Consider the following 83,284-nt stretch of genomic DNA (forward strand, 5'->3'; position numbering starts at 1 on the left):
AGGATATTTTTATAAGAGGTTTCCAGATAAAAATAAGTATAAAGTGCTTTTATTTATTTATTCAAATAAAGAACAAGATTATTATCTGCCGTATTTTGAGTTACAAACTATAAACAGTAATAACAAAACTGTTGATAAACTGATTGTTGTAGGAGGAAAGAATTATGAATGTGGATGGGATAGGAGCTTTGAAATTGATAAAGATTATACAATTACAACCATTGATGAACAATCTTGTTACGATATAGAAGAAAAAAAAGAAATTGAAAGAGTAATATATACAAATAAGTATAAAATAGATACCCAAGGTTATTTTAAGAAAATAAAAAAATAAGATTATTTATAACTAAAACATAAGAAGTTCCGATTTATAATTTTGAGTTAGATATAAATTTTCAACCTCTAGGTATTAAAAAAATCTGAGGTAACAATACTGCAAGATTAGTTTTTGCTGAGATGAACCATTGTAATTAGCAACTAAACTTTAACGTCTTTAATTTTATATATATTATTAGTAATAACTGTCAGTCAATATAAAAAACTTACTACTTTTGCTTAACTGCTAAAAAGAAGAATAAATCTAACATTCTTAATGTTTTGAAGAAGAAAAAGGACTATTATAAAATTATAGTAGTAGCCATTTTTTTAAAAAAAATAATTCTTTCTTCTTATAACTATAAACGTGTTAGTAGCAGTTTTTCAATTAAATTTATAGATATGATTTTTAAACTGATATTTAGAAAAAAATTAAAAGAGTTAAGAAAGAGAGAACAAGGGATAGAGCTAGAAAGAACCCGTTTAAAAAAAGTTAAGTATTTATTAGATGAGCGTGTAGGAGATGGAGCAAAATGTGTAATAGAAACAACTAATAAAGGGGTTGCAGTATTAGTAGCAATAAATTCTAAAGAAAATGAAATAGAAGTTTTTGATATTGACACTATGAACATGTCTTCAGTTAAAGAATCTGGGTTATGGGTGAAGATGTGGGATAAAATTAGAAGTAAAGAGGTTTTTTTGCAAGATAGAAATGGAAAAGAAAAAGGACTTGAAGAAGTTGCAATGATGCATTTATTTAACCTTGTTGATGAAGCCACAAAAGAAAAAGTTAGTTGGAAAGTAAAAGACATTAAAGATTATAATGATAAAGACGAGCTTATTACTTTGTATGAAAATATGGGGTTTAAAATAAAACACTTTTTAAAGACACAATAAATTTTTTAAGATCATAAAAGTTAACTTGACTAGTAGTAGTCTTTGTTCAGCTAAGATTATTAAGTTTTCTTGAAAAATAATTTTAAAAAAGTAACAATTTTTTTACATAGAAATTTGGAAGTAAAAAAACTATAATATACATTTACACCACATAAGGCAATATTTGTTATCTTCTTTCTTCTTATAGAATGGCGCCAAAAAATAAAAAAAGAGAAGGTTTTATATTGTTTAAAGCTTTCTCTTTTTTTATGGAGAAAGCTCTAAAAAGTATTTTAATTATTTAACCCAAAAAAAAGAAACTATGGGATCATTTAGAGCAAGTTTCGAATTCGCAGGAAAAGAATTCGACGTATTACAAGCTGAGTACAGCTTAAACAGAAACACTGATACAAAAGGTAAACCATCTTCAAGTGTAAATGGAGGAAGAGTTACTTTAACTATCGAATCTACATCAGATACTTCTGTTATCGAAGCAATGGTAAATAGCCAATTTAAGTCTGTTGATGGAAAAATTGTTTTCAAGAAAACTGATGAAGATTCAAAAATGAAAGAAGTGGAATTCAAAAACGCTTACATCGTTTATTTTAAAGAAGATTTAGATGTAAACAACGAAATTCCAATGAAATTAACAGTTACTTTCTCTGCTGAAGAGTTACTTATTGGTAATGCTAACTTAGATAACCGTTGGCCAGTAGCTTAATGAGAAGGACTAAATAACTTTTAGTTTTATATAATTTATTATTAAAGACCTTCTCTTTTTTTAAAAAAAAGAAGGTCTTTTTTTGTTCAAAAAAAAGCGGTGATAGTTATTTTCGTATATAATTGTCATTAAGAAAAAAGAAAATTACAATGCATAAGATAAAAGAAGAAGCTTTAGATAAGCAAATTACCATCGACGGTAACTTTGTAAAGAGCTATAAAACAATTACAATTAACCAATTTTTATACAAGCATCATACTTTTGAAGTTGTAGTAGATATAGAAACGGTAGAAGAAGCAGGAAGCTACACACTAGATAAATCAAAAGAATGGTTAGGTAAACAACTTACCACCAATGTTTCAGGTAAAGCTTTTGTAGGAGTTGTGTTAGATGTATCAATGCGTCATGATGAAGTAGGATTACATGGCGAATTAATACTTAAAGGATTGTCTCAAACTGTTTTGTTAGAAAATGGAAAACAACAAAAATCTTGGTTAGAAAAAGACTTAGGAAGTATTGTTTCAGAAACCCTAGATGCTACTGCTATTAAAAGTAAGATTAGTCCAGCTTATACTACAATAATCCCTTATCAATGTCAATATGCAGAGAGCGATTATAAATATCTTCAACGGTTAGCATATCAATATAATGAATGGTTTTACTTTGACGGAGTAGACGTTATTTTTGGAAAGCCTGAATCTGAAGGTCAAAAACCAATAGAGCTAGAATACAGTAAAGATTTAAAAGAACTACAAATAAAAACCAAAACATATAATCCTACTTTAGCGACTTATAGTTACGATTCGTTAAATGATCAGTTTTTTGAAGGAGATTTAAAAGCAAATAATGAAGGGTTAAACGATTTAGCCAATACAGCACTAAAAGCATCAGAACAAGTTTATAAAGAAGTAAAAGACTTTGGAGTAAGTGATGTGTTTTTACAAGATAAATCATCATTAGATGAGTACTTACAAAAGCGTTTACAAGGGGTAAGTGCAGGAGGTAATATACTTAAGGCAAGTGGAGGAAGAAAAGGACTTTGCTTAGGGACTATAATAAAAGTTAGTGCAGCAAAGTATGACGAAGGAAAGTATACTGTAAAACAGTATGGAGAATATATTATAACTCAAATAAGTCACTATGCTGATGTTGGAGGAGCATATCATAACACCTTTGAAGCCATTCCAGCAAGCACAAAAAGTTTACCACTAAACGAAAATATAGCACCAGCTATAGCTAATAATCAAGTAGCTAAGGTAGTAAGTAATAAAGACCCAGAAAGTAAAGGACGTGTACAAGTTCAGTTTTACTGGCAAGAAGCTATTGGAGCAAAAACAGATTTTATTCGTGTAATGACTCCAGATGCAGGGAGCAGTGAACTTACTAAAACCAATAGAGGATTTGTATTTATTCCAGAAGTAGGAGATCAGGTAATGGTAGGGTTTGAACATAACGACCCTAATCGTCCTTTTGTAATGGGAAGCATGTTTACAGGTAAAAATGGAGCCGGAGGAGGTGAAAACAACGTTGTAAAAAGTATTGTCACTCGTGGCGGTCACATCATAGAGTTAAATGATACAGTGGGAAAAGAGAGTATTACGATTACCGATAAGAACAGTAACATAATACAATTAAACACTCACGAAAGTTCCATAGTTATTTCCGCAAATGAAAACATGACTTTTATGTCTAAAAACTTAGACATTGTGGTAAGAGAAAATTTAAATATTACCACTGGTAAAGACAAAAGAGAAAATATTTCAGGAAATCACAAGCTTAAAGCTACCAATATAATTCAAATAGCAGATGAAGAAATAAAGAACGAAGCAGAGCAAATAATACAAGAAGCAGGAAAAGAAATAGACCTCTTAGCTAGTGGCAACATAAATAAGCAAGCAGAACAAAAAATTAATAATAGTAGCGGAAAACAAAGCAACCTTTTTTAAACATGAAAGAGAAAAATACTATTATAAAAATAGCCAAAGGGAAAATTATACTTTCTACTAAAAATGATATTTCTATAAAGGCTAAAAACATAAACAGTTTATCTAAAACCCTAGTAAATGAAACAGGGAAAGAAGGTATTGTTTTTAAATAGCAAAGTATGAGTTTTGGTGTATACGATCATGTAAATCATGGTGTTAAGAATAGTTATGGTGTTACCTGTACTTTTTTAAAAGAACAAATTACTATCAATTATATATTTGATATTGCTTATCAGGCTTATAATCAAAAAGACTACATAGTTCATATTAACAGAAAACAGTTCTTTCTTAATAAGGAAGAACCAAAAGAAATATTAGATGTTTTAGCATTACGTTGTGCAGCACTTATGTATCCATTACAATTACATATTTCTAAATTTGGCTTCAACTATAAGCTTTTTAATTTTAAAGAAATACAAGAGCGTTTTAACAAGCAACTACCAAATATTCAAAGAGAATTTACTGGTGAAGTAACAGATGCTTATTTTGCTGAAATTAAAAAATCGGTAAGTAATGAAAGTATATTTACAGAGCGTTTAAAAAGTGACTTTTTATATGCACTATTTTTCTATGGCTTACCAGTAGCATATCAACATAAACCAATACAAGATAACTATCAAGTAAACATACCTATACACCCATATCAACCCGAAAACTTTTTTGTGGGAGAGCAAACGCTTAAAAAAGCAGAAAATATACACGATGTAACTTTTAAAGGCTCAGATGAAAAAGGTAATACCTTGTTGTTACATCATTTAGTAGAAAAACAAACTCTTATACCTTTGCGTATAGAAATGTTTTACAACAAAGAGTTAGATAGTGAAATAAATTGTAGCATAGTTCAGCTTAAAGAGCGAAAAGAAAATATAAGCTTTAACTATAAAAAAGGTAAAGCTATAGAAGGAAAACAAAAGAAACAGAAAAAAGAAAATTGGTTTAGCAGCCTATTTAAAATTTAAAAAAAATTATTATGAGTGATGTAGCAGTAATTTGCAATGGTGCTATGTGTAAATGTGCACATGGTTTTACACCCGACACCTTTGCAGTAGTAAGTACGCATAAACATTATATAAACGAGTCTAGTGGTTCTCAAAAAATGGTAGGTTCTACTATGGATATAGGGCAACCCTTTGAAGCAAAAACTTTTGGACAGTGTAAACTACAACCCTCTGGAAGTAGTTATTTACCTTGCATGCCAAACGTAACACAGTGGCAAGACTTTTATGAAAAGGTAACATTAAGTAACCAAGGAAAAATATTAACAGAAAAAAGTAAAGCTATTTGTGCTATTGCAGGAGCACCATGTATAGAGTTTACTTTTCACGGACAGGTAGGAGCGCCATCAGAAAGTCAAGCCGCACAGACAAATACAGCAGTGCATAGTCAAATGAATCCACTTGCAAACCCAAAGCAAGCGATAGAAGACACTGATGATACTGATTTATTAGAAATTAAATAACCTGCATTATGGCTAAAAAAATAATTGTTGTAGACGAACAAGATAAAGATGTTGTTACCGAGAGAGTATATAGAGATTTAAAAGTTTTTGAAATACCTCTTAATAAAGGAGTAAATTTCCATTTAAAAGTTTTAAAAGCTAAAAATGTAAAAGAAACAAAAGAAAATGTATACTGGATTGCACAATCACACAACAAGTTTAAAACTAGAAAATACAGAACTTTTAAAAGTGCTCCAAAAAATCAAAAAGAACTACATGTACTATTAAATGAGTTAAATAAAGGAACTAAATATGGAAAAAGGTATGTCCTAAATAAAGATGGAGAAGAGGTTTTAAATCCTGATTTTCATATCTATACCCTAAAAAGTACGGGTTTTGTAAAAAGTGCATATTTAGCTACAAATCCATACCAAAGCCATACAGAAAAAAGAGAAGGAGTCTTTTTTGGTAATTTAAAATATGTTCAAAGAACATTAGGTAAAGGTATTTGGTTAGAAGGGATTAATTATACGCCTGAATTTAAAGAACAAGGAGCCTTTATTTTAGCGGTAGATAAACCTCAGGTACTGTCACTTTTAGTAGAAAGAAGAACATTACCAGAAAAAATAGTTCGTAGCAACCCTGTTAAAAAGGATAATTGCGACTCAGTTGAGCAAGAGTTAATATATGGTGATGTCTTAGACATACACATGCATTTACACAATGTTTTAAGTGAAGATTACAAACTAACCAAAGAGGTGTTTTATAAAGGAGAGTCTATGACAAAAGGTTATAGTACTTTAATAGATATAAGTATACCCAAAGACGAGCATAACCCTTCTTTAGATTATAATGTTTCACTTATAGATGAGCATGTAGTTAATTTAAGTTGGGCAGGTAAAACCAATCATAAAGAAGCAAAAGATTCTGAAGACTCTTTACAAGAGTACACAATGGTGTTTATTTTTACACCAGTATCTAAACATGCTATAACTAATAATTACCCAACAATAAAACGCGAGGTAACCCTTACGGTAAATTACAAAAGCGATTTTAGTGCAACAGTAAATGAAAAAGACTATGTAACCAACCCTAATATTGTAAAAGTATGGCAACCGCCATTAATAACACAGTTATATGAGCAAGAATGTAATTATACAGAACTTACCGTTTCCTGTGATGGTTTTGAACCAAAAACATTTTTAAAAGAATCTAAGGATGGGGCGCTATTAACAGATGATAGAGGAACAACCCCAATTTACAGTCTAGTATTAGGTAATAAAAACAATATAAGAGAAGTTACCATACAAACAGATGCAAATGTAGCCAATTGCCCAGAAATAAATGAAGAAGATAAACATGCCGAAAATGTATTTAATTTAAAAGAAATACAAGAATACACCTTTGCAGACGATGATGGTATATGGAATGCCCTAACCGATATTAAATCGTTACCAAGAGTACAACCCTACCATAAAACCATAGATAAAACCGACCAAGCACTAAAATTTAAAGCAGCATACCCCTACGACGCTTCTAGTGAAAGTAAATTTTTATGGAGGTACCTTTTCATGCACATGTTTCAATATACAAACCCTGCCGAGTTTTATATAAGTGTAAATAGTTGTAGATATAAACGTACCATTTGGTTTAACGTACACCCAGATGTAATATGGGCAGCACACTTGGCTTTTGATGTAGAAGATAAAGATATTTTATATCACGATAACATTGAGCTTCCATTAGTAAAAGGAGATGCCACTTATATGTCTGTTTTAGCAAGTGGTGTGCAAACAACACTTAACCTTGTAAAACCTCTTTTTAACGTATTATCTACAAACAACAATTTAAAAACAGCCATCACAGAGCTAGAAAAAGTTGTAAATGATTTTGTAGAAGAGAGTCAAACATATATGCACCTTGGTTTTCATGCAAGATACGATATACCCGACGGAGAAAACCAAGTAGGTTCGCTCATTAATTATGCCGAAATACAACCTTACAAAGCCTACTTACATTTTCAAATAATTAGAGTAGTACTACTTACCTTGGCTATAGATGTATTAATGATATACTTAACAAGAGGTAAAGTCGCTCCTGGGTTACAAAAAGCGCAAAAAGTTGCAAAAAAAATAAAAAGGATTAAAGGCAAGTTTAATAAAACTTTAGATAAATACAACCTTACTTTAGATACCCCTAAAATAACCATGAACGCTGCCTTAAGAAAAGAAATGCAACCAAAGGGAGCGTATGCAACTATTTTTGATTTAACCTTTAAAGCTGACCCTTTGTTAGCTTTAAATACTGAATACAAAATAGATTCCGATTCTTTAAAAAGCCCTTTAAAAGAGTTTGTAAAAAAGATGGAAGAAAAAACCAATGGAAAGTTTGAATTAATAGCCAAAGCAGAAGGTAGGGTAGTTTATGATATAAATATAAGTTACAACACCCATACTGAGAAATTTACCTTAAATAAAAATGCAGCGAAGCAAGAAAATGAATACAATACGGTATTACGTGAGGGTGATATAATTAAATCTGACGGAATTATTAATATAAGTATTGAGGCAAAAGCTCGTTTAAAATACAAGAAAGAGTTTAAAACACTTTGGTTTTTTGAGCCTGTTGAAGTAGAAGCCAGTATTGAAGGAGAGTTAAAATTGAATAGTAGCATCGGTCTCGTGGAAAAAGTAGGTTATACTAAAGGAAGAGGGCCTTATATGGAAAAAGTGGTATATTTTGGGGGATTGAAAGGAACGTATAAGCAAAACGTAGAAGTAAAAATAGGAAAAGACGATGACTTTTTTGATTCTAATGAGGATGACCAACCAGTACCTTTTACCTTATTGAACCCTTCAAATGCCTCTTTAGGTAGGAACTATATTTTTGAACTCTTTGAATCAAAAAAACAATTTGAATATGAAAACAAATAAAACTACTCACTTAATTACAGCATTGTTAGCAGTTATACTTACTGCTTGTGCGCAAACCAACACTACAAAAGAAAAAAAACAAGTAACAGAAATGAGACCCATAGACAAACTATACAGCAATATACAGCCTTTACAATACAAAAGCATGCCTCAATATTTTATAGAAGCGAACCAAAGTGGTTGTTTTTATGAATTGTATGTAAATGGAAGATTGGTGTTTGAACATTTTGAACAAACTGGTTTAATGGGACATACTACCTGTATTAACGATGCCATTTTAAAAAGTGGAGAACAAGAAGTTACCGTAAAGTTATACCCTTTAGGACAAACAAAAGTAAAAAGGTTTGACACGTTTACCAAGAATGCAAGAATAGAAGTAAAAATAGAAAAATACGATGTACAGGTAGAAGACAGCGATGAAAAAGTAGTAACATTTAAAATTCCAGAGGCAAGTACAAGAGGTAAGAATGATATTAAAATAGAGGGTTTACCTTATTATGAGCATACCTTTACGTTTTATGCAGAAGTTCCTTATGAAGTAACAGGTTGGAGTGAGTCGCAAGATTTAACTAAAATGGATCAAAAACAATTAGAAAAAGAAGTAGTAGCTTTTCACAACAACCTATCAGATGTTATTTATAATCAAGACGAAGCTAAATGGGTAGACTTAGTTAAAAACAGAGAATTAGAATTTTTAAAATCTGAAGCGTATAATGATGTTAATGAGGAAAATATTAAGGATAGAATTAGAAGTTTCAAACAGATTTTTGATTCTAGTTTTAAAAGAAAAGTTCCTTTAGATAAATATAAAATGATTTTTGGAGGAAAAGGGAGAATTGTAGCTTTAAAAAGTATTGAAAGAACAGGTAGAGCTGCTTTTTCTTTTGGAGTTAACAAAATTAGAGACGGGAAATTAAAAAAAACTAGATCTTCTAGATATATCTACCTACACAAACCAAAAGGAAGCAATAAATTAGAAATTATAAGGTAATGCACAAAGCGTTTTTATATAGTGTTTATTTGTTTTGTATGTTGTTGGTGTTTACAGCTTGTGGGCAAACAAAAGAAATGAGACCCATAGACAAACTATACAGCAACATACAGCCTTTACAATACAAAAGCATGCCTCAATATTTTATAGAAGCTAACCAAAGTGGTTGTTTTTATGAATTGTATGTAAATGGTAGAGCAGTATTTAGTCATTATGAACAAACTGGTTTAATGGGGCATACTACCTGTATTAACGATGCTATTTTAAAAAGCGGTATACAGGAAGTTACTGTAAAGCTATATCCATTAGGGCAAACTGAGGTAGAAAGGTTTGACACGTTTACCAAGAATGCAAGAATGGAAGTAAAAATAGAAAAATACGATATACAGGTAGAAGACAGCGATGAAAAAGTAGTGACATTTAAAATTCCAGAGGCAAGTACTAGAAGCAAGAATGATATTAAAATAGAAGGGTTGCCTTATTACGAACATACTTTTACGTTTTATGCAGAAGTTCCTTACGAAGTTACTGGCTGGAGTGAATCACAAGATTTAACTAAAATGGATCAAAAACAATTAGAAAAAGAAGTAGTAGCTTTCTATAATGAGCTTTCAAATATAGTAGATCAAAGAGATGAAGAGAAATGGGTCAAACTAATAAAAAAAAGAGAGGTAGAGTATGTAAAATCAGTTAGTTATAATGATATAAAAGAATCTAGTACAAAAGGAAGAATAGAAGAACTAAAAGAAATTTTTGATTCTAAGTTTAAAAAGAAAGAACCTCTAGACCCATATGAGATAATCTTTGGAGGTGATGGTAGAATGGTTAGTTTAAAGAGTAAAGAATCAAGAGGGAGTTCAGCTTTTTCGTTTGGAATTGAGTCAAAAGAAGATGGTGAATTCATTAAATACAGGTATTATTATTTTGTCTACCTACACAAACCCAAGGGAAGCAATAAATTAGAAATTATAAGGTAATGCACAAAGCGTTTTTATATAGTGTTTATTTGTTTTGTATGTTGTTGGTAATTACGGCTTGTGGGCAAAAGAAAATAGAAGAGTTTAAATCTTTAAACAGTTATACAAAATCTTTACAGCAAAAGTCAATTAATAATGTAAAAAAGACTATTGCTAAAGATACAGTTCTTATAAATGAACTAATAAATTTCAGTTCTTTAAAAATTACAGGTGGTTTTATAGGAGCAGTTAATGAACGGCAAACTGAAAAATCAGCTGAAAAATTTACATTAGAATCGGATAATGTCCAGAAAATGGATAGTAGTTTCCAAGGTTATTTTAAAGAATTGTTCTTTGAACAGAATTACATTAATAACACAGATATAGATTTTTCTGCTTATACGGGAGATCTTAAAGAAAAATATAATGAAAAAACAGTAGAATTTATAGACGATAATGTTATTATTGAAAATAAAAAATATTATTACCAAAATACTGAGAGTACTCAAAGAAATAACAAACTAATCAGAATAGATAGTGTTTTAATATCTGCTAAGATAAAATTACCAATAAAAACAGCTTCTATAAATGTATTAGAAAATGTTACAAATAAGTATGATGTACAAATTGATGAGTTAAAAGAAAATGAAGTCACATTAATTATTCCTATTGATACATACAAAGATTTTCTTGCTATACAAGCACTTAATAAGGAAGGAAAAAGAATGAATCCAATAAATAAAAGCTCTTTTCCGGAATATATAATTACTCCTTCAATAAAAAATGAGTTAAATGCTTTGGAAAATATTTGTAATGAAATTTTAAAGGAAAATAATGAAGAAAAAATTGATATCCTTATCAAAAAAATAACAGATAGACAGTTTAGAGCTGTTAAAGAAATGTATTCCTTTAAACTTCATCTAAAAGAGTTAAATAAGTTAAAAGAAAAAGAGAAGTCATTACTTATGATTTTTGACTTTATGGAAGGTTTTGAACATCTTTTTACAATTCAAAATCAATCTTACATAGTTAATTTCTCAGATAACATTAAAGATGTAGAGTTATTCTTTGCAGATGAATATAAAGAGTATCTTACAGAAGAAGTCATTCATCATGAGGATGATGCATATTACAGTTTTGAAAATACATATACTTTATTCGGGGTTTCTAACGATAGTATAAAAGAGATGGGAATTACAAATGAAAGAGGGGGAATTATTATTAAAGATATTGACTTAAATACTGAGCAAACTATCATACAAAGTGGGAATAAATATTTTTTAAAATTTGATAGAAATGAAGAAAATGACAGTCTTTTTTGGTTAGATATAAAGAGTAAAAAACTATTATACACGCCCGGTTTCGGAGAGTATATAGAAAGTATAAATGACATTTACGATATCTTTAAAAAAGATAGTGGTGAAGGTGTTGTAAAGAATAGGGAAAAAACAATTCTACCCTTTACGTATTCCATTCATGTTTATGATACTTTTATAGCTGCTTACAATAAGAAGAGTAATTTGTTTGAGATTTATGATTTAGACTTTAAACGTTGTTTATCGGGGTTTAACGTATTGTCAGTCAGAGATTTATATAGGTATCGTTCTTTTAGGGAAGGTGAAGAAGATAAAAAAAATACTCGTTTTTATTTAGAGATAGAAACTAAAGAAGGAGGTAGAGGAGAAGTTATAATTGATGAAAAGTTAAAGATATTATCCATTAAATCTAAAAAGTAATTTTTAAAGTCAAGGAAGTAACAAATTAGAAATTATAAGGTAATGCAAAAAACATTTTTATATAGTGTTTATTTGTTTTGTATGTTGTTGGTGCTTACAGCTTGTGGGCGAACCAAAGAAGAACAAATGGAAGAATATTTAAATGGACTGTATAAAAATAGTACTGTACTTAAAGAACGAGCTAACAAATGGTATGAATTTACCTTTCCAATGGTAAAATTGTATACATGCATACCAATGAAAAAACAGAAGGATTTCTCCCGCCAGATGATGAAAAAAATATGATGTAATATCACTTACTTTAAAATACACATGGTTTTAAGCTGAAAGTATTGATAAGAAAGGTTGTTGGAGTTTTTTTTAAAAAAACTTTAAGAAAGTAATGATTTTTTTGTGTAAAAGCTTGTGCATAAGAAAACTATAATATATATTTACACCACATAAGGCAATATTTGTTATCTTCTTTCTTCTTATAGAATGGCGCCAAAAAATAAAAAAAGAGAAGGTTTTATATTGTTTAAAGCTTTCTCTTTTTTTTTGGGAGAAAGCTCTAAAAAGTATTTTAATTATTAACCCCAAAAAAAAGAAACTATGGGATCATTTAGAGCAAGTTTCGAATTCGCAGGAAAAGAATTCGATGTATTAGAAGCTGAGTACAGCTTAAACAGAAACACAGACACAAAAGGTAAACCATCTTCAAGTGTAAATGGAGGAAGAGTTACTTTAACTATCGAGTCTACATCAGATACATCAGTAATTGAGGCAATGGTAAATAGCCAATTTAAGTCTGTAGATGGAAAAATTGTTTTTAAGAAAACAGATGAAGATTCAAAAATGAAAGAAGTGGAATTTAAAAACGCTTACATCGTTTATTTTAAAGAAGATTTAGATGTAAACAACGAAATTCCAATGAAATTAACAGTTACTTTCTCTGCTGAAGAATTACTTATAGGTAATGCTAACTTAGATAACCGTTGGCCAGTAGCTTAATGAGAAGGACTAAATAACTTTTAGTTTTATATAATTTATTACTAAAGACCTTCTCTTTTTTTTAAGAAAGAAGGTCTTTTTTTGTTTTAAAAAGAGAATTAATAGTTATTTTATAAAAGAAAAAAAGTTATTATAACAAAAGAACCCCATCCCCCATGCATAAGATAAAAGAAGAAGCATTAGATAAGCAAATTACCATTGATGGTAACTTTGTAAAGAGCTATAAAACAATTACAATAAACCAATTTTTATATAAGCACCATACTTTTGAAGTTATAGTAGATATTGAAACTGTAGAAGAAGCAGGAAGCTATACACTCGATAAATCAAAAGAGTGGTTAGGGAAACAACTTACTACCAATGTTTCAGGTAAAGCTTTTGTAGGAGTTGTGTTGGATGTATCAATGCGTCATAACGAAATAGGATTACATGGCGAATTAATACTTAAAGGATTGTCTCAAACTGTCTTGTTAGAAAATGGAAAACAGCAAAAATCTTGGTTAGAAAAAGACTTAGGAAGTATTGTTTCAGAAATCATAGGTGCTACTGCTATTAAAAACAAGGTAAGTCCAACATATACTACAGTAATCCCTTACCAATGTCAATACGCAGAGAGCGATTATAAATATCTTCAAAGATTAGCGTATCAATATAATGAATGGTTTTACTTTGACGGAGTAGACGTTATTTTTGGAAAGCCTGAATCTGAAGGTCAAAAACCAATAGAGCTAGAATACAGTAAAGATTTAAAAGAACTACAAATAAAAACCAAAACTTATAATCCTACTTTAGCGACTTATAGTTACGATTCGTTAAATGATCAATTTTTTGAAGGAGATTTAAAAGCAAATAATGAAGGATTAAACGATTTAGCCAATACAGCACTAAAAGCATCAGAACAAGTTTATAAAGAAGTAAAAGACTTTGGAGTAAGTGATGTGTTTTTACAAGATAAATCATCATTAGATGAGTACTTACAAAAGCGTTTACAAGGGTTAAGTGCAGGAGGTAATATACTTAAGGCAAGTGGGGTAACAAAAGGACTTTGCTTGGGATCAATAATAAAAGTTAGTGCAGCAAAGTATGACGAAGGAAAGTATACTGTAAAACAGTATGGAGAATATATTATAACTCAAATAAGTCACTATGCTGATGTTGGAGGAGCATATCATAATACCTTTGAAGCCATTCCAGCAAGCACAAAAAGTTTACCATTAAATGAAAGAATAACACCAGCTGTAGCTAGTAATCAAGTAGCGAAGGTTGTAAGTAATAAAGATCCAGAAAGTAAAGGACGTGTACAAGTTCAGTTTTATTGGCAAGAAGCTATTGGGGCAAAAACAGATTTTATTCGTGTAATGACTCCAGACGCAGGAAGCAGTGATCTTACTAAAACCAATAGAGGGTTTGTGTTTATTCCAGAAGTAGGAGATCAAGTAATGGTAGGTTTTGAGTATAACGACCCTAACCGTCCTTTTGTAATGGGAAGTATGTTTACAGGTGAAAATGGTGCAGGGGGAGATGATAAAAATGTAAGAAAGAGTATTGTCACACGAGGAGGGCATACTATTGAGTTAGACGATACAAAAGATAAAGAGAAAATAACCATAAAGGATAAAGACGGAAGTATTATAACTTTTGATACGAAAGAAAAATCATTGTTTGTTCAGTCTGTTGAAACCATGGAATTTTCTGCTAAGAATGTAAAGATAATTGCTGAAGAAAACATTGAACTACAAGCAAAAGGAGAAATTAAAACAGCATCAGAAAAAGACACTTCAATTTTATCTCAAGGAGCAATTAAAGCACAGGCAGATAAAGATGCTAGTATTACAAGTGGCGCTAATGTAGCTATTAAAGCAAGTAGTAAAGCTACAGTTAAAGGACAAAATACAACTATTGAAGGACAAGCAGCAACAGAGTTAAAAGGACAACAAACAAAAGTTCAAGGTCAGATGACGACTGTACAAGGAGCTAGCGGTAAAGTTGAAATTATGTAGAATAATTATTTCTATAATAATTCAGTACGACTTTTTAGATATATGTGAAATATATTTAAGTATAATAGAAAGTTTTTTAATGCCTTATATTTTTAATTGTCTTCTAGATAAGAGGAAGTTATATAAATTAATAAGAAAAGTAGCTTTTAAAACCTGTTTCTCAAGTAATATCATTAGTGATGTTAGTAGTTATGGGGTTAACTAATATTTCAAACCAAAGAAAAAGAAGAATAGGAAAAAAGTTAAGTTACAGATAATACATATTAAGAAGGAAATAAAGGTTTTTAGGACTCTTCTATAACTTTTTAATAAAATAGTAAAGAGTTCGTAATGAATTAAAAGAAAGAATAAGATAGAGAAAAAAATAAGCTCATAAGTTTTTACAAATAAAAAAATTGAATTATGCCAGGACCAATAGCTACAGTAGGTAGTATGCATACCTGCCCAATGTGTAGTGGTAGTACACCTCATATAGGCGGCCCTATAATAAAAGGAGAACCGAATATTTTAATTAATAATAAACCCGCAGCTACTATGGGTAGCTTATGTACCTGTGCTGGTCCTCCAGATACAGTAGCTCAAGGTGATCCTTTCGTCTTTTTTAACGGAAAATCTGTAGCTTGTTTAGGAGATATGACAGCCCATGGTGGTGTAATTAGTTCTGGCGAAGCTAATATAATTATAAGCAATGCTTCTCAAACTTCGTCAGTAACAATGGATGAGGATGAGATTCCTTTTCCAACAATTTCTATTAAAGATAGAATACTTACTACATTGACAGGTAACTCAAATAGAAAAGCTGAAACTAATCAAAATAACCTTAAAGAGAATGAAGATGAGAAAGCGCAAGATATTACGCTTACCAGTACTTTCGCAGTAACTGAGCTACAAAAAATAGCAAAGAAGGATAGCTTAATATTATTTACATACGTCATAAAACGTATATATGGTAACCATTATAAAAATGGAGCAGTAGAAAAACTGTATAATCATGCAAAAGAAAACAATGCTTTATTAAACCCTCAAATTAAAGTAGTAAAAAGTAATAGTATTAATGGTAAAGGACCTGCAGGGTATAGTAATAAAACACAAGAAATTTTAGTAACCGAAAGGTTTGTACGTAAAGCAAAAGAAGATAACGATCAAAGAGCTGAACTTATGGTAGCTCTGGTAGAAGAAGTTGGGCATCATATTCATTACTTGTTACACAACACTTATACTGTAGGAAAAGATAAAGAGAACTTACCTCCCAAAAAAGGGAGTCAGGGAGATGTAGGAGCTAAGTTTGCGGCGCAAGTTATACAACTTAATTTGTTAGAAAATGAAGAGCAATATTTTGCTGATGTTGTCATTGATGGAACTAGCGAAAAATTAATATGGGAGTGGCGAGAACTACATAGTAACCTAAAGCAATATGTAAATGAAGCACGTCAAAACAGAAGTGATAATGGAGAAATAAATAATTATAAAGCAGGAAAAATAGACGTTGGACATGGTAAGTATGGGCATCAAGATATTGAAGAAGTTGCATTAAAAAATTTAATTAAACGTATATATAAAATAACTAATGAGAAAAAATTAAACGAAATCCTTAATAAAATTTATTTAGGGAATTGGTTACGTGATTTTTCACAGTTAGTAGACCCGGGAATTATTCGTCCTTTATCTAATAGTGTAATAGAATACTCTAAAAAAGAGAAGGAAGATTTAGAGGAAGTTAAAAACATAATGAATGGAAATCCTAGTGATGATATAGTTAATGTAGAAGTGCCTTATGGTGTAGATGCTAGTTATGGAGGAGAGCTTTTTAGTCCATCCACTTGGTTTAGTTTTGAAACGAATATTATTTATCAAGAAAAAAAGGTACGCCCAATTACATGGTCTCGTGAATTAATGACTAGTGTAGTAAATATTTTAGCCGTGATGGAATTTATGAAACCAGAGAACAAGGCTGATTTAAATAAGAATAACTATGATAAACGACTGGCTGATTTTAAAAAACAATATTTAGATATTACAAAGGAAGTATTAGGTGTATATCGTCCAGACGAGCATATCGATAACCCTCTAACCATTCCTATTAATAAAAATGAGCATAACCCAAAACTAAATGCCAAAGGAGAAAAATATGGTTTTGTAGGGAAACCAACTTATATAGAATTGGCTATAGGTAAAACTTATGGTATGAAAAACTATATTCGTACTCATGCATCAGATGCTAATAGCAGTGATTTCTCAACTACACGTACCGCTTACGAATATGTTGTACAACAAATAAAAAGTGCTGAAAATAACTTAAATTTTTCTAACATAACATCTATGGTGAATTTTGGAGCTGCTTTACATGTTATAGAGGATTATTTTGCACATACAAATTATGTAGAAATTGCTGTAGCCAAAGTATATAAAAATGATCGAGTTTTTCCATGGGTAGATGTGGTACCTAATCATACTCCATATCCAGGTGCTGAAAACTTCAACTATGATACTTTTGCTAAACTACCACCTAAGGAAGCAGAAAGATACTTGAGATTAAAGGCTACCCCATCTGTAATAGGCGTTACAAAAATGAAATATGATAAAACTGTAATTACAGAGCCTAATCAAATAGCTCGTTTTATACCAGTGGTTACTGGTACCTTTGGTGAGTTAGATATGCTAGCAAGTGTATTGCCTATTTTAGAAGAGAAATTGTTTTCTATTGAAATTACCCCTTATGAAGAGTCTAAACCTAAAGAACGAACGGTTAACGATGTGTTAATCTTAGAAATATGTAGGGATTTAGATCAAATACAAAATGCTGATGGTTCAGGGGTAAATGACGGTTCCTATGAAAAACGTTTTAATGATTTGTTAGAAATACGCGATGGTATTGTAGGGGCAAAAAATAAGTTACCTAAATTCATGCGAGAATATGCTCATGATATTATGGAGCGCATAGGGGCTCTGATTAATTTTGGATTTTATAATTTATTAAAAATTTGTGGAAAACGTATTTCTGATGCGCAATTACTTATGCAAGAACAAATTACTCAAATAGCAAAAAACGGTATTGCTATAGGTACAAATCCTTCCCATACACAAATAGCAAAAGATGATCCTGATAAACCTATGCATGAGTTATCAGCGATATTGGCAGTCGAAGCAGTTAAGAAAGTAGGTAAAAAAATGTTAAAAGTATGGAAATTAAACGCTCCAATAAATGATGTATTAAAAGAAGTTGATACTATTATGCAACACCCAGTTGTTTCAAGCTGGCAAGATAAGATAGTGTTAGAATGGGCTACAAAAAATAATGACAAAGTATGTAGGGCAAGTACACCAAGTGTAGTTATAGATAGTTTAATACACGGCATAGAGGAAATCAACGACTTTAACAAACAGCTTATTAATATGGCAGATGGTAAAATAAATGGAACAGGAAAAGGTTTTACAACTATGGATGCAATTATTTCTGAATTTGATACAGATGGTAGTTTACGTGAAAATTTTAAAAACCTTTTACTTGACGGACAAAAACTATTAGATCAAGCTAAAAACTTAAAAAATAATTATAACAAACAATACTATAAACCTAGTAGTTGCTAATATATATAAACGATGACCCTTTTAAATTATACATATCTTTTTTTAATTATAAATTTATCAATGCTTGGATGCCAACCAACAACAAAAAAAATGCGAATTATGAATGATACCCCTGAGTACAAAAAATTCACGATGCAAGAACATCGTTTTGAGTTAAACGGATGTAATTTAAAATACAATGACAAACCTTTTGAACTAGGGATGTCATTACAGCAGTTTGAACAAGTTTTTGGAGAAAATTGGGTTAAAGAAAAAATAGCTTCTGAAAATAAAAGTGGGCCTTACTTTGCCTATAATAAAAAAAAGGGGATGGAAATTGTTATAGAGAAAAATAAAATTAGAGATATATATATTTACATACAGGATACTTATTTAGAATATCCAGATATAGACATGATAGGAAATGCTACTGTTATGTTGAATGGTACATTGCTTAACCAAACTGATAAAATACATGAATATATTAAACGTGCAAATACAACATTTGATGAAATAGGAATCAAAAGTAGCGGTTATACTTTTAAGTATTCATGTGATAAAGAGCTTCTTTATTTTTTAGACTCACCTGTTTCATATCATAGAAAAGGTGGAGGTCACTTATATATAAGTGGAGATTGGAAGTTAGAAGAAACTAATAAAGTAAAAAGTATTCACATTTATTATGATGAAGAAATATAGAAAAGTTGACCATATAAGGCATTCAAATTCTCAGAGATTTGGAGACAGTACTAAGTCTTCCTTTCTCTAGAAAGAAAGGATGTTAAATGATATGGTGAGAGAATAAATAAAAATATTTACAATTAGAATAGCTTCACTTTATAATTAAAAAGTGAAGCTATTTGTTTACAAAAAACTTTAAAAGAGTAAAAGCTTAAGGTTGTTGAAATACAGAGTTTTAAAATTTTGTACATTTGCAAAATATGAAGAAATTCGTTTCTAAAATAACAGCTACACTCTTAGCACTAGTTGTGTTACTTTCTACATTTTCTTTTAATGTAGAAAAACACTTTTGTGGAGATTCTTTAGTGGCAATTTCTTATGTAGGTAATGTAGATAGCTGTAATGATGTAGAGAAAGACAGTTGTGAGAGTAAAACAATAGAGCCTTCATGCTGTAAAGACGATACAGAGTTTTTAAAAGGACAAACTCAAATTCAAAAATCACCTGTTGAAAAAGTAATCTTTGCAAAGATTGCCACGGCAGTTACTTCATATATTTATAACAAACAATTATTTCTAAATTTAGAAAAACAGTTTGTTCCACACAGGTTGTATATACCACCCAAACTGTTTTCTGATATACAGGTACTTCACGAAGTTTTTATCATATGATTTTATAACTCTATTTACAAGTAAATAAGAATTATAAAATACAGTGTGATAGATAAAAAATGAAAAATAAATTTTTAATCAGTATATGCTTACTGGTACCATCCATGTTATTTGCTCAAGAAGTGTTAACAGGAACTATTAAAGATAAAAATAATCAAAAAAAGAATTCAGGAATTTTTGGAGCCAATGTATATTGGTTACATACGAGTGTTGGAGCTACAACAGACCAAAAAGGAGAGTTTAAAATTCCGTATAAAAAGGAGTATAAAAAATTAATAATAAGTTTTGTTGGTTATAAGACAGATACAATAAATGTTAACAGTACAAAACCAATCAATCACTATTTAACAGAAAGTAATACGTTAAATGAGGTGGCTGTTTCAGCAAAAAAAGGCTCAACACAAAGGTCGTATTTACAAACACAGAACTTGGTGACTATTAATAGTGATGAATTGTTAAAAGCAGCTTGCTGTAACCTGTCCGAAAGCTTTGAAACCAACCCATCTATTGATGTTAATTTTTCTGATGCATTAACGGGTACAAAACAAATTCAAATGTTAGGCTTAACAAGTCCGTATTTGTTGATTACTCAAGAAAACATCCCGTCAATTAGAGGTGCAGCACAAGCATTCGGATTAACATTCACACCTGGAACTTGGGTAGAAAGTATTCAAATTACCAAAGGAGCAGGTAGTGTTGTAAATGGTTTTGAAAGTATTTCAGGTCAAATAAATACAGAGTTAGTAAAACCATCAACCAATCATAAGTTTTACCTTAATGCTTATGGAGCAGTAGGAGGTAGGTTAGAATTAAACACTCATTTTAACCAAAAAGTGAGTAAAAAATGGCAAACAGGTTTGTATGTTCATGGAAATTATAGAGGAGAAAAGTTTGATAAAAACAACGACAATTTTTTAGATAATCCTTTAGCAGAACAAATTAACGTGATGAATCGTTGGCAATATACAGATGCTGAAAAAGGTTGGGTAAGTTTTATCAATTTTAGGTATTTAGACGATTCAAAACAAGTAGGAGAGATTAACTTCAACCCAGAAGAGGATAAAGGATCGAATACTATCTGGGGAAGTGAAATTAAAACCAAGCGTTTTGATACATCGTTAAAAATAGGATATGTTTTTCCAGATATGCCTTTTCAAAATATGGGGTTTCAAGCAGCTTACAGTAATCATAAACAAGATTCGTATTTTGGACTGAGAGACTATAATATTCAGCATCAAAGTTTTTATAGCAACTTCATGTTTAGCTCTATTATTGGAGATACTCGTAATAAGTTTAAAACAGGTGCTAGCTTTACCTATGATAAATACGATGAATTTGTTAGCACAACAATGAACCCAAATTTTAACAGAAAAGAAAACTCTGTAGGAGCATTTTTTGAATATGCTTATGATAATGCCGATAATTTGAGTGTTACAGCAGGACTTCGATTAGATCATCATAACTTATTAGGAACCTTTGTAACACCTAGGTTGCACATGCGTTATGTTCCTTGGGGAAGAGGGGTGTTAAGAGCTTCTGTTGGAAGAGGAAAACGAAGTGCTAATATTTTTGCAGAGAATCAACAACTTTTCGCTTCATCAAGAGCAATTACTATTGAAAATGCTGGCGGAAATATTTATGGTTTAGATCCAGAAGTTGCTTGGAATTACGGAGTGTCTTTTTTACAGGGATATAAATTCTTTGGAAGAAAAGGAGATGTAACATTTGATTTTTATCAAACAAACTTCTCAAATCAGGTGGTAGTCGATTGGGAAAACCCACAAGAAATTTTTTTCTATAACTTAGAAGGGAAAAGTATAGCGAATAGCTTTCAGGTAGAGATGAATCAAAACATTATTCCATACTTTAATACTCGATTTTCGTATAAGTTTTATGATGTTTCTACAGATTATAAGTCAGGAAATTTAGCAAAGGCTTTACAAGCAAAACATCGCTTTTTTGCTAATGTATCTTACGAAACTAAAACCGAAGAAAGTGATGCTAGTTGGAAGTTTGATGTAACTTATAATTGGATTGGAGAACAACGTTTACCTAATACAAATAACCAGTTACCGACGCATTCGGATAGCTATAACTTGTTAAATACTCAAATAACAAAAGTGTTTTCAAAAAAGTTTGAAGTGTATGCAGGGGCTGAAAACATCACAAATTATAAACAAAAAAATCCTATATTGGGAAGTGACAATCCATTTGGAGCAAATTTTGATACTATAGTTATATACGCACCAGTTTTTGGGAGTAACTTCTATGCAGGATTACGATTTAAAATAGATTAATAAATAAAAAATAAAGAATAGATGAAAAATATATTTTTATTAGCAGTAGTTTTACTATTAAGTACATCAGCATTTGCTCAGAAAAAAAATGCTAAAGTCTCTTTTGAAGTAGATGGCGTTTGTATGATGTGTAAACAGCGTATTGAAAAAGCAGCATTAAAAACTAAAGGTGTAAAGTATGCAAAATGGGATGTTAATACACATAAATTAAGTTTAATTATTGATGAACGTAAGACAACTACAGAAACAGTTAAAAAAACTATTGCTGGTGTAGGACACGACACGAAAGATTTTAAAGCACCTAAAGAAGCGTATGATAATTTACATGAATGTTGTAAATATCGTGATGAAGAAGTGCAAGAAGATCACAAAAAAACAAAGAAATAATAAAAAATCCCGAGCCTTAGCTCGGGATTTTTATTTTATAACATTTGTAATGTGTTAATTTCTTGTTGTGTCAATTCACGCCATCTACCACGAGGTAAATTCTTTTTGGTTAAACCAGCAAAAATTACTCTGTCAAGCTTAATAACTGTGTATCCGAAATGTTCAAAAATCTTACGAACAATACGGTTCCTTCCTGAGTGAATTTCAATACCTACTTCTGTTTTACGTTCTCCTTCTACATAAGAAACAGCATCAATAAATACCTTTCTTCCTTCAATAATTACATCACCACGTAACTTCTCTAAATCAGCAATGCTTAATTTCTTATCTAAAGAAGCATGGTATAATTTACGAACGTTATGCTTAGGGTGAGTTAATTTTTTTGCCAATTCACCATCATTGGTAAAAAGTAATAAGCCGGTAGTATTTCTGTCCAACCTTCCAACAGGATAAATACGTTCTTTAGTGGCGTTTCCTACTAATTCCATCACAGTTTTACGACCGCGATCGTCTTCCATGGTAGTAATGTAGTTTTTAGGTTTGTTTAATAAAACATAACGCTTCTGCTCCATAGAAATTAAAGTTCCATCAAAACGAACTTCATCAGTCGGTTGAACTTTATAACCCATTTCTGTAACTAATTTTCCGTTAACAGAAACACTTCCATGTTCAATGTAAGTGTCAGCCTCTCTACGAGAACAAATACCTGAATTAGAGATGAACTTGTTCAAACGAATTCCTGTGTTTTCATTTTTTTTCTCAGCAGGTTTGTTGCTTTTAGGTTTTCTGAAATCTTTTTTGAATTGATTTTTTCCTTGAGGATTGCTGTTGCGTCCAGCTTGTCGTCCTCTCGACGAGTTTTTTGAATTCATAATTAAATTTTAAAAGTCTGCAAATTTACGGTAATTATTTGGTTTTTAATCTAAAACCTCTACTACTTTATCTACAATTAAAGATTTATCAATAAATAATAAACTAAAGACACCTATTAATAATAAAACCTTTAAGATGTTGTGAGCCAAACGGTATTGATTGTTTTTTGTCGATTTCCAAGTGTATAAGCCGACAAAAATTAAGGTAATAGCTGCTAAATAAAAATAGTACTTCATGTACTCAATAGCAGGATAGTTAAATAATACTCCAATAGGTACTAAGGTTAATACCATTAATAAAATGATTAACTTTTTAGCGTTACGCTCCCCATATTTTACAGGAAAAGTATTGTAATTATTAGCAATAGCCCCTTTAATATTTTCTAGATCTTTCATGAGTTCACGAATCATGATAACTAAAAAAAGAAAGATTGCATGTATAAAAATTACCTTTGAAAAGTTTTTATAGTGTACAAATATTACAAAAAAGGGCAGTATGGTTAATACAGTAGCTGTAATTAACCCTATTAACGGATACTTTTTTAATTTATGTGAATAGAACCAAATTCCAAATATATATACAGAGAAAAACAATGCTGCACGCCATGATACTAGCCATCCGAAGAAAAAACCAATAAAATTTAAAGTAAAGTATAAAGTTAGTTTTGTTTCTTGTTTTACGTAAGAATCTAACCCTGTTTTTATGGGTCTGTTAATAATATCAGCTTTCTTATCGTAAAAATTATTAATAATATACCCAGAAGCAACAACACAAACAGTAGCAATTACCAAATAGAGTAAATGCCAATCAAAAACTACGGGCTTAATTGATTTTGTATCAGAGAAAATAAAAATAGCAGCCAAATATTGGGCTGCTATTAGTACTAAAATGTTGTAACCTCTTATGACTGATAAAAGGCTAAATATTTTTAAGAAAAATGTATTGTTTTTAAACGTACTCATAGTAGCATTTTAAAAGCGATACACTAATTCTAATTTATAATCTTTTAAACTGTTTTTTGCTTTTTCATAATCTTCAGTAAATCCTAAGATGTAACCTCCACCACCAGAACCACAAAGCTTTAAATAGTAATCGTTGGTTTGTATACCTTTTTCCCATACTTTATGAAAAGCAGTAGGAATCATTGGTTTAAAATTAGCTAAAACTACTTTTGATAGTTTTTTTACATTACCAAACAACGATTTAACGTTTCCTTGTAAAAAGTCTTCAATACAAGCATCAGTATGTGTTGCAAACTCTTCACTAACCATTTTTCTAAAACCTTCATTTTTCATCTTATTCATAAAGATGTTGACCATAGGTTCAGTTTCACCAATTTGTTCAGAATCTAGTAAGAAAACAGCACCTTTTCCTTCTTTTTGAGAAGGAATTCCAGCTGGTTCAATATGTTCTTTTGAATTGATTAAGATAGGTAAACTTAAGTATGAGTTTAAAGGGTCTAACCCAGAACTTTTTCCATGGAAAAAAGATTCCATCAAAGAAAAAATTTGCTTTAAACTTAAAAGCTTATCTCTTGTTAAGTTTTCTAAAACTGTAATTTTATTATTAGCGTATTTATCGTAGATTGAAGCTACTAATGCTCCTGAACTTCCTACTCCGTACCCTTGAGGTATTGAAGAATCGAAATACATTCCGTTATCAATATCACTTTTTAAAGAATTTAAATCAAAAGAAACAATATCAGAATTTAAGTTAGCCAAATATGTATAAAAATTAGCTAAACTATCATTTGATTTTTTTGCTTCTCCAGTTAAATTGTTTGCAGATTTTAATGCCCCTTTATAAGAACTAAAAGGTATTGCTAATCCTTTGGAATCTTTAATGATTCCGTACTCACCAAAGAGTAATATTTTTGCGTAAAATAAGGGTCCTTTCATAGGTGTTTTAATTACAGTGCAAACATACGAGTAAAACCACTAGTTTACAAACTAGTACACGTTTTTGTAAAAAGTTTTCCAAACACCAACTTTTTCGTTGTCTCGGTATTTACCTTTTGTTTCTATTTTACCATTCTTATAAAAAGTTTTCCATATACCTACTCTTTCACCTTCTTCATACTTTCCTTCTTCTTTCAACTCACCAGATTCATAATATACTTTTCGAATTCCGTGGAGTTTTCCTTTTTTGTAATTAGCTCTGTGAAAAGGTTTTCCGTTTTCATGATAATATAGTACTAAACCATCGAAGACTTCCTCGTTAGGAATGTTTACAGTACTAAAACCTTCCATCTGAATTTGTCCGTTTTTGTAGTAATCTACAATCCAAAAACCGTTATTCATTCTTTTAGGAGCTGGTCTATAATACTCATGATCTCCTTTTGTTGTTTCGTGCCAATTTTTATCGAACCAAATAGTGTCTTGTGCAGTAACTGAATTGGTTATAAAACCAATAAAAAGGGCTATTATTAATGTTGAAGTTCTCATAATAGTTGGGAATTTAGGTTAAAATAGGTCTCGCGCCAAAACCCACACTATCACAAATATAATGATTTTTTTGGCAGTATGCAGCTAAAATATTCTTAATAAATACTTCAATTTCAGTCTTTTCTGAATTGGGGTATAATACGTGTACATTTGCTCCTGCATCTAATGTAAAACAGACATTACTATCATTTTCTTGTCTGTATTCCCATATTTTATTAATGATTTCTAGAGTGTTAGGTTTCATCAAAATAAAATACGGATTACTGGTTAACATCATGGCATGTAATGTTAAAGCTTCACTTTCAACAAGATTAATGAAAGCTTTGATATCTCCGTTTTGAAGAATTTTTGAAAGTTTTTCTAAGTTTTCATTAGCTTGTGTAAAACGGTTTTCTGCATACGGATGGTCATGCATTAAATTATGTCCAACCGTACTTGAAACTTGTTTTTCTCCTTTATCAACTAATAAAATTGCATCTTGGTAATCTTCAAAAATAGGATGAATTTTATAAGGGAATTTTATACCAAATAAATCTGAACTTCCTACAATCTTAGGATGATTTCCCCAAACTACTAATGGGCCTTCTATACTTCTACTAGCGCTCCCTGATCCTAAACGAGCTAAAAAGGAAGCTTTTTTGTTAATATACTCCTCAGTTAAATTTGGGTTTAACTCTTTTTCTAAGTTCATTAAACACATGGCAATAGCACTCATTCCGCTTGCAGAAGAAGCAATACCACTACTATGAGGAAAAGAATTTTCAGAAGAAATAACCATGTTATACTCTAAAATATACGTACAGTATTTTTGAATTCTTTCAAAGAATTTGGCTATTTTAGGTTTAAAATCATCTTTCTTTTTTCCTTCAAAAAATAACTCAAATTCTGCTTGATTTTTTGGTAATGTCTTTGTGAACTCAATTTTTGTAGTTGTGTGACAATTGTTTAATGTAAAGCTTATCGAGGCATTTTTAGGAATTTGAGGTTCGCTTTTTCCCCAGTATTTTACCAAAGCAATATTACTAGGTGTTTGCCATGTAACAGTTAAGTTATCTACTTTTTTATCTTGAGAAAGAAATAAGAAATCTGATGTATTCAACGTGTAAAAATTTTGCCGTAAAGATAGAATTTCGCTTACACTTGTGCTAATTTTTGTAAAACGCTTTCTTTGTAGCTCCTACTTATTGGTACAGCTTTTTTAGCAATCTCAATATATTCATTAGTATAGGAGGAAATTTTAGATATTGAAACAATATAAGAACGATGAACTCTTATAAAGCAATCACTTGGTAATGTGGCTTCAAAGTTACTAATGGTTTCCCTAGTTATTACAGTGTCGTTATTGGTAAAAACTTTAACATAGTCACCTAAACTTTCAATGTATAAAATATCTTTAAAGTTAATCTTAACCATTTTTCTATCAGCCCTTACAAACATAAAATCCTTTTTGTTATCATTTTCTGTAGAAACTTTCATGTTACTATTAGTAGGTTCAGTAACTTTTTGGATTGCTTGTAAAAATCGGTCAAAAGCAATAGGTTTTAATAAGTAGTCTATTACACTTAGGTTAAAACCATCAACCGCATAATCTCTGTAAGCAGTGGTAAATATTATTTGTGATTTATTATTGATAATTTTAGCTAAACTTAATCCTGTAATTTCAGGCATATTAATATCTAGGAAAAATAAATCGATATTTTCTGTTTGTGCAACTTGTAATGCTTCCATAGCATTTTTACAACTAGAAATTAATTCTAGGTTAGGGGTTTTATCTATGAATGATTCTAGAATTTCCCTTGCTATGGGTTCGTCGTCAACAATTACACAAGTTATTTTATTAGCCATTTGTTAAAGGAATTTTTAAGTCTACGATAAATTGGTTTTCTTCTAATGCTAAATGAAGTTTAAACTGATTATTGTAAAGCATTTTTAATCTTTTTTGAATGTTTTCTAGTCCAATTCCATTTTTATCTATTTTATTTTTTTGGGAAGTGTTCTCAATACGAAAAAACAAGGAATCTTTAGTTGTTTTTAAGCTGATGTTAACACTTAATACTCCGTCAATTTGAACTCCATGTTTAAAAGCATTTTCAACAAAAGGTAATAATAACATGGGAGATACTTGGGTGGTTTCGTTATGTAAATTCTTAGAGAATTCAACTTGTAAACTCTCTTGAAAACGCACTTTTTCTAAAGAAATATAATCGTCAATGTGCTGGATTTCATTTTTTAAAAGAACAGAGGGTTTGTCTACTTGATATAAAATATAGTCTAACAAATTAGAGAGCTTTAAAATCATATCAGGAGCCTCTTCCGATTTTTTTAAGGCAAATCCGTATAAGGTATTCAATGTATTAAACAAAAAATGCGGATGAATCTGCATTTTTAAAAATTTCAGCTCTTGTTCTTTTAGCTGTAGTTGGGTGTGCAGGAATTTGTTTTTTAAGTTTTCGTTTTTTATGCTAGATAGATAATTGTAAATAATTAAACTTAAGGAGGTTGCTATAATAACAATAAAGTACACACCAATTATAACTAATGGTAAAGATTTAGTTAAGCTCTTCGTGTTGGTTCCTTCTAAAAAAGAAGAAAATACTAAACCAAAGAAAATAGAGAGCAAAATAGCTGTAAATGATATAATAAAGGTATAGCAGCTGTATAGAATAAAAAGAAAATACTTTTTCTTAAGTAGGTATTTTGGAATTAAATATAAAATAATGAAATAACTTAGAAATATGGTTACAGGCATTAAGTATGCTGAAAAAGTGTCTACATAAGCAGTGTTAGAGCTTCCGTATCCTAAGAAGTATGTGTAAAAGAAATAAACACCTACCCAAAATATAATATTGAATAAGAAGAATATAAGGCGCTTAGCTATTGATGTAAATCTTTTCATTAAGTTGCAATATCTTATTTTTTGAAGAAAGAGATAGGTTTTTGCGGTAAAATCCCTGAAATTGTAGACGAACAACGGTTTTCTGTTATTTGGTTGAAAAGGGAATTTAATATGTCGTTTGAGGAACAGAAAAGAGGTACTGTCGATATTACAAAACTCAAATGAATTATAAACATAGGTTTGTGTTGTAAATAACTTTAAAAATTAAAATTATGAAATTCTTATTCTCAAACCTTTTAAATGAAGGAGGATCAATGTTTATGTATCCAATACTGTTAATGCTATTAATTTGTATAGCATTGATATTAAAACTATTCTTAAAGGAAGATAGTAATGGTAAAACAATTAATTTACTGAAGCATATAAGTTTATTCGCTTTAGTCTATGGGTTTTTAGGGTTGTTTTTTGGGTTAATTGGTGTGTTTGATAATATTAGTTCAATGCAAGGAGATATAGCAACTCCTGTTTTAGCAGCAGGTTTAAAAATAGGTTTGTTAGCCCCGTCTTTTGGAATGTTAGTTTTTTTAATTGCTAGATTAGGAGTCTTGATATTGATGTTAAAGGAAAAATCTTAAACTAATAACTAAAACCCACTAACGTTTACTACATCGTATAAAAAAAGAACACAAATGTTCTCTAAGTTTATTATGTGTTGTTGTTAATGAATAACATAGTAGAGTTAGAATAAATAATGTCTGTGTTTAAAACTTATAAACAATAAAATATAATATTATGAGAATGCCATTATTAGATTTTTTAGCCAATGGAGATTTAAAATTTGTGATTATTTTATATACTTTTCTAAGTATAGCATTAATCTATTTTTTTAAGAAGCTAAAACAAAAAGAAACTCAAGAAAAATATAATCTAAAGCTAAAAAAATTAGTGAGCTGGAGTTTGCTAATTAGTGCCTTTTCTTTGTTGTTAGGGGGGGTACATAGCTTTTATTTTATTTCTAAATCTGGAGGTATTGCGAGTAATTTACTTTTTGGAGGTTTAGCCAACACGTTAATTACGCCAACATTAGGTGTTGTAATAGCTATTATAATTAACGGCTTAGCAACTCCATTAATATTTAAAAAATAAGAAAATGAAGGAGAAGTTATTTTTACTAACAGTTTTTATTTCACTTGCTGTTTTAGGGCAAAATAAAGGAGATAAGTTAAGAAGTGGAGGTAGGTTAAATGAAGCAATTAAAGCTTATAAAGAGATATATCAAAAGAATCCAAATAATCAAGATAACACATATAATTTAGCTTGTGCATATGCTATTCAGTATAAAAAAGATAGTACCTTTCATTATTTGAATATAGTGTTAAATAAAGACAATTCTTTATGGGCTTTAGCAGATAATGATTTATATGCGCTTACTTCAGATAAAAGGTGGGAGATGATAGAAAGACAACAGTTGGAAAAATACCAAAAGCAAAATGGAAGTTTACAGAAACCAGAGTATGTACTGAAACTATTAAGATTGATAATGAAAGATCAGGCTTTAGATTATCAGTTAGATATGGCGAAGCGATACTTTATGAAAAATGGTGAAGCACCTCATTGGTATTATCCTATAGCTCAAATGAAAAAAGAGATTGGAAATGGAAATTTTAATGAAATGGAAAAGCTAATTTTAGAAAATGGTTGGCCAACATATAGTTCTGTAGGGAAGTTAGCTGCTGATAGTCCACTTCTAATTATAAACCACCATCAAGATGAAGCTGTTAGAATTAAGTATCTTCCTCAAATAAAAAAGGCTTGTATAAACAAAGAAGGAAGCTGTTTGGAGTATGCAAAAATTCAAGATAGAATATTAGTGAATACAGGAAGAAAACAGTTGTTTGGAATGCAGTTTCGTTATAATGATAAAAGAAAATTAGAGCCGTTTCCCATAGAAAACCCTGAATATGTAGATAAAAGAAGAAAAGAGATTGGTTTAGAGCCTTTAAAAGAATATTTAAAAAGAAAAATTAATTATACTTGGAATGTAGAACAAAAGTAAAACAGTCAATCTAGTTGTAAAATACCTATTTCTAAAATAGAAATGGGTATTTTTGTTTTATGAGAAAAATTAAACTGATTTGGGATTTTAAAGGTCCAGATGGATTGGAAACAGCAAAACACCACTGTATACATTTAAAAGAATTTACTCAGATAGATAGTTTGCCTTATCATGAAGTAAATTTTGTATCTTTAAACGAAATGCACACCATTGCTTTTATTGTGGTTGATGAGGAATACATGAAAACCTTTAGAGATGCATTAAAGCCTCATAGAGGAGAGTTAGCATAAAATAACACAAAAAAAATAGATCTATGTTTTTAATTAATGCCTTAGCAAAACCTAAAAAATCTTCTGAACATTACGATGAAGTTATCGGAGCTTACGTAAGCTTATATATCGATTATAAAGATATTGAAGGAGCTATGCGATTAGCAAAATTTTACATCAAAAATGAAGATTGGAAAGTAGTAGAAATAGAAGACGAATATTTTACGTTAGATTCAATTAATGATGTAGAAGATGATGAGCAAAAAGAATTGTATGAAGAAGCTGTAGAGTATGGATACTCAATCATTTTTAACTGCTACGAAGAAGAAGGAGAAGACGAAGACTAAAAAAAGTAAAGTCATTTCGAACGAAGAATTAACTTTTAAAACTTTGTTCGAAATGATTTTTTATTCAGCAATTGCATTAGCGCAAATAAAACCACCTGTCCAAGCATTTTGAAAATTGAAACCACCAGTAACGGCATCAATATTTAACACTTCACCTACAAAGAATAAATTTTGATGTTTTTTACTTTCAAAACGTTTAAAGTTGATTTCTTTTAAATCCACACCACCAGCAGTAACAAACTCCTCTTTAAAAGTAGTACGCCCATTAGCATTAAATAACCCTTTCGTAAGTTCGTTTGCTAAGTTTTGAAGCTGTTTATTACTTATATCAGCCCAATTTTGATTGTTTTTTATTTCTGAAGCTGTAACCAATCGTTCCCATAATCGGCGTGGAATATCACTAAAAGGTGATTTTAAAAATATCTGTTTTTTAGCCTGTGATTTCTTTAGTCCTTGTAACTCTTCGAGAACAGAATTTGTATCTTGTCCTAACCAATTTACCAGTACATTGTATTGATAATTTTTGTCAGCTAAAATACGAGCACCAAAAGCGGATAATTTTAAGATAGCTGGACCACTTAATCCCCAGTGGGTAATTAATAACGGACCAGAGTTTTCTAAATTAGTTCCAACAAGTGAAACTTCTGCATTAGGTACCGAAATTCCGCCTAAATCAATAATTCGTTTGTCTTTTATGTTGAAAGTAAATAAAGAAGGAACGGGTTCAATAATAGTATGGTCTAGGGTTTTACATAAATCCCAAACTTTTTTACTACTTCCTGCAGCAACAACCACAAAATCAGCTTCAAAATCTTGATTTTTTGTGTTGATAAACCACTTTTTATCTTGTTGATAAATGGAGTTTACACCATGGTTTTTTAACACTGTAATTCCGAGGTTATCAACAGCATCTTGAAAACAATCTATAATAGCTTGAGAAGTATTGGCTTCAGGGAACACTCTGTTGTCTTCTTCAATTTTTAATGGTACTTCATGATTTTCAAACCACTCAAAAGTATCACCTGTCATAAACTGATGAAAAGGACCTAGTAGTTCTTTTTCTCCTCTAGGGTAGAATTTAGTCAATTCTCTAGGGTCAAAACAAGCATGAGTAACATTACAACGACCTCCACCAGAAATTTTTACCTTTTGTAAGACTTCTTTTCCTTTTTCAAGAATGATAATGTCCAATTCAGGGTTGAGCTCTTTTGCGTTAATCGCTGTAAAAAATCCAGCAGCTCCACCACCTATAATAACTACTTTTTTCATTATAAAATCATTTCTTTATACGAAAGAACAGTGTCGAATCCTTTTTGTTTAAAATAACTTATTGTGTCTTCGTTTCCAGTAGCTAAAACAAAATCACCACCCCAAGCTCCTAAACTTTTTACTTCACCAAAATAATCAGAAAACAATCTCTCTTTTACAGTGATTTGCTTTGTAATTGAGCTAATGATTTGCTCATGTTCAATGATAATTTTATCCAGGTCTTTGGAAGTTTTAGCTTTTAAAAACTCTTGAGTTAAGTTGTCAATTTCAGGAATTAATGTTTTAGCTTCTACTCTATGTTTTTTATAGTGAGCAATTCCTTCTCTACTATTTTGTTTTTGATTCAAATGAATAAAAAATAACTCTTCAGAAAAACTAGGTTTAAAATTAACTTCTTCAACAAGAGGCTGTTTTTCTCTTAGTTTATATAGAATTGGTGTATTGTGTTTTGCACAAGCAATATCGTAACCACTACCAGAAAAAGCATTCCAAAGTAAGGTAAACGGATTCACATTTGCCCAAGTAGCAATATTGTTAATTAAGGTTGATGAACTTCCTAATCCCCAGTTTTGTGGAAAAGTCAAGTTAGTTTTTACAATAAAACCGTGCTCAGTATTTAAAAATTCTTGATTTAAACGTTTTGCTTCTTGTAAAATATCTCGTAAAGTCTCAGCAATAAACTCAGCACTTCCTTCTTTGTCTGAATTAAACGTTGCTGAAGTTAATCTTAGTTTTGGTAAATCAAAAGAAGCCTCGAACCAACATTCTCCAGTATGTGTAAAACTTCCCCAGATAAGTTGAGGTTCCTTGATGGGTTCAATAATTAAATCTTGCCCAAACTTAGTAGGAACAGCTAATGAGGTTGCACCATCCAAAACAACATATTCTCCAGTGAGTAATAATTTTCCGTTAGAATAGTGTCGCATTATACTAATCCAAATTGTTTAAAGTGATGTGTGAAATGTTTTACTTGGAATTTTTTCCAATATTCATAATCTAGCTCACCAAAAAATGGGTGTACTACCTTTCTGTTTGGATTTTCATTAAAAACAGTTTCAAAATATTGTACTTGTTCGATTAAATCATCAACAGCTTCTTCCATAGAGTTAAACTTTAATGGAGTTGGGTCTTCTGATAAAAATGGAGCTTTAAATCCGATTTGTAATTCACTATCAGAATTTAAAAACGGTTTTCTTCTAGCTGACTTCTCATCAGAAACATAAATGTCGACATTCCAGTTTCCATTAGCTATTTGAGTTACTGCACTTACGTGCTCTACCATTTGCTGTCCATTCATTTTTCCAAATAAAGGTTTTGCATCAGTTCTTAAATTAGCAAGTGTACTACGTACTTCTTCCTCATTTAAAAAATCTACCCATTGTACTTTGGGTTTACGTAATTCGTTTAATTTTTCTACCACAGCACTATGTGAGGCAGTTCTGTCATCAAAATAAGCTACCACAGCTTCCTTTTCTTCATTGGTTGCTTTGTGCTGATTTAAGATATTCATCAAGTGCATTTTCATATGTCCATGTTGAATTCCTTTGGTTGTTAAGGCACGTAAAGCAGCAAAATTTTGAGCTAAACCAGCAGCAGCAATAATTTGCATTAAGGTGCGTGCACTTGGTTTTTGCATCATGTCTAACGATAATTTAGCCATCGGGTGTAAAGCAGTTAAACCACCAACAGTTCCCAATGCTAAAGGAATTTCAATCCAAAACCTAAAAATACCGTCTTTTACTTCACAGTGTGTTAGGCTTTTATATTGTCCATCTTTAGAAGCATATGCATGTGCACCAGCTTCAATTGCTCTAAAGTCATTACCAGTAGCAAGTACAACGGCATCAATTCCGTTCATAATTCCTTTATTATGGGTTACTGCACGGTAAGGTTCTATTTCAGCTATTTTAACAGCTTGTTCAAATTTTTGAGCAAACTTCTCAGGGTTCTTTCCACCTAACTCTTCTACTTTACAGCTCACTTCAGCTCTAACTAAACATTCAGGAACATAGTTAGAAAGAATACTCATTACAATTTCAATATCATCTTTTCTAAAAGCTTTTGCAATAGCTTCTAAGCAAGAGTTAATAAAGTTAGCCCCCATACTATCTTTTGTTTCAAACGTAACATGTATTTGATAGTAGTTTGCAAGCTTATCAGTTTTATCAACTAATTGAATATCTAAAATTCCACCACCGCGCTTTTCCATGTTCTTAGTTATGGGTGCCGTGGCTGCATATAATTCAGTTTTTTGTCGGTTAAAATAGTTTTCTAACTCATTTTTATCACCAGCATACATAAAATGTACTTGGCCGATTTTGTTGGTAGAGATTACTTCAGTTTTAAATCCACCACGAGTACTCCAAAACTTTGCAACTAAAGAAGCAGCAGCAACTACAGAGCTTTCTTCAACTACCATTGGTATTACATAACTACGTCCGTTAATAATAAAATTAGGAGCAATACCGTAAGGCATATAAAAGTTAGAAATGGTATTTTCAATAAAATCATCATGCAATTGTTGTAGCTTATCATCTACATTCCAATATTGCGTAATAGTTTGTATAATTTCTGGTTGATTATTAAAGTAAGTTTTTGCCAACCAGTCTATTTTTTCTTCTTTGGTAAGTTTAGAAAAACCAGAGATCGTTTTAGACATTCTCAATTCATTTTTGATGGTTCAAAGATACGTGAATCCTGTTAAAATGGTTATGTTATTTGGTTTTTATGATTTTTTTGAGGGGATTTTTGGCTATTTTTCCGTAAACTTGGCAAACTTTTTAGATAAACAACAACTTAAGATGAAGAAAATATTATTATTGTTTATAGGAATATCTTCGCTAGTACAAGCTCAAAAAAAAGATATTTCTTTAGAGGATATATGGAAAAAAGGCACGTTTAGAGCCGATTATATGAACTCTTTAAACTCTATGAATGGAGATTTTTATTCACTATTGAATTATGAAAATGGAAGTTCTACTGTAGATAAGTACAGTTATGAAACATTAGAAAAAGTTGCAACGATAGTTGATAGTAAAGATCTAGCTGGATTAAAATATTTTCAATCATATAGTTTTAATAATGATGAAACTAAATTAATTTTAGGAACAAACTTCAAACAAATTTTCCGTCACTCATATTTAGGTACATTTTATGTGTATGATATTGCTAAAAAATCATTAGACTTAATTGGTACAGATATTCAAGAACCAACTTTTTCTCCTGATAGCAAAAAAATAGCATACGCTAAAGACAATAATTTATTTATTAAAGATTATTCAGATGCCAATGTGGTAATTCAAATTACCAATAGTGGTAAAAAGAATGAAATCATTAACGGTATTACAGATTGGGTTTATGAAGAAGAATTTGGTTTCGTAAAAGCATTTGAATGGAGTAAAGACAGTAAAAACTTAGCATATTTACGTTTTGATGAAAGTAAAGTTAAAACTTTTTCAATGGACGTATATGGAAAAGGAAAATACCCAACACAGCATGTGTTCAAATATCCAAAGGCTGGTGAAGAAAATGCGAAAGTAGCATTACGTATATTTTCATTAGAAACGAACAAAACTGCAGAAATTAGAGTTGGAGACTATGAATACATTCCAAGAATTAACTGGACAAACAATCCAAATATTTTAGCAGTTAGAACATTAAACCGTCATCAAAATGATTTAAAAATGTATTTTGTTGATGCGACTACTTTTAATAGCTCTGTAGTTTTAAATGAAACTGACCAAGCTTATGTAGATATTACAGATGATTTAACTTTTTTAGACGATAATAGTTTTATTTGGACAAGTGAAAAAGATGGATACAACCACATTTATCACTATGATAAGGACGGTAAGTTATTGAATCAAGTAACTAAAGGAAACTGGGAAGTTACTTCTTACTACGGATACAATGCTGACAAGAAAACTATTTACTATCAATCAGTAGAAAATGGATCTATTAATAGAGGAGTATACAGTATTTCTTTAGACGGAAATAATAAAAAACTGTTAAGTAACGCTTCAGGAACAAATAATGCTTCTTTTAGTAAAAATATGCATTACTTCATTAATACTTTTTCAGATGTAAATACACCTCCTGTGTATACGCTAAGAAACGATGAAGGGAAGGTATTAAAAACTATAAAAGATAACGCAACTTTAAAAGAAACTATTGCAGGATATAATTTAAGTAAAAAAGAGTTTTCTACAATTAATGTTAACGGAAACGACTTAAATATGTACACTATCAAGCCTGCAAATTTTGATGAAAATAAAAAGTACCCAGTTTTAATGTATCAATATTCTGGACCAGGTTCTCAAAATGTAAAAAACAGTTGGAATAGTTCTAATGATTATTGGCATCAAATGTTAGCACAAAATGGTTATATAGTTGTTTGTGTTGATGGTAGAGGAACAGGTTTTAAAGGACGTGATTTTAAGAAAGTTACTTATATGAATTTGGTGAAGTATGAAACTGAAGACCAAATCTCTGTAGCTAAAGAGTTAGCAAAATTACCATATGTTGATGCGAATAGGATAGGTATTTGGGGATGGTCTTTTGGAGGTCATATGAGTACTAACTGTTTATTAAAAGGAAATGACGTGTTTGCCGCAGCAATAGCAGTGGCACCAGTTACTACATGGCGTTTTTATGATTCTATTTATACAGAACGTTACATGCGTACACCAGAGGAAAATCCAGCAGGATATGATGACAATTCACCTTTAAATTACCCAGAATTATTAAAAGGAAAATATTTGTTAATTCACGGAACAGGAGATGATAATGTGCATGTTCAAAATGCTTATAGAATGGCTGAAGCTTTAATTCAGGCAAATAAACAATTTGAATGGGGTATGTATCCAGATAAAAATCATGGTATTTATGGAGGAAACACTCGTTTACACCTATATACTAAAATGACTAACTTTATTAAAAATAACCTATAAAATTCGATAACTATGAGTACAGTTAAACAGGCACATGAAAAAGAACTATTTGGGCAACCAGTAGGTCTTTATATACTATTTTTAACAGAAATGTGGGAGCGTTTTTCTTATTATGGGATGAGAGCTTTATTAGTACTATATATGACTACATCAGCTATGGGAGATGATCCAAGAGGAGTTGGTTTAGGCTGGACTAGTCAAGAAGCACTCGCTCTTTACGGGTGGTATACAATGCTTGTTTATGTAATGTCTATTCCAGGGGGAATGATAGCTGATAAATTATTAGGACAAAAAAAATCTGTTTTATGGGGAGCTATTATTTTATGTTTGGGACATGGAGTATTAGTGTTAACTGATATTTGGGCTTTTTATACAGGATTAGGTTTAGTGATTTTAGGAGTTGGCTTATTGAAACCAAACATTTCAACAATGGTTGGAGGTTTGTATAAGGAAGGAGATATTCGTAGAGATAAGGGGTTTTCTATTTTTTATATAGGGATAAATTTAGGATCTCTATTAGCGACTATGATCGTTGGATTAGTTGTTGCAGAGTGGGGATGGCATGCTGGATTTGGATTAGCAGGTGTGGTTATGGTTTTAGGTTTGATTAATTATTTATATGGTCAAAAATACTTAAAGAAAGTTGGTAATTTTGTACCAAGCAATAAAGACGATAATTCAATCTCTTATGGGGAGTTGTATTCAAAATTATTTACTTCACCAAAACACTTAATCCTTACAGCTATACTGTTATGTGGATCAGCATTAGGATGGTATAAACTGGGATGGGGTTATGGTTTACTTTTTTTATTTTTAACAGGAATAACAGCTTTGTTAATGATGATATATAAAGAATTAGAAACTCAGGTTTTTAAAGATCGCTTTTTAGTTCTTTTGTTATCATTTATAATGGTTATAATATTTTGGGGAGCGTTTGAACAAGCAGGAGGTTTGATGAATTTGTATACAGAAACAAATACAGATAGAAATTTATTTGGATGGCAAGTTCCTACAGTTATGTTTCAAAGTCTAAATGCTGGGTTTATAATTTTATTTGCAACTGGAGTTGCAAGCTTTTGGGCTAAAAGAAAATTGAAAGGAAAAGAAGCTTCTTCGTTGTTTAAAATGGCTTTAGGTATCATAATAATGGGGTTTGGTTTCTTGTTTATGGTTTTTGCAGCAATGGAATTTGACAAATCAGGTTCATCAAGTATGTTATGGTTAGTACTAGCATATTTATTTCATACCATAGGAGAGTTATGTATTTCTCCAGTAGCATTATCGTTTATAACCAAACTAGCCCCTGTAAAATATGCAGCATTAATGATGGGAGTATATTTTGCAGCTACAGGTTTAGGGAATAAAGTAGCTGGAATTGTAGGTGAGTCTGCTTCGGAGTTTGGAGAACTAACTATTTTTTCAGGAATTTTAATCTTTACTGTAGTAATAGGAGGGTTATTCATTTTAATGTTAAAACCGTTGAAACGACTTACACATGGAGCTGAAGAGAAAGAGAGAGACTTGACAAATCAAGAAGCAGAAGGATTCGAATTAGCAGATAATAATTAAGAAAAACATACAAAAAGCCTAAGTAATAATTAGACTGTTACTTAGGTTTTTTAATTTATTATAAATAAGGATATTCATGAGTGAAACATCAAATGATTTTTTTAAATCAAAGGTATTAGGGCACCCATCTGGGTTATTTGTACTGTTTTTTACAGAAATGTGGGAGCGTTTTTCGTTTTACGGAATGCGTGTATTATTAATAAACTTTTTAACAGCAGCAGCAGTTGGAGCTAACCCAGGTTGGGAGTGGTCAGCTGAAAATGCAGGAGCGCTATTTGGTACTTATGCAATGTTGTTGTATTTAACACCAATTTTAGGAGGTATTATAGCTGATAAATTAACGGGGTATCGTTGGGCTGTGGTTATAGGGTCGATAGTTATGACTTTAGGGCATGCAGCTATGGCTATTGAAACTGAATTTTGGTTGTATGTAGGTTTAGCTTTATTAGTAATAGGTACAGGTTTCTTTAAGCCTAATATGACTTCTATTATTTCTGAAATGTATAAAGATTTACCAGAGAAGAAAGACGGTGCTTATACCATTTTTTATATGGGAGTAAATGCAGGAGCTTTCTTTGGAATGATGTTGTGTGGATACTTAGCTGAAAAAGTTGGTTGGTCTTGGGGATTCGGTCTAGCTGGAATCTTTATGTTATTAGGAACACTACAGTTCTGGTTAGCTAAGCCGCTATTTGGTACTATTGGTGATGTTCCTTCAAAAAATAAAGAAGAGGAAACTAATGAAGCGTCGGTTACAGAAACATCTAATGATAGTGATAAAGAAAATCCTTTTACAAGTTTAGATAAAATTTTAATTGTAATTTCTTCGGTAATTGGTTTAGGATATGCAATTAATGATCCGTTATCAAAAATTGGAGGAATCGATATTTTTGGAGCATTAAAAGTTGGAGATTTTGATGGACAGTACGTAGCTGTATTGTTTGGTTTAGCAGTATTCTTATTTTTAACAATTTCTCGTATTTCACGATACACCAAAGTTGTTAGAGATAGAATGATAGCAGTAATTATTTTTGCATTTTTTACTGTTTTCTTCTGGATGAGTTTTGAACAAGGAGCAACGTCATTAATACTTTTTGCCCGCGATAATGTTGATAGAGTTTTAACAGGTAACGCTCAAACAATATTTAATATAGTAAATACACTATTAACTGTAATTCCTTTAATAATCATTACTTGGGTATTATATTTATTAGGAAAAGAAACAGGTAAAAGAATTCCAGTATCAAACATTGTATTAGCAATTTGTTTTCTTGGTGTTTGGGCATTAGTAGGATGGATGTTATATGTTGAGTTCTCAGCTGAGGCTTCAGAAATCACAGTATCATGGTTCTCAATCTTAAACTCATTCTTCATTATTGCTTTTGCTAATTTATTCTCAAAATGGTGGGATTCAAAATATAATCCATCTGCAGCTGTTAAATACGGTTTAGGTTTAATTATCATGGCTGTTGGTTTCGGCTTATTAGCTTTTGGAGCATACGGAATTACTGATGGAGTTAAAGTAAGTATGGTTTGGTTAATTTTAGCATACTTATTCCATACATTAGGTGAATTATGTTTATCTCCTGTAGGGCTTTCTTATGTATCTAAATTGGTACCAGCGCGTATGATTGCATTTATGTTTGGTATGTGGTACTTAGCTATTGCGATAGGAAACAAGTTAGCTGCAGTATTTGGAGGTCAGATAGAAAATATTACAAAAGAGTATAGTTTATCAACATTCTTTTTAATTTTTACCATAGTGCCAACGTTAGCTGGATTATTGGTAATCGCATTAAATCCTGTGATTAAAAAATTAATGCATGGAGTTAAATAACTCTAAATAAACGTTAAAACAATCTTTTACAACCTGTCAATTTTAAATGTTGGCAGGTTTTTTTGTAAATTTGGAACACTTATTGAGACTTAAGAAGTATGAAAAAAATAATATTAGTAGCAGTTTTAACCTTTATTTCATTAGGGGTCAAGGCACAAGATAAAGTAAATTGGTTAAGCTTTGAGCAAGCGATGGAAATGAGCGAGAAAGAACCAAAACCAATTTTAGTAGATATTTATACTGATTGGTGCGGTTGGTGTAAAAAAATGGATAAAACGACATATAAAAACAAAGTAATTATTGAGTATATCAATACACACTATTATCCAGTAAAGTTAAATGGAGAAACAAAAGATGATATTACATTTCAAGGAAAAACGTTTAAGTATCAAGCTCAAGGAAGAAGAGGGTATCATCAATTGGCAGCTGCTATAATGAAAGGACAGTTAAGTTATCCTTCAACAGCTTTTTTTAATACAGAAAGACAGTTGTTACAAAATGTTCCTGGTTACTTAGAAGAAAAAAGGTTTGAAAAAATACTAGCATATTTTAACAAGGATAATTACAAGAATACACCATGGAAAGAGTTTGAAAAAAACTTTAAAAGCGCGATGTAAAATCTATTCTTTAAAAATATAAGCACCATTTTGGCCAGTATACCAAAATGGTGTTTTTTGTTTATAACAAGTTTCTATCCATCTAGTAATATATGATTTATAATTACTACCATCAGCAATAATTTGTTGAGGTTTTAAGGTAGTAATAAGTCTATCTAAATTAATTTTAGGGCTGTCTTTCAGAATAACTATTGGGTTTTCAAGTTCTTTTATTTGATAAACACTTAGACTATCTACAATCAAAACATGTTTGTCCATATAGGAGGTTATATTTAAAATTGAATCAGTGCTTTTAGAATAAACCTCTTCATTAACTCTATAAGATTGTAGTAGCTTTTGATGATGAAGAACAGAATCATTCAAAGAACTAAAAATGTTTATTTCGTTACCATTTCTTTTTCCTATAATAGAATGTCTACTTTTATGAAATACAATGAATTCACTTTTTCTGTTAATTTGAAACTTTTCATAAAAATAAATTCCCTGAATTAGGAGAGTAGAAACCAAAAGTAAAAATACACGTTTATAAGTTTTTTGAATCCAAGTTAAATATAAGAAAATAATAAAAACATACCAAGCTAACATTGCTTCAAAAGACATTGAGAGTTCTTTCAATAAAAAACCTTCTTGGTGAGAAATCCAATCAACAAAATAATTCATTGTTGAGATTATAAATCCGTAACCATCAGTTATAAATTGAGGTAGTATGCTCAGTGTAGCTAATAAAATAATTACAATTCCAAAGAGTAAAATTGCTCCTAAAAAAGGAATGATTATTAAGTTAGATAAAATAAATAAACCTGGAAATTGATGAAAATAATACAAACTTATTGGTAATATACCTGCTTGTGCTGCAATTGAAACGGTAAATAAACTCCAGCCTTTATCTAGTAACCAAAACTTAGGCTTCCATAGATTGTAGAGTAATGGTTGCACCCAAACAATACCAAAAACAGCTAAGTAGCTCAATTGAAATCCAACATCGAATAAAAACATCGGTTTTATTAAGAGTAAGAAGAACATCGAACTGACTAATGAATATTCAATAATCTTTTTCCGCTTGAATGATTGTCCAATAGCAACAAAAGTAAACATCATTACTGCACGAACTACTGAGGCTGATAAACCAGCTATAAAGGCAAAACACCATAAGAGTAATACAATACAGATGATTTTTACGAGTATTCCGTTAGGAAGCTTTTCTATGGGTTTAAGTAAATAGGAAAGAAGTAGTAGTAAAATACCAATATGCAGCCCAGAAATGGCAAGAATATGAATAGCACCAGCATTTGTGTAGCTTTCTAACAAATCTTTTGAAATTTCTTGTCGTTGACCTAGTAATAAAGCATTTATTACGGCGAACTCATCATTGGTAAAATGATATTTTTTTAAAGAGGTTTGTACGCTTTCTCGAATATTAGCCGATAAAGTGATTAAAGTAAAACTAGCATTGTTAAGCTGTTGAAACTGTAGTTTGTTTAAAAATACCTGATGATAAATATACTGTTTGGCTAAATATTGCTTATAGTCAAATTGATGCGGATTTAAAGGAGGAATTAATTCTTTAAAAGGAGTTTTAATTAAAATACGATTACCTACCTTTAATATAGGTGATAAACTGTCCTTTTGAATGTTCAGAAGAATATATCCAGTGGTTTTGGTAGAATCTACTTGTGAAACTTTAGCAACATATTTTGTATAGTAGTTTCCTGGTTTTAATACTTTTTGTACATCAAGTATATAAGTAGAATTCTCAGTTGATTTATGGTTATAATAATTCGCGTAATTTCTCGGGTTGTGAATATACGCGGTACTAATTCCGATAAAAACAAAGAACAGCAGTGTAGCTATACTAAATGCTTTTCGCATTTCAGTTCTTTTTAAGAAATAAAGAATAATTAAAAATCCTATTAAAGAATAAGCCAAGTATGTAAAATTATACTGCCAAATTTGTGTATAAAATTGGAATGTTATGCCAATAACAAGGCACACCAAAAAATGAAATGGAGGGTATTCAAATAATTTTTTCATAGCTTTTTAAAGTTATGAAAAAACTGCGAATATGAAAAGTTTAGTTATTTTGGATAGTTAAATCCGTCGTAATTACTGTTATAAAATGTTAACCATATTTTATAGTTGTAAGTATTATAAGCAGGTAGTGCATTATTTAGGTTATTGTAGTTGACGTTATTGAAGATATGAGCTTAATTTGATAACTTATATCCGGTTAGTAGCTAATTTACCCAAAATAGCATAAAAACAAAACAAAAAAGCAACCTCAAATGAGATTGCTTTTCAATTCTATTTAGTTTGTGAAATACGTTATACGATTTCTACAAACAAACCTTCCTCTGTTTTTTCAACCTTTGCAAGATTATTTTTAGTTAAACCTTTAATGGTTTTGTCCCACTTTTTGTTAGATAAACCGCTTTGAGCTTTTAACTCGTTTAAATCTATTTTTTCAGCTTTTTCTATCAATGTTAACAATGCTTTTTCGTCATCGTTTAATTCAACAGAAGGAGCTTGCTTCTCAGGTTTCATTTGTGGGAAGAATAATACTTCTTGAATTGAAGGATTGTTCGTTAAATACATAATTAAACGATCCATTCCAATTCCTAATCCAGAAGTAGGAGGCATACCATATTCTAACGCACGTAAGAAATCTTGATCGATAAACTCACCAGCTTCATCATCACCACGAGCAGCTAACTTTAACTGAGCTTCAAAACGCTCACGTTGGTCGATTGGGTCGTTCAATTCAGAATATGCATTGGCAATTTCTTTACCACAAACCATTAGTTCAAAACGCTCTGTTAATTCAGGATTGTCACGATGCTCTTTACATAACGGAGACATTTCCTTCGGATAATCTGTGATAAACGTTGGTTGAATGTAGTTTCCTTCACATTTCTCACCAAAAATCTCATCAATTAACTTTCCTTTACCCATCGTTTCATCCACTTCGATACCCATGTCTTGAGCAGCTTTACGGATTTCATCTTCCGATTTTCCGCTGATGTCAAAACCAGTAAAGTGTTTGATAGAATCTGCCATAGTAACACGTGCATACGGAGCTTTAAAGTCAACTTTATGCTCTCCAAAAGTAGCTTCAGTAGTTCCGTTTACAGCTAAAGCACAGTGCTCTAATAATTTTTCAGTGAATTCCATCATCCAGTTGTAGTCTTTGTAAGCTACATAAATTTCCATTGCGGTAAATTCTGGATTATGTGTTCTGTCCATTCCCTCGTTACGGAAGTTTTTAGAAAACTCATACACACCGTCAAAACCACCAACAATCAAACGTTTTAAGTATAACTCATTTGCTATACGCATGTATAATGGAATGTCTAATGCGTTATGGTGCGTAATAAATGGTCTCGCAGCAGCACCACCAGGAATTGGTTGTAGAATAGGTGTTTCTACTTCAAAATATCCTGCATCGTTGAAAAACTGACGCATGGCGTTGAATAACTTTGTACGTTTTACAAACACGTCCTTTACTTGCGGATTTACCACTAAATCAGCATAACGCTGACGGTAACGCATTTCAGGATCAGTAAAACCATCAAACGTATTTCCTTCCGAATCCACTTTAGGTAATGGTAATGGTTTTAAAGATTTACTTAATAATTTAAAATCTTTTACCATTACAGTGATTTCTCCAACTTGAGTTTTAAATAACTCTCCTTCAATACCTACAAAATCACCAATATCTAATAATTTCTTGTATACTTCGTTGTACAAAGTTTTGTCTTCACCTGTACAAATTTCATCTCTGTTAAAGTATACTTGAATGCGTCCTTCACTATCTTGCAATTCAGCAAAAGAAGCTTTTCCTTGAATACGACGAGACATTAATCTACCAGCAATAACTACCTTCTTACCTTCCTTAAACTCCTGTTTAATCTGTTTGGAATTCGTATCTAATGGAAATAAATCTGCTGGATATGGATTGATACCCAATTCACGTAATTTTGATAGTTTTTCTCTACGTACAACTTCTTGTTCTGATAATTGCATTGACTTAATTTTTAAGTAATTTTTGTTTAAAGGTGCAAAGATACAATCTATTACAAAATTAGACAACGGTAGTATCATATAGATTTTATAAAAAAAGTAATTTTTATTTGTAGGTTTTAAAAAAGGATGTATATTTGCAGGCTGTCTAATTTTAAAAGGACAGCATTTAGTTGTGTTGTTAGATACTTTAAATAGTATCATGGTTTTGTTAACCAATGGAAAGCTTCCCTTAGATGGGTTGCTTTTTTTTTTGCAGTTTAGTTACGTGTTTTAGTAGCTGTTTCCCGCTTTCCGCACTCGCTCTCTACGAGGAGCTCAAACAAATGCTTCAATCGGGGCTAAATAATTAATCGTCATTTCGACCGAAGAGAGAAATCTTAGAGTTATTAGTTAGAATTAAAATGTAAAAAAAACTTTTTCCTAAAAAAAAGCGGTTTTATACTCCCAGAACTTAACAAAAAACAGTACTAAGAATACCATAGATATAGAAAATTTAATAGTTGCAGAAGCTAAAAACCCTAAAAAAGCACCAAATGATGCTTTGATTGCTCTGTTAGTGTCTTTACTATCATAAATTAATTCACCAACCAAAGCACCTACAAAAGCGCCAATTAAAATTCCGAAAGGAATAGGAGAGAGTAATCCAATAATTAAACCGATAGTAGTACCGTATACTCCATATTTCGTACCTCCAAATCGTTTAGTTCCCATTGCAGGGATAAAGTAATCAAGAAAAAATATAATGACAGCAATAGCTAAAGTGATTCCTAGAAACGTCCAGTTTTGAGGAACTGCTTTTGTTAAGTGTAACAATAACAAACCTACCCAGCTAGTAATAGGGCCAGGTAATACTGGTAAAAATGAGCCAATAATTCCTAAACAAGCAAATACAAAACCGAGTATAACTAAAAATATATCCATTAACTTTTTTATTGATAAGACGAAGATATGAAAGCTTTGTTACACATTTATTAACTAAAAAATTAGTTTAAACTAATTTTTTAGTTATATTTGTTTCAGAACATTTCATAAAAATATATAATGAGTAAACAATTAACGAAGGCAGAAGAGCAAATAATGCAGGTGTTATGGAAGTTGAAAAAAGCTTCAGTAAAAGAAGTTATAATCGAATTACCAGAACCAAAACCAGCATACAATACAGTTTCAACTATTATAAGAATTTTGGAGACAAAAGAGTTTGTAGGGCATGAGGCAAAGGGGAGAGGTTATGTGTATTATCCGTTGGTAAAAAAGTCAGAGTATAGTAATGAGAGTTTACACAAGTTAATGAACGGATATTTTGGAGGCTCATTTAAAAGTATGGTGTCATTTTTTATGAAAGAAAATAAAATGGATATCCAAGAATTAGAAAGTATTTTAAAAGAGGTGAATAAAAATAAGGAGTCATGATAAACTATATTATCCAAGTTATATTATTTCAAGTACTTTTTGTAGCGGTGTATGATTTCTTTTTAAGTAAAGAAACTTTTTTCAATAAAAATAGATGGTACTTGTTAAGCACTGCATTACTTTCTTTTATGTTGCCTTTATTTAAAATTTCGACAGTTCAAAAAGCTGTTCCTCAAGAATATTACATTTTATTACCAGAGGTAGTGTTATCACCTCAAAAAGTGATCGAAAAAGCTGCTTGGTATCAATCTGTTAATTATTTAGATCTACTATTTTGGATTGGATGTTTATTGTTTTTTGTAGTGTTTTTAATAAAGTTAGAACGAATCGTACGATTGGTCTTACAGTATGGGGTTGCTAGAAAAGAAAATTATAAATTGGTATTACTACCAAAAGAAACTAAGGCGTTTTCATTCTTCAATTATATTTTTTTAGGAAACGAAATTCCTTCTTCGAAAAGAGAAAAAATTATTCAGCACGAATTGGTACATAGCAAACAGAAACATACGTTAGACCTGTTGTTTTTTGAGTTCTTGAAAATAGTCATGTGGTTTAACCCAATGGTGTATGTATATCAAAACCGCATTTCTCTAGTTCATGAATATATTTCAGATGCTGTAGCCAGCAAATTAGATAAAAAAGAAAATTATATAAACCATTTACTCGCTGATATTTTTCAGGTCGAGCATATTTCATTCATTAATCAATTTTACAAACATTCATTAATCAAAAAACGAATTATTATGATTACGAAAACACAATCAAAAAAAGTTAAACAATTAAAGTATTTATTACTAATACCTCTCTTAGGAAGTATGATTTTGTACACAGCTTGCTCAGACGAGAATAAAGGTAGTCAAGCTATTGCGAAAAAAGAATTAGTAACTATTTATAACAGTAAAGATGGAGAAATTACTTCAGTTAAAGGAGAAAAGAGTACGTATTTAGATCGTTACTTTGGAGAGAAGATAGACTTAGGTAAAGAATTATCAATTAATGATTTATCTGAAGAAGAAAAGAATGAGTTTTTAGCTCTTAAAGAGAGTCTAGAGGACGAGGGTTCAGTGTTGGGAGTTAAAGTATATAAAGGAACAAGTAATAGGAAGATTATAGCTTATGACTTAGTTAAAATAAAAGTAAAAGAAATGGCTGATAAAGGTGGAAGTATACCTTTTTCACTTTTAGATAAAGCACCAACTTTCCCAGGGTGTGCTGAAGGAGATAAAGATTGTTTTCATAAAAGTATGAGCAAATTTGTTCAAGAAAACTTTGATACATCTATAGCTAATGAATTAGGTTTAGATTCAGGTAAAAAAAGACTTTATATTAAATTTAAAATAGATAAAGAAGGTAAAGTAATAGATGTAAAGGCAAGAGCACCACATCCAATATTACAACAGTATGCCGAAGAGTTGGCACAAAAATTGCCACAAATACAACCAGGAGAAAAAGATGGAAAAAAAGTAGGAGTTGGTTATGTATTACCAATCACATTTAACGTAGAATAAATTAATTATATTGGTCACAAATAATCAATGAACAATACCAAAAATAGAAACGTGAGAAATAAAATTTTACTTATTGTTTTTGTAATAGGAATTTTAAAAGTCGAGGCGCAAGTTTCGACTTTTAAAACTATTGATAGTTTAGTAAATATAGGACGCTACCAAACAGCATTAGCAAAGTTACAAGAGTTAGATACTACTTTTCAATCAACTTCAAAAGTAGCATCTATTTACGCTTCAATTGATAATTATAAAAAAGCCTCTTTATATTATGAAAAGGCATTGGAGTTAAAAGATGATTATTCAGTAAAAGTAAGGTTGGCAAAAGCATATAAAAAAGAGAAAAAGCTACAAAAAGCTATAGATGTTTATGAAGGTATTATAAGTGAGGACTCTGAAAACTTATTTATTAAGTATCAGTTAGGAAAATTGTATGTACAAACGAAACAACCAGCCAAAGCGATTGATACTTTTAAAAACATTATTAAACAAGATAGCACGAATGCAAATTATCATTACCGTTTGGGAATTGCTTATGGAATGTTGAAAAAACGAAACCTAAAAATAAACAGTTTTTTAGAGGCTTATAAAAATGATACAACCCACATTAAATCTATTCATCACTTAGCATTAGCTTATACTTTATTACATGATAAAGATTCAGCAAACATATTTATAAATAGAGGCTTGGTAGTAAACCCTAATCATATTAATCTAAATAAGTTAAAAATTAATAATTTATATAGAGAAGAAAAGTTTACTGAGGCTATTCAATTTTTAAAAAGAATAGATACTATAGAACCCAACGAACATTACACGCAAAAAATGTTAGGGCGTAGTTACTTTAATCTAAAGAAATACGAAGAGGCAAAAAAGTATTTTAATAAAGCCATAAGAATAGATAAATCAGATTTTAAAGCCTATACCTATCTAGGTGATATTAATTTTGAAAAGAAAAAATTTTACAAAGCTCAGTTAGATTATATGGTGGCAACTTTTGCTGGTAAAGAACCCAGAGATGTTGAATATTATCAATTGGCAAGAGTTTATAAAGAATTAGGTAACCCTAAAGAAGAACTTAAATCATATAAAAAAGCTTTTGAAGAGAATAGAAAGAATTATAAAGCATTGTACCAACTAGCAAAAACTAGTGAAGATTATTACAAGGATAAACGAATAGCTTACAAACATTATAAAAATTATGTAAACCGTTTTGAAAGAAAAGATTCTGTATTAACTAAGCATGCTAAAGAAAGGTTAAAAGAAATTAAAAAGTACTATTTCTTACAAGGAGAGATTTTACAATAGTATTTAATTTTGTATATTCATCTTAAAATCAATAAGATGAGTTTTCGCTATGTGGCTTTTTTAATTTGTGCTTTGCTATGTTCTTCTTGCGACTTCTTTTCATACCCAAAAAAGAATAGTGTGCAAGCTTTAGATACTATTGTAGATTTTACAAAAGTAGATATATCTCCTTCTTTTTATAAATGTAAAGATTTACTAGATGAAGCTAAAGCCAATTGTTTTAGAAAAGAAATTCATAGAAGAATAACAACTAAATTAAAACAATATAATTTTGTTACTAAAAATAGCTTAGATGAAGAAGTTTTAATTGATATTTTGATTAATAAGGAAGGGGAGTTTGTTTTAGTTGAACTAACTACATCTGATACTGTTACCAATCAATTACCAGAATTAGATAGTATTGTAAAGTTAGCAATAGAAAAACTCCCAAGAATAAGTCCTGCTACTAAAAGAGGGATTCCAGTAGTAACAAAATATCAATTGCCTATTAAAATTAAAACAGAGTAGTACGTTTATAATTTCAAAAGTTCCTCAACAAAATCACGATTATTTGATAAACGAGGAATTTTATGTTGTCCACCTAATTTTCCTTTTTCCTTCATCCAATCATAAAACAAACCTTTACGGGCTTGATGTATCTTAGGCATTGCTAAAGTCATATTATTATAACGTTTAGCTTCATAGTCAGAATTACAATTTTTTAAAGCATTATCTAACTCTTTAGTAAAAAAGGTAAGGTTTTCAGGAGCTTTTTTAAACTCAATAATCCACTCATGCGCACCATTCTCTTTACCATTCATAAAAATAGGGCCAACAGTATATTCTTTAATTTCACAGTTGGTTTTATCACTCGCTACTTTTAAAGCATCTTCAGCATTTTCAATAATTAACTCTTCGCCAAAAACATTAATATGATGTTTAGTACGTCCAGTAATTTTTATACGATAGGGATCGGTTGAGGTAAACTTAACGGTATCTCCTATCAAATAACGCCATAAGCCACCGTTTGTGGTAATAATAATGGCGTAATTAATATCTTTTTTTACTTCAGAAAGAGGAATAGCCTTAGAGTTTTCTCCATTGTATTCACTCATTGGAATAAACTCATAAAAAATTCCGTAGTCTAACATTAATAGCATTTCATCAGAATCATTTCGGTCTTGAATAGCAAAAAAACCTTCTGATGCATTATAGGTTTCATAATATTTAAAATCGTCTCTTGGAATGAGTTTCTTATACTGTTCTCTGTATGGATTGAAGTTTATTCCTCCGTGAAAGTAAACCTCCAGATTAGGCCAAACCTCTAAAATATTATTCTTTCCTGTTTTCTCTAATACTCTATTTAATAAAACTAACATCCAAGAAGGAACACCAACTAAACTTGTAATATTTTCATGAATAGTTTCATTAATAATAGCTTCCATTTTTGCCTCCCATTCACCCATCAATGCAGTTTCTTGCCTTGGAGCTGAGCTAAAATCTGCCCAAAAAGGCATATTTTCAATAATTATTGCAGATAAATCACCAAAATAAGTGTTGTTATCTTCATATACAGCTGAGCTTCCACCTAAACGTAGTCCCTTACCAGTAAAAAGCTTTGCGTTTTCGTTATTGTTTATATATAAACATAACATGTCTTTTCCTGCTTTAAAATGACAATACTCAATAGCTTCATCACTTACAGGGATAAACTTGCTTTTTGCATTAGTAGTACCACTTGATTTTGCAAACCAACGTATAGGCGTAGGCCAAAATAAATTTTGTTCTCCTTTTCTACAACGTTCAATAAGTGGTTCAATACTTTCATAACGTTGAATGGGAACGTTGTTGGCAAAGTCTGTATAACTTTTAATTGAAGAGAAATCTTGTTGTTTCCCAAACTCAGTATTTTTAGCAGCACTTACAAGCTTTAGTAATAGCTCATTCTGAACATCAATAGGATATTTTAAAAATAATTCCACTTGATGTTTACGCTTTTTTAAGAACCAAGAAATGATGGAATTTATAAATGGAAACGTCATAGATTAACTCTTAATTCAATTTTTTTACTGTAATTTTGTGAAGCTAAATGTAACAAAATTTAAGACATGCAATACCAAGGAGTTTTAAAAAAAATGCCTACTGAAAATTTAAGTACAGTTCAATACTATTTAGATATGGGGGCTGATTTTTTGAATATGAATCAGTTATTGAATAAGGAGTTAACCTTGACTTTTGTTACCTATGAGTGTTTAAACTGTCATTTAGAAAAAAAAATCTATCGTCAAGGTTTTTGTAAAAAATGCTTTTTTGAAACTCCAACTGCAGGTGATTGGATAATGCGTCCTGAATTAAGTAAAGCACATTTAGGAGAAGAAGATAGAGATTTGGAGTACGAAAAAAAGGTACAGTTACAACCACACATTGTGTATTTAGCAAATTCAAGTAATGTAAAGGTGGGAGTAACGAGAAAACAACAAGTACCAACTCGTTGGATAGATCAAGGGGCACATGAGGCCATTGAAATTGTTGAGGTACCTAATCGTTATTTAGCAGGGATTACCGAGGTAGCCCTAAAGGAGCATGTTGCTGATAAAACAAATTGGAGAACTATGCTGAAAAACGATATTAAGGATGAAAACTTGGTTGAATGGCGAGAAAAATTACAAGAGTTTATTCCTGATGAAGCTAAAGAATACTACATAGCTAATAATACTGAAACGAATATTCAGTTTCCAGTTGAAAAGTTTCCTAAAAAACCTAAAAGCTTAAATTTAGAAAAGGAAGAAACATACACAGGTAAATTGGTAGGTATTAAAGGACAATACTTAATATTTGAGGATGAAACAGTGTTTAATGTTCGTTCTAATGAAGGGTTAGTAGTTAAAATTGAGCTGTTATAAAAGCTCAATTTCTCTTTGAATATTTATACGAGCAGTTTCTTCAAACTTTAGATAAAAATATTCTGTCTTAAATATATTTTCCATCCTTAGGAAATGCTGTAATGCTTTTTTTCTACCTGAGTTATAAACCATATTAGGATAAATGGCGTATTCTTTTCGTACATTTTTATAATACTGAGTGTATCCTTCCCAGTCTTGACCTAAAATAGATAAATCAGCATCAATAAAGTAATTGGTATCTGAATCTTCAGAGGTTTTATGAGATTTAGTAGCTAAAATCTGAGAATAACAATTTTCTATAATTTTTGTGGGTACTAATAGTTGTTTCATTCTTTTAATAGCTAATTCAGCGCTTTTTTCTTCATTATTACTTTTTAAAGAGTTGTAAATGATATCATGATAAAACAGCGTGAATAAAATTGTGTCCCAATGATTTATTTCGGTTTTTATTTTAGTAAGTTGAATAAGTAAACTCTCAAGGTGTTCTAATGTATGATAGTATCTCTTTTTATCAGAATAACTCTCAACTATTTCTTTCCATAACAAGATGTTGAGACTGTTATCGTTTGAGTAGGTAGCTAACAAGTTTAAAAAAGTGTTTTTTAGCATAAAAAGAGTGAAAAAAGAAAAAGGGTTCATTTGAACCCTTTTTTTTAATGTTTTACAGCAACATGGTTGTTGTTCATTTTTAATTCGCTTAGTACGTTTAGCGCTTCATTTATGTATATATCTTTCTGAAGGTTTTTATGCCATGCAACACGTTTTTCTTCTAAAACAGTATCCTTTTTAAATAGGTTTAACTCGTATTTAGGTGAAACAAATGTTAAGTGTGAATCAAATTTAAAAATGTCTTTAAATTGTTCTCCTTCTTTAGTTTTAGCTTCGCTTTCCTTTTTAAAAGCATCATAGTTTAAAGAGTACACTCTTTCGTCTTGGTTTTTCTTTAACCACTTAGCATAGTCATTTATTTTATTAAATTTTTCGTTGTTCATTACACGTTGCTTACTATTGTATACAACATCTGCAAAATTACTATATGAGTTGGTAGTGGTATATTTAGCTTGTTGCACCTTATCCCAAGGTAAAGCACCATCTAAATCACGTTCTCCAAAATCCATATAACTATATCTGGTAGGTAAAGAAATATCAGAATATACTCCTTCAATTTGAGTAGAACCACCATTGATTCTATAAAATTTTTGAATGGTCATTTTTAAAGCTCCTAAATCATTAGGATATTGCTCATAAAAACGGTTTATAGGTAAAACATTTTGTACAGTTCCTTTTCCATAAGTTTGTTTGCCGCCAATAATAACACCACGCTTGTAGTCTTGCATTGCTGCAGCAAAAATTTCTGAAGCAGAAGCAGAAAATTCATTTACCATTACTACTAATGGTCCTTCCCATTGAATTTTTGGATCAGTATCAACTTTTACTAAAGGCTCTTCACCACGATATTTAACTTGAACAATAGGTCCTTTGTTGATAAATAAACCACCAATTTCAATAGCTGTTTTTAACGATCCTCCTCCATTATCACGTAAATCAACAATCAAACCTTGAACATCTTCTTCTTTCAAACGCTCAATTTCTTTTTCCATGTCTTTTGCTGCATCTCTACGGCTTAAGTCGTTGAAATCTATATAAAACCTAGGAAGGTTAATGACTCCGTATTTTTTACCATTTTTTTCAACTATACTAGATTTTACAAAAGTTTCTTCAAGCTCAACCACATCTCTAATAATTGGGATGACTTTAATAGAACCATCAATCTTTTTCTTTACAGTTAAACGAACTTCTGTTCCTTTTTTTCCTTTGATAAACTTTATAGCATCATCCAAACGCATTCCAACAATATCTAAAGGTTCTTCATCTCCTTGAGCAACTTTTAAAATAATATCATCAGCTTCTAATTCACCTTGTTTCCATGCAGGTCCTCCAGAAATTAATTCAACAATGTGAGTGTAAATTCCTTTTTTCTGTAAACGAGCTCCAATACCTTCTAATTTACCAGACATCTCTTGGTCGAAACGTGTTTTAATTCGAGGAGACATATAAGTTGTATGTGGATCAAAACCGCTTACTACGCTGTTTAAAAACGTAGAATACCAGTCAGAGTTTTCAAGTTCACCTATACGCATGTATAAGTCGTCCATATTTTTTAAGACTTTTTTTCGTGCCTCAGCTTCTAAAACTTTAAAACTTTTCTTTTTAAAGCTCTTATCTTTTTTTGCTTTCTCGTTTTGTTGATTTTCAGCATCTTCAATATTACTTAAAATAGATAATTTTAATTGCTTTCTCCAATAGTCAATCAACTCGGTTTCGTTTTTAGCATACGGAACTTTGTCATAATCAATATCAATAACTTCCTTTTTCTTATAGTTAAAAGGTTGCTTTAATAATGAACGATAGGTCTTTTTACCTGACTCCATCTTTTCTAAAAAACGGTTATATACTAATTTGTAAAAATCAATATTAGATTCTCTTAGTTGATTATCTATTTGATACTTGTATTGAGAAAATTCTTTTAAATCTTCTTGAGTAAAATAACGCTTATTAGGGTCTAGACCATCAATAAATGTAGTATATACGTGTTCAGAAAAATCGTCATTTAACTTTTTTTGAACGTAATGGTATCTACTTAAAATATTTTTTAAAACGTAAACAATAACACGGTCTTTTTCAGGATCGTTATTAGGAAGTGTATTCGAACTAACAGAGTTAGAAAATAAAAGGGTGATTGCTAAAAATGGTATAATAAACTTCGTCTTCATAAAACCTTCTGTCTTTTTAATTTGTGTTGAGTCGTTGTGTTGCTAAGCTACTAAAATAATGCCAATTTTTTAGTTTTATTGCTTTTTATAAATGCCTCTAAAAACTTCTTTAGTCTTTTTAAGGTCTTCATTGAGATAATCCCAAATTTGAGTTACAGAACCATCTTTGTTTTTTGTCCAAGTAATTTGGTTGTAATAATTGCCTTTGTCATTTTTTACAAGATCACTTTTTAAAGTCATAGTATTATCTTTAAAATAACCTTTTAAAACTAGTGAAAATCCAGTGTTATCAATCCAAACTTGGTTCCAAGTATTATCTGTTTTGTTATAATAGTTATAACTAGTTCCTTGACTTTTTGATGTTTTAGAACTCCAATTTTCTTGAATAGCACAAGCATTGGGCATTTTTATAACGTTGTTATGACCAATTAATTTTCCTTGTGTATTATAAACATTCCAATTTCCGACCCAAAAATCAAACTGGGTATAGTTTACTTCATTACAAGGTTTTGTTGGGGGATTTTGTGCTGAAATAATTGAAAAAAAAGAAGAAATAACAAAAACTGTAACATAAACAATAATCCGTACCATAACGCTTGAGTTTGATTACCACAATTTTACACATAAAATGAACCAATCTGTCTTTACAAAATGTTAAAAATAGAATCCTTTTTTTATGTTACATTTGTTGTAAAACTTACTTACTATGCAAGATAGACCTTTGATTTTAGTTACGAATGATGATGGAATTACTGCTCCTGGTATTCGTATGTTAATTGAAATTATGAATAAAATTGGGGATGTAGTTGTAGTTGCACCTGATAGTCCGCAAAGCGGAATGGGACATGCTATTACTGTGAATAACGTGTTACACTGTAACCCAATTACTATTGATGAAGGTCCACAAATTGAGTATAGTTGTTCGGGAACTCCAGCTGATTGTGTTAAAATGGCAAAAAATGAAATTTTAAATCGCACACCAGATTTATGTGTTTCAGGAATTAATCATGGGTCAAACTCATCAATTAATGTAATTTATTCAGGAACCATGAGCGCTGCTGTTGAAGCTGGTATTGAAGGTATTCCTGCAATAGGTTTTTCTTTGTTAGATTTTGATTGGCATGCCGATTTTAGAGCAGCACGTAAATTTATCGAAAAAATAGCGTTAAATGTTTTGTTAAATGGATTACCAGATGGTGTAATTTTAAACGTAAACATTCCTAAGTTAAAAGAAAACGAGATTAAAGGAATTCGTATTTGTAGACAGGCGAATGGATATTGGAAAGAAACGTTTGATAAACGTAAAAGCCCTTTTGGGAAAGAGTATTATTGGCTCTCTGGAGAATTTATTAACAGAGATAAAGGGCAGGATACTGATGTTTGGGCATTAGAAAATGGTTTTATATCTGTTGTGCCAGTTCAATTTGATATGACAGCTCATCATGCAATTCAAAAATTACACACATGGGACATATAAAAAAAGAAATATTAATAGGAATTATAGTTTCATTGTTGGCAACAACTTGTGGCTTTTTTATTTATGTAGAGTACATCTCAGAACTTAGTATTTCAGAAACGATTTCTATGATAAGAGAAGGAGGAGTATTAGGATCTGTAATTGCTTTAGCAGCAATACCTAATTTATTTGTTTTTTGGGTATTTTTAAAAAAGAAACAAGATTATAGAGCAAGAGGAGTGTTAATAACTACAATTGCTGTAGCTTTATTAACAGCATTTTTAAAGTTTTTCTAATTTTAATACATGAAATATTACATTCTTGTAGGTGAAGCTTCGGGTGATTTACATGGAGCAAATTTAATGAAGGCCTTAATAAAGGAGGACCCAAAAGCAGATATTCGTTTTTGGGGAGGAGATTTAATGCAAGAAGTTGGAGGTACACTTGTTAAGCATTATAAAGAACGTGCTTTTATGGGGTTTGTTGAGGTGTTGATGAACTTACGTAAGATTTTAGGAATGATTTCTTTTTGTAAAAAAGACATTGCTCAATTCAATCCTGATGTAATTATTTTTATTGATAACTCAGGCTTTAATCTTCGTATTGCTAAATGGGCAAGAAAGCAAGGTTTTAGAACTAATTATTATATTTCACCTCAAGTTTGGGCAAGTAGAGCGAGTAGAGTTAAAGATATTAAACGAGATATCGACCAAATGTTTGTAATTCTTCCGTTTGAAAAAGAGTTTTATAAAAAGCATGGCTATAATGTTCATTTTGTAGGACATCCTTTAATTGATGGAATTGCAGGAAGAGAACAAGTTTCTATCGAAAAGTTTAGGAAAGAATATAATCTGGGACATAAAGAGGTTATAGCACTGTTACCAGGAAGTAGAAAGCAAGAAATAACAAAAATGTTATCGGTAATGCTCTCATTAGTACAAGATTTTCCACAATATCAGTTTGTAGTGGCAGGAGCACCAAGTCAATCTTACGAGTTTTATCAAGAAATAATTGGAGATTCAAATGTGAAATTCATTAATAATAAAACTTATGATTTATTGAGTATTTCACATGCTGCTTTGGTAGCGTCAGGAACAGCAACTTTAGAAACAGCATTGTTTAAAGTACCTCAGGTAGTGTGCTATAAAGGAAGCAACATTTCATATCAAATAGCCAAACGAATAATAACATTAAAATATATATCGTTAGTTAATTTAATAATGGATAGAGAGGTGGTAAAAGAGTTAATACAAAACGATTTTACTAAAGAAAAAGTACAATATGAATTAACTCGTATTTTAGAATCAGAACATCGTCAGCAATTGTTTTTGTCATACTTTGATTTGGAACAAAAATTAGGAGGAAAAGGAGCCTCTGCAAAAACAGCAAAGTTGATTGTTGCTGGGTTAAAAAAATAAAAATTAGCATGATAAAAAAAGTCTTCTTTATATGTTTGGCATCATTTTTAATGATTTCTTGTGGATCATCAAAAAATATTAGTACGACTTATCAAAAAAGAGTTTCAACAGTTACTCCTAAAAAAGTAGAAGATACGGATACAAAAACCAGTGAAACATTAACAAAAAAAGAAGATGTAACTGTTGCTGATAAAATTGTATGGACTGCAGTAACTTATAAAGGTGTGCCATATCGTTTTGGTGGAATGACTAAAAGAGGAATGGATTGTTCTGGGTTAATTTTTACATCGTTTAAACAACGAAACGTACCCATAGCAAGAACATCACACCAAATGTACGTACAAGGAGAAAACATTTCGTTACGAGAGGTTCAAAGAGGAGATTTACTATTTTTTAAAACTTCAAGAAAAAGAGGTAGAGTAAATCATGTTGGGTTAGTAACTTCTGTAGATAATGGAGATATCCGTTTTATACATTCAACTACATCACGGGGGGTTATTGTAACTTCACTACACGAAAACTATTGGAAACGTGCTTTTATTAAAGCAAAGCGAGTGTTGTAATAATCGTTAAACCAAGTTTTAACTTCCATAATTAATCCTAAAATAGATTTCTTTATTAGGTGTTGTTTGTCTTTCAGCTAAAAAGTAACTGTTTATAAGTTAGCATAAACATAACTTTTAATTAAAGATGAAAATAATTTAATACTTTTGAGCATACCTCTTAAAACCTAATTTAGAAATGAAGACATTGGATGTAGTTATTATAGAAGATGAAGATTTAGCGGCATCTTCTCTAGAAAATTTATTGCTTAAAAGTTCACATCCAATTTCTGTAAAAAAGCGGTTGGAAAGTGTTGAAGATTCGATTCTTTGGCTTCAAAAAAACACTTGTGACTTAATTCTAAGTGACATTCACCTTGGCGATGGTTATAGTTTCGAAATTTTTGAGAGTTTGAAAACTTCAATTCCTATTATTTTTACAACAGCTTTTGATGAGTACGCAATCAGATCCTTTCAGTTTTTTGCTATAGACTATCTATTAAAACCGTATAGTAAAGAGTTACTTAACAAAGCGATAGAAAAATATATAAATCTTAATGAGAATAAAGGTTATACTGATAAGCTAGAGCAATTACTATTGCAAATGAACAGCAAAATACAGCAGCAAAAAGAAAAAGAACGTTTCTTGGTGTCAAAAGGAAGCCTATCTATTTCTATAAAAAGAGAAGATGTAGCTTATTTTATGGCGCAGGGAAAATATTTATTCCTATTTACTTTTGATAATGAAAGTTATCTTTATGACGGGACAATTTCTAGTTTGGAAGAAGAGCTATCTGAAAAATACTTTTTTAAAATTAATAGAAAATACATTATTCAACATTCAGCGATTAATAGCATATCAAAATACAGCAATAATCGTGTAAAAATAGAATTACAACCAAATTTAAATATAGAAGAGATGCTTTTAGTGAGTGCTCAAAGAATTAAAGAGTTTAAAAAGTGGCTGGATAATTAAATTTCATGAAATTTCCGTTAAAAAAAAGAAAGCACCAATATTACCTTTTAGCAAGTGTATCATTAATAGTATTGTTTTTTATTGGGTATAGATTAATAACTAATAAAATAACTTCAGAAGCAGAAGGTTTGATGGAGGTTGTTATAAAGCAGTATGCAAAGGAAAAGGAAAGTATTTTACAATTTGACTTTAATGAATTTAATAAATTCATTATTGACACTCAGAGAATTATTGAGAGTAGTGCAGGCTTAGATAAAAGTGAGCTTAAAAATAGATTGCTTTTTAATAGTGAGTTAGCTTTTTCTGAAGAAAACATAGATGTAAGCTTTGTTTATTTTTTAGAAGATAAAGAGGTTTTAGATTCTTATTTTTTTGGTAGCATCAATGCAGGTAAAAATATATTAGAAAAAACAAAATCTCTTGAAGATAAAAATCAAATTTTTGATACAGTTTTAAATTTAGGAGGTAAAACATATTACCGAAAGATTATCAAACATCAATTGCAAGATGGCACTTTTGTTGTTTTTGGTTATGATATTAACTTGTTAAAATACTGGAATTATTTCTCACAAAAATATAGTGGAAAAGGAGGGTATGTTACTTTAACGAATAATGAAGGTGTTTGTATGCTACATCCTGAAATAGGGTATATAGGAAAGCGTGAGACTTCTTTTTTTGATAAAGTTTCGTTGAATCAGGTTATGAAAAACTTTGAACAGGAAGATTACAAAAAGAAAAAACAAGTTAAAGTAGCTGCAATTTCTGAATATTTGAAATTAGAGGTGATGCGCTATTATGATGTTATACAGGTGGGTAATTCTGAATTAATTTTAATAACAAGCTTTCCTTTAAATATTTTTATTAAAGAGTCAGTAAATAATATAAAGCAGTATTTACTTTGGATGAGTTTATTGGCATTACTAACCTTTATGTTAATATTAGCTTTTTCCCGAAGCCAATTAAGAAGTCAGCACTTAAAAACACTTCAGTATGAGCAAGAAAGAAAAAGGTTAGCTATAAGTAATGAACAATATCAACAAAAAAACGCACGATTACAGTTAAGTCAGTTACGAAAAAAGTTAAACCCTCATTTTTTATTCAACACATTAAATTCTTTACATGTTTTAATAGGTTTAGATAAAACAACATCTCAGCAGTTTGTACTAAGACTATCTGAAGTTTATAGATACTTGTTAAAAGACAGAGAAGCTAATTTTGCTACTGTTAAAGAAGAATTATACTTTTTAGAACAATACTTCTTTTTGCAAAAAATCAGATTTAATAATAGTATAAACTTAAGTATTGTAGATAATAGTGAAGATAAAGCACTGTTGAAGAAGATTCCTTTTTTAGCATTAGAAACATTAGTGGAAAATGCTATTAAGCATAATGAAATAACAAAAAAGACCCCCCTTTTCGTTAAAGTTTTAATTGAAAAGGATGTAATTGTAGTTAGTAACAATTATAATCCAAGAAAAGGTGAAAAAGAAGCAAGCTATAGTGTGGGGTTGAATTATTTGAATAATTTTTATGCATTTTATAGTGTAAATTCATTTAAGACGGAAATAATTGAAGGTGAATTTAAATGTTATATTCCTTTATTATCAAAATAATAAAATTCACTCCTTAAAAAAACTACTTCACTCTTATTTAATTTTTAAAACGCATCTTCAGTTCTACATTTGGTTTCTTGTTAATCAAAATAATTTAAGAAGGGTTATTCTCAAATGAAGCATGTTAATTTAAAAACGCTTAGTTTACTTTTTGTAATTTTTACGACTTCTGTTTTTGCACAAAAAAAAGAAGAAAAGAAAGATTCTATAAAAGATAGTGGTGGTGTATCTTATTCGAAATTAAAAAAAGAAGGAAGTAAAAAAGAAGGATTGTTTAATATTTATAGATTAAAAGAAGATATCTATTTTGATATACCAGATTCATTATTCTCAAAAGACTTTTTAATTGTCAATAAAGTTTCTAAAGTTCCTTATGCACTAAACGGACACGGATTAAATAAAGGGATGGCTTATGAAACTAAATTAATTAGATTTTATAAAGACACAGTATTAAATAAGGTTTGGGTAAAAACAATTAACCCAAGAGTAACTTCACCAAAAAATAATGCAATTACACTTTCGGTACATGATAATTTTGGGGAATCTATTATAGAGGAGTTTAAAATTGAGTCAGAAAATGAAAAGAAAACATCAGCATTAATCAAAGTAAACAGAGTTTTTAATGGAAAAGATAAAAGTTTTAATGATTTATTGTCAAATATTGGTTTAGGTGGTAGTATTAAAACAAAATTATCTAAGGTTGAGAAAGTAAAAACTTTTTCTAAAAACATAGTAGTAAAATCTCTTTTAACAACTTCTGTATCTGAAGGGAAAAGTGCAGCACTACCTTTATCTATTGGAGTTACGACTAATATCGTTTTGTTACCAACTAATATAATGAAGCCTCGTTTTGGAGATAAAAGAATAGGGTACTTTAGTAAGCCAATGGATTATTATTCTGATAGTCAGCATGAAGTAGAACATAGAGAATTAATTACACGTTGGAGGCTTGAACCCAAAAAAGAAGATATCGAAAGATATAAAAAAGGTGAATTAGTAATTCCCAAAAAACAAATAGTGTATTATATAGATCCTGCAACACCAAAAAGATGGATACCATATATTGAAAATGGAGTTTATGATTGGAATAAAGCTTTTGAACAGGCAGGGTTTAAAAACGCAGTAGTTGTAAAACAAGTTACCAAAGAAGATGAAAATTTTGATATTGATGATGTTCGTTATTCGGTAATTACCTACGTAGCTTCAGAAAGACAAAACGCTATGGGGCCATCAATAGTAGATCCTAGAAGTGGAGAAATTTTAGAGTCAGATATCATTTGGTGGCATAATTTAATGAAAGGGCTACACCAATGGATTCGCGTACAAACAGGACCTATAAACCCAGAAGCAAGGGCTAATGTTTTTTCAGATCAAATAATGGGAGAGTCTATAAGGTTTGTATCCTCTCATGAAGTAGGTCATACCTTTGGATTAAAGCATAATATGGGAGCATCATTTAGTTATCCGGTAGATTCGTTGAGATCAGCCAGTTTTACTGAAAAAATGGGAGGAACGGCACCATCTATAATGGATTATGCACGATACAATTACGTTGCACAACCGGGTGATAATGTAACCGAAATTAGCCCGAAAATAGGAGTGTACGATAAGTATGCTATTAACTGGGGATACCGTTGGCTAGATGAGAAAACACCTCATGAAGAGTTACCAATTTTAAACCAGTGGATAAGAAAACATGAAAATGATCCATTATATTTTTATGGTCCCCAGCAAAGAAAAGTTATAGACCCAAGGTCTCAAAGCGAAGATTTAGGTGATGATGCAGTAAAAGCAAGTGAGTACGGGCTGAAAAATTTACAAAGAATTGTACCAAACATTTTAAGATGGACAAAAGAGGAAGGTAAAGATTATTATAGAGCGTCAAAGTTATATAAAGCAGTTATAGATCAATGGGTGCTATACAATAATCATGTTATGGCAAATATTGGAGGGATTTATATTAATAATACTATTTATGGTGATAATAAAAATACCTTTGTACCAGTCCCTGTAGAAGTTCAAAAAAAATCATTAGAGTATATAATAAGTAAAGCAATTTTACCGCAAAAATGGCTGTTTACTCCTGATTTAATTCATAAAGTATATCCAGTAAGAGATGCACCAGATGGAGAACGGTTTTACTCTCCGGTCTCTATGCATCGAGCCTATCAGACAAACATGATTTTCCGTCTTGTTGAAACAGATAGATTAATGCGAATTACAGAAAACAAAGTGTTAATGTCTGATGATAAAAAAGCTTTTACAGAAGAATACTTATTCGATGAACTTTTTAAAGCTGTTTTTAAGAAAACAATTAATAATAAAGTTTTAGACATGTTTGATCGTATGACTCAAAAAAATTATGTAGACGTATTAACTGTAGATAGAAACATATTATTAAAGAAAACAAAACAAACAACATTAACAAGCCAACAGAAGGAATTTAAAAATGTACACTTTACTTACATACCTAGAGTGTCAGATGCTGGTTCAAATAAAAGAGCAGAATTAGAAAGAATCTTAAAATTATTGAAAAAGAAAAGAAAGAAAGGGGATAAGTCTACTCAAAATCACTACAATGATTTAATAGCCAGAATAGAGTATAATTTGAATAATTAAGATGATGAATAAAAAAATAATTTACCTACTGCTTCTTATACCATTTTCAGTTTTTGCGCAGAACACAAAGACAATAAGTGGAACAGTTATCGATGAAGCTAGAAACGAAACCTTGCCAGGAGTTAGTATTTATGCTTCAACTAAAGTAATTGGGAATAAAACCAATATAGATGGTATCATTCAAGCTTCTATGATTGGTACAACTACCGATTTTGACGGAAACTTTTCATTCAAAGCGCCTAAAGAGACAAAGTATATCATAATTTCATACATAGGTTTTGAAACTGAAAAAATTAATGTAGAAAATAGAAGTACCAACATGATAATAACACTAAAAGAAAAAGAAGAGCTTTTAGGAGAGATTGTTGTAATGGGGTATCAAAAAATAGAAAAGAGAAAAATTACATCGTCGTTTGCCAAAATAAAAACAGATGATGTTAAACGAGCAGGAACTGCTAATATAGATCAAATGCTTTCGGGAGAAATTTCAGGAGTACTTGTTCAACCAACTAGTGGAGCACCAGGAGCGCCAGCAAAAATTCAAATTAGAGGTACTTCAACTTTAAATGGTTCTTCAGATCCTTTATGGGTTCTAGATGGAATTCCTTTACAAGGAAACGATATTCCAAAAGACTTTAGAGATAAAGATAATATTGATAATTTAAAATCTTTTCCTATTGCAGGAATTAATCCAGAAGATATTGAAGAAATTACGGTATTAAAAGATGCCTCAGCAACTTCTATTTATGGAGCAAGAGCTGCTAATGGAGTAATTGTAATTACGACTAAAAAAGGTAAAGAAGGAACAATGAGAGTTAACTTTAATGCAAGTACTTTCTTAACCTTACGACCTGATTTTGATAAGTTAAATTTAATGAATGCTTCTGAGAAAGTAGATTTTGAATTAGGTTTAGCGAGCAGACCAGATTTAACTTACCAAAGTAACAGAGGAGAAGTAGCTCGTATTTTAGATGCTTATGGAGAATACGATAATTTTCAAAACAACGGATTTTCTAGCATAAATCCATTAGCTCAAAATGCAATTAATAACTTAAGAAATCAAGATGTTAATTGGGGTAATAAGTTGTACCAAGCTGCTATTAATCAACAATACGGCTTAACTCTTTCAGGAGGTAGTGAAAAATCAAGATATTACTTCTCTTTAGGATATTTTGATGAAGAAGGAACAACAAAAGGTACTGGTTTAAATAGATACAACCTTACGTTTAAAAATGATTATGATGTAAATGATAAGTTAAATGTAGGAGTATCGGTTTTTGCCAGTAGAAATAGAAGTAGATCTTATATTACTGGAGCAGACGCTTACACAAACCCAGCTTATTATTCAAGAAGAGTAAATCCTTACTTTACGCCATATAATGCAGATGGAAGTTTTAATTATGATCCTGATTTAATTGAAAGGTATGATTTAAGTGTAAGTTTTAAATATAACCCTCTAGAAGAAAGACAAAACACAAATCAAGAGCTAACATCATATTCTATAAAACCTATCATAGATCTTACATATAAGTTCAATAGCAACTTAAAACTATACACGCAGTTTGGGATGCAGTTTGATTTTGATAAAACAGAGAAATTTTCAGATAAAGAGAGTTATTATACAAGAAAATACAGGTTTAGATCTAGATATCAAGACGATAAAGGACAAAATGCTTTTTTCTTACCAGAAGGAGGTATAATTCAAAACTGGAACAGCGACGCTTTTCAATACAACTGGAAGAGTACGTTAAATTACAATACTTCAATCAATAATATCCATGAGATTGATGTAATGTTAGGAACTGAATTTAGAGAAGATAAGCGTACAGAGATTCATACAAAAGGATTTGGTTTTAATCCTAATACATTAAGTACTCTACAAATAACTGATGAAAGAGCATTGAAGAATAAGTTATTTGAACCGTATAGAAAGACAGTTAACGAAAACGCATACGCATCTTTCTTCGGAACAGCTTCGTATACTTATGATAGAAAGTACACAATCTTCGGAAGTTTACGATATGATGGTTCTAATTTATTTGGTGTAAATCCAAAATTTAGATACTTACCATTATGGTCTGTAGCAGGGTCTTGGAACGTAGCAAAAGAAGACTTTTTTAATTTGGATGCAATTAATGAACTTAAAATAAGAGGTTCGTACGGTGTACAAGGAAATATAGATAAATCTACCTCTCCTTACGTTGTAGGTCTTTATGACGAGGTAACCATTTTACCAGGAACAACAGAAGAAGGAATTAATGTTATTTCAGCTCCAAACAAAGACTTACGCTGGGAAAAAACGGTTTCATCAAACGTTGGATTTGATTTAGGGATGTTTAATAATAGAGTATATGTGTCGGCAGATTACTACTATCGCAAAAGTACTGATCTAATTGGTTTACAAGCCATACCGTTAGAGTCTGGTTTTAACTTTATCAATACAAACTGGGCAACGTTAAGTAATAGAGGAGTTGAATTAGCTATAAATACGAGAAATATTGTAAAAGATGATTTTACATGGACAACAAGCTTTAATATTTCTCATAATAAAAATACTGTAGAAAGAATTCAAACCAGAGATAATGATTTTAAACCTTCTTTATTAGGATATGGAGTTAACGCAGTTTTTGCTATAAAAACAGCAGGTTTAGATAGTAATGGGTTGCCATTATTTTGGAAAGATGGTAAGAAAGTAACAGCGGTAGATTTTTATAACTTATCAGAAGGAGTTGATGGAAATCAGTTAACAAGAGAAGAGCATAGAAATTTATATACCTATGTAGGTAATGGAGCCCCTGAGTTTAGTGGAGGTTTCATCAATAAATTTCACTATAAAGATTTCAGTTTAAGTATAGCTACAAACTTTAACTTAAATCAAACAGTAAAAAGAACACCTTCGTATCACCCAACACAAGTAAGTCCTAACTACAACTTTAACAAAGAAGTATTACAAGCAGGTACAGGGAATTACCCAGCGTTGATAGGAAGTGCAACACCAGGTTTTGAAACAGATTTAGTTTACAGTTGGTATCATACTTATGATTCAGGTAATACGTTTAGAGATTTAGATATTTGGGTAGATAAAATTTCATACATAAGAGTTAATAGCATAAAGTTTGGATACAATGTGCCAAGTAAGTACTTAGAAAGTATGAATGTTTCAAGATTAAGCTTTAACCTAGAAGGAAGAAATCTATTTGTTTTCGGAACAGATTACGATGGATATTTCGACCCTGAAACTTTTGGTAGCCCATATTCACAGCCAATACCAAAAATTATTTCTTTCGGATTCAACCTTTCTTTTTAAAAAATATAGAAATGAGAAAACACATATACATATTATTCATAGCAGTAGTGAGCATGGTTTCGTGTGATGATTACTTAGATGTAGAACCAATAGGGCAAATAATTCCTAAATCGGTAGAAGATTACCGAAGCTTTTTAACAACCGCTTATGGTATAGAAAAAAACAACCATGTATTAACAACATATAGAAGTGATGAGCTTCAATTAACCAAAGCATCTTTTGCGTCTGAACTGTACGAAGACCTTTTTATATGGAATGATGAAAGTGCGTCGCCATTAACAACAGCTTTTTCGTATGCTAGTTTTTACAAAATAATCTTTCATGCAAATCACGTCATAGAAAATCAAACTGAAATAATAGGAGACGCCACTCAAATTAGTCAGTTGGTAGGTGAAGCTTATGCTTTAAGAGCCTTGCAATATTTTCAGTTGGTTAATTTATATAGTAAAGCTTATAACGGTGCAACTGCTAATAGTGATGGAGGAGTGCCAGTAGTAACTGAGTATAATTTAGATCAGAAATATGATATTCAATCGGTTGAAGAAGTTTATAAGCAAATCTTACAAGATATTACAAATGCTGAAACACGTTTAAATGTTGCAGAACAAGAAACAGGATTAAATTATAGATTCTCAACAATAGCTTTAAAAAGCTTAAAAGCCAAGGTGTTTTTATCTAAAAATGAATGGCAACAAGCTATTGATGCAGCTAAAGAAGCATTAGCTATAAAAAATACCGTTCAAGATTTAAACTCAGATAGCTCTATAATGCCTTCAGAATTTAATTCAGTAGAATCTGTTTTGGCGTTAGACATGGTATCTTCTGATAATATCACTACCGATGCTTCTATGTCCGATGATTTTTTAAGTAAATATGATAGAACAAATGATTTAAGATTCAATATTTATTTTAGGAAAGACGGAACAGTTTATAGAGCTGCTAAAACAGCTGATATTAAGTACAGATCTACCTTTAGGGTGGCAGAACTGTATTTGATTTTAGCAGAAGCGTATACGCAACAAAACGAATTAAGTTTAGCAAAAACAGAATTGTTAACGTTTGCAAAAAACAGATATACTCAGTCTAAAATGACAACGTATACTACATATATCAACTCTTTAAACAAACAAGAGTTGTATGAAGAAATATTAGATGAGCGTGCACGTGAATTTGCTATTGAAGGTCAACGTTGGAATGATTTAAAGAGAACTACACAACCACAAATTGTAAAGTGGTATGAAGGAAAAAATTACACATTACAACAAAACGACAGTAGATACGTAGTTCAGTTTCCTAACGATGCTAAAATAAACAACCCAAACTTTTAAAGTATAGTCCGTGATTATCGAACGGAACAAAAGAAGTCGATAGTAAATTATTAATTTTTAAATTTTTACATTATGAAAAAAGTTTTCCCTTTTTTGTCTTTAATTATAGCACTTGTAGTAGTAAGTTGCTCTAGTGATGATAGCGACAAAGTAGTACAATCATCATTAAACAGTATTACAAGTTTTAATATAGACTTTGAAGGATTAACTGAAGATGATGTTGTTTACGATTTAGGAAACAATATTACAATCAGTGTTCCTTTTAAAACTAATCTTACAGGTTTAATACCTAATATTACTATTTCAGATAAAGCTACAATTTCTCCAGCACCAGGAGAAGAGGTAAACTTTGTAGACGGTGAAGCTATGCCTTTTACTGTTACTGCTGAAAACGGTGATGTAAAAGTATACAATGTTACTATTAATATTCGTGGTGAAGTTGGTAGTGGTTCACAACTAAAATCTTATGGAGAAGCATCTGTATTAGGTGATCTTTTAATAGAGTATTCTTATGATGAAGCTTCAAACTTTGTTAAATCATATGATTATACTGAAGCTGGTAATAAAACTACTTATACATTAGTGTACAATGATAAAAATCAAGTTACCGAAAAGAAAGCTGATAGAGAAAGTATTATTTACACATATAATAACGAAGGTTTAATTATAAGCGCTATTAAGAAAGAAGAAGGAATAGAAACGTATACATATACGTATACTTATAATGCAAACAATCAGTTAGAAAAAACTGTTAGAGTAACAAAAAAAGATGATACAACAACCAATACAAGCTATACCTATGATGTAAAAGGAAATGTTGCTAGTTTAACTATTGGAAATGAAAAGTATGAAAATACATACGATGAGAAGAATAATCCTTTCAAAGGAATCTATCCAGAAGCGTACGCTAAAATTAACGTAGGAGCAAGGTTAGACGGAGTTAACGTAAACAACCCTGTTAATGGTACTTTTTCTTATGGTACAGATGTAGTTTTCGAATATAATACTGATGATTACCCAATATCAGCTTCTTATATGATATTTGGTGAATACACATTCAATATTACATACACATATTATTAATTAATGTTTATTCCCCAGTAAAGCACTCTTAGAATTTATTTCTGAGGGTGTTTTTTTATTCTAAAATTTATGAAAAAAATAATAATACTTATCACAGCTTTTTTAGTAGTAAGCTGTAATACAAGTGAAACTAAAAATGAAGAAGTAGTAGAAAACTTAACAAAAGAAGAAAAATTAAAGGAACTATATTTAAAAACAGTAAAACCGCTGTTTAAAGAGTTTGCTGATGTTGATATTCCAGATGAGTTTAGAATAGATAAACACGATACTTCTGTGAATGCAGGAGCAGCAATGAGCTATATTGAAGTAAGCCAAGGATTAGTAGATTATGATAAAGATTATATAAAAGTTTTTGTATTGGCACATGAGTTAGGACATATTGTAACGCTAAAACAAGCAGAGCAATTTAATTTGGGAACAGAAATACCTAATGGAACCAAAACAAACGCGTATAAAAAAGCAGAATATCTTGCAGATATTATAGCGGTTCATTTAATTATTACACAAGAGGTAGAGTTAGGAAATGATTTAAAAACAAACTTTGAGGTTTTACAAAACTTGTTAGGTCCAGAAATTTTCACACATCCAAGGGCAGTTGATAGAGTAGCATTAATGAAAGAGTATGTAGAGAAAAGTACTAAAGAGAATGCAAAAACTGCCTTTCAAGAAATGTTTATAAGGATTTGGAAGATGGAGTAGAAGAACAAAAAAACACCTCTATGAGGTGTTTTTTTATAGTGTTATTTTAAACGAAAACTAATTCAACATTTGCCAGAGTTTATCTTTTAACTCCATTAAGCCCTGTTGAGCTACAGAGGAGATAAATAAGGCTTCAATACCTTCTGGTAAATCTTGTTTGATTTCTTCTTTAAGTTCATCATCTAACATATCCGATTTTGAGATAGCTAACAAACGATCTTTATCCAATAATTCAGGATTGTGTTTACGAAGTTCATTTAGCAAGATTTCATATTCCTTTTTTATATCCTCGCTATCTGCAGGAATTAAAAAGAGTAGGGTAGAGTTACGTTCTATATGACGTAAAAAGTGATGCCCCAAACCTTTTCCTTCAGCGGCTCCTTCAATAATTCCAGGAATATCAGCCATTACAAAACTCTGATGATTACGATACTCAACAATACCTAAGTTAGGTTTTAAGGTAGTAAAAGCGTAATCAGCAATTTTAGGTTTTGCAGCTGTAATTACTGATAATAAAGTAGATTTTCCAGCATTTGGGAAACCAACTAAACCAACATCAGCTAAAACTTTTAACTCAATACGGTACCAACCTTCCTGTCCGTCAATACCTGGTTGAGCATAACGAGGAGTTTGGTTAGTAGATGATTTAAAATGCCAATTACCACGACCACCTTTACCACCTTCTAATAAGATGATTTCTTCTCCGTCTTCAATAACTTCATATAAAATTTCGTCAGTATCAGCATCACGGATAATAGTTCCCAATGGAACAGGAATTATAACATCTGCACCATCATGTCCAGTACTTCTACTGCTACTTCCATCACCACCGTGTTCAGCTCTAAAATGACGTTTAAATTTTAAATGGAAAAGTGTCCACATATTTTTATCGCCACGTAATATTATGTGACCACCTCGACCACCGTCACCACCATCAGGTCCACCTTTCGCAATATATTTTTCGCGATGTAAGTGTGCAGATCCACGACCACCTTTACCAGATGATGCGTAGATTTTAATATAGTCGACAAAATTTCCTTCAGTCATTGTTTGTTGTTTATTTGTTGAATCTTTAAAAAAGCGATAATTATTATTGCTTTAATGATTAAACAAGTTCTTGTTATAATGTATCAAATACGTCTGATAAACGTTGTGTGATCTCTTCAATAGAACCAACTCCGTTTACGCCGTAGTAATTACCTTGTGCTTGGTAATAATCTTTTAAAACAGCTGTTTTAGTGTTGTACTCGTTAAAACGATTGCGGATTTTACTTTCATCCATATCGTCAGAACGACCACTGGTTTTTCCTCTTTCTAAAATACGCTTAACTAATAAATCTTCAGGAACCTCTAAAGCAACCATTCCGTTAATACGTTCACCTTTTTCAGCTAAAAAAGCATCTAAAGCTTCTGCTTGCGATTCTGTACGAGGGAAACCATCAAAAATAAAACCAGCAGCATCTGTATTTTTGTTTACCTCTTCTTTTAGCATGTTAACCGTAACTTCATCGGGAACTAAATCACCAGCATCAATATATTTTTTCGCTAATACACCTAATTCAGTTTCATTTTTAATATTAAATCGGAATACATCTCCTGTTGAAATGTGTACTAAATTGTATTTTTCTTTTAAAACTTCTGCTTGAGTACCTTTTCCTGCTCCAGGAGGGCCGAATAATACGACGTTTTTCATTTTGGGTTGTGTTGTTAATTGATAAATAGCAGGCAAGTTTCTACCATACCCTTTGTAATCTAATCCGTAGCCTACAATAAATTTATCGTCAATACCTTTTCCGATATAATCTATGTGTAACTCTTTACGGTAAACATCAGGCTTGTAAAAAAGTGTTACTATTTTTAATTCTTTTAAATTTTTAGTTTTAAAGATTTCGTAAATCTCTTGTAAGGTTGTGCCAGTATCAATAATATCTTCTAAAATTACAACGGTACGACCAGATAAATCTTCATTAAGACCTATTAAACTCTTTACATTTTCTGTTGAAGCTGTGCCTTGGTATGAAGACAACTTAACAAAACTAATTTCACAGTTTCCTTTATATTCACGTAAAAAATCTGCAGTAAAAACAAAGCACCCATTCAAAATTCCTATGAAAATAGGAACTTCGTTAGAAGGTAAATCTTTTTTTACTTGTTGAGCTAAAGAGCTAACAATTTTAGAAATTTCATCAGCTGAAATAAATTCTTTAAAGTATAAATCGTGGAGTTTTGTAATTTTCATCAGACTGCAAAGATAGTTGCTTGATATTAAATGAAAAAACCGTTTTGAAGTTTATTCAAAACGGTTTTATGTATGCTTTTATATGAGTTACTTGTTTTCTTCTTTTTTAGAAACGTCAAACATAATTGGCGTTGCAACAAATAAAGAAGAGTAAGTACCTACTACCACACCTACGATTAATGCAAACATAAACCCTTTAATACTGTCTCCTCCAAAGAAGAAGATAGCTAACATTACTAATAATGTTGTTAAAGATGTGTTGATAGTTCTTCCTAATGTACTGTTTAATGCTTTGTTTACTAAGCTAGCAGTAACTGAGTTTTTACCTTCTGTAAACTCTCTAATTCTATCAAAAATTACCACGGTATCGTTCAATGAGTATCCTACTACTGTTAATATAGCAGCGATAAACGATTGACCAATCTCCATATCAAATGGCATGAATTTGTATAGTAAAGAGAATACACCTAATACAACTAAAACATCGTGGAAAACAGCTACTACCGCACCGATAGAATAAGCCATTTTTCTAAAACGTAATAAGATATATAAGAAAACTACAATTAATGAACCTAAAACTGCCCACAAAGCTGATTGCTTAATATCATCTGCAATAGTTGGTTCTACTTTCATATAGCTCATAATTCCATTTCCTGCTTTTTCAAAACCAGGTTTAAAGTTTTCATATGAAGTATCACCTAAATATGGTTTTAAACCATTGTATAGAGCATTTTGTACAGTTTCATCAACATCAGTACCTTCTTCATCAATTTTGAAGGCAGTAGTAATTTTTAATTGATGATCAGAACCATAAGTTTTTACTTCTGGAGCTGTACCAAATACATCTTTTAATTGTTCAGCTACTTCGTTTCCTTTCATAGCTTCATCAAAACGAACTACATAAGAACGACCTCCTTTAAAGTCTACTCCTTGTTTTAAACCTACAGTAAAAATAGAAACTAAACCAACTATGATAAAGAATCCTGAAATAATGTAAGCAACCTTACGCTTTTGTAAGAATTCAATACTAATATTTCTAAACCAATTTTTAGAGAAACCAGTATTGAAAGATAATTTAGTACCTCTTTCAACAGCACCGTCAATAAATAAACGAGTAATAAATACAGCTGTAAATAAAGAAGTAGCAATACCAATCATTAAAGTTAAAGCAAAACCTTTAATTGGTCCTGTACCGAAAGTATATAAAATAATACCTGTTAATAAAGTAGTAATATTGGCATCAATAATTGCAGATAATGCACCTTTAATACTAAAACCTTCATCTACAGATTCACCTAAGTTTTTTCCTCCATATAATGCTTCTTTAATTCTTTCAAAAATAATTACGTTCGCATCTACCGACATACCTATGGTTAAGATAATACCTGCGATACCAGGTAATGTCAATACAGAGTTAAACGAGGCTAAAATTCCAAAAATGAATAAGATGTTAACTACTAAAGCAATGTTGGCATAAATACCAGCTCTTCCGTAGTATAAGAACATCCAAACTAGTACTAAAATAATAGCTAATCCAAATGACCACATACTAGCATCAATAGATTCTTTACCTAATGATGGACCAACAACCTGTGCTTGGATAATACGAGCTGGAGCAGGTAGCTTACCAGCTTTTAAAATGGTTGCAATATCTTGTGCTTCGTTAACGGTCATAGAACCACCAGAAATAGAAGAGCTACTACCTAATTGTTGATTAATAACTGGTGCAGTATAAACATAGTCATCTAACACAATGGCAACAAATTTACCAATGTTTTCTCCTGTTAGCTTAGACCATTTCTTAGTTCCTACTGCGTTCATCATCATAGAAACTATTGGCTTACTAACTTGGTCGTATTCTTGTTTTGCATCAGCAATCACATCTCCTTCAATAGGAGCTTGATCTTTTCTGTTAGATTTAATAGCATATAAACCAATAAGCTTAGTTCCATCAGCACCAGCTTGAGACTTATAGTCCCATAAAAACTTAGTGTATTTTAAATTGTTAGGTAACAAAGCTCTTACCTCCTTGTTGTGTAAGAAGCTATTCACTTTCGCAGTATCCTGAACTCTAGCTTGTGCGACTAAAGAACTTATTTGTTGTTGGCTTTGAGCTACATTAGGATATAAGTAAGAAAATAAATTCTTTTGAGTTTCAACTTTTGTTGAATCAGCTGATTCACCTAATAAATCATCAATATCATTGTCTGCCTTAGCAGTATCTTTAACTTGTTCAGTAGCTGAATCATCTTTTAACATTTCAGCAACCTTTGCATTTGCGGCAAAGAAAAAGTTTTGAACGTCTGCATTTGTGTGAACTTCCCAGAACTGTAATTCAGCAGTACTCTGTAACAACTTCTCTACACGGTCAATGTCTTTAGCTCCTGGTAATTCAACTTGAATTCTACCAGAAGTTCCAATACGTTGGATATTTGGTTGAACAACCCCAAATTTATCAATACGGCTACGTAATACTTCAAAAGCAGTGTTGATAGAAGTGTTGATTTCTTCTTGTAAAGTCGATTTAACCTGCTCGTTGGTTTTGTTGAAGTCTATTTTATCACGTAAAGCTTTAGTTCCAAAAATGCTTGGATCGCTTAACTTAACGCTACCGTTGCTTAATTTTTCGAACTCGTTGTAGAATAAATCTAAGTAATTCTCTTGACTATTCTTTTGAGCTTCATCAGCATTTGCTAACGCTTGCTTAAAAGTTGTGTTTTGAGAATCGTTAGATAATCCGATTAAGATATCTTTTACCGATACTTGTAAAATTGCATTAATACCCCCTTTTAAATCAAGACCAAGGTTCATTTCCTTATTCTTAATATCGTTGTAAGAGTACTTTGCAAATCCTAAGTTTACTACCTCTTTGTTAGCTACGCTATCTAAGTATTTTCTTTCATATCTAGCCAAAGCTCTACCATTGTTATCACTAACATTAGCTTTAGCATACTGTTTCGCACTATCTTCTACCTTATTGGCGAAGAACGTAAACGATAATTGATAAATACTTACTAAACCAAAAAGTATAGCAAATAATTTAATTAATCCTTTGTTTTGCATTGTAAATAATTTAAATCGACTTTATTTTAAAAACGTGCAAATATAGCGTTTCATTAAAAGAAAAGCCAATTCTTTTACCATATTTATGTCTTTAGATAATAATTAAGGAATATTTGCTAACAAATGTCAGTTTTCATAGGGATTATATTACGTATATTTACCTGCTTTTTTAGTACAACAAATAACTTAAAAATTTAAATAATTTGCCATGGCGCATTTAACCGATATCGAGATTGCTCAAGCAAAAGAATTACAACATATTAAACATATAGCTAGTAAGTTACAAGTAAGAGAAGATGATTTAGAAATGTATGGAAAATATAAGGCTAAATTACCTCTAAACTTAATAGATGAAAAGAAAATAAAGCAAAACAACCTAGTGTTGGTAACAGCGTTAACTCCAACACCTGCAGGAGAGGGGAAAACCACTGTTTCTATAGGTTTAACTGAAGGATTGAATAAGGTAGGGAAGCAGGCTACAGTAGTATTAAGAGAACCGTCATTAGGACCTGTTTTTGGAATAAAAGGAGGAGCTGCTGGAGGAGGATACTCACAAGTTGTGCCTATGGAGGACATCAACCTACATTTTACGGGAGACTTTAATGCTATTGAGAAAGCGAACAATTTATTATCAGCTTTAATAGATAATAACCTACAAAGCAGGACTAATAATTTAAATATTGATCCGAGAACAATTTTATGGAAGCGTGTAATTGATATGAACGATCGTTCGTTACGTCAAATAACAATTGGTTTAGGAGGTACAGCTAATGGAATTCCTCGAGAAGACGGATTCAATATTACACCAGCATCTGAAGTAATGGCTATTCTTTGTATGGCTACAAGTTTTAATGACTTGAAAGAGCGATTAGGGAATATTTTTATCGGATTTACTTTTGATAAAAAACCAGTGTTTGCTCGTGATTTAAAAGCACAAGATGCAATGGCTATTTTGCTTAAAGATGCGGTAAAACCAAACTTGGTACAAACGTTAGAGGAAAACCCAGCAATTATTCATGGTGGACCTTTTGCAAATATAGCACAAGGAACGAATACAATTATCGCTACAAAAATGGGATTATCTTTATCAAATTATGTAGTAACTGAAGCTGGTTTTGGAGCTGATTTAGGAGCCGAAAAATTCTTGAACATAAAATCACAATATGCAGGGTTAAATCCTAAATGTGTGGTGTTAGTAGCAACAATCCGAGCGTTGCGTCATCATGGAGGTTCTCCAAAAGAGGAATATAATACACCAAGTTTAAAGCGTGTGCAAAACGGATTTAAAAATTTAGAAAAGCATATTGAAAATATTAGAAAATTCAATATTGAGCCTGTAGTAGCAATTAATTCTTTTATATCTGATTCAGATGAAGAAGTAAAGTTTGTTATTGATGCCTGCAAGAATTTAGGTGTACAAGCTGTCGTTTCTGAAGGATGGGCAAAAGGAGGAGAAGGAACTAAAAACTTAGCCAAAGCTGTAGTTGATGTAGTTGAAAATAAAGCTACACAATATAAGCCTTTGTATGATTGGAAAAGTCCTGTAAAAGAGAAAATAGAAAAAATTGCTAAAGAAATTTATGGAGCAGATGCTGTAACCTATGATAAAAAAGCTGAGTTAAACTTACGAAGAATTGATCGTTTAGGATTTAATGATTTTGCTGTATGTATGGCAAAAACTCAAAAATCATTTTCCGATAATGATAAGTTGATAGGAAGACCAGAAGGATTCACAGTAAATGTTAGAGAAATTGAAATTGCAGCAGGAGCACAATTTATAATTCCAATTTTAGGAAAAATGATGCGCATGCCTGGGTTACCAGCAACACCTGCATCTGAAAATATGACGATTGACAATAACGGAGTAATCTCAGGATTATCATAAATAATAGAATTGTATTCAGAAGTTTTGAGTAGAAACGAATGTTGAGATTAAACAGATCTTATAGTTTTTACTTTAAAATAAAATTGTTTGTCCAATTGATATCAGCAGTTTTTAGCGTAAAATATAATCCCGAGTAATGAACTCGGGATTTTTTATAGTTTATTCCAACTTATTTATAATTTTATCTACAGTATTTTTTAAATAACTATGGGTTTTTTCATCTTTTTTATTAGTAACAATAAAAACACCTATTTGTTTTTTGGGAATTAGAGTTAACCAGCTTGAAGTGCCAAAAGCCCCACCGTTTTGAAAAACTATATCAGGTTTGTTTTCATTGATTAATATTTGCCAGAAAAAACCATTATCAAAATCTTCCCAAAGTCCAAGTAGTTTTTTGTGAGAGATTTTAATTACTTCGTCGTTTTGATTTAAATGGAACCTCATGTATTTATTCATGTCTTCTACAGTGGATAGAATACCTCCTGCAGCTTTCATTGGCATTTCAGGTTCAAAAGGCATTTTTTGATTTTTACCGTTGTATCCTTGTGCCAAGAATTTTTTTTCTTCTTCAGTTAATACTATTTTGGTATTATCCATTTTTAAAGGAGTTAATATTTTCTTCCTTAATAACTCTTCAAAAGACATTTTATAAATATTCTCTAAACAATACCCTAATAAGTTAGCCCCTGGATTTGAATATCCAAACTTGGTTCCCGGAATTGTGTCTATTCTTACCTTATGAAGTTCGGCAAAAAAATCTTTTTTTGTAAAACCTTTTTGCAAGTCTGTAATGAGAAAAGGAAGCTTTTCTTTGTTTGAGGGAGAGAAGATTTCAGGTTTGTTTGGGAAAATAATTGGTAAACCACTCCTGTGAGTTAATAAATTACGAAAGGTAATAGGGTGTCCTTGATATTCTAAATTAGGAAAATTACCTTTTAAGTAGTTTCTGATGTCATCATCTAAAGAAACTTTTTCTTCATTTATTGCTTGAGCTAATAGAATACCACTAAAAGTTTTTGTCAAAGAAGCTATTTCATATATTGTATTTTTGGTAGGGGGCTTGGTATCTTCTTTGTTTAAATTACCTTTATGAAATTCATAAGTTTTTCCTTTGTAAAAAACTCCTGCAGATACCCCGTTTATTTCAGGATTAGAAATTAAAGTATCTAGCTCTTTTGAAATCAATATAGCTACATCATCTGTTTGTTGGTGTTTTTTTGTTTTGCAACTAATAATTATACTGCTAATAATTAAAGTAAATATGACTGTTTTGAAGTTTAGTACCATTTTATTTTTGGACTAAAGACGTATGTTTTTTTTTAATGTTGCAAAACACTAAAGTAATTTTTTCTACACATTAAAAAGAGTAGAGCATAATAAAGAAAAAAGCAACCTTATTGAGGTCGCTTTTTTATGAGTTATAAAAATTGTAGGTGTAGGCAGCTTAACTTACACCACGTTGTTTGTTAATCTCGTCTTGTAACTGTCTACGTAGTTTTTGCTCTTTTTCAATAGACTTTCTTTTGTACTGTTCAAACTCCTCTTCAGTATCAGCTAGTAAACTTTTGGTTTCCTTAGTAACCACATTGCTGTTTTTAAATCTGTAGATAAAGAAAGCTAATCCAGCAAGTAAAACAAAAATAATCCCCCATACTATAGAGTTATAGGTAGGCTTGTTTAAAGGAATACCAATAAAAGAAATAGCATCTTCTTTATCAATAGAAGTAGCCAAATCTTTATTCAATGTATCTATTTTAGTTTGTAACTCAGAAATGTTTTTTTGCTGTTCATCTATTTTTACCTGTTTAGCAGCAGCATCTGTTTTAATAACTTTTATACTATCTAAAATACTATTCTGTAGTCTTAAATATTCATTCTTTTTTACAACCTTGTAAATTTGATAGTTGTTTGATTTTTTATAAAGCTCTTCAAATTGATTTTCAACTGTGTTAGGTTGATCAGGAGTGCTATTTTGAGCGATGATACTTTGAGTAAAGATAAAGACGAATACTATTTTAAAAAATTTCATAGGATTGATATTTTAGTTCAATTGATGAATGTGGATGGTTTAAAAAAACCCAAACGTTAAGGTTTGGGTTTTTAGTATAAGCAAGGTTATGAAACTTATTTTACTTTTTCTACAATGGCCTTAAAAGCTTCTGGGTTGTTCATAGCTAAATCAGCTAAAACCTTACGGTTTAACTCAATATTATTAGCTTTTACTTTCCCCATAAACTGTGAGTAAGACATTCCGTACTGACGAGCTCCAGCGTTAATACGTTGAATCCATAATGAACGGAAGTTTCTCTTATTGTTTTTACGGTCACGGTATGCATATAACATTCCTTTTTCAACCGCATTCTTTGCTACTGTGTAAACGTTTTTACGACGTCCAAAGTAACCTTTTGCTTGCTTCAAGATTTTTTTTCTTCTATTTCTTGAAGCTACTGAATTTACTGATCTTGGCATAATTCAAATGTGTTTTTGTAGTAGGCGACTTATTTAAAAGTTCTTAAATGAGCCTAACTCCATGGTTAATAATTAAATTCCCTGTGCTAACAATTATTTTAAAACTAATTGTTGCTTAATGTTTGCTTCATCTGACTTGTGTACTAAAGTCGAATGAGTTAATGCAAGCTTACGTTTTTTAGACTTCTTTGTTAAAATGTGGCTTTTAAACGCGTGCTTTCTTTTGATTTTCCCAGAACCAGTTAACTTGAAACGTTTCTTGGCACTAGACTTTGTTTTAATTTTAGGCATCTTTGTTCTTAGTTTTATCTTGCTTATATTATCGTTGTATTTGTTTATTTAACCTTTTTAGGAGCAATAAACATAATCATACGTTTTCCTTCTAGTTTCGGCATTTGTTCTACCTTACCATATTCTTCTAATTCTTGAGCTAATTTTAATAGTAAAATTTGTCCTTGTTCTTTAAATACAATAGAACGCCCTTTGAAGAATACAAAAGCTTTTAATTTAGCCCCATCTTGTAAGAACTTAATAGCATGCTTCTTTTTAAATTCGTAATCATGTTCGTCAGTTTGAGGTCCAAAACGGATTTCCTTAACGGTAACCTTAGTAGCTTTAGCTTTTAAAGCTTTTTCACGTTTCTTTTGCTCATATAAGAACTTTTTGTAATCAATAACTTTACAAACAGGAGGAACAGCTTTAGGTGAAATTTCAACTAAATCTAATTCTAACTCTCGTGCAATCTCTTTAGCTTTAGCTAATGGATATACACCAACTTCCACGTTATCGCCTACAAGACGAACTTCATCAACATGTCTAATTTTTTCATTAATTCTATGTTGATCTTCTTTAATTACTCTCGCGGGTCTTCTACCGCCTTTTCTTCTAATTGCTATGACTTATAAATTTTAAATTACTATCTTATTTTTTTAACTTCCAAAAGGAACTAATGTTTTACTAACTTCTTTCTGTATTAGAGAAATGAACTCTTCTATAGTAAATGTTCCTAAATCACCTTCACCATGTTTTCTTACAGATACTGTGCCATCTTTTTCTTCTTGTTCACCAACAATAACCATAAAAGGTATTTTGCTAACTTCGGCATCACGTATCTTTCTTCCTGTCTTCTCGTTACGGTTATCAACGAGGGCGCGAATTTCGGAATTTTCTAACAAAGTTAAAACTTTTTCGGTATATTTTTGATATTTCTCACTGATTGGCAGTACAATAACTTGCTCAGGGGTTAGCCAAAGAGGGAAATTACCTCCTGTATGCTCCAGTAGAACTGCAATGAAACGCTCCATAGAACCAAATGGTGCACGGTGAATCATTACCGGACGATGCAGTTGGTTGTCGGCACCTTTATAATGTAAATCAAAACGTTCAGGTAAGTTATAATCAACCTGAATAGTTCCTAATTGCCAACTTCTACCTAAAGCATCTTTTACCATAAAGTCTAACTTCGGTCCATAAAAAGCTGCTTCACCTTCTTCAACTACATAATCTAAACCTTTATCTTTAGCTGCATTGATAATTGCTTGTTCTGCTTTTTCCCAATTTTCAACCGAACCAATATATTTATCAAGGTTCTCCATGTCTCTAATAGATACCTGAGCAGTAAAATCTTCAAAACCTAAAGACCCAAATACATATAGTACTAAATCAATTACATTTTTAAACTCTTCGTCTAATTGCTCTGGAGTACAGAAAATATGAGCATCATCCTGAGTAAAACCACGAACACGAGTTAAACCATGTAATTCACCACTTTGTTCATATCTATATACGGTACCAAATTCAGCAAAACGTTTTGGTAAGTCTTTATATGAATAAGGTTTGTGGTTATATACCTCACAGTGATGTGGGCAATTCATAGGTTTTAATAAAAACTCTTCGTCAGCTTTCGGAGTAGTAATCGGCTGAAAACTATCTTCACCATACTTCGCATAGTGACCAGAAGTAACATATAATTCTTTCTGACCAATATGAGGAGTCATTACCATTTCATAACCAGCTTTCTTTTGAGCAGCTTTTAAGAAGTCTTCTAAACGACCACGCAAAGCAGCACCTTTTGGTAACCACAAAGGTAAACCTTGACCTACTTTTTGAGAAAAAGTAAAAAGCTCTAATTCTTTACCAAGTTTTCTGTGGTCACGCTTTTTAGCTTCTTCAAGTAGTTCTAAATATTGTTTTAATTCTTTTTGTTTAGGAAAAGAGATGCCATACACACGAGTAAGTTGATTGTTTTTTTCATCACCACGCCAATAAGCACCAGCAACATTCATAATCTTCACAGCTTTGATAATCCCAGTATTTGGGATATGTCCTCCACGACATAAATCAGTAAAGTCACTATGATCACAAAAAGTTATATCACCATCCTCTAAACCTTCAATAAGTTCTACCTTATATTGATTGTCTTGAGCTTTATAGTAAGCTAACGCATCAGCTTTAGAAATAGAGCGCATCTTAAATTCAGCTTTTTCACGAGCACGCTCCAAAAACTTCTTCTCTATTTTGTCAAAATCTTTCTCAGAAATAGTATCCTCACCAAAATCAACATCATAGTAAAACCCATTTTCAATAGCAGGACCAATAGTTAACTTTGCATTAGGATAAAAATCTTGAATAGCTTGTGCTAATACGTGAGCAGATGAATGCCAAAAAGCTTTTTTACCAGCAGTATCATTAAATGTATATAAAACCAACGAGCCATCTGTGGTTAAAGGAGTAGAGGTTTCAACAGTAGTTCCGTTAAAACTTGCAGAAATAACATTTCTAGCTAAACCTTCACTAATACTTCTAGCAACATCCATTGGAGTGCTGTTCATTTCAAATTCTTTGACGCTCCCGTCGGGTAATGTAATCTTTATCATTATATAATATAGTTGTTATAAATAATTTCCTTACAAGTGGAAATTTTGAAACGCAAAGATATTGTAAAAGCGTATTTCATACAATATATATATAATGTATTTCAAATAATGTGATTTGTTGGAGTAGGCGTTTCACTTTATTGTTTGTTTTCGCTGCGCTATAACATAATAAAGTGTCGGGCTTTCCGCTGTATCTTTTGTT

General features: G+C 30.9%; 70 protein-coding genes (1 of these 70 cut by a window edge). 44 read left to right on the plus strand and 26 right to left on the minus strand.

Going from position 1 to position 83,284, the window contains the following annotated elements; all coding sequences use genetic code 11:
- From VBY68_RS15695 to VBY68_RS15780, 18 genes are all read left to right on the plus strand, one after another.
- Positions 1 to 334, plus strand: the 3' portion of a protein-coding gene (locus tag VBY68_RS15695) for a hypothetical protein (RefSeq protein ID WP_147431734.1). Its footprint begins 275 nt before the window's first position; only the last 334 of its 609 coding nucleotides appear in the window; its start codon lies off the left edge, out of view; it ends in the stop codon at positions 332 to 334.
- Positions 335 to 597: 263 nt separating this feature from the next.
- Entirely contained in the window at positions 598 to 1,212 is a 615-nt protein-coding gene (locus VBY68_RS15700; RefSeq protein WP_415270257.1) for a hypothetical protein, read from the plus strand.
- A gap of 301 nt (positions 1,213 to 1,513) precedes the next feature.
- A complete protein-coding gene (tssD, locus tag VBY68_RS15705) occupies positions 1,514 to 1,912 on the plus strand; it encodes a type VI secretion system tube protein TssD (RefSeq protein WP_099215485.1) in 399 nt (132 codons plus the stop codon).
- Between the two features lie 149 nt (positions 1,913 to 2,061).
- Positions 2,062 to 3,858, plus strand: coding sequence for a type VI secretion system Vgr family protein (locus tag VBY68_RS15710; protein ID WP_415270258.1), 1,797 nt, complete (start codon positions 2,062 to 2,064; stop codon positions 3,856 to 3,858).
- Between the two features lie 2 nt (positions 3,859 to 3,860).
- A complete protein-coding gene (locus tag VBY68_RS15715) occupies positions 3,861 to 4,010 on the plus strand; it encodes a hypothetical protein (RefSeq protein WP_415270259.1) in 150 nt (49 codons plus the stop codon).
- A gap of 6 nt (positions 4,011 to 4,016) precedes the next feature.
- A complete protein-coding gene (locus VBY68_RS15720; protein ID WP_415270260.1) occupies positions 4,017 to 4,856 on the plus strand; it encodes a hypothetical protein in 840 nt (279 codons plus the stop codon).
- Between the two features lie 11 nt (positions 4,857 to 4,867).
- The gene (locus tag VBY68_RS15725; protein ID WP_415270261.1) at positions 4,868 to 5,356 is read left to right on the plus strand and encodes a DUF4280 domain-containing protein; all 489 of its coding nucleotides are present in this window, start codon (positions 4,868 to 4,870) and stop codon (positions 5,354 to 5,356) included.
- 8 nt (positions 5,357 to 5,364) lie between these two features.
- Positions 5,365 to 8,268 carry a hypothetical protein gene (locus VBY68_RS15730; protein ID WP_415270262.1) on the plus strand — a complete coding sequence of 968 codons (2,904 nt, stop codon included), beginning with the start codon at positions 5,365 to 5,367 and terminating at the stop codon, positions 8,266 to 8,268.
- A complete protein-coding gene (locus tag VBY68_RS15735; protein WP_415270263.1) occupies positions 8,255 to 9,259 on the plus strand; it encodes a hypothetical protein in 1,005 nt (334 codons plus the stop codon). Before VBY68_RS15730 ends, VBY68_RS15735 begins: the two co-directional genes overlap by 14 nt.
- 77 nt (positions 9,260 to 9,336) lie before the next feature.
- Positions 9,337 to 10,236 (plus strand): hypothetical protein, encoded by a 900-nt coding sequence (locus tag VBY68_RS15740; protein WP_415270264.1) that lies wholly within the window; start codon positions 9,337 to 9,339, stop codon positions 10,234 to 10,236.
- Entirely contained in the window at positions 10,236 to 11,951 is a 1,716-nt protein-coding gene (locus VBY68_RS15745) for a hypothetical protein (RefSeq protein WP_415270265.1), read from the plus strand. The genes VBY68_RS15740 and VBY68_RS15745 overlap by 1 nt, the downstream gene beginning before the upstream one ends.
- Before the next feature lie 591 nt (positions 11,952 to 12,542).
- Entirely contained in the window at positions 12,543 to 12,941 is a 399-nt protein-coding gene (gene tssD, locus VBY68_RS15750) for a type VI secretion system tube protein TssD (protein ID WP_415270266.1), read from the plus strand.
- A gap of 155 nt (positions 12,942 to 13,096) precedes the next feature.
- On the plus strand, positions 13,097 to 14,941 hold the full coding sequence (locus VBY68_RS15755; RefSeq protein ID WP_415270267.1) for a type VI secretion system Vgr family protein: 1,845 nt from the start codon (positions 13,097 to 13,099) through the stop codon (positions 14,939 to 14,941).
- A 402-nt stretch (positions 14,942 to 15,343) separates the two neighbouring features.
- Entirely contained in the window at positions 15,344 to 18,529 is a 3,186-nt protein-coding gene (locus VBY68_RS15760) for an HET-C-related protein (RefSeq protein WP_415270268.1), read from the plus strand.
- A 99-nt stretch (positions 18,530 to 18,628) separates the two neighbouring features.
- The gene (locus tag VBY68_RS15765; RefSeq protein WP_415270269.1) at positions 18,629 to 19,207 is read left to right on the plus strand and encodes a DUF7738 domain-containing protein; all 579 of its coding nucleotides are present in this window, start codon (positions 18,629 to 18,631) and stop codon (positions 19,205 to 19,207) included.
- A 242-nt stretch (positions 19,208 to 19,449) separates the two neighbouring features.
- Entirely contained in the window at positions 19,450 to 19,860 is a 411-nt protein-coding gene (locus tag VBY68_RS15770) for an HYC_CC_PP family protein (protein WP_415270270.1), read from the plus strand.
- A gap of 59 nt (positions 19,861 to 19,919) precedes the next feature.
- The gene (locus tag VBY68_RS15775; RefSeq protein ID WP_415270271.1) at positions 19,920 to 22,157 is read left to right on the plus strand and encodes a TonB-dependent receptor; all 2,238 of its coding nucleotides are present in this window, start codon (positions 19,920 to 19,922) and stop codon (positions 22,155 to 22,157) included.
- Positions 22,158 to 22,178: 21 nt separating this feature from the next.
- On the plus strand, positions 22,179 to 22,544 hold the full coding sequence (locus VBY68_RS15780; RefSeq protein ID WP_124590621.1) for a heavy-metal-associated domain-containing protein: 366 nt from the start codon (positions 22,179 to 22,181) through the stop codon (positions 22,542 to 22,544).
- Positions 22,545 to 22,579: 35 nt separating this feature from the next.
- Here VBY68_RS15780 and VBY68_RS15785 read toward each other — a convergent pair whose 3' ends face one another.
- The 7 genes from VBY68_RS15785 to VBY68_RS15815 are packed head-to-tail and all read right to left on the minus strand — an operon-like array spanning position 22,580 to position 28,757.
- Positions 22,580 to 23,416: a pseudouridine synthase gene (locus tag VBY68_RS15785; protein ID WP_206512804.1), complete on the minus strand. Its 837-nt coding sequence runs from the start codon at positions 23,414 to 23,416 to the stop codon at positions 22,580 to 22,582.
- Between the two features lie 45 nt (positions 23,417 to 23,461).
- Positions 23,462 to 24,379 (minus strand): geranylgeranylglycerol-phosphate geranylgeranyltransferase, encoded by a 918-nt coding sequence (locus tag VBY68_RS15790; RefSeq protein ID WP_099215474.1) that lies wholly within the window; start codon positions 24,377 to 24,379, stop codon positions 23,462 to 23,464.
- Positions 24,380 to 24,388: 9 nt separating this feature from the next.
- Complete coding sequence (locus VBY68_RS15795; protein WP_099215473.1) at positions 24,389 to 25,315, minus strand: mevalonate kinase family protein; 927 nt, start codon at positions 25,313 to 25,315, stop codon at positions 24,389 to 24,391.
- A gap of 51 nt (positions 25,316 to 25,366) precedes the next feature.
- Positions 25,367 to 25,861, minus strand: coding sequence for a toxin-antitoxin system YwqK family antitoxin (locus VBY68_RS15800; protein WP_099215472.1), 495 nt, complete (start codon positions 25,859 to 25,861; stop codon positions 25,367 to 25,369).
- A gap of 13 nt (positions 25,862 to 25,874) precedes the next feature.
- Positions 25,875 to 26,960, minus strand: a complete 1,086-nt coding sequence (locus VBY68_RS15805) for a diphosphomevalonate decarboxylase (RefSeq protein WP_415270272.1) — start codon at positions 26,958 to 26,960, stop codon at positions 25,875 to 25,877.
- A gap of 35 nt (positions 26,961 to 26,995) precedes the next feature.
- A complete protein-coding gene (locus VBY68_RS15810) occupies positions 26,996 to 27,706 on the minus strand; it encodes a LytR/AlgR family response regulator transcription factor (protein WP_099215470.1) in 711 nt (236 codons plus the stop codon).
- Positions 27,699 to 28,757, minus strand: a complete 1,059-nt coding sequence (locus VBY68_RS15815) for a sensor histidine kinase (protein WP_121147648.1) — start codon at positions 28,755 to 28,757, stop codon at positions 27,699 to 27,701. Before VBY68_RS15815 ends, VBY68_RS15810 begins: the two co-directional genes overlap by 8 nt.
- Before the next feature lie 212 nt (positions 28,758 to 28,969).
- On the opposite strand from VBY68_RS15815, the gene VBY68_RS15820 reads away from it, so the two are divergent.
- From VBY68_RS15820 to VBY68_RS15840, 5 genes are all read left to right on the plus strand, one after another.
- Entirely contained in the window at positions 28,970 to 29,332 is a 363-nt protein-coding gene (locus tag VBY68_RS15820) for a hypothetical protein (protein WP_121147646.1), read from the plus strand.
- 157 nt (positions 29,333 to 29,489) lie between these two features.
- Positions 29,490 to 29,843 carry a hypothetical protein gene (locus tag VBY68_RS15825; protein ID WP_147431733.1) on the plus strand — a complete coding sequence of 118 codons (354 nt, stop codon included), beginning with the start codon at positions 29,490 to 29,492 and terminating at the stop codon, positions 29,841 to 29,843.
- Between the two features lie 4 nt (positions 29,844 to 29,847).
- The gene (locus tag VBY68_RS15830) at positions 29,848 to 30,753 is read left to right on the plus strand and encodes a DUF6624 domain-containing protein (protein ID WP_415270273.1); all 906 of its coding nucleotides are present in this window, start codon (positions 29,848 to 29,850) and stop codon (positions 30,751 to 30,753) included.
- 59 nt (positions 30,754 to 30,812) lie between these two features.
- Positions 30,813 to 31,043 carry a hypothetical protein gene (locus VBY68_RS15835; RefSeq protein ID WP_099215465.1) on the plus strand — a complete coding sequence of 77 codons (231 nt, stop codon included), beginning with the start codon at positions 30,813 to 30,815 and terminating at the stop codon, positions 31,041 to 31,043.
- A gap of 23 nt (positions 31,044 to 31,066) precedes the next feature.
- The gene (locus VBY68_RS15840; protein WP_099215464.1) at positions 31,067 to 31,369 is read left to right on the plus strand and encodes a hypothetical protein; all 303 of its coding nucleotides are present in this window, start codon (positions 31,067 to 31,069) and stop codon (positions 31,367 to 31,369) included.
- Between the two features lie 60 nt (positions 31,370 to 31,429).
- Here the strand turns inward: VBY68_RS15840 and VBY68_RS15845 are convergent, their stop codons facing one another.
- The 3 genes from VBY68_RS15845 to VBY68_RS15855 are packed head-to-tail and all read right to left on the minus strand — an operon-like array spanning position 31,430 to position 35,297.
- On the minus strand, positions 31,430 to 32,638 hold the full coding sequence (locus VBY68_RS15845; protein WP_415270274.1) for a BaiN/RdsA family NAD(P)/FAD-dependent oxidoreductase: 1,209 nt from the start codon (positions 32,636 to 32,638) through the stop codon (positions 31,430 to 31,432).
- Entirely contained in the window at positions 32,638 to 33,564 is a 927-nt protein-coding gene (locus VBY68_RS15850; protein ID WP_124590637.1) for a GYDIA family GHMP kinase, read from the minus strand. The genes VBY68_RS15845 and VBY68_RS15850 overlap by 1 nt, the downstream gene beginning before the upstream one ends.
- Positions 33,564 to 35,297, minus strand: a complete 1,734-nt coding sequence (locus tag VBY68_RS15855; RefSeq protein WP_415270275.1) for a hydroxymethylglutaryl-CoA reductase, degradative — start codon at positions 35,295 to 35,297, stop codon at positions 33,564 to 33,566. Before VBY68_RS15855 ends, VBY68_RS15850 begins: the two co-directional genes overlap by 1 nt.
- Before the next feature lie 142 nt (positions 35,298 to 35,439).
- On the opposite strand from VBY68_RS15855, the gene VBY68_RS15860 reads away from it, so the two are divergent.
- From VBY68_RS15860 to VBY68_RS15875, 4 genes are all read left to right on the plus strand, one after another.
- Entirely contained in the window at positions 35,440 to 37,587 is a 2,148-nt protein-coding gene (locus tag VBY68_RS15860) for a S9 family peptidase (protein WP_415270276.1), read from the plus strand.
- Positions 37,588 to 37,599: 12 nt separating this feature from the next.
- Positions 37,600 to 39,156 (plus strand): peptide MFS transporter, encoded by a 1,557-nt coding sequence (locus VBY68_RS15865; RefSeq protein WP_415270277.1) that lies wholly within the window; start codon positions 37,600 to 37,602, stop codon positions 39,154 to 39,156.
- A gap of 76 nt (positions 39,157 to 39,232) precedes the next feature.
- Positions 39,233 to 40,993, plus strand: coding sequence for a peptide MFS transporter (locus VBY68_RS15870; protein WP_273693947.1), 1,761 nt, complete (start codon positions 39,233 to 39,235; stop codon positions 40,991 to 40,993).
- Positions 40,994 to 41,091: 98 nt separating this feature from the next.
- Entirely contained in the window at positions 41,092 to 41,610 is a 519-nt protein-coding gene (locus tag VBY68_RS15875; RefSeq protein ID WP_099215458.1) for a thioredoxin family protein, read from the plus strand.
- A 3-nt stretch (positions 41,611 to 41,613) separates the two neighbouring features.
- Here the strand turns inward: VBY68_RS15875 and VBY68_RS15880 are convergent, their stop codons facing one another.
- From VBY68_RS15880 to VBY68_RS15890, 3 genes are all read right to left on the minus strand, one after another.
- Complete coding sequence (locus VBY68_RS15880) at positions 41,614 to 43,641, minus strand: ComEC/Rec2 family competence protein (RefSeq protein WP_415270278.1); 2,028 nt, start codon at positions 43,639 to 43,641, stop codon at positions 41,614 to 41,616.
- 291 nt (positions 43,642 to 43,932) lie between these two features.
- Positions 43,933 to 45,630 (minus strand): lysine--tRNA ligase, encoded by a 1,698-nt coding sequence (gene lysS, locus VBY68_RS15885; RefSeq protein WP_415270279.1) that lies wholly within the window; start codon positions 45,628 to 45,630, stop codon positions 43,933 to 43,935.
- Between the two features lie 420 nt (positions 45,631 to 46,050).
- The gene (locus VBY68_RS15890; RefSeq protein ID WP_415270280.1) at positions 46,051 to 46,551 is read right to left on the minus strand and encodes a DUF456 domain-containing protein; all 501 of its coding nucleotides are present in this window, start codon (positions 46,549 to 46,551) and stop codon (positions 46,051 to 46,053) included.
- A gap of 120 nt (positions 46,552 to 46,671) precedes the next feature.
- Between VBY68_RS15890 and VBY68_RS15895 the strand changes: the two genes are divergently transcribed.
- Genes VBY68_RS15895 through VBY68_RS15910 form a run of 4 tightly spaced genes read left to right on the plus strand, consistent with a single transcriptional unit; the run spans position 46,672 to position 50,360 of the window.
- Positions 46,672 to 47,040 carry a BlaI/MecI/CopY family transcriptional regulator gene (locus tag VBY68_RS15895; protein WP_099215455.1) on the plus strand — a complete coding sequence of 123 codons (369 nt, stop codon included), beginning with the start codon at positions 46,672 to 46,674 and terminating at the stop codon, positions 47,038 to 47,040.
- Entirely contained in the window at positions 47,037 to 48,548 is a 1,512-nt protein-coding gene (locus tag VBY68_RS15900) for a M56 family metallopeptidase (RefSeq protein WP_415270281.1), read from the plus strand. Before VBY68_RS15895 ends, VBY68_RS15900 begins: the two co-directional genes overlap by 4 nt.
- Before the next feature lie 51 nt (positions 48,549 to 48,599).
- Complete coding sequence (locus VBY68_RS15905; protein ID WP_415270282.1) at positions 48,600 to 49,853, plus strand: tetratricopeptide repeat protein; 1,254 nt, start codon at positions 48,600 to 48,602, stop codon at positions 49,851 to 49,853.
- A 36-nt stretch (positions 49,854 to 49,889) separates the two neighbouring features.
- The gene (locus VBY68_RS15910; RefSeq protein WP_415270283.1) at positions 49,890 to 50,360 is read left to right on the plus strand and encodes a hypothetical protein; all 471 of its coding nucleotides are present in this window, start codon (positions 49,890 to 49,892) and stop codon (positions 50,358 to 50,360) included.
- Positions 50,361 to 50,365: 5 nt separating this feature from the next.
- On the opposite strand, the gene VBY68_RS15915 is transcribed toward VBY68_RS15910, so the two are convergent.
- Entirely contained in the window at positions 50,366 to 51,874 is a 1,509-nt protein-coding gene (locus VBY68_RS15915; RefSeq protein ID WP_099215451.1) for a GH3 auxin-responsive promoter family protein, read from the minus strand.
- A 66-nt stretch (positions 51,875 to 51,940) separates the two neighbouring features.
- On the opposite strand from VBY68_RS15915, the gene VBY68_RS15920 reads away from it, so the two are divergent.
- The gene (locus tag VBY68_RS15920) at positions 51,941 to 52,735 is read left to right on the plus strand and encodes a DUF2797 domain-containing protein (RefSeq protein ID WP_099215450.1); all 795 of its coding nucleotides are present in this window, start codon (positions 51,941 to 51,943) and stop codon (positions 52,733 to 52,735) included.
- Here the strand turns inward: VBY68_RS15920 and VBY68_RS15925 are convergent.
- From VBY68_RS15925 to VBY68_RS15935, 3 genes are all read right to left on the minus strand, one after another.
- On the minus strand, positions 52,730 to 53,374 hold the full coding sequence (locus tag VBY68_RS15925; protein ID WP_415270284.1) for an HD domain-containing protein: 645 nt from the start codon (positions 53,372 to 53,374) through the stop codon (positions 52,730 to 52,732). The genes VBY68_RS15920 and VBY68_RS15925 overlap by 6 nt on opposite strands.
- Before the next feature lie 14 nt (positions 53,375 to 53,388).
- Entirely contained in the window at positions 53,389 to 55,509 is a 2,121-nt protein-coding gene (locus VBY68_RS15930) for a carboxy terminal-processing peptidase (protein WP_124590659.1), read from the minus strand.
- 75 nt (positions 55,510 to 55,584) lie between these two features.
- Positions 55,585 to 56,100, minus strand: a complete 516-nt coding sequence (locus tag VBY68_RS15935) for a hypothetical protein (RefSeq protein WP_099215448.1) — start codon at positions 56,098 to 56,100, stop codon at positions 55,585 to 55,587.
- 115 nt (positions 56,101 to 56,215) lie between these two features.
- Between VBY68_RS15935 and surE the strand changes: the two genes are divergently transcribed.
- The 11 genes from surE to VBY68_RS15990 all read left to right on the plus strand — a co-directional run bounded on the left by surE (position 56,216) and on the right by VBY68_RS15990 (position 70,550).
- The gene (surE, locus tag VBY68_RS15940; RefSeq protein ID WP_099215447.1) at positions 56,216 to 56,986 is read left to right on the plus strand and encodes a 5'/3'-nucleotidase SurE; all 771 of its coding nucleotides are present in this window, start codon (positions 56,216 to 56,218) and stop codon (positions 56,984 to 56,986) included.
- Positions 56,974 to 57,261, plus strand: a complete 288-nt coding sequence (locus VBY68_RS15945) for a hypothetical protein (RefSeq protein WP_099215446.1) — start codon at positions 56,974 to 56,976, stop codon at positions 57,259 to 57,261. The genes surE and VBY68_RS15945 overlap by 13 nt, the downstream gene beginning before the upstream one ends.
- A gap of 9 nt (positions 57,262 to 57,270) precedes the next feature.
- Entirely contained in the window at positions 57,271 to 58,383 is a 1,113-nt protein-coding gene (gene lpxB / locus VBY68_RS15950) for a lipid-A-disaccharide synthase (RefSeq protein WP_415270285.1), read from the plus strand.
- Between the two features lie 8 nt (positions 58,384 to 58,391).
- Positions 58,392 to 58,946, plus strand: coding sequence for a C40 family peptidase (locus VBY68_RS15955; RefSeq protein ID WP_415270286.1), 555 nt, complete (start codon positions 58,392 to 58,394; stop codon positions 58,944 to 58,946).
- 178 nt (positions 58,947 to 59,124) lie between these two features.
- Positions 59,125 to 59,901 (plus strand): LytR/AlgR family response regulator transcription factor, encoded by a 777-nt coding sequence (locus tag VBY68_RS15960; protein ID WP_415270287.1) that lies wholly within the window; start codon positions 59,125 to 59,127, stop codon positions 59,899 to 59,901.
- A 5-nt stretch (positions 59,902 to 59,906) separates the two neighbouring features.
- Entirely contained in the window at positions 59,907 to 61,514 is a 1,608-nt protein-coding gene (locus VBY68_RS15965; protein ID WP_415270288.1) for a sensor histidine kinase, read from the plus strand.
- Positions 61,515 to 61,628: 114 nt separating this feature from the next.
- Complete coding sequence (locus VBY68_RS15970) at positions 61,629 to 64,133, plus strand: zinc-dependent metalloprotease (protein ID WP_415270289.1); 2,505 nt, start codon at positions 61,629 to 61,631, stop codon at positions 64,131 to 64,133.
- Positions 64,134 to 64,137: 4 nt separating this feature from the next.
- Positions 64,138 to 67,440: a SusC/RagA family TonB-linked outer membrane protein gene (locus tag VBY68_RS15975; protein ID WP_415270290.1), complete on the plus strand. Its 3,303-nt coding sequence runs from the start codon at positions 64,138 to 64,140 to the stop codon at positions 67,438 to 67,440.
- Positions 67,441 to 67,451: 11 nt separating this feature from the next.
- Entirely contained in the window at positions 67,452 to 68,768 is a 1,317-nt protein-coding gene (locus tag VBY68_RS15980; RefSeq protein WP_415270291.1) for a RagB/SusD family nutrient uptake outer membrane protein, read from the plus strand.
- A gap of 72 nt (positions 68,769 to 68,840) precedes the next feature.
- Positions 68,841 to 69,851 (plus strand): hypothetical protein, encoded by a 1,011-nt coding sequence (locus VBY68_RS15985; RefSeq protein ID WP_415270292.1) that lies wholly within the window; start codon positions 68,841 to 68,843, stop codon positions 69,849 to 69,851.
- A gap of 69 nt (positions 69,852 to 69,920) precedes the next feature.
- On the plus strand, positions 69,921 to 70,550 hold the full coding sequence (locus VBY68_RS15990) for a M48 family metalloprotease (RefSeq protein WP_415270293.1): 630 nt from the start codon (positions 69,921 to 69,923) through the stop codon (positions 70,548 to 70,550).
- Between the two features lie 57 nt (positions 70,551 to 70,607).
- Here the strand turns inward: VBY68_RS15990 and obgE are convergent, their stop codons facing one another.
- The 3 genes from obgE to secDF all read right to left on the minus strand — a co-directional run bounded on the left by obgE (position 70,608) and on the right by secDF (position 75,852).
- Positions 70,608 to 71,597: a GTPase ObgE gene (gene obgE, locus VBY68_RS15995; RefSeq protein ID WP_099215438.1), complete on the minus strand. Its 990-nt coding sequence runs from the start codon at positions 71,595 to 71,597 to the stop codon at positions 70,608 to 70,610.
- Positions 71,598 to 71,670: 73 nt separating this feature from the next.
- The gene (locus VBY68_RS16000; RefSeq protein ID WP_415270294.1) at positions 71,671 to 72,789 is read right to left on the minus strand and encodes an adenylate kinase; all 1,119 of its coding nucleotides are present in this window, start codon (positions 72,787 to 72,789) and stop codon (positions 71,671 to 71,673) included.
- Positions 72,790 to 72,876: 87 nt separating this feature from the next.
- Complete coding sequence (gene secDF, locus VBY68_RS16005; protein ID WP_415270295.1) at positions 72,877 to 75,852, minus strand: protein translocase subunit SecDF; 2,976 nt, start codon at positions 75,850 to 75,852, stop codon at positions 72,877 to 72,879.
- A gap of 208 nt (positions 75,853 to 76,060) precedes the next feature.
- Here secDF and VBY68_RS16010 point away from each other — a divergent pair, with 208 nt between their 5' ends.
- Positions 76,061 to 77,737 (plus strand): formate--tetrahydrofolate ligase, encoded by a 1,677-nt coding sequence (locus tag VBY68_RS16010; protein WP_415270296.1) that lies wholly within the window; start codon positions 76,061 to 76,063, stop codon positions 77,735 to 77,737.
- 159 nt (positions 77,738 to 77,896) lie between these two features.
- Here the strand turns inward: VBY68_RS16010 and VBY68_RS16015 are convergent, their stop codons facing one another.
- From VBY68_RS16015 to thrS, 6 genes are all read right to left on the minus strand, one after another.
- Entirely contained in the window at positions 77,897 to 79,024 is a 1,128-nt protein-coding gene (locus VBY68_RS16015; protein WP_415270297.1) for a serine hydrolase domain-containing protein, read from the minus strand.
- Between the two features lie 157 nt (positions 79,025 to 79,181).
- Positions 79,182 to 79,766, minus strand: a complete 585-nt coding sequence (locus VBY68_RS16020) for a tRNA (guanine-N1)-methyltransferase (RefSeq protein ID WP_121147593.1) — start codon at positions 79,764 to 79,766, stop codon at positions 79,182 to 79,184.
- A gap of 95 nt (positions 79,767 to 79,861) precedes the next feature.
- Complete coding sequence (gene rplT / locus VBY68_RS16025) at positions 79,862 to 80,206, minus strand: 50S ribosomal protein L20 (RefSeq protein WP_099215432.1); 345 nt, start codon at positions 80,204 to 80,206, stop codon at positions 79,862 to 79,864.
- Between the two features lie 93 nt (positions 80,207 to 80,299).
- Positions 80,300 to 80,497 carry a 50S ribosomal protein L35 gene (gene rpmI, locus VBY68_RS16030; RefSeq protein ID WP_099215431.1) on the minus strand — a complete coding sequence of 66 codons (198 nt, stop codon included), beginning with the start codon at positions 80,495 to 80,497 and terminating at the stop codon, positions 80,300 to 80,302.
- A 44-nt stretch (positions 80,498 to 80,541) separates the two neighbouring features.
- Positions 80,542 to 81,060, minus strand: coding sequence for a translation initiation factor IF-3 (gene infC / locus VBY68_RS16035; RefSeq protein ID WP_099215430.1), 519 nt, complete (start codon positions 81,058 to 81,060; stop codon positions 80,542 to 80,544).
- A 75-nt stretch (positions 81,061 to 81,135) separates the two neighbouring features.
- Complete coding sequence (thrS, locus tag VBY68_RS16040) at positions 81,136 to 83,082, minus strand: threonine--tRNA ligase (protein ID WP_099215429.1); 1,947 nt, start codon at positions 83,080 to 83,082, stop codon at positions 81,136 to 81,138.
- Between the last annotated feature and the right edge of the window lie 202 nt (positions 83,083 to 83,284).

The organism is Tenacibaculum ascidiaceicola (assembly GCF_047470925.1).
In the GTDB taxonomy this organism is placed as follows: domain Bacteria; phylum Bacteroidota; class Bacteroidia; order Flavobacteriales; family Flavobacteriaceae; genus Polaribacter; species Polaribacter discolor.

Bases quoted from the DNA above. Each gene is read 5' to 3' on its own strand.
- VBY68_RS15860 (WP_415270276.1), top strand. From the start codon at position 35,440: ATGAAGAAAATATTATTATTGTTTATAGGAATATCTTCGCTAGTACAA.
- VBY68_RS15830 (WP_415270273.1), top strand. From the start codon at position 29,848: ATGAAGGAGAAGTTATTTTTACTAACAGTTTTTATTTCACTTGCTGTT.
- obgE (WP_099215438.1), bottom strand. From the start codon at position 71,597: ATGACTGAAGGAAATTTTGTCGACTATATTAAAATCTACGCATCATCT.
- tssD (WP_415270266.1), top strand. From the start codon at position 12,543: ATGGGATCATTTAGAGCAAGTTTCGAATTCGCAGGAAAAGAATTCGAT.
- VBY68_RS15850 (WP_124590637.1), bottom strand. From the start codon at position 33,564: ATGCGACACTATTCTAACGGAAAATTATTACTCACTGGAGAATATGTT.
- VBY68_RS15980 (WP_415270291.1), top strand. From the start codon at position 67,452: ATGAGAAAACACATATACATATTATTCATAGCAGTAGTGAGCATGGTT.
- VBY68_RS15835 (WP_099215465.1), top strand. From the start codon at position 30,813: ATGAGAAAAATTAAACTGATTTGGGATTTTAAAGGTCCAGATGGATTG.
- VBY68_RS15845 (WP_415270274.1), bottom strand. From the start codon at position 32,638: ATGAAAAAAGTAGTTATTATAGGTGGTGGAGCTGCTGGATTTTTTACA.
- VBY68_RS15745 (WP_415270265.1), top strand. From the start codon at position 10,236: ATGCACAAAGCGTTTTTATATAGTGTTTATTTGTTTTGTATGTTGTTG.
- VBY68_RS15775 (WP_415270271.1), top strand. From the start codon at position 19,920: ATGAAAAATAAATTTTTAATCAGTATATGCTTACTGGTACCATCCATG.
- VBY68_RS16010 (WP_415270296.1), top strand. From the start codon at position 76,061: ATGGCGCATTTAACCGATATCGAGATTGCTCAAGCAAAAGAATTACAA.
- VBY68_RS15740 (WP_415270264.1), top strand. From the start codon at position 9,337: ATGAGACCCATAGACAAACTATACAGCAACATACAGCCTTTACAATAC.
- rpmI (WP_099215431.1), bottom strand. From the start codon at position 80,497: ATGCCTAAAATTAAAACAAAGTCTAGTGCCAAGAAACGTTTCAAGTTA.
- VBY68_RS15965 (WP_415270288.1), top strand. From the start codon at position 59,907: ATGAAATTTCCGTTAAAAAAAAGAAAGCACCAATATTACCTTTTAGCA.
- VBY68_RS15890 (WP_415270280.1), bottom strand. From the start codon at position 46,551: ATGGATATATTTTTAGTTATACTCGGTTTTGTATTTGCTTGTTTAGGA.
- VBY68_RS15930 (WP_124590659.1), bottom strand. From the start codon at position 55,509: ATGAAGACGAAGTTTATTATACCATTTTTAGCAATCACCCTTTTATTT.
- VBY68_RS15975 (WP_415270290.1), top strand. From the start codon at position 64,138: ATGAATAAAAAAATAATTTACCTACTGCTTCTTATACCATTTTCAGTT.
- VBY68_RS15785 (WP_206512804.1), bottom strand. From the start codon at position 23,416: ATGAATTCAAAAAACTCGTCGAGAGGACGACAAGCTGGACGCAACAGC.
- VBY68_RS15840 (WP_099215464.1), top strand. From the start codon at position 31,067: ATGTTTTTAATTAATGCCTTAGCAAAACCTAAAAAATCTTCTGAACAT.
- VBY68_RS15820 (WP_121147646.1), top strand. From the start codon at position 28,970: ATGAAATTCTTATTCTCAAACCTTTTAAATGAAGGAGGATCAATGTTT.
- VBY68_RS15710 (WP_415270258.1), top strand. From the start codon at position 2,062: ATGCATAAGATAAAAGAAGAAGCTTTAGATAAGCAAATTACCATCGAC.
- VBY68_RS15870 (WP_273693947.1), top strand. From the start codon at position 39,233: ATGAGTGAAACATCAAATGATTTTTTTAAATCAAAGGTATTAGGGCAC.
- VBY68_RS15810 (WP_099215470.1), bottom strand. From the start codon at position 27,706: ATGGCTAATAAAATAACTTGTGTAATTGTTGACGACGAACCCATAGCA.
- VBY68_RS15880 (WP_415270278.1), bottom strand. From the start codon at position 43,641: ATGAAAAAATTATTTGAATACCCTCCATTTCATTTTTTGGTGTGCCTT.
- VBY68_RS15960 (WP_415270287.1), top strand. From the start codon at position 59,125: ATGAAGACATTGGATGTAGTTATTATAGAAGATGAAGATTTAGCGGCA.
- VBY68_RS15915 (WP_099215451.1), bottom strand. From the start codon at position 51,874: ATGACGTTTCCATTTATAAATTCCATCATTTCTTGGTTCTTAAAAAAG.
- VBY68_RS15945 (WP_099215446.1), top strand. From the start codon at position 56,974: ATGGGACATATAAAAAAAGAAATATTAATAGGAATTATAGTTTCATTG.
- VBY68_RS16015 (WP_415270297.1), bottom strand. From the start codon at position 79,024: ATGGTACTAAACTTCAAAACAGTCATATTTACTTTAATTATTAGCAGT.
- secDF (WP_415270295.1), bottom strand. From the start codon at position 75,852: ATGCAAAACAAAGGATTAATTAAATTATTTGCTATACTTTTTGGTTTA.
- VBY68_RS15955 (WP_415270286.1), top strand. From the start codon at position 58,392: ATGATAAAAAAAGTCTTCTTTATATGTTTGGCATCATTTTTAATGATT.
- VBY68_RS15875 (WP_099215458.1), top strand. From the start codon at position 41,092: ATGAAAAAAATAATATTAGTAGCAGTTTTAACCTTTATTTCATTAGGG.
- VBY68_RS15895 (WP_099215455.1), top strand. From the start codon at position 46,672: ATGAGTAAACAATTAACGAAGGCAGAAGAGCAAATAATGCAGGTGTTA.
- VBY68_RS15865 (WP_415270277.1), top strand. From the start codon at position 37,600: ATGAGTACAGTTAAACAGGCACATGAAAAAGAACTATTTGGGCAACCA.
- VBY68_RS15910 (WP_415270283.1), top strand. From the start codon at position 49,890: ATGAGTTTTCGCTATGTGGCTTTTTTAATTTGTGCTTTGCTATGTTCT.
- VBY68_RS15900 (WP_415270281.1), top strand. From the start codon at position 47,037: ATGATAAACTATATTATCCAAGTTATATTATTTCAAGTACTTTTTGTA.
- rplT (WP_099215432.1), bottom strand. From the start codon at position 80,206: ATGCCAAGATCAGTAAATTCAGTAGCTTCAAGAAATAGAAGAAAAAAA.
- thrS (WP_099215429.1), bottom strand. From the start codon at position 83,082: ATGATAAAGATTACATTACCCGACGGGAGCGTCAAAGAATTTGAAATG.
- VBY68_RS15790 (WP_099215474.1), bottom strand. From the start codon at position 24,379: ATGAGTACGTTTAAAAACAATACATTTTTCTTAAAAATATTTAGCCTT.
- VBY68_RS15925 (WP_415270284.1), bottom strand. From the start codon at position 53,374: ATGAACCCTTTTTCTTTTTTCACTCTTTTTATGCTAAAAAACACTTTT.
- lpxB (WP_415270285.1), top strand. From the start codon at position 57,271: ATGAAATATTACATTCTTGTAGGTGAAGCTTCGGGTGATTTACATGGA.
- VBY68_RS15795 (WP_099215473.1), bottom strand. From the start codon at position 25,315: ATGAAAGGACCCTTATTTTACGCAAAAATATTACTCTTTGGTGAGTAC.
- VBY68_RS15985 (WP_415270292.1), top strand. From the start codon at position 68,841: ATGAAAAAAGTTTTCCCTTTTTTGTCTTTAATTATAGCACTTGTAGTA.
- VBY68_RS16020 (WP_121147593.1), bottom strand. From the start codon at position 79,766: ATGAAATTTTTTAAAATAGTATTCGTCTTTATCTTTACTCAAAGTATC.
- VBY68_RS15825 (WP_147431733.1), top strand. From the start codon at position 29,490: ATGAGAATGCCATTATTAGATTTTTTAGCCAATGGAGATTTAAAATTT.
- VBY68_RS15970 (WP_415270289.1), top strand. From the start codon at position 61,629: ATGAAGCATGTTAATTTAAAAACGCTTAGTTTACTTTTTGTAATTTTT.
- VBY68_RS15770 (WP_415270270.1), top strand. From the start codon at position 19,450: ATGAAGAAATTCGTTTCTAAAATAACAGCTACACTCTTAGCACTAGTT.
- VBY68_RS15760 (WP_415270268.1), top strand. From the start codon at position 15,344: ATGCCAGGACCAATAGCTACAGTAGGTAGTATGCATACCTGCCCAATG.
- VBY68_RS15815 (WP_121147648.1), bottom strand. From the start codon at position 28,757: ATGAAAAGATTTACATCAATAGCTAAGCGCCTTATATTCTTCTTATTC.
- VBY68_RS15990 (WP_415270293.1), top strand. From the start codon at position 69,921: ATGAAAAAAATAATAATACTTATCACAGCTTTTTTAGTAGTAAGCTGT.
- VBY68_RS15715 (WP_415270259.1), top strand. From the start codon at position 3,861: ATGAAAGAGAAAAATACTATTATAAAAATAGCCAAAGGGAAAATTATA.
- VBY68_RS15920 (WP_099215450.1), top strand. From the start codon at position 51,941: ATGCAATACCAAGGAGTTTTAAAAAAAATGCCTACTGAAAATTTAAGT.
- lysS (WP_415270279.1), bottom strand. From the start codon at position 45,630: ATGCAATTATCAGAACAAGAAGTTGTACGTAGAGAAAAACTATCAAAA.
- VBY68_RS15780 (WP_124590621.1), top strand. From the start codon at position 22,179: ATGAAAAATATATTTTTATTAGCAGTAGTTTTACTATTAAGTACATCA.
- VBY68_RS15800 (WP_099215472.1), bottom strand. From the start codon at position 25,861: ATGAGAACTTCAACATTAATAATAGCCCTTTTTATTGGTTTTATAACC.
- VBY68_RS16000 (WP_415270294.1), bottom strand. From the start codon at position 72,789: ATGAAAATTACAAAACTCCACGATTTATACTTTAAAGAATTTATTTCA.
- tssD (WP_099215485.1), top strand. From the start codon at position 1,514: ATGGGATCATTTAGAGCAAGTTTCGAATTCGCAGGAAAAGAATTCGAC.
- VBY68_RS15720 (WP_415270260.1), top strand. From the start codon at position 4,017: ATGAGTTTTGGTGTATACGATCATGTAAATCATGGTGTTAAGAATAGT.
- VBY68_RS15855 (WP_415270275.1), bottom strand. From the start codon at position 35,297: ATGTCTAAAACGATCTCTGGTTTTTCTAAACTTACCAAAGAAGAAAAA.
- VBY68_RS15765 (WP_415270269.1), top strand. From the start codon at position 18,629: ATGAATGATACCCCTGAGTACAAAAAATTCACGATGCAAGAACATCGT.
- VBY68_RS15935 (WP_099215448.1), bottom strand. From the start codon at position 56,100: ATGGTACGGATTATTGTTTATGTTACAGTTTTTGTTATTTCTTCTTTT.
- VBY68_RS15735 (WP_415270263.1), top strand. From the start codon at position 8,255: ATGAAAACAAATAAAACTACTCACTTAATTACAGCATTGTTAGCAGTT.
- VBY68_RS15755 (WP_415270267.1), top strand. From the start codon at position 13,097: ATGCATAAGATAAAAGAAGAAGCATTAGATAAGCAAATTACCATTGAT.
- surE (WP_099215447.1), top strand. From the start codon at position 56,216: ATGCAAGATAGACCTTTGATTTTAGTTACGAATGATGATGGAATTACT.
- VBY68_RS15730 (WP_415270262.1), top strand. From the start codon at position 5,365: ATGGCTAAAAAAATAATTGTTGTAGACGAACAAGATAAAGATGTTGTT.
- VBY68_RS15725 (WP_415270261.1), top strand. From the start codon at position 4,868: ATGAGTGATGTAGCAGTAATTTGCAATGGTGCTATGTGTAAATGTGCA.